This window comes from Pararhizobium sp. (assembly GCF_965279435.1).
GTDB lineage: Bacteria > Pseudomonadota > Alphaproteobacteria > Rhizobiales > Rhizobiaceae > Pararhizobium.
The window spans coordinates 736,792-850,889 of sequence record NZ_CBDIHY010000003.1 but is presented as its reverse complement, the minus strand read 5'-3'; the positions used below and the strand labels follow the sequence as shown (position 1 = coordinate 850,889).

General features: G+C 60.4%; 100 protein-coding genes (1 of these 100 running past the window's edge). 48 read left to right on the top strand and 52 right to left on the bottom strand.

What is annotated here, in order from left to right; all coding sequences use genetic code 11:
* The first annotated feature begins 435 nt into the window (after nt 1–435).
* The 5 genes from ACQY8Q_RS09735 (at nt 436) to ACQY8Q_RS09715 (ending at nt 7,410) form a co-directional block, all read left to right on the top strand.
* A complete protein-coding gene (locus ACQY8Q_RS09735) occupies nt 436–2,256 on the top strand; it encodes an ABC transporter ATP-binding protein (RefSeq protein WP_428429737.1) in 1,821 nt (606 codons plus the stop codon).
* Nucleotides 2,257–2,296: 40 nt separating this feature from the next.
* Complete coding sequence (locus tag ACQY8Q_RS09730; RefSeq protein ID WP_428426399.1) at nt 2,297–3,832, top strand: ABC transporter substrate-binding protein; 1,536 nt, start codon at nt 2,297–2,299, stop codon at nt 3,830–3,832.
* A gap of 67 nt (nt 3,833–3,899) precedes the next feature.
* The gene (locus tag ACQY8Q_RS09725) at nt 3,900–4,823 is read left to right on the top strand and encodes an ABC transporter permease (RefSeq protein WP_428426398.1); all 924 of its coding nucleotides are present in this window, start codon (nt 3,900–3,902) and stop codon (nt 4,821–4,823) included.
* A gap of 6 nt (nt 4,824–4,829) precedes the next feature.
* Complete coding sequence (locus ACQY8Q_RS09720) at nt 4,830–5,678, top strand: ABC transporter permease (protein ID WP_428426397.1); 849 nt, start codon at nt 4,830–4,832, stop codon at nt 5,676–5,678.
* Nucleotides 5,679–5,682: 4 nt separating this feature from the next.
* A complete protein-coding gene (locus tag ACQY8Q_RS09715) occupies nt 5,683–7,410 on the top strand; it encodes a M14 family metallopeptidase (protein ID WP_428426396.1) in 1,728 nt (575 codons plus the stop codon).
* 113 nt (nt 7,411–7,523) lie between these two features.
* Here the strand turns inward: ACQY8Q_RS09715 and ACQY8Q_RS09710 are convergent, their stop codons facing one another.
* The 8 genes from ACQY8Q_RS09710 to rsgA form a co-directional block, all read right to left on the bottom strand.
* On the bottom strand, nt 7,524–9,311 hold the full coding sequence (locus tag ACQY8Q_RS09710) for an adenine deaminase (protein WP_428426395.1): 1,788 nt from the start codon (nt 9,309–9,311) through the stop codon (nt 7,524–7,526).
* The gene (locus tag ACQY8Q_RS09705) at nt 9,308–10,231 is read right to left on the bottom strand and encodes a nucleoside hydrolase (RefSeq protein WP_428426394.1); all 924 of its coding nucleotides are present in this window, start codon (nt 10,229–10,231) and stop codon (nt 9,308–9,310) included. The genes ACQY8Q_RS09710 and ACQY8Q_RS09705 overlap by 4 nt, the downstream gene beginning before the upstream one ends.
* A gap of 6 nt (nt 10,232–10,237) precedes the next feature.
* Nucleotides 10,238–11,263: an ABC transporter ATP-binding protein gene (locus tag ACQY8Q_RS09700; protein ID WP_428426393.1), complete on the bottom strand. Its 1,026-nt coding sequence runs from the start codon at nt 11,261–11,263 to the stop codon at nt 10,238–10,240.
* Nucleotides 11,256–12,035, bottom strand: coding sequence for an ABC transporter permease (locus ACQY8Q_RS09695; RefSeq protein ID WP_428426392.1), 780 nt, complete (start codon nt 12,033–12,035; stop codon nt 11,256–11,258). Before ACQY8Q_RS09695 ends, ACQY8Q_RS09700 begins: the two co-directional genes overlap by 8 nt.
* On the bottom strand, nt 12,032–12,859 hold the full coding sequence (locus ACQY8Q_RS09690) for an ABC transporter permease (protein WP_428426391.1): 828 nt from the start codon (nt 12,857–12,859) through the stop codon (nt 12,032–12,034). Before ACQY8Q_RS09690 ends, ACQY8Q_RS09695 begins: the two co-directional genes overlap by 4 nt.
* Before the next feature lie 232 nt (nt 12,860–13,091).
* On the bottom strand, nt 13,092–14,114 hold the full coding sequence (locus ACQY8Q_RS09685; protein ID WP_428426390.1) for an ABC transporter substrate-binding protein: 1,023 nt from the start codon (nt 14,112–14,114) through the stop codon (nt 13,092–13,094).
* Between the two features lie 74 nt (nt 14,115–14,188).
* Complete coding sequence (locus ACQY8Q_RS09680) at nt 14,189–15,232, bottom strand: LacI family DNA-binding transcriptional regulator (RefSeq protein ID WP_428426389.1); 1,044 nt, start codon at nt 15,230–15,232, stop codon at nt 14,189–14,191.
* A gap of 157 nt (nt 15,233–15,389) precedes the next feature.
* Nucleotides 15,390–16,412 carry a ribosome small subunit-dependent GTPase A gene (gene rsgA / locus ACQY8Q_RS09675; RefSeq protein WP_428426388.1) on the bottom strand — a complete coding sequence of 341 codons (1,023 nt, stop codon included), beginning with the start codon at nt 16,410–16,412 and terminating at the stop codon, nt 15,390–15,392.
* A 275-nt stretch (nt 16,413–16,687) separates the two neighbouring features.
* On the opposite strand from rsgA, the gene ACQY8Q_RS09670 reads away from it, so the two are divergent.
* A complete protein-coding gene (locus ACQY8Q_RS09670; protein WP_428426387.1) occupies nt 16,688–16,981 on the top strand; it encodes a hypothetical protein in 294 nt (97 codons plus the stop codon).
* Nucleotides 16,982–17,422: 441 nt separating this feature from the next.
* Here the strand turns inward: ACQY8Q_RS09670 and pepT are convergent, their stop codons facing one another.
* Nucleotides 17,423–18,655 carry a peptidase T gene (gene pepT / locus ACQY8Q_RS09665; protein WP_428426386.1) on the bottom strand — a complete coding sequence of 411 codons (1,233 nt, stop codon included), beginning with the start codon at nt 18,653–18,655 and terminating at the stop codon, nt 17,423–17,425.
* A 177-nt stretch (nt 18,656–18,832) separates the two neighbouring features.
* On the opposite strand from pepT, the gene ACQY8Q_RS09660 reads away from it, so the two are divergent.
* A complete protein-coding gene (locus ACQY8Q_RS09660; RefSeq protein ID WP_428426385.1) occupies nt 18,833–20,455 on the top strand; it encodes an ABC-F family ATP-binding cassette domain-containing protein in 1,623 nt (540 codons plus the stop codon).
* A gap of 12 nt (nt 20,456–20,467) precedes the next feature.
* On the opposite strand, the gene ACQY8Q_RS09655 is transcribed toward ACQY8Q_RS09660, so the two are convergent.
* From ACQY8Q_RS09655 to ACQY8Q_RS09615, 9 genes are all read right to left on the bottom strand, one after another.
* Entirely contained in the window at nt 20,468–22,627 is a 2,160-nt protein-coding gene (locus tag ACQY8Q_RS09655; RefSeq protein ID WP_428429736.1) for a glycoside hydrolase, read from the bottom strand.
* On the bottom strand, nt 22,627–23,625 hold the full coding sequence (locus ACQY8Q_RS09650) for a glycosyltransferase (RefSeq protein ID WP_428429735.1): 999 nt from the start codon (nt 23,623–23,625) through the stop codon (nt 22,627–22,629). Before ACQY8Q_RS09650 ends, ACQY8Q_RS09655 begins: the two co-directional genes overlap by 1 nt.
* 117 nt (nt 23,626–23,742) lie before the next feature.
* On the bottom strand, nt 23,743–24,849 hold the full coding sequence (locus tag ACQY8Q_RS09645) for a glycosyltransferase family 4 protein (protein ID WP_428429733.1): 1,107 nt from the start codon (nt 24,847–24,849) through the stop codon (nt 23,743–23,745).
* 370 nt (nt 24,850–25,219) lie between these two features.
* Nucleotides 25,220–26,500 (bottom strand): glycosyltransferase family 4 protein, encoded by a 1,281-nt coding sequence (locus ACQY8Q_RS09640; protein WP_428429732.1) that lies wholly within the window; start codon nt 26,498–26,500, stop codon nt 25,220–25,222.
* A gap of 2 nt (nt 26,501–26,502) precedes the next feature.
* A complete protein-coding gene (locus tag ACQY8Q_RS09635) occupies nt 26,503–27,279 on the bottom strand; it encodes a polysaccharide deacetylase family protein (protein WP_428426384.1) in 777 nt (258 codons plus the stop codon).
* Nucleotides 27,272–28,531: an O-antigen ligase family protein gene (locus ACQY8Q_RS09630; RefSeq protein ID WP_428429730.1), complete on the bottom strand. Its 1,260-nt coding sequence runs from the start codon at nt 28,529–28,531 to the stop codon at nt 27,272–27,274. Before ACQY8Q_RS09630 ends, ACQY8Q_RS09635 begins: the two co-directional genes overlap by 8 nt.
* 82 nt (nt 28,532–28,613) lie before the next feature.
* Entirely contained in the window at nt 28,614–30,242 is a 1,629-nt protein-coding gene (locus tag ACQY8Q_RS09625; RefSeq protein ID WP_428426383.1) for a GumC family protein, read from the bottom strand.
* A 136-nt stretch (nt 30,243–30,378) separates the two neighbouring features.
* On the bottom strand, nt 30,379–31,527 hold the full coding sequence (locus ACQY8Q_RS09620) for a GNAT family N-acetyltransferase (protein WP_428426382.1): 1,149 nt from the start codon (nt 31,525–31,527) through the stop codon (nt 30,379–30,381).
* A gap of 107 nt (nt 31,528–31,634) precedes the next feature.
* Nucleotides 31,635–32,894 carry a lipopolysaccharide biosynthesis protein gene (locus ACQY8Q_RS09615; RefSeq protein ID WP_428429729.1) on the bottom strand — a complete coding sequence of 420 codons (1,260 nt, stop codon included), beginning with the start codon at nt 32,892–32,894 and terminating at the stop codon, nt 31,635–31,637.
* A 346-nt stretch (nt 32,895–33,240) separates the two neighbouring features.
* On the opposite strand from ACQY8Q_RS09615, the gene ACQY8Q_RS09610 reads away from it, so the two are divergent.
* Nucleotides 33,241–33,930: a N5-glutamine methyltransferase family protein gene (locus ACQY8Q_RS09610; protein WP_428429728.1), complete on the top strand. Its 690-nt coding sequence runs from the start codon at nt 33,241–33,243 to the stop codon at nt 33,928–33,930.
* A 53-nt stretch (nt 33,931–33,983) separates the two neighbouring features.
* Nucleotides 33,984–35,099 (top strand): hypothetical protein, encoded by a 1,116-nt coding sequence (locus ACQY8Q_RS09605; RefSeq protein WP_428426381.1) that lies wholly within the window; start codon nt 33,984–33,986, stop codon nt 35,097–35,099.
* A 33-nt stretch (nt 35,100–35,132) separates the two neighbouring features.
* On the opposite strand, the gene nadE is transcribed toward ACQY8Q_RS09605, so the two are convergent.
* The 5 genes from nadE to ACQY8Q_RS09580 form a co-directional block, all read right to left on the bottom strand.
* On the bottom strand, nt 35,133–36,146 hold the full coding sequence (gene nadE / locus ACQY8Q_RS09600) for an NAD(+) synthase (protein ID WP_428426380.1): 1,014 nt from the start codon (nt 36,144–36,146) through the stop codon (nt 35,133–35,135).
* Entirely contained in the window at nt 36,143–37,687 is a 1,545-nt protein-coding gene (locus tag ACQY8Q_RS09595; protein ID WP_428426379.1) for a class I adenylate-forming enzyme family protein, read from the bottom strand. Before ACQY8Q_RS09595 ends, nadE begins: the two co-directional genes overlap by 4 nt.
* A gap of 26 nt (nt 37,688–37,713) precedes the next feature.
* Nucleotides 37,714–37,992, bottom strand: a complete 279-nt coding sequence (locus ACQY8Q_RS09590) for an acyl carrier protein (protein WP_428426378.1) — start codon at nt 37,990–37,992, stop codon at nt 37,714–37,716.
* A gap of 21 nt (nt 37,993–38,013) precedes the next feature.
* The gene (gene asnB / locus ACQY8Q_RS09585; RefSeq protein ID WP_428426377.1) at nt 38,014–39,960 is read right to left on the bottom strand and encodes an asparagine synthase (glutamine-hydrolyzing); all 1,947 of its coding nucleotides are present in this window, start codon (nt 39,958–39,960) and stop codon (nt 38,014–38,016) included.
* Between the two features lie 376 nt (nt 39,961–40,336).
* Entirely contained in the window at nt 40,337–40,597 is a 261-nt protein-coding gene (locus ACQY8Q_RS09580) for a hypothetical protein (RefSeq protein WP_428426376.1), read from the bottom strand.
* A gap of 470 nt (nt 40,598–41,067) precedes the next feature.
* Here ACQY8Q_RS09580 and ACQY8Q_RS09575 point away from each other — a divergent pair, with 470 nt between their 5' ends.
* The 3 genes from ACQY8Q_RS09575 to ACQY8Q_RS09565 all read left to right on the top strand — a co-directional run bounded on the left by ACQY8Q_RS09575 (nt 41,068) and on the right by ACQY8Q_RS09565 (nt 45,977).
* Nucleotides 41,068–41,544, top strand: a complete 477-nt coding sequence (locus ACQY8Q_RS09575) for a GNAT family N-acetyltransferase (protein ID WP_428426375.1) — start codon at nt 41,068–41,070, stop codon at nt 41,542–41,544.
* 19 nt (nt 41,545–41,563) lie between these two features.
* Nucleotides 41,564–43,588, top strand: a complete 2,025-nt coding sequence (locus tag ACQY8Q_RS09570) for a beta-N-acetylhexosaminidase (RefSeq protein WP_428426374.1) — start codon at nt 41,564–41,566, stop codon at nt 43,586–43,588.
* Between the two features lie 601 nt (nt 43,589–44,189).
* Complete coding sequence (locus ACQY8Q_RS09565) at nt 44,190–45,977, top strand: methyl-accepting chemotaxis protein (RefSeq protein WP_428426373.1); 1,788 nt, start codon at nt 44,190–44,192, stop codon at nt 45,975–45,977.
* Between the two features lie 75 nt (nt 45,978–46,052).
* Here the strand turns inward: ACQY8Q_RS09565 and ACQY8Q_RS09560 are convergent, their stop codons facing one another.
* On the bottom strand, nt 46,053–49,283 hold the full coding sequence (locus tag ACQY8Q_RS09560; protein ID WP_428426372.1) for an efflux RND transporter permease subunit: 3,231 nt from the start codon (nt 49,281–49,283) through the stop codon (nt 46,053–46,055).
* A 39-nt stretch (nt 49,284–49,322) separates the two neighbouring features.
* Nucleotides 49,323–50,543 (bottom strand): efflux RND transporter periplasmic adaptor subunit, encoded by a 1,221-nt coding sequence (locus ACQY8Q_RS09555; protein WP_428426371.1) that lies wholly within the window; start codon nt 50,541–50,543, stop codon nt 49,323–49,325.
* 186 nt (nt 50,544–50,729) lie between these two features.
* Here ACQY8Q_RS09555 and ACQY8Q_RS09550 point away from each other — a divergent pair, with 186 nt between their 5' ends.
* Nucleotides 50,730–51,326 (top strand): TetR/AcrR family transcriptional regulator, encoded by a 597-nt coding sequence (locus tag ACQY8Q_RS09550; RefSeq protein WP_428426370.1) that lies wholly within the window; start codon nt 50,730–50,732, stop codon nt 51,324–51,326.
* A 55-nt stretch (nt 51,327–51,381) separates the two neighbouring features.
* Here ACQY8Q_RS09550 and hutC (ACQY8Q_RS09545) read toward each other — a convergent pair whose 3' ends face one another.
* Entirely contained in the window at nt 51,382–52,149 is a 768-nt protein-coding gene (hutC, locus tag ACQY8Q_RS09545) for a histidine utilization repressor (protein WP_428426369.1), read from the bottom strand.
* A gap of 196 nt (nt 52,150–52,345) precedes the next feature.
* Between hutC (ACQY8Q_RS09545) and ACQY8Q_RS09540 the strand changes: the two genes are divergently transcribed.
* The 7 genes from ACQY8Q_RS09540 (at nt 52,346) to ACQY8Q_RS09510 (ending at nt 59,189) form a co-directional block, all read left to right on the top strand.
* Entirely contained in the window at nt 52,346–53,185 is an 840-nt protein-coding gene (locus ACQY8Q_RS09540) for a transporter substrate-binding domain-containing protein (protein ID WP_428426368.1), read from the top strand.
* Between the two features lie 143 nt (nt 53,186–53,328).
* Nucleotides 53,329–54,051 carry an ABC transporter permease subunit gene (locus ACQY8Q_RS09535; RefSeq protein WP_113247241.1) on the top strand — a complete coding sequence of 241 codons (723 nt, stop codon included), beginning with the start codon at nt 53,329–53,331 and terminating at the stop codon, nt 54,049–54,051.
* A 15-nt stretch (nt 54,052–54,066) separates the two neighbouring features.
* On the top strand, nt 54,067–54,777 hold the full coding sequence (locus ACQY8Q_RS09530) for an ABC transporter permease (RefSeq protein WP_428426367.1): 711 nt from the start codon (nt 54,067–54,069) through the stop codon (nt 54,775–54,777).
* Nucleotides 54,778–54,809: 32 nt separating this feature from the next.
* The gene (locus tag ACQY8Q_RS09525) at nt 54,810–55,580 is read left to right on the top strand and encodes an ATP-binding cassette domain-containing protein (protein ID WP_113529112.1); all 771 of its coding nucleotides are present in this window, start codon (nt 54,810–54,812) and stop codon (nt 55,578–55,580) included.
* Between the two features lie 2 nt (nt 55,581–55,582).
* The gene (locus ACQY8Q_RS09520) at nt 55,583–57,070 is read left to right on the top strand and encodes an HAL/PAL/TAL family ammonia-lyase (protein WP_428426366.1); all 1,488 of its coding nucleotides are present in this window, start codon (nt 55,583–55,585) and stop codon (nt 57,068–57,070) included.
* Nucleotides 57,071–57,097: 27 nt separating this feature from the next.
* Nucleotides 57,098–58,255, top strand: a complete 1,158-nt coding sequence (solA, locus tag ACQY8Q_RS09515) for an N-methyl-L-tryptophan oxidase (RefSeq protein WP_428426365.1) — start codon at nt 57,098–57,100, stop codon at nt 58,253–58,255.
* A 1-nt stretch (nt 58,256) separates the two neighbouring features.
* Nucleotides 58,257–59,189: an arginase family protein gene (locus ACQY8Q_RS09510; RefSeq protein WP_428426364.1), complete on the top strand. Its 933-nt coding sequence runs from the start codon at nt 58,257–58,259 to the stop codon at nt 59,187–59,189.
* Here ACQY8Q_RS09510 and ACQY8Q_RS09505 read toward each other — a convergent pair.
* Complete coding sequence (locus ACQY8Q_RS09505) at nt 59,186–59,719, bottom strand: HutD/Ves family protein (protein WP_428426363.1); 534 nt, start codon at nt 59,717–59,719, stop codon at nt 59,186–59,188. The two genes, ACQY8Q_RS09510 and ACQY8Q_RS09505, sit on opposite strands and share 4 nt — an antisense overlap.
* A gap of 123 nt (nt 59,720–59,842) precedes the next feature.
* On the opposite strand from ACQY8Q_RS09505, the gene ACQY8Q_RS09500 reads away from it, so the two are divergent.
* Nucleotides 59,843–60,106, top strand: coding sequence for a type II toxin-antitoxin system Phd/YefM family antitoxin (locus ACQY8Q_RS09500; RefSeq protein WP_428426362.1), 264 nt, complete (start codon nt 59,843–59,845; stop codon nt 60,104–60,106).
* On the top strand, nt 60,103–60,495 hold the full coding sequence (locus tag ACQY8Q_RS09495) for a type II toxin-antitoxin system VapC family toxin (RefSeq protein ID WP_428426361.1): 393 nt from the start codon (nt 60,103–60,105) through the stop codon (nt 60,493–60,495). The genes ACQY8Q_RS09500 and ACQY8Q_RS09495 overlap by 4 nt, the downstream gene beginning before the upstream one ends.
* A 4-nt stretch (nt 60,496–60,499) precedes the next feature.
* On the opposite strand, the gene hutU is transcribed toward ACQY8Q_RS09495, so the two are convergent.
* Genes hutU through hutI form a run of 4 tightly spaced genes read right to left on the bottom strand, consistent with a single transcriptional unit; the run spans nt 60,500 to nt 65,824 of the window.
* Nucleotides 60,500–62,173: a urocanate hydratase gene (gene hutU, locus ACQY8Q_RS09490; RefSeq protein WP_428426360.1), complete on the bottom strand. Its 1,674-nt coding sequence runs from the start codon at nt 62,171–62,173 to the stop codon at nt 60,500–60,502.
* Nucleotides 62,170–62,988: an N-formylglutamate deformylase gene (gene hutG / locus ACQY8Q_RS09485; RefSeq protein ID WP_428426359.1), complete on the bottom strand. Its 819-nt coding sequence runs from the start codon at nt 62,986–62,988 to the stop codon at nt 62,170–62,172. The genes hutU and hutG overlap by 4 nt, the downstream gene beginning before the upstream one ends.
* Before the next feature lies 1 nt (nt 62,989).
* Nucleotides 62,990–64,525, bottom strand: coding sequence for a histidine ammonia-lyase (hutH, locus tag ACQY8Q_RS09480; RefSeq protein WP_428426358.1), 1,536 nt, complete (start codon nt 64,523–64,525; stop codon nt 62,990–62,992).
* Nucleotides 64,526–64,573: 48 nt separating this feature from the next.
* Nucleotides 64,574–65,824 carry an imidazolonepropionase gene (gene hutI / locus ACQY8Q_RS09475; RefSeq protein WP_428426357.1) on the bottom strand — a complete coding sequence of 417 codons (1,251 nt, stop codon included), beginning with the start codon at nt 65,822–65,824 and terminating at the stop codon, nt 64,574–64,576.
* Between the two features lie 99 nt (nt 65,825–65,923).
* Here hutI and ACQY8Q_RS09470 point away from each other — a divergent pair, with 99 nt between their 5' ends.
* Nucleotides 65,924–67,264: a formimidoylglutamate deiminase gene (locus ACQY8Q_RS09470; protein WP_428426356.1), complete on the top strand. Its 1,341-nt coding sequence runs from the start codon at nt 65,924–65,926 to the stop codon at nt 67,262–67,264.
* 91 nt (nt 67,265–67,355) lie between these two features.
* Nucleotides 67,356–68,123: a histidine utilization repressor gene (hutC, locus tag ACQY8Q_RS09465; protein ID WP_428429727.1), complete on the top strand. Its 768-nt coding sequence runs from the start codon at nt 67,356–67,358 to the stop codon at nt 68,121–68,123.
* Nucleotides 68,124–68,176: 53 nt separating this feature from the next.
* Here the strand turns inward: hutC (ACQY8Q_RS09465) and ACQY8Q_RS09460 are convergent, their stop codons facing one another.
* From ACQY8Q_RS09460 to ACQY8Q_RS09435, 6 genes are all read right to left on the bottom strand, one after another.
* Nucleotides 68,177–68,317 carry a hypothetical protein gene (locus ACQY8Q_RS09460; RefSeq protein ID WP_428426355.1) on the bottom strand — a complete coding sequence of 47 codons (141 nt, stop codon included), beginning with the start codon at nt 68,315–68,317 and terminating at the stop codon, nt 68,177–68,179.
* 46 nt (nt 68,318–68,363) lie between these two features.
* Complete coding sequence (locus ACQY8Q_RS09455) at nt 68,364–68,525, bottom strand: hypothetical protein (protein WP_428426354.1); 162 nt, start codon at nt 68,523–68,525, stop codon at nt 68,364–68,366.
* A gap of 411 nt (nt 68,526–68,936) precedes the next feature.
* Nucleotides 68,937–69,509, bottom strand: coding sequence for a sarcosine oxidase subunit gamma family protein (locus ACQY8Q_RS09450; RefSeq protein WP_428426353.1), 573 nt, complete (start codon nt 69,507–69,509; stop codon nt 68,937–68,939).
* Nucleotides 69,502–72,459: a sarcosine oxidase subunit alpha family protein gene (locus ACQY8Q_RS09445; protein ID WP_428426352.1), complete on the bottom strand. Its 2,958-nt coding sequence runs from the start codon at nt 72,457–72,459 to the stop codon at nt 69,502–69,504. Before ACQY8Q_RS09445 ends, ACQY8Q_RS09450 begins: the two co-directional genes overlap by 8 nt.
* Nucleotides 72,456–72,728 (bottom strand): sarcosine oxidase subunit delta family protein, encoded by a 273-nt coding sequence (locus ACQY8Q_RS09440; RefSeq protein ID WP_113247227.1) that lies wholly within the window; start codon nt 72,726–72,728, stop codon nt 72,456–72,458. Before ACQY8Q_RS09440 ends, ACQY8Q_RS09445 begins: the two co-directional genes overlap by 4 nt.
* Nucleotides 72,729–72,737: 9 nt before the next feature.
* On the bottom strand, nt 72,738–73,988 hold the full coding sequence (locus ACQY8Q_RS09435) for a sarcosine oxidase subunit beta family protein (protein ID WP_428426351.1): 1,251 nt from the start codon (nt 73,986–73,988) through the stop codon (nt 72,738–72,740).
* A 90-nt stretch (nt 73,989–74,078) separates the two neighbouring features.
* On the opposite strand from ACQY8Q_RS09435, the gene ACQY8Q_RS09430 reads away from it, so the two are divergent.
* From ACQY8Q_RS09430 to purU, 7 genes are all read left to right on the top strand, one after another.
* Nucleotides 74,079–75,056: a GlxA family transcriptional regulator gene (locus tag ACQY8Q_RS09430; protein WP_428426350.1), complete on the top strand. Its 978-nt coding sequence runs from the start codon at nt 74,079–74,081 to the stop codon at nt 75,054–75,056.
* Between the two features lie 74 nt (nt 75,057–75,130).
* A complete protein-coding gene (locus ACQY8Q_RS09425) occupies nt 75,131–75,826 on the top strand; it encodes a helix-turn-helix domain-containing protein (RefSeq protein WP_428426349.1) in 696 nt (231 codons plus the stop codon).
* Between the two features lie 113 nt (nt 75,827–75,939).
* Nucleotides 75,940–76,845, top strand: a complete 906-nt coding sequence (locus ACQY8Q_RS09420; protein ID WP_428426348.1) for a class II glutamine amidotransferase — start codon at nt 75,940–75,942, stop codon at nt 76,843–76,845.
* A 38-nt stretch (nt 76,846–76,883) separates the two neighbouring features.
* A complete protein-coding gene (locus tag ACQY8Q_RS09415; protein WP_428426347.1) occupies nt 76,884–77,570 on the top strand; it encodes a protein GlxC in 687 nt (228 codons plus the stop codon).
* A 15-nt stretch (nt 77,571–77,585) separates the two neighbouring features.
* The gene (locus ACQY8Q_RS09410; protein WP_426229860.1) at nt 77,586–78,914 is read left to right on the top strand and encodes an FMN-binding glutamate synthase family protein; all 1,329 of its coding nucleotides are present in this window, start codon (nt 77,586–77,588) and stop codon (nt 78,912–78,914) included.
* 92 nt (nt 78,915–79,006) lie between these two features.
* The gene (gene glnT / locus ACQY8Q_RS09405) at nt 79,007–80,314 is read left to right on the top strand and encodes a type III glutamate--ammonia ligase (protein ID WP_113313531.1); all 1,308 of its coding nucleotides are present in this window, start codon (nt 79,007–79,009) and stop codon (nt 80,312–80,314) included.
* 161 nt (nt 80,315–80,475) lie between these two features.
* Nucleotides 80,476–81,360, top strand: coding sequence for a formyltetrahydrofolate deformylase (purU, locus tag ACQY8Q_RS09400; protein WP_428423921.1), 885 nt, complete (start codon nt 80,476–80,478; stop codon nt 81,358–81,360).
* 87 nt (nt 81,361–81,447) lie between these two features.
* On the opposite strand, the gene ACQY8Q_RS09395 is transcribed toward purU, so the two are convergent.
* Nucleotides 81,448–82,779: an NAD(P)/FAD-dependent oxidoreductase gene (locus ACQY8Q_RS09395; RefSeq protein ID WP_428426346.1), complete on the bottom strand. Its 1,332-nt coding sequence runs from the start codon at nt 82,777–82,779 to the stop codon at nt 81,448–81,450.
* Nucleotides 82,780–82,884: 105 nt separating this feature from the next.
* Entirely contained in the window at nt 82,885–83,919 is a 1,035-nt protein-coding gene (locus ACQY8Q_RS09390) for a LacI family DNA-binding transcriptional regulator (RefSeq protein WP_428426345.1), read from the bottom strand.
* Nucleotides 83,920–84,056: 137 nt separating this feature from the next.
* On the opposite strand from ACQY8Q_RS09390, the gene ACQY8Q_RS09385 reads away from it, so the two are divergent.
* From ACQY8Q_RS09385 to ACQY8Q_RS09355, 7 genes are all read left to right on the top strand, one after another.
* Nucleotides 84,057–85,082 carry a Gfo/Idh/MocA family protein gene (locus ACQY8Q_RS09385; RefSeq protein WP_428429726.1) on the top strand — a complete coding sequence of 342 codons (1,026 nt, stop codon included), beginning with the start codon at nt 84,057–84,059 and terminating at the stop codon, nt 85,080–85,082.
* Between the two features lie 16 nt (nt 85,083–85,098).
* Nucleotides 85,099–86,001: a sugar phosphate isomerase/epimerase family protein gene (locus ACQY8Q_RS09380; protein ID WP_428426344.1), complete on the top strand. Its 903-nt coding sequence runs from the start codon at nt 85,099–85,101 to the stop codon at nt 85,999–86,001.
* 106 nt (nt 86,002–86,107) lie between these two features.
* Nucleotides 86,108–87,340, top strand: a complete 1,233-nt coding sequence (locus ACQY8Q_RS09375) for an ABC transporter substrate-binding protein (protein ID WP_428426343.1) — start codon at nt 86,108–86,110, stop codon at nt 87,338–87,340.
* Between the two features lie 268 nt (nt 87,341–87,608).
* Nucleotides 87,609–88,511, top strand: coding sequence for a carbohydrate ABC transporter permease (locus ACQY8Q_RS09370; RefSeq protein ID WP_428426342.1), 903 nt, complete (start codon nt 87,609–87,611; stop codon nt 88,509–88,511).
* Nucleotides 88,508–89,335 carry a carbohydrate ABC transporter permease gene (locus ACQY8Q_RS09365; RefSeq protein ID WP_428426341.1) on the top strand — a complete coding sequence of 276 codons (828 nt, stop codon included), beginning with the start codon at nt 88,508–88,510 and terminating at the stop codon, nt 89,333–89,335. The genes ACQY8Q_RS09370 and ACQY8Q_RS09365 overlap by 4 nt, the downstream gene beginning before the upstream one ends.
* Complete coding sequence (locus tag ACQY8Q_RS09360) at nt 89,332–90,399, top strand: ABC transporter ATP-binding protein (protein ID WP_428426340.1); 1,068 nt, start codon at nt 89,332–89,334, stop codon at nt 90,397–90,399. The genes ACQY8Q_RS09365 and ACQY8Q_RS09360 overlap by 4 nt, the downstream gene beginning before the upstream one ends.
* Before the next feature lie 93 nt (nt 90,400–90,492).
* Entirely contained in the window at nt 90,493–90,888 is a 396-nt protein-coding gene (locus tag ACQY8Q_RS09355) for a winged helix-turn-helix domain-containing protein (protein ID WP_428426339.1), read from the top strand.
* Here the strand turns inward: ACQY8Q_RS09355 and modC are convergent.
* Genes modC through modA form a run of 3 tightly spaced genes read right to left on the bottom strand, consistent with a single transcriptional unit; the run spans nt 90,863 to nt 93,525 of the window.
* On the bottom strand, nt 90,863–91,930 hold the full coding sequence (gene modC, locus ACQY8Q_RS09350) for a molybdenum ABC transporter ATP-binding protein (RefSeq protein ID WP_428426338.1): 1,068 nt from the start codon (nt 91,928–91,930) through the stop codon (nt 90,863–90,865). The genes ACQY8Q_RS09355 and modC overlap by 26 nt on opposite strands.
* On the bottom strand, nt 91,927–92,676 hold the full coding sequence (gene modB, locus ACQY8Q_RS09345) for a molybdate ABC transporter permease subunit (protein ID WP_428426337.1): 750 nt from the start codon (nt 92,674–92,676) through the stop codon (nt 91,927–91,929). The genes modC and modB overlap by 4 nt, the downstream gene beginning before the upstream one ends.
* Before the next feature lie 54 nt (nt 92,677–92,730).
* Nucleotides 92,731–93,525, bottom strand: coding sequence for a molybdate ABC transporter substrate-binding protein (modA, locus tag ACQY8Q_RS09340; RefSeq protein ID WP_428426336.1), 795 nt, complete (start codon nt 93,523–93,525; stop codon nt 92,731–92,733).
* Nucleotides 93,526–93,714: 189 nt separating this feature from the next.
* Here modA and ung point away from each other — a divergent pair, with 189 nt between their 5' ends.
* On the top strand, nt 93,715–94,416 hold the full coding sequence (gene ung / locus ACQY8Q_RS09335) for a uracil-DNA glycosylase (RefSeq protein ID WP_428429725.1): 702 nt from the start codon (nt 93,715–93,717) through the stop codon (nt 94,414–94,416).
* Here the strand turns inward: ung and ACQY8Q_RS09330 are convergent.
* The 3 genes from ACQY8Q_RS09330 to ACQY8Q_RS09320 all read right to left on the bottom strand — a co-directional run bounded on the left by ACQY8Q_RS09330 (nt 94,413) and on the right by ACQY8Q_RS09320 (nt 98,534).
* A complete protein-coding gene (locus ACQY8Q_RS09330) occupies nt 94,413–95,321 on the bottom strand; it encodes a DMT family transporter (RefSeq protein ID WP_428426335.1) in 909 nt (302 codons plus the stop codon). The two genes, ung and ACQY8Q_RS09330, sit on opposite strands and share 4 nt — an antisense overlap.
* 127 nt (nt 95,322–95,448) lie before the next feature.
* Nucleotides 95,449–96,768, bottom strand: coding sequence for an HlyD family type I secretion periplasmic adaptor subunit (locus tag ACQY8Q_RS09325; RefSeq protein ID WP_428426334.1), 1,320 nt, complete (start codon nt 96,766–96,768; stop codon nt 95,449–95,451).
* Nucleotides 96,765–98,534, bottom strand: a complete 1,770-nt coding sequence (locus tag ACQY8Q_RS09320; protein ID WP_428426333.1) for a type I secretion system permease/ATPase — start codon at nt 98,532–98,534, stop codon at nt 96,765–96,767. The genes ACQY8Q_RS09325 and ACQY8Q_RS09320 overlap by 4 nt, the downstream gene beginning before the upstream one ends.
* Nucleotides 98,535–98,887: 353 nt before the next feature.
* Here ACQY8Q_RS09320 and cobF point away from each other — a divergent pair, with 353 nt between their 5' ends.
* From cobF to ACQY8Q_RS09295, 5 genes are all read left to right on the top strand, one after another.
* Nucleotides 98,888–99,658, top strand: coding sequence for a precorrin-6A synthase (deacetylating) (cobF, locus tag ACQY8Q_RS09315; RefSeq protein ID WP_428426332.1), 771 nt, complete (start codon nt 98,888–98,890; stop codon nt 99,656–99,658).
* A 147-nt stretch (nt 99,659–99,805) separates the two neighbouring features.
* Nucleotides 99,806–101,179, top strand: coding sequence for a precorrin-3B synthase (gene cobG, locus ACQY8Q_RS09310; RefSeq protein ID WP_428426331.1), 1,374 nt, complete (start codon nt 99,806–99,808; stop codon nt 101,177–101,179).
* 2 nt (nt 101,180–101,181) lie between these two features.
* Nucleotides 101,182–101,814 (top strand): precorrin-8X methylmutase, encoded by a 633-nt coding sequence (locus ACQY8Q_RS09305; RefSeq protein WP_428426330.1) that lies wholly within the window; start codon nt 101,182–101,184, stop codon nt 101,812–101,814.
* Entirely contained in the window at nt 101,811–102,548 is a 738-nt protein-coding gene (locus ACQY8Q_RS09300) for a precorrin-2 C(20)-methyltransferase (protein ID WP_428426329.1), read from the top strand. Before ACQY8Q_RS09305 ends, ACQY8Q_RS09300 begins: the two co-directional genes overlap by 4 nt.
* Nucleotides 102,545–103,309 carry a precorrin-3B C(17)-methyltransferase gene (locus ACQY8Q_RS09295; RefSeq protein WP_428426328.1) on the top strand — a complete coding sequence of 255 codons (765 nt, stop codon included), beginning with the start codon at nt 102,545–102,547 and terminating at the stop codon, nt 103,307–103,309. Before ACQY8Q_RS09300 ends, ACQY8Q_RS09295 begins: the two co-directional genes overlap by 4 nt.
* Here ACQY8Q_RS09295 and ACQY8Q_RS09290 read toward each other — a convergent pair.
* Entirely contained in the window at nt 103,273–104,043 is a 771-nt protein-coding gene (locus ACQY8Q_RS09290; protein WP_428426327.1) for a cobalt-precorrin-6A reductase, read from the bottom strand. The genes ACQY8Q_RS09295 and ACQY8Q_RS09290 overlap by 37 nt on opposite strands.
* Here ACQY8Q_RS09290 and cbiE point away from each other — a divergent pair.
* Nucleotides 104,042–105,283, top strand: a complete 1,242-nt coding sequence (cbiE, locus tag ACQY8Q_RS09285; protein WP_428426326.1) for a precorrin-6y C5,15-methyltransferase (decarboxylating) subunit CbiE — start codon at nt 104,042–104,044, stop codon at nt 105,281–105,283. The two genes, ACQY8Q_RS09290 and cbiE, sit on opposite strands and share 2 nt — an antisense overlap.
* Nucleotides 105,284–105,308: 25 nt before the next feature.
* Nucleotides 105,309–106,073 carry a precorrin-4 C(11)-methyltransferase gene (cobM, locus tag ACQY8Q_RS09280; protein WP_428426325.1) on the top strand — a complete coding sequence of 255 codons (765 nt, stop codon included), beginning with the start codon at nt 105,309–105,311 and terminating at the stop codon, nt 106,071–106,073.
* 6 nt (nt 106,074–106,079) lie between these two features.
* On the opposite strand, the gene mnhG is transcribed toward cobM, so the two are convergent.
* Genes mnhG through ACQY8Q_RS09250 form a run of 6 tightly spaced genes read right to left on the bottom strand, consistent with a single transcriptional unit; the run spans nt 106,080 to nt 112,106 of the window.
* Nucleotides 106,080–106,460 carry a monovalent cation/H(+) antiporter subunit G gene (mnhG, locus tag ACQY8Q_RS09275; RefSeq protein WP_428426324.1) on the bottom strand — a complete coding sequence of 127 codons (381 nt, stop codon included), beginning with the start codon at nt 106,458–106,460 and terminating at the stop codon, nt 106,080–106,082.
* The gene (locus ACQY8Q_RS09270) at nt 106,457–106,738 is read right to left on the bottom strand and encodes a K+/H+ antiporter subunit F (RefSeq protein WP_428426323.1); all 282 of its coding nucleotides are present in this window, start codon (nt 106,736–106,738) and stop codon (nt 106,457–106,459) included. Before ACQY8Q_RS09270 ends, mnhG begins: the two co-directional genes overlap by 4 nt.
* Nucleotides 106,735–107,223: a Na+/H+ antiporter subunit E gene (locus ACQY8Q_RS09265; protein ID WP_428426322.1), complete on the bottom strand. Its 489-nt coding sequence runs from the start codon at nt 107,221–107,223 to the stop codon at nt 106,735–106,737. Before ACQY8Q_RS09265 ends, ACQY8Q_RS09270 begins: the two co-directional genes overlap by 4 nt.
* Nucleotides 107,224–107,226: 3 nt before the next feature.
* A complete protein-coding gene (locus ACQY8Q_RS09260) occupies nt 107,227–108,852 on the bottom strand; it encodes a monovalent cation/H+ antiporter subunit D (protein WP_428426321.1) in 1,626 nt (541 codons plus the stop codon).
* Nucleotides 108,853–108,858: 6 nt separating this feature from the next.
* The gene (locus ACQY8Q_RS09255; protein ID WP_113247198.1) at nt 108,859–109,194 is read right to left on the bottom strand and encodes a Na+/H+ antiporter subunit C; all 336 of its coding nucleotides are present in this window, start codon (nt 109,192–109,194) and stop codon (nt 108,859–108,861) included.
* Nucleotides 109,194–112,106 carry a monovalent cation/H+ antiporter subunit A gene (locus tag ACQY8Q_RS09250; RefSeq protein WP_428426320.1) on the bottom strand — a complete coding sequence of 971 codons (2,913 nt, stop codon included), beginning with the start codon at nt 112,104–112,106 and terminating at the stop codon, nt 109,194–109,196. Before ACQY8Q_RS09250 ends, ACQY8Q_RS09255 begins: the two co-directional genes overlap by 1 nt.
* 406 nt (nt 112,107–112,512) lie before the next feature.
* Between ACQY8Q_RS09250 and ACQY8Q_RS09245 the strand changes: the two genes are divergently transcribed.
* On the top strand, nt 112,513–113,226 hold the full coding sequence (locus ACQY8Q_RS09245; RefSeq protein WP_428426319.1) for a response regulator: 714 nt from the start codon (nt 112,513–112,515) through the stop codon (nt 113,224–113,226).
* Nucleotides 113,227–114,098: the 5' portion of an ATP-binding protein gene (locus tag ACQY8Q_RS09240; protein ID WP_428426318.1), read on the top strand. 388 nt of this gene lie beyond the right edge of the window; 872 of the gene's 1,260 nt are visible here — the first part of the coding sequence; its start codon is at nt 113,227–113,229; its stop codon lies off the right edge, out of view.

The following is a 114,098-nucleotide window of genomic DNA, read 5'->3' as shown; positions in this document are numbered from 1 at the left end:
TCTCCGACAGCGTCTTGCGCAAAAAAAGCAATTCCCGCTCAATTCAGATTTGCGGTTTAGCCGAGAGCCTCGACCCGACGGCGCCGCTGCTGCTTGCCAACGGCGCAATCCTTTGATCTTGCCCATTCTTTCCGATTGAACCGGCTCCGCTTGTTTATGCCGGGTCGGCGCGTGGGCTGCATGGAGCAATAAGATCAAGGAAAGCTTTGATCAATCAACATTATGTATCCAACTGTAGGGTGATATGTATTTATTGCTCAACACTATGGACATGATTGTTCACATTCATTAGCGTCCACCTCACGTCTTTCTGATGGCTTTTGTGGGCTGGTCTTTTCCAGTTGGCGGATGCCGTCATCATGCGCGTTTCACCACGGCAGTCTGCCGCTTCATTCACCCCATGGCGCAAGAGCAGCCGGAGGCCCTGACATGACGATGCCGATGACTGATCGCCAAATGCTGATTTCGGTCGAAGACCTGACGGTCAATTTTGGCGTGAACCGTGTGGTGGAAAACCTTTCTTTCTCTGTCGCGCCCGGCAAGACCGTGGCGGTCGTCGGTGAATCCGGTTCCGGTAAATCCGTCACGTCGCTGGCGGTCATGCGGCTTGCAGACATGATGGGGGCAACGTTCTCTTCGGGTCGCATCCTGTTTGGCGAAAAGGATCTGCTTCAAACCTCCCAGAAGGCAATGCGGCGCATTCGCGGCAAGGAGATCGCCATGATCTTCCAGGAGCCGATGACCTCGCTCAACCCGGTCTTCACGATCGGCGAACAGATCTGCGAAGTTTTGCTGCTGCACGAAGCCATGACCAAATCCGCTGCGATGGCAGAGGCGCGGCGCCTTCTGGATATGGTTCGCCTGCCCGATTCCGAACAGCTTCTGAAGCGTTACCCGCATCAGCTTTCCGGTGGCATGCGCCAGCGCGTGATGATCGCCATGGCGCTGGCCTGCCGGCCAAAACTGCTGATTGCCGACGAGCCGACAACAGCGCTCGACGTGACAATCCAGGCGCAGATCCTCCACATCATGCGGGACCTGCAGCAGGAACTCGGCATGGGCATGATCTTCATCACGCATGACATGGGCGTCGTGGCCGAGATGGCAGATGATGTCGTCGTCATGTGGAAGGGCAAGAAGGTCGAGGAAGGCCCCGTTCGCGAGATTTTCGCCAATCCGCAGCACCCCTATACCCGCACGCTTTTGGCGGCAGTACCTCGCTTGGGCAGCATGACCGGGGAAGTCTTTCCCAAGCGTATGCCCGTTACCGTGCTGCGCGATGGCGCGCCGGTAATTGTCGGCGAGGAGCGCGTGCAGGACACCGCCCGCTATGACGAAAAGCCACTGCTTTCTGTCAAGGACCTTTCCGTCAGCTTCGATATTCGCAAGTCCCTTTTCGGCAAGGTAACGCATCGCCTGAGTGCTGTATCGAAGGTTGCCTTCGACATCTATCCCGGCGAGACGCTCGCGCTTGTGGGCGAATCCGGTTCCGGCAAGTCGACCATCGGCCGGACGATCCAGCAGTTGCAGACTGCGATGACAGGCGACATAGCGTTCAACGGAAAACCGTTTTCATCGATGTCGAAGGCCGAACGTTTTCGCCTGCGCCAGAACGTCCAATATATCTTCCAGGATCCCTTCGCCTCGCTCGATCCACGCAAGACCGTCGGTTTCTCGATCGCCGAACCGATCAATACACATAGCTTGATTTTGGGCACCAAGGCCGTGCGCCGTCGTGTCGACGAACTGCTTGAGCGCGTCGGGCTGACATCGGCCCATGCGGATCGTTATCCTCATGAATTTTCCGGCGGGCAGCGCCAGCGCGTCTGCATCGCGCGCGCGCTCGCCTCCGAGCCGAAGCTGATCATTGCCGACGAAGCGCTATCGGCGCTCGACGTATCGATCCAGGCACAGATCATCAACCTGTTCATGGATCTGCAGGCAGAGCGCGGTCTGGCTTATCTCTTCATCAGTCATGACATGGCGGTGGTCGAGGAAATCAGCCATCGCGTTGCAGTGCTTTATCTGGGCCAGATTATGGAGATGGGCAGCCGTCAGCAGGTGTTCGAGACACCGCGGCACGATTACACCCGCCGCCTTCTCTCCGCCGTTCCCGTCGCCGATCCGAACAGGGAGCGCAAAAGCACCCTCATCACCGGCGACATACCCAATCCGGTTCACCGCGTTGGCGATGAACCAGCCATTCTCGGTCACGAGGAAATTGATCCGGGCCACTTTGTCGCAAAAGTCGCCTGATACCTGCGAAAAATTGCAAGCAACTGAGAGGAACAGCGACATGCAAACAATCAAACGGGGACTGACAGCAACCTTCATGGCACTGGCCTTGTCGGGTGCTGCTTTTTACGCCGGACCGGCCCTTGCCGCCGGCAAGATGACGATTTCCAGCCCGCAGGACCCGGGCAGCTGGGATCCGATCGACACCTTCCTGGTGCAGTGGGCAGCCGTCGCGACCAACATCTTCGACGGACTGACCTATCGTGGCCCCGATCTCAAGCTCGTGCCGGGCCTTGCTGAATCCTGGGAAGAGCTGGACGAGGGCAAGCGTATCCGCTTCAAACTGCGCCAGAACGTCAAGTTCCACGATGGCGAAGCCTTCAATGCCCAGGCGGTGAAGTTTACCTTCGAACGCCTGCTCGGCGAAGAAGGCGCTAAGGGGCCGCAGCGCTCCAATTACACCACCATCGAAAGTGTTGAAGTGATCGACGACTATACCGTCGATATGAAGCTGAAGACGCCCGATCCGGTGTTGCTGACCAAGCTTGCGGGTTATGGCGCGATGATCGTTCCGCCGAAGTACATCCAGGAAAAGGGTGAGGACAATTTCAACGTTAATCCTGTCGGCACAGGCGCGTTCAAGTTCGTGTCTTACACTCCCAAGGTCGATATCAAGCTTGCAGCCAACCCGGATTACTGGGGCGGCGCGCCAAAGCTCTCCGAAGTGGAATATCGTTTCATCACCGAGCCCGCGACGGCTGTTGCCGAGCTTCAGGCCGGCCGTGTCGATCTGGTCATCCCACCGACCATCCCGATCGGCATGATTCCAGTGATCGAAGGTGACGCAAACCTTGCTATCGTCAGCGTTCCGGGACCGACGGTTGATGCCCTGCGCTTCAACACGCGCGACGGTATCACTGCCGATCCCAAGGTGCGCAAGGCGATCATCATGGCCGTCGACCGCGCAACGATCGTCCAGTCGATCCTCGCCGGCCAGGCCTCCGAGATCGTCAGCTTCCAGAGCGCGCTGTCCTTCGGCTACGATGCGGACCTGAAGGCTGTGGCCTATGATCCGGAGGGCGCCAAGGCGCTTCTCGCTGAAGCCGGGATCAAGCCGGGCGCAACCCTGCAGATCGATATCCGTGGCAATGACTCGACGATGAACGAAGTTGCCCAGGTGGTTGCTAGCTACCTGCAGATGGTCGGCATTACCGCGACGATCAAGCCTTACGAGACCAATGTCCTGATCAACGACATCATCCCGCAGGGCAAGACCGGCGCGATGTTCCAGCAGAAGTGGGGTGGCTGGACGTTCGACTACGACAACACAGCCTATGCCATGTATCACTCCGGTGAAAAGTGGAACCCCTACGACAAGGACGAGACGCTGGACAAGCTGCTGGAATCGCAGCGTCCGCTGACGGACCGCGCTGAGCGGGACAAGATCCTCAAGGAAGTCGGCCGCTATGCTGCCGACCGCGCGCTGGAACTGCCGCTCTACAACAGCAACGCCATCTACGGCATCAGCAAGCGGGTGAAGGGCTTCGTTGCTCCTTCGGACAACCGCCTGAAGCTGACCGACGTCACCGTCGAGTAATCTGCAGACCTTTGTGCCGCCCGGCTAACGGGCGGCACGTTTTCCCTTACCTTCAAGGATAATGAACGTGGCCGGTTTCCTTATCAAACGATTGCTGCAGGCGATCTTCGTCGTCTTCACCATCACGCTGGTGGTCTCCTTTGCCATCCGCCTGACTGGCGATCCTGCTCTGATGATGTTTCAGGGCGGTGGCAGCATGACGGAAGAGGACCTGATGCGCATCCGTGCATCACTGGGCACCGACCAGCCGTTCATCATGCAATATCTGAACTTCCTCAAGGGAATGGTGACGCTTGATTTCGGGCGCAGCTTTACCGGGGGAACCTCTGTTTCAATGCTGATCGGAAATGCGCTGCCGGCCACACTGCTGCTCGCGTTCATCTCCATGTTCGTGTCGATCGCGCTGTCCATACCGCTCGGCATCAAGGCCGCGACGGCAAGAGGAAAGGGCGCTGACCAGGCGATCCGCATCCTCTCGCTGATCGGTCTTTCCTTCCCGAACTTCTGGCTCGCCACCATGCTGGTCCTTTTATTTGCAGTGACGCTTGGCTGGCTGCCGCCAAGCGGCATGTCGGGATGGACGAGTTATGTCATGCCCGCAGTGACAATGGGCATCATCCTGACGGCAACCAATGTCCGGCTGGTGCGCACGTCCATGCTGGAAACCCTGCAGTCGCAATATGTCATGGTGGCGCGCGCCAAGGGGCTCAGCGAAACGACGGTGCTCTACAAGCACGCGCTACGAAACTGCGCCATTCCGCTCATCACCTATTTCGGGCTGCAGTTCGGCGGACTTCTCGGCGGCATCGTTGTCGTGGAACGTGTCTTCAACTGGCCGGGCATGGGCACGCTTGCCTTCGATGCGGTGTCAGCCCGCGACTACCCCGTCCTGCAAGCCGTCATCACCGTCCTGTCGCTGATGATCGTCGGCGTCAATCTTTTGGTCGACATTGCCTATGGGCTCGTTGATCCGCGCATTCGTACGGAGTAACCGCCAATGGCCACCAAGACCTCCCGCCTGTCGCGGTTCTACAGCCTCGAGTTCATCCTCGGCGCCTCGTTGACGCTCATCATCTGCCTCGCAGTGCTGCTGTCCGACGTGCTGTTTCCCGGCGGCGCCGAAAAGATCAACCTGATCGCCCGTCTCACCAAGCCGTTTACCACCTTGGCCTACCCCTTGGGCACGGACCCGCTCGGCCGGGATGTGCTGGCGCGGGTGATTGCCGGCGGCAAGATTTCGCTGCTGGTCGGCTTTACGTCGGTGATCGGCGCGGTGATCTTCGGCGTGCTGATGGGCCTGATTGCCGGCTATTATCGCGGCTTCTGGGATATGCTGGTGATGCGCTTTGCCGACCTGCAGCTCGCCATGCCGTTCATCCTGCTCGCGATCACCTTCATCGCCATCGTTGGCGGCAGTCTGACCAATACCATCATCCTGCTGATCGTTTCGCAATGGGTGCAATATGCGCGGGTGGTGCGCGGCTCGGTGCTGACGCTGCGCGAGCGGGAATTCATTCTTTCTGCCCGCGCCATCGGCGTGAAGGACTGGCGTATCATCTTTCAGCATCTGCTGCCGAACCTGATCGGACCGGTCATCGTTCTCATGACCCTCAACGTTGCCAACAACATCCTTCTGGAAAGCAGCCTGACCTTCCTCGGTCTCGGCGTCGATCCGACCATTCCGAGCTGGGGCGGCATGCTGGCCGATGGCCGCACCTATCTCCAGACTGCCTGGTGGGTCAGCGTCTTTCCGGGCCTTGCGATCCTTCTGACCGTGCTTGGCCTCAACCTTCTCGGCGACTGGCTGCGCGACAGCCTTGATCCAACTGGTAGAACTTCGAGGTAATCCGATGAACGTGATTTTACAGAAATCCTTTGAACGTACACTCGATCAACTGTCGGCGCGCGCCGTTCCGGGCGACCGTTTCGAGGCGTGGACCTTCGACGACCGCGAAAGCCGCGCAGTGGTGGAGCGCAAGCTGGCCGAACAAGGCATCACGGCCCGCATCCGCAGCGCCTACAAGCCGTTGCTCGCATTTTTTCTCGAAGAGGTTGATCTTAACGGCATCGAAGCTATCGAAATCCGCTATCCGGTCCATGCCGCAGCATCCGAGAACCGCTTCAGGCTTGAGACCTATCCGCTGGCAGCGCTTGTCGGTGACGCAAAGACTACTTTTATCCCACGTGCCGACGATGGGTTCTTCTACGACGTGATGCTGACGGGTGCCGGCACCGCGCAATCCTTTACCGTGCTTGCGCCGAACAGGGTTCATCAGGACCGTGTCGGGCAGACCAATCTCTCACCGACCGGTTGGCTGCGTCGCGCAGGTGAAACGTCAGGCGAACGGCTGGAAACGGACTATGAGGCCGTGTTCGAGGCTGCCATCTCCGCGATCGCCGATTACGACTGGGGCCAGGTCGAGCCCTATTTCGAAGAGCTGAACATCCGCATCGGCCATCCGGCTAGCGACGAGCCGCTGGCGATTGGCGATGAGGTGGTCAGCCTGCGTGAAGCGCTTCATGAGGACCTGTATTTCTCGCTTCTCGAGTTTTTCCAGAAGAAGTCCGCCCGCCCGCTGGGGGATCGTGGTCTGAAGCCCGGAATGATCGTGCCGGAAGTCGTGAAGGCCGACGGCGCCATCACGCTCGATATAGCCACCCGCGTTTTGTCGACCGCTTTTCTGGACGGTGCCGAGCAGGCGATCGATGTGGCCCGCGAACCGCTGGCCGCAGCCCAGGTGACGGCACAGCTGGAAGCGATCGGCGGGGAAAGCTTTGCCGCTCGCACCCGATCCGGCCGCATAGTTTCAGCGCGCTATATCGCCGGCAGCGATGCTCCGGTGATGGTCAGCGGCGGGCAGCATCCAAACGAGACCACGGGCATCGTCGGTGCCCTGCGCGCTGCAGCCAAGCTTACAGGGCGCCAGGGCGCGCATTTCACCGTTTCGCCGCTTGAGAATCCGGATGGTTATGCTGTGCACCAGCGCTTGCGCCGTGACAACCCGCGTCACATGCATCACGCCGCCCGTTATACCGCGCTTGGCGACGATCTCGAATATCGTACACATGAAAACTCCGCCGGGCACGTCAACGAAAAGGAAATCCGCTTCAAGGCGCAGGAGTTGAGCAGTGCACAGCTGCATGTGAACCTGCATGGCTATCCCGCGCATGAGTGGGCCCGGCCGCTGTCGGGTTATGTGCCGCGTGGTTTTGCCGCCTGGACGCTGCCCAAAGGCTTTTTCCTCATCGTGCGCCATCATGCTGGTTGGGAAAGCCAGTCGGAAACGTTGCTCGACCGGGTGACGCGGCATCTCGGCGAGATACCCGGGCTTCTGGCGTATAATGACAGGCAGATCGCACTCTACGAGATCCATGCCGGTGAAACCGGTTTCCGCATCATCAACGGCTTCCCCTGCCTCATTTCGGTGGATGATCGCCATACCGTGCCGATGACCCTGATCACCGAATATCCGGACGAGACCATCTACGGCGAAGAGTTTGTCGCGGGTCACACGGCTCAGATGGAACTGGTTCTCTCCGCCTATGCGGCGTGGCAGGAAATCGTGCCGGTCAGCTGATTCCTTCCAACGGTTAAACATGGCAGGTCATCGGGGATGACCGGCCATGAACGTTCACACACCCGGCCCGAATTCGCCACCGAAGTGCTGGAGGATTGGACGGTGGCGGGCGATCATGCCGTGGGCAGGATCGGGCTCTCCATCAGCGTGCCGGTTTCGACATCGGCAATGCCCCGGTCCGTCTGGTGCGGTCCAGCATTGCAGGCAAGGGTTGCCCCGAAGCAGGCCTTGAAGACCAGATAAGGCGGTTGCCAGTCGACGATCTCGTCCATGGCGGCGCGAATGCCTGCGAAATCCCGGGCCACATCGTCCAGCGGCGCACCGGAGACCAGGCCTGAAAGCGGCAGTGGCAGAATTGCCTTGACCATTCCATTGGATGCTACCGCCATGCCGCCACCAGCAGCGATCACGGCATTGGCGGCAAGCGCCATGTCTTGCGGATCACTGCCGAACACCGTGAGGTTATGGCTATCATGGGAAACGGTATTGGCGAAGGCGCCGCGCCATTCGCCCCAGCCGCGTAGGAAACCGACACGCGAACGGCTGTCGCTGCGTCCATGGCGATGCGCCACCGCAATCAGTGTCGTGCCTTCCGGCGGCACGACAAAACCATCGCACACATCCGCCTGCGCTTCACCCCAGCGGGTAAAGCGCGGCTGGTCGATGGTGGCGATCCGGACGGTCATTTCGCTGGAGGCGACGCGGAATTCATCGGCCGTCAGCGGCGCGATTTTCATCGAGTGCGCAAGCACGGAAGTATCGGCAGATGTGATGTCCGCAAGCATGTGGCCGTCTTTGGCGACAACAACGCCGTTGGCGATGACGATGCTGGCTTTGAGATCAGTGAGGTTGTCGAACACGGCAATATCGGCGCGGCGGCCTGCAGCCACGAGGCCGAGATCGGAGCGGCCCAGCCGTTGCGCGGCATTGAGCGTTGCCGCCCGCAGCGCCCATTCCGGCTTCAGCCCGTAGCGCACCAGCCGCCTCACGACGTCGTCCAGACCGCCGCCTGCTACCAGATCGTCGGGAAAGACGTCGTCGGTGCAGAGGGTGAGGGTTTGCGGCAGATGGCCGAGCTGGTTCAAGGCCTCGACGAATTCCGGCAGCAGGTGATCGTGGGAGCCGCGCAGCTCGATGGCCATGCCGGCGCGCAGCTTTTCCATCAGGTCGGCGGCTGATGTCAACTCGTGGTCGGAGCTGATACCGGCAGCCATGAAGGCCGCGAGATCGCTACCCTTCAAGCCGCGCGCGTGGCCGCAGATCAGCTTTTCCGAGGCAAGACCCGCCTGAACGATGGCGCTCGTGCGCGGATCGCGGTCGATCACGCCGCGCATGTTCATGACCTCAGCGATCCCGCCGATTTCCGGCCAGGACAGGAGATCGGCGATTACATCGGCATCGAAATCTGCGCCGTTCAGTTCCAATCCGGGTGCTGACGGCACGCAGGAGGGAGCCAGCAGGATCATCCGCAGTGGCGACATCTTGGCGGCATCGGCGGCAAAGCGCACCCCGGCGACGCCATGGACATTGCCAAACTCGTGCGGATCCCAGACGATCGTCGTCACGCCGCGAGCCAGAACGGCGGACGCGTAGGTCGCGGGCGTCACCATCGAGCTTTCGATGTGCATATGCGTATCGATCAGGCCCGGTGAAACGAAACCACCGGAGATATTGATGATCTCTGCCGCATCCGCCCTTACCCCGGCCGGGTGCACGCTGGCGATCAGCGGTCCGACGAGGCCGATATCGGCCGCCCGCAGTTCGCCCGTCACCATGTCGACCAAAGTGCCGTTGACGATAAGGATGTCGAAGGGGGCATCGCCACGTGCTGCCGCAACCGCGCGGCTGCGCAGGCCGGCGTCATTGAGGTCGGCGGGTTCACCTGCTGCGGGATGTGTCATTTGCCGGCCTCCCAGCGCAGGGCATCCAGCACGATCGATTTGATCGCCGCTGCATCGCAATCGGCTGCGAATTCGGCATTGAAGGCGCCGTGGCTGGCGCGGATTTCCACCACGGTGCGGCCGCGTGTCAGCGAACCGGCAAGCTCCATACTGATCCGGGCCGGTTGGAAGGTGACAAGGTCGGGGCGGACGAAGGCTGCGGCGGCGGATGGATCATAGATTGCCATGGCCGGGCGGCCACGGCTGACGCCGATGTCGATGTAACCGGCGAGCATGTCAGCGAGCAGCGCGGCATTAGCCCCGCCTGCCTGCCGGACCGGCTCGATATCGCCGGGTGCGGCCAGAACCTTGCGGCAGAAGTCGAGATCGACCATGCGCAGCGGCAGGCCATGCGACAGCACGATGGCGACAGCTTCCGGGTCGGCAAGTGCGTTGAACTCGGCTGATGCCGTGTGGTTGCCGCGCGACAGCCCGCCACCCATCCAGGTGAGTTCGTCGATCCGGGCGGCCAGATCGGGCCGCGCCAGGGCCAGGGCTGCGATGTTGGTGAGCGGCCCGAGTGCCAGGATGCGGCGGGGGGAGGGCGTGTTTTCCAGCCAGCGGCAGAGCGCTTTGAAAGCATCGTCGCCTGCGACATCACCGGCATCCGGCAGTGTCAGTCCGGCGGTTGGAATGCCGGTCTCGCCGAGAATGTCCTGCGCGGTTTCGAGCGCACCCAAAACCGGCTGACTGCGTCCGGCATGAACGGGGATGGTCCAGCCGAAAGCCTTGGCCGCACCTGCGGTATTGCGACGAACCTGATCCATCGGCGTATTGCCGAACACCAGCGATACACCGTCGATTGCCATGCCCGCATGCATCACCACCAGAATGGCGGCGATGTCGTCAAAGCCCATATCCGTATCGATCCAGACACCCATGACGATTTAACCGAAGCGCTTGAGGAGAGCTGCACCCTCGACCGGCAGGTCGAAGGCAACGGTGGCGCCGAGTGCATGGGCGGGGAGGGTCGCGTCCACCTCCGTCTTGATGATGCCGAGCGGCGTTTCCAGCACATATTCGCGCGTGCCGCCGGCAAAGGAGACGCCGCGCACTGTGCCCGTCAGCGGGCCGGATCCGAAGGAAACCGCGCGGGGCCGCCAGGCAAGGCCTGCAACATCCGGGAGTGGCTTGGAGAGGGAGACTGCACCCTTGGCGGTGATCAGCTTGCCATCGCTGATAGCGAAGACGTTTTCGAAGCCGACGAAATCCGCAACGAAGCTGGAGACCGGGTGGTTGTAGATCTCTTCGGGCGTGCCGATCTGCTCGATGGCGCCGTTCTTCATCACGACGATCCGGTCGGCGAGCGCCAGCGCCTCGACCTGATCGTGAGTGACGAAGATCATCGTCACGCCGCTTTCCTTCTGCACGCGCTGCAGTTCGGTGCGCATTTCCAGCCGCAGGCGGGCATCGAGATTGGAGAGCGGTTCGTCAAGCAGAAGCACCTTCGGCTCCATCACCATGGATCGGGCAAGGGCCACGCGCTGCTGCTGGCCGCCGGAAAGCTCCGGGGTCTTGCGGTCTACGAAGGCCGCGAGGCCAACGGATTTGAGACCGGCTGTGACCTTTGTCTCCAGATCCGTGCCGCGCATGCCCTTCAGCTTGAGGCCGAAGGCAACGTTTTCGAACACCGTCAGATGCGGGAACAGAGCATAGGACTGGAACACCAGCCCGACCGCCCGCTTGTTGGCAGCAACCCGGGTGATATCAACGCCATCAAGGCTGATACGTCCGCCAACCGGCGTCATCAGGCCGGCAATCGACCGCATGGTCGTGGTCTTGCCACAGCCGGAAGGGCCAAGCAGCGCCAGCAATTCGCCTTTGCGGATCTCAAGATCGAGATCCTTGACGGCTATCGATTTGCCATAAGCGAGGGAGAGCTTGTCGAGGGTGAGGAAGGATGTGTCAGACATAGCGGGAGAACCCCAGAAAACGTTCGGCGGCAAAGACGATGCCGATGGACAGGAAAGCGAGCAGCGAAGACAGGGCGGCGATCGACGGGTCAAAGACGATCTCCATATAGCCGAGCATGTCGATCGGCAGGGTGCGCACACCCGGTCCGGACAAGAACAGCGAAACCGGAACCTGATTAAAGCTAGTGACGAAGCCGAGGATGAAGGCCGACAGGATGCCGCCGCGAATGTTCGGCAGCACCACCCGGAAGAAGGCGCCGAGCCGCGATGAGCCGAGCAGCACGGCAGCTTCTTCGATATCCGAGCGCAGGTTGTTGAGGCTGGCCGAAACCACCCGCACCGCATAGGGCAGGATCAGCGCCGTATGGGCCAGGAACAGCGCTAGCGTGATTGAAACACCGATAGGCACGACGAAGTAGCGCAGCAGCGCCAGGCCGACGATGATGCCCGGCACGATGATCGGTGCCGAGACGATGGTGCGTACGGTCTCGGACATCGGCAGCTTGTAGCGTGACATCGCGTAGGCGGCGGGTATGCCGAGCAGAAGGGCAGCAAACGTGCCGCCGATCGCCAGGAACATTGACATCACGAAGCTGTCGCGGAAACTCTCGATGGTGAAGACCTTGAGGATCCACTTGAACGAGAAGCCCTGCGGCGGAAAAGCCAGGGTATCGCCGGCCGAAAACGAGGCGGCGACGATGATCAGGAACGGGCCGATCAGGAAGATCAGCACCAGAAGCAGCGTGATCGGGGCGAACAGTCTCGGGGTCATCGCTTGTTCCTCGCCGTTGCGATCCGCTTCAGGAGAATATTGGCGGCAAAACTCATGACGATCAGGATGAAGGCGATGACGCTGGCCGAGACGAAATTGTTGGCGACGGTCACCTGCTGGTAGAGCAGCGTCTCCAACATCAGTACCTTCGATCCGCCGAGAATGGCGGGGGTGATATAGGCCGTCATCGAGCCGGTGAAGACCAGTGTGCCGCCGACCACAAGGCCTTCACGGGTCAGCGGTAGGACGACCTTCCAGAACACCTGAAACCAGTTGGCACCGAGCACCCGGGCGGCGGGTACGACATCCTTCGGCAGGTTTTCAAGCGCGCTGATCAGCGAGATCACCATCAAGGGTAGAAACAGCTGCAGCAGGCCAATGAAGACGGCGGTTTCGCTGAACAGGATGCGGATTGGTTCGTCGCTGAGGCCAACCGCCATCAGCGCCTGGTTGACGATGCCGGTGCGGCCGAGGATGACGATCCAGGCATAGGTGCGGGCGACGGGCGAAATCATCAGTGGCAGAACGACAAGCCCGATCATCCGGCCCTTGGCGCCCGGCGGCAGGCTGACGATGGCAAAGGCCGTAGCATAACCGATGACGGCTGCTGCCACGGTGACGAGCGCCCCGAGCTTCAGCGTCCGCAGAAAGACCGTCCGGTTCAGCGGTTGGGAAAAGAAATCCGCATAGGCCGACAGGCTCCAGCTATCTGCCGATCGAAAACCTTCCGACAACAGCAGGATAACCGGCACGAGAAAGACCAGCCCCGCGAAAATCGCGGCCGGCAGGGCGAGCGCCAATGCTTCTGCCCGGTTCTGGAACATGGTTCGTCGTCTCCAGCAGGTTCAAACGGGATCAACGCGATTGCCGGCGATCCCTGTAACTTTTGTTCGTGAGCCGGCCACGTCCCCCTCTTCCCATGAACGGGAAGAGGGGTGGGGTGAGGCGCTGTGGCAGCAGCATCTCACGTTGACGGCCGGTTCAGTCGGGGCGCAGTTTGCGAACCGGAGTTCGCTGGCTACGCCCCTTGCCTTGGGAGGCATTCGTGTTGGCCGGTTACTGGCCGACCTTGGCGTTCCACTCGGATAGCCACGCATCGCGGTTGTCGAGTGCTACGGCGGAGGGGATCAGCTTCAGGCTGTTGGCCGTTTCTTCGCCATAGGTCAGGTTACCGGCGATTTCGTCGGAAACCTTGGCTTCCTTGTTGGCCGGGCTATCGACCAGCTTTTCGGCCAGCTTTGTCTGGATTTCGGTCGAGAGCCAGAAATCCATGAATTCGAGTGCGAGATCCTGGTTCTTCGAGCCCTTGGTCAGAACCATGACGTTCATGCCGCCGGTCTGGCCTTCCTTCGGCGTCGCCCAGCCGAGCGGCAGGTCAAGCTTGGTGAACGGTGCCCAGGAGAAGCGGCCGATCGGTGCCGCCCAGATTTCTTCCTGCTGCATCAGCTGCACCAGCTGCGAGGATTTGACGTAGAAGGTAACGATATCGTCCTTCTTGGCGCCGAGCGCTTCAATCGCGCCCTTGAGGTCCGGCGTGTCGGTGCCAAGTGCCTTGCCGAGCATATACAGAGATGGCGGTCCCTGGTTGGTGGTGATGTTCGGGAAGGCGACGTGGCCGGCATATTCCGGCTTCAAAAGGTCGGCCCAGGACTCGATCTTCATCTTGTCGGTGCGATAGACGATAGAGGTTGCATAGAAAGTGTAGCCGATGCTCATGCCGTCGCCATTCGGGTCCTTGGCGATATCGTAGAGCTTGCCGAAGTTGCTGAGCTTGGCCGTGTCGATCTTCTCGATCAGGCCATTGCGGTCAGCCGATAGCGCGTCGGCCATGGAAACCGCGGCGATGTCGATGACAGGATTGGCCTTGTTGGCTTCGATCTTGGCAAGGCGCTCGACGCTGTTACCGGTTTCGACCACCAGCTTGCAGCCGCATTTGGCTTCGAAGGGATCGTAGACGATCTCCTTGAACTCGTCCTGCGCGAAGGCATAGACGGAAATTGTCAGGGTTTTTTCCTGCGCATGGGCGGCACCCATGGTGAGCATCAGCACGGCGGCTGACGAAAAGAGCATTTTGTTCATCTGTGTTCTCCTTCTGGTGTTTTCTTGGCTCATGTTTTCTGGCGTATGTTTTTTGGGACTTGTTATGGTCCCAGTCATGCAATGTGGGCATTCGCTGGTGGTGCCGACGTCTGCCGGACCACCAGTTTCATAGGCACGCTCGACCGCTCCGCCGCCACTGTTCCGGTCACGGTGCGCGCGACGTCCGAACCTGAGGTGTCGGCCTCGATGACGCGAACCAGCGCGGCGATGGCAATGTCGGCAATCTCCGCCATGTCCATCCGGACTGTTGTCAGGCCTGGGGTGACGACCGAAGACCAGACCAGATCATCGAAACCGGTGACGCTGACATGCTCGGGCACGCCGATACCGGCGCGCTGCAATTCCATCAGAGCCCTGAGCGCGGGCAGATCGGAAACGGCGGCAAAGGCGGTAAACCCATTCTCCACCTGTTCCTTCAGGCCAAGAAGACTTCCCTTGCCATGGATCTGTTCGTGTTTTTCGATCCAGAAAACGTCGGCAACACCGTCTGCGGGGATGCGGGATTTCATGCCGCCGATGCGGTCGTTCTGAACGTTCGAGGCTGGATTGTTGCCGATCAGCAAAAACTTGCGATGTCCCAGCGATATCAGATGCTCGATGACGGTCTGCCCGCCCTGCCAGTGATCCGCCGAAACCGTATTGCCGGGGGTGGAGGGGCTGTCGATGACGGCGACCGGACAGCCGATATCGGCAATGCGGGTGCCAAGCCGTGGAACGATGACGATGCCATCGACGTCGCGTTCGATCAGCCGGTTGATGGCGTCTGTCTGCAAGGCAACGTCGCCACGGGAGTCAGCGATCAGAACACCATAGCCAGCATGGCTTGCCGCATGTTCGATCGCCTGAGCAATCTGCGGAAACAGGGGATTGGCGATATTCGGGAGCACGAGGCCGAGAACGCCAGTGCGTCCGGTGCGCAGCGCCCGGCCGGTCAGGCTTGGCGTGTAGCCGAGTTCGGCTGCCGTAACTCGGATCTTTTCAGCCAGCTCGGTCGAGACACGTCCCTTGCCGGACAGCGCATTCGACACCGTTGCTGCAGACACGCCGAGTGTCGCGGCAATCTGGCTGAGGTTCGATCCTGTGCGCGGGTTGGCCATCTGATCCAACAGGGATGATTAATCGATTAATCAACTCTGTTACAGCAATGTTCCCGCGTTGTCGATACGGTTTTCAGGTTTGATACAGGCCGAAAATTTGCTCCGAAGGCGAAACGTCCGAAACGGGCGTCACCTGACAGACCGTTGCCGTCCGGCTTCAGTATTTCTTCTTCTGAACGACCTTGTTGCCGCGCGGTCCTGTCTGGACTGGCGTGTTGCTGACATTTTCCTCCAGCAGCTTGCGCCAACGGGCCAGCCGCTCCGCAGGCAAGGTGCCGGCCTTTATCGCGGCCTGAATGGCGCAGCCCGGTTCGTGATCGTGGGTACAGTCGCGAAACTTGCAGGAAGGCGCGAGATCGGTGATCTCGGAGAACAGCGTCTCAATGCCACCCAATACGTCGCTGACATGCAGGGTGCGCATTCCGGGTGTGTCGATCACCCAGCCACCACCGGCAATGGCGTGCAACGACCGCGCGGTCGTGGTGTGGCGCCCCTTGGCATCGCTTTCACGAATATCACCGGTCTCCTGCGCCGCCGCGTTGCTGAGGCCTGCAAGCGTATTGACCAGCGTCGATTTGCCGACCCCGGACGATCCGACCAGTGCGACAGTTTGTCCGGCGCCGCACCATGGGGCAAGTGCGGCTGCGGCATCTACGGAGCGGCCGTTCAATGCAACGACCTCCAGGTCGCGCTGCAGTGCCCTGGCCTCCCGCTCGAATGTGCTGGCGTCGTCGATCATGTCGGTCTTGGTCAGAACGATCACAGGGTTCGTTCCGGCCTGATTGGCCATCGCCAGGTAACGTTCCAGCCGCGCCGGGCTGAAATCTGCATTGCAGGAGGTGACGATGAACAGCGTATCGACATTGGCTGCAGCAAGCTGCTGGAGATGTCTGCCTTCCGTCCGGCGCTGCAGCAAGGTCCGGCGCTCAAGTCTGCGCATAAGCAGGTGGGTGCGGGGATCGGCCAGGATCCAGTCGCCAACGGCAAAATCGGCGGTATTGGTTTTATGGGCAAGAACAAGCTTGACCGGGCCTTCGGCGGACAGCGCGCTTAGCCGGGCGCGATGAACTTCGGCGATCCTCATAGGAAGGAGGTCCGCTTCGGATTGCTCGATCTGGGAGGCGAAAAAGTCGGACCAGCCATGCGACGCCAAGAAGGCCGCGTCTGCGCGCTCCGTCACGCTGCCGCTCCCCGGCACAGTGTCGCGTTCATGGATGACCTTTCTGAAAACAAGTTCAGACGCTGATAACAGAAGCGTCCTGATGGTGCCAATCGTTTCGCAAATGACAGTTTTGCAGTTTTGTCTGGGAAATGCCGCAAACTTCCGATAGGGAAGGGCATGCGGGCCATTTTGGCCCTTTTCATTTCGCATTGGCGACATTCGCAAACGGGCGTTCCCACTCAATCCGGGTTGCGTGTCGATGCCTTTTTCACCATTTCTACCAAGGACAGAACATGATTTCGCTTGAATTGACGCCGGTCCAGATCCGGGGACTGAAACTCGCCAAGGAAGGAAACCTCTTCCCGCAGCCGGCGAAAAAATGGACGCACGAAAATGCGACCGTCACCTATGCCAAGACCGACCGCTTCAAGGAGCGTCCGCAGAAGATTCGCTTCCTGACCACGACGACCCTGAACGAACTTGAAGGTCTCGGCTTTCTGGAACGCAGCCATCTCGACGACGACGCTGCTGTTGATCCGCGCGTGATCACGTTGGCCGGCAAGATGTGGCTGATGGCCAACAAGTAAGAACGTCCATCCAGGGGCGCCGGCGATACCTTCGAATGCATTCGCATTGAAGGGCCGGCCACCCGCCTGTTGTTGCCAGCGGCCCGGGCGAATGCCTTAAGCCCTTGGTTCTCCCCCCGGCGCATAGGCCGTGGTCTGCTCGAATTTGAATTTGTGTCCACAGCGGCAACGGATCACATGCCTGCGCGGATTGCTTGAGGCAAATTCCGTTTCGAAACCGCCCGGTAGGGCGTCGATTTCAAATCCCCGCGTCTTGCGGCTGGGCGTATCGTCCTCCGAAACCTCGGCAAAGCCCGTATTCCCGCAATGGGAACATTCCAATTTCCGTGAATAACGATCTCGCGCAGCCATCTTCGTTCCTTTGACAAGAGGCGGGTCATATCAAAACGGCCGCCGGATGGAAGGGCTGATTGTGCCCCTCCAAGGTTCGCTGCTTCAAACTTAGCTGCGCTCTTCCCAGACCTTTGCCAGTTCGACGATTGTCTTGACCGCCTTTTCCATGTCCTGCCGGCTCACCCATTCGAGCGGCGAATGAAACGCATGGCCGCCGGCGAAGATGTTGGGGCAGGGCAGGCCCATGAACGACAGGCGGGAACCATCGGTACCGCCGCGAATGCTGCCGCGCACTGGCTCCATGCCCGCCCGCCGGATCGCCTCGACGGCGTTATCGACGATTTCCGGATGGCGATCGAGAATCGCCTTCATGTTGCGATACTGCTGCTTGACCTCGAACGTGTAGGAGGAGCCGGGATAATCCGGCATGACATCCTTGATAATCGCCTCGATCATCGCTTCCTTGATGGCTAGGCCCTCGTCGTTGAAGTCGCGGACGATCAGGCTGATCGTCGCCTTGTCCATCGAGCTGGTAACGCCGGTTGGATGAACGAAGCCATCCCTGCCCTCAGTGGTCTCGGGCGCCACATGTTTCGGCAGCCTGTCGATGATGGCACCGGCGATCTTGATGGCGTTTTCCATCCTGCCCTTGGCAAAGCCCGGATGGATGGCAACGCCCTGAATGGTGATCTCGATGCCATCGGCGGAGAATGTCTCGTCTTCGATATGGCCAGCCGTTTCGCCATCCATCGTATAGGCGAATGCGGCACCCAGCTTCTTCAGATCGACCTTGTCGACACCACGGCCGATTTCCTCGTCCACCGTGAAGAGGATTTTGATGGTCCCGTGCTTGATGTCCGGATTGCCGATCAGGAATTGTGCCGCCGTCATGATTTCGGCAAGGCCGGCCTTGTCGTCGGCACCGAGCAGTGTCGTGCCGTCGGTGGTGATGATGTCGTTGCCGATCTGGTCGCGCAGGGCCGGATGGTCGGCAACGCGAATGATCTGTTGCGGATCGCCGGGAAGCTGGATGTCGCCACCGGCATAGTTGCGGATCAGCTGCGGCTTGACGTTGGTGCCGGTGAAATCGGGAGCCGTGTCCATGTGAGAGCAGAAGCAGATGACCGGCACCGGCTTGTCGACATTCGACGGAATGGTCGCGTAGATATAGCCGTGCTCGTCGAGATGTGCGTCCGAAAGCCCGATCGCCAGCAGCTCCTCGACCAGCAGACGGCCCAGGTTCTTCTGCTTTTCGGTGGAGGGCTGGGTTTCCGATTTGGCGTCCGACTGGGTGTCGATCACGACATAGCGCAGGAAACGGTCGGTAACGGTATCGGTCATGGCTCACTCCATTGCATCTGCGTCAGGTGCTCTTCTGTAGCCTTCGCCATCTGCGCCGTGAAGGCATTTCCGGGAAAAAGGCCCTTCAAAAAGCCGTGTCCCGTCCTGTCGAAAACCTGCGACATTCCCCGAAACACGTGGCATAAGGGCGCCGCAACATTCTTGGGCACCGCACACATGATCCGTATCGAAAATATCAGCAAGCAGCTGAGCCACCGCATTCTTTTCATCGAGGCTTCCGCCGCGCTCAACAAGGGCGAGAAGATCGGGCTTGTTGGTCCGAACGGTGCCGGCAAGACCACAGTTTTCCGGATGATCACCGGTGAGGAGCAGCCTGATGAGGGGCAGGTGGCCGTCGAGAGAGGCGTCACCATCGGTTACTTCAATCAGGATGTCGGCGAGATGGAAGGCCGCAGCGCGGTTGCGGAAGTGATGGACGGTGCCGGTCCGGTCAGTATCGTTGCCGCCGAATTGCACGAACTCGAAACCGCTATGGTCGATCCCGACCGGCTGGACGAGATGGACGCCATCATCGAGCGCTACGGTGAGGTGCAGGCGCGTTATGAGGAACTGGACGGCTATGCGCTTGATGGCCGCGCCCGCGAAGTTCTGTCAGGTCTGAGCTTCACCCAGGAAATGATGGACGGCGATGTCGGCAAACTGTCCGGCGGCTGGAAGATGCGCGTGGCGCTTGCCCGCATCCTCTTGATGCGTCCCGACGTCATGCTGCTCGACGAACCGAGCAACCATCTGGATCTGGAAAGCCTGATCTGGCTGGAGGAATTCCTCAAGAATTACGAGGGCGCCCTTCTGATGACCTCGCATGACCGCGAGTTCATGAACCGCATCGTTACCAAGTTGATCGAGATCGACGGCGGCGGGTTGACCACCTATTCCGGCGACTATGAATTTTATGAGCAGCAGCGCGCGCTGAACGAAAAGCACCAGCTCGCCCAGTTCGAGCGGCAGCAGGCGATGCTGGCCAAGGAAATCAAGTTCATCGAGCGCTTCAAGGCGCGTGCCTCGCATGCGGCCCAGGTCCAGAGCCGGGTGAAAAAACTCGACAAGATCGAGCGGGTGGAGCCACCCAAGCGTCGCCAGGTCGTAGCATTCGAATTCCTGCCGGCGCCGCGCTCAGGCGAAGATGTGATCAACCTGAAAAACGTGCACAAGAGCTATGGCAGCCGCAGCATCTATGAAGGGCTGGACTTCATGGTCCGTCGCAAGGAGCGCTGGTGCATCATGGGCATCAACGGTGCCGGAAAGTCGACGCTGCTGAAGCTGGTGACGGGATCGACGGACCCGGACCAGGGAACGGTCGCGCTGGGTGCCAGCGTCAAGATGGGTTATTTCGCCCAGCACGCCATGGATCTGCTCGACGGCGAGCGCACCGTGTTCGAAACGCTAGAGCACGAATTCCCCCGCGCCGGGCAAGGACCACTCCGGGCGCTGGCAGGCTGTTTCGGCTTTTCCGGCGACGACGTCGAAAAGCGCTGCCGCGTTTTGTCAGGCGGCGAAAAGGCGCGGCTGGTCATGGCGATCATGCTGTTCGACCCACCCAACCTGCTGGTGCTCGACGAGCCGACCAACCATCTGGACCTCGACACCAAGGAAATGCTCATCAAGGCGCTTTCCGAGTACGAAGGCACCATGCTGTTCGTGTCCCACGACCGGCATTTCCTCGGCGCATTGTCCAATCGGGTTCTGGAACTGACCCCGGATGGTATCCACGAATATGGCGGCGGCTATACGGAATATGTGGCGCGAACCGGCCATGAGGCGCCCGGCCTGCGGAGCTGATTGGCTTCCACGTCAGTCTCTTTCGAGAAGAAAGAACGTTGTCGGGCCTGATGCTGCGTCATTGGAAAGCCGGAAGCCGGTTGGGGATATAACCTGACCGGCGGCGGTTGAGGCGACGCCGTTCAGGGTGACCGGCGTCAGCCGCCATTCGCCCTTGGCAAGGTTGAGAGACAGGTCGACATAGCCTTTGCGGATCAAAACCGGCAGGCGGCCGAAATCGGCGATCACTTTTTCCTCGTCGTCGCTGAACTTCATGCCGGTATTGTGCGCATCGGTGGCGTAGATGACGAGAAGCCGGCGGCTTTGCGTAATGCTCTTAGCATCGTCCAGCACGGAAACAGCCAGCAGCCCATTGCCATCCGATGCCTCGACGCGGACGCTGCCCAGGTTGACGGGCTCCCGCAGCGTCGAAAAAGCCACCGCTTCGGTCTTTGGCGTGGAAACCCGCAGTTGGCCGCGCAAGCGGTCGAGTAGGAGTTCGCCGGTATCGCTTTCATAAAGCCCGGTCTTCAGGTCGGTCTGGTTGCCCTTCGTCAAAAGTCCGGCAGCCTTGGCTGCATCGAGGATGGCCTGGGGATCGACGGACGATCGCGGCTGGCCGACACTCAAGCTGCCCGTTGCCGCCTTCGTCATGCCGATTGCGCCGACAAGGCCAAGCTCGGTGAGCTGTTCGAGTTCGCGCGCCTGCATATCGTCAGTGAGATCCTCCGTGCTCCTTACAAGAAACGGGATCGTCAATTTCGAGGTGGCGACATCGCCACGCCGGAACAGAAGTGCTGCGAGCGTCTCGCCGGCGCGCGCCACCGGGTCAAGTGCGATGGCATAGGGAAGCATGCCCTTCTTGTGGGGATAGGGCTCGCCGTACTTCAGAATGATCGGACCGTGTGCGTGGCGGCAGAGTACGTCCCAGCCCTGTTGCGCCGCATAAGCCGGCATCACCAGCCCGGCCTCATAGCGATAGCGGTTCCAGAAGAGATGATCGTATTCGCTGACGACGAAAGGCTTGCCGAGCCAGCGGGCGGCGGCGATCAGGCGCACGTAGCCAGCGCCGTCATCGATCGAGCTTTTCTGCGTCATGGTCGCGCCGGGCGAATAGCTGCCGACCCAGTCCTGATAGGTATTCATCGTGATGACGGGCAGAGCCTCGCGGCTCAGTGTTGTCTGGAGTGTTGGCCAGTTGTTGAAATTGCTGATCTCGCCCTTGTAGCCAAGGCCGCGCAGGGCGTCCGTCATCCGGGCGGTGGTTCCGGTTTCAACGGATACGAAAAAGGCCTGCAGGTCCTTGAGACGGGGTGAATCCTCGTAACGGGATTTGGGTAACGCGATCGAGGCGTCTTCCAGCCGTTCGTCAGACTTCAGGTCCGGCCATGCTTTTGAAAGTGCTTCAGACGAGCCATAGCGCTGTTTCAGCCAGGCATTGAAGGGGAGTTTCAATCGGTCATCATAGTGCGGTTTGCCCTCGCGCTCCCGCACGATGCTGTCGAATTCGATATTGTTCTCGTTGACGAGTATGACCAATGCCAGCGCGCTGTCGTTGATCGGTGCGGTGCCGGTATAGGGATTGACCAGCGTCAGGAAACGGCGCTGGAATTCCAGCCAGTGGTCGAAGGCCTTGCCGTCGAAGTAAAGGGCAAGTTTCAGATCGCTTGAGGGCTCCCAGCGGTCGTCATAGCCGCCATAGGCGCCGCGCCAGGAGGACAGGCCGTCCATGATCCAGTAGATGCCGTTACGCTTCAGTGCGGCCAGCAGGTAGTGGACGCGGTCAAGAGTTTCGGGATCGAAATCGAAATCACGGTTGCGGCCGAACATCAGGCTGGCATCGACAAAATGCAGCCGGGCAATATTGTAGCCATGTTTGGCCAGCTGTGCCGCGTAGAGATCGGCATCGGCATGGTTGGGAAAACCGCCGGATGCCGGGCTCCAGGCCAGCGATGCGCAGAGCAGTTTTACGGGTTTGTCCGGCGCGCTGGCGCGGACAAAATTGCCCTGTTTTCCGGTCAGAAGCTGGCTGCCGTCGTCAATGGGTGGATTGGGCAGGATGGCTGAAAAATCGAGAGGGCTTTGGTTGCCGAGCACCATCGAGCTCTCGCGCACCGGCAGCCATTCGTCGGACGCGAAGACCGGCGATGGAATTGCCAGCAAGGCAGCGAGTGCCCAACGGCCCCAATGCATCATTGGGCTGCTCCGATCGTCCGGCTTTCGATCCAGGACTGCGGCGGCAGGCGGCGGCGAAAGAAACCGGCCGGCACAGCGGCGGCGTGAAAGCACCAGGCGACGACCGTGTAGAGGCCCATGGCAAAGCCGCCCTTCTTGATGCTGATCACGAGAACGATGGCGGCTGCCAGCGCGATCACCATTGCCAGACCTGACAGGAAACCCGGGGCCTTAAACAGGATGATGATCGACACAGCCCACCAGCAATAGACGGCTGCCCAGAGTTTTAGTTCCGGCAATTCAGCGATCAGCCGGCCGAAATAGGGCTTGCCGACCGATGCGCGCAACAGTTCGCCGGTGCCGTAGAGGTATTTGCTGTTCCAGCGCCGCATCAGCAGTCGGTACGAGTTCGACGTATGCCCGAAATGGCTGACGAAGCGCCGGTCGAGGCGATGAAGCCGCCAGCCCAAGCTGCGCAGCCGGACGCCGAGATCGAATTCCTCGTAACCATGCAGATTGCGGTCGGATATGTAACCGGCCTTCTCGATGGCGCTGCGTCTGTAAAGCCCGCCGCCATTCATCCGGTCGATGTCCCCGACACGGTTTTCCGGCGCGTTGCGCTGGACCCGGCGTGCATATTCGAGATTGGCTGTCTGCATTTCCTCGACATGGCCAGTGACACCGGCGACATCCGGATTGCCGGCAAGAAAGCGCAGCGCGTCGGGAAGGAATTCTGGATCGAGGATCATGTCGCCGTCGAGCAGGCAGACGTGATCGAAGGTGGAATACTGGAAGCCGAGCTGCGGACCTATGCCACAGCTGGCCTGCGCTGGCGGTGCGATCTGCACGACGGTGACCGGGTAGCCGGAGGCGATGTCAATGGTGCGGTCCCTGGAGCCGCTATCGGCGATAATGACTTCGCCGATGCCGCCGGGCAGCGCTGCAAGCGCGCTTTCGATGGTCGCGGCGATGCGCTTTTCTTCATTCAAGGTCTTGATGATGATGGATACGCCCAAAATGACATCCCCGTTTGCATGAAGCACCGCCGGCGCGTTGTTGGACAAGACTGTGACATCGCTCATGATTTCGCCGATGATTTGAAATTTGGTTGATGCCCGGATGGATCGCTGCCGTCAGCGGGGCCGCCTGCGAAGGACGGATCGATACACCTCCGCCGTTCGCTCGCTGATCTTCTTCCAGCTGTAGTCCGTCTGGATCTGGCTTGTCAGTAGGTCCGTGCCGTCCTCATCGAATGGGCTGGACAATTTGCGCCCGAGAGCCGCAGCCAGCGCATCGACATCGCCCATGCGAAAGTAATCGTTGGGGGCGAGCTTGAGTTCACGATTGGCAACGATATCGCTGGCAAGAACCGGCAAGCCGTAGCTCAGGGCTTCCAAAAGCGCGATCGGCATGCCTTCGTGGCTTGACGGAAGCACGAACAGGGCGGCGTTGCTGTACAGTTCCGCAAGTGCGCCACCGGTCTGGAAACCCGTCATAACCACCGAAGGCGTTTCGGCTGCCAGCGCCTTCACGTAAGCCGAATACTCGGTTTCATGATCTGCGCCACCAACGATGACCAGTTTTTCCGGCCGATTTGCCTTGGCAAAAGCAAGGATCAGGTCGTGCTGGCGCTTTTCGGGAACAAGGCGGGCCATCATGACGATGTATCGGCGCTGCGTCAGTCCGAAACTCTTGAGGGTTTCAGTGGAGGTGGTCTTGGGGTGCACCGAAACGCCGTTCGGCACGAAATCGACGGCGACGCCATAGGTTTCCCGCATGGCGCGAACGATTTCTTGCGAAATCGCGATACGACCATTGGAGGCGTACATCCCGAATGCCTCGCCCGTCTTGAGCATGCGCTTGGCAAACCGACCCCACTTCTGGCGATCGTAGTCGTAGCCATGGTGGGTGACGATGACCTTCAACCCGAAGAGGCGGGCGAGCGGCGCGACCAAAGCCGGGCCGACAGCATGGATATGCAGAACATCGGGGCGTTGACGCGCGGCATGGAAGACGCCGGCGATGCTATGCCCGATGGCCTCCAGGGCCATCCTCTTTGGCGCCCAGAGCGGAATGACCCGAATACCGTTCCAGACACTTTCCAATGCGCTCGGCAGATATTGACGACGGCCGATAACATCGACGTCCCAACCCATCTTGACGAGTTCGGTGCCGATCATCTCGATATGCTTTTCGACACCGCCCTGGACATTGGGGATGCCCCGGCTCCCGAGCATCATCACCCGGGGGCGAGCAGCGGGTTTCTTGAGTGTTTCAGCGGATGGAAAAAGAGACGTTTCGCTCAACCTTGGGGCAGGCACAATCGCTATGCGCTCCGCGAGCGGGACGCCTGCGATGGACGGCATTTCCGCAGGTTTGTCCTCAGCCACTTTTCGCAGGCCTTCACGGATATTGCGCAGGCTGCTGTCGATACCTGTTTGTTCAGGTTGAGATTCTGCCGTTCTGAAAGTGCGCGGCTCGTGGCCCATCGTTCCAAATCCCTGGTTCCTTGGGATATGGTTTAGTTGCGAAGGGCTGAAATGAGGGAAATATAACCGTTAAAATTGTACGGACCGGGTGAAATTATGAGTTGTTATCTCGAAAAGTGTATCAATTTGATTGTGCGATCGAGCGCGTGGCCATCGGCAAAGATGCGCCAAGGCTGGCATAGAGTTCTGTCGTCCGCCGCAGATAAGCGGACGAGGAGAATTCGACGGCGATCCATTGCCGTGCCTTCCGGCCCATCTCCCGCCGCTCTTGCGGCGTGCGTGAAGCCATCGCGGTGAGGGCGGTTGCCAGATCCTCCACATTCCCAGGCATGGCCAACAAGCCGGTTTCGCCGTCGAGGACCATCTCCGGAATGCCGCCAATGTTGGCGCCAATGACCGGAGTTTCCAGTGCATAGGCTTCGAGCACACTGATCGGCGCATTCTCGTACCACTCGGACGGCAGCACCAGTGCCTTGGCTTCACCGATCAGCCGATGCAGTGCTGTCCCGGACAGATAGCCGGCGAACACGACATCTGCTTCTAGCGTCTGCGCCAGCGCTTTCAGCGCGGCTTCCTCCGGTCCGGTTCCGGCAATCACCAGCTTCTGCTTCGACAGGGCGGCGGCGCGTATCAGTGTGTCGATCCCCTTTTCAGGCGCGAGGCGGCCGGCGAAAGCGAAATAGTCGCGCTCGGTCCAATCTGTATCGAAGGTGTCGATATCGACGAAATTCGGAATGTAGACCATTTTTTCGCGCGGCCAGCCCCACTCGACGAGCTTGTCGATGTAGAACCGGCTGGGGACGACGAGGCGGTCGAGATTGTTGCGATACAGGCCAAGGCTGCGATGCAGCGCGGTCTCGGCCAGAACGACGGTGCTGAGCACGGTCGATCCTTTGATGCAGCGGTGCACAAGGACATTGTGGATGCGGCCACCCTTGCAGTCCTCGCAGACCTTGGCATCGCGCAGCATCTTGTAGGAGGGACAGGCAAGCTTGAGGTCGTGAACGGTCATGACCGTTGGGATGCCAGCCGATTTCAACGTCGAGAAGATCGCCGGCGACAGGTGATGGTAGACGTTGTGCGCGTGGGCGATCGCCGGATTGACCCGCTCGATCAGCCGCTTGATATTGCGCTGCGCCTCGAAGGAGTAGATGATCTTCGCGACCTGCTTGATCTTGTTCAGCGTGCCGGTTTCATGGCCGTATTCGATCTCCGAAACGAAGTAGTCGGACCATGGGCTGGGCGGGTTCAACTCATGCTGCATGGCGAAGGGAACGACATCCCAGCCGGCCTGTTCGAACATGGCGATGTGATCGAGAAACACAGCCTCGGCACCACCCCTGCGGTAGAAGTAGTTGTTGATCTTCAGCAATGTCGGCTTGCAGTTTGCCTGGCTAACGATGGTCACGGGTGGGCCTCTTTCCAGCCGAAGCGATCCAGCGCCTCGCAAACGGGGAGAATATCGCATTGGCGTTCGCGGGCGTGCGAAACCAGCCGCTCCAGCGTTTCCGGCCGGCAGCCATAGTGTGTCGGCGTGGAGGCGATATCGTGGGTGAAGAAGATCAGCCAGCCCGGATCGGCTGCGACATCGTCTATCCACCGCGTCAGGCCAAGAGCATGGTCCTCCGGCTGGCGGATTTCGACGGCTTTCAGCATGAAGGGATCGACTGTTCCCCGGTTGATGGCTTCGCCCGCAGCCCGGCATGTCGTGTATCGCTGTTTCAGAACGTGCCTAAGCCGTGGGGTTGCGGCGTTGTAGGGGAAGGCGAAATTGGTCGGCCGGCGAGAAATCCCGGCACCGGTCAGGAAGGCGTCATTGCGATCGAGATCATCGGCAAATGACCCGCTGCTGAGAGTGCTGACCTTGTGGTGCGAAAACGTATGGCAACCGATTTCGTGTCCGCGTGCAAACAGTTCACGACAGCCATCAGCCGAAATCAGGCGCCGATCTGGCTCAACGCGCCCTTCCAGCCCGCCGGCGATGTAGAACGTCCCGCGCACGCCATATTTTTCCAGAATGGCCGCACCGTTGGTCAAAGCCGTATCTGGAACGTCGTCGAAGGTGAAGGAAATGATCGGCCGCTCTGCCGGGATAGGCCGCCGTGTTCTGGCGAATTGCCAGATCAGCCGGTTGTTCAGCCGGTCGGCGATATTGGTGAGCGTGTTGACAATGTCAGGCATGGGCCGCTGGCCTTTCTGCAGGAGCAAAACGTTTCCCGGACAGCGTCGCCGACGATTGAAACCGCAGGCCATACAGGCAATAGAGGAAGGTGAACCAGAGCAAATTGCCGCCCTCGAAAAACAGACTTTCCAGGCCGGCATTGAAAATCACATAGAGCCAGACCCGGATGAAAAGCCGCGTCAGATCCGAATGCTCGGCGGCTGGGGGCAGGCGTGAGATGTCGCGCAACGGCAGGAAGAGAACCCAGAGCAAGGTCATGAACAGACCGGGGATGCCGGTCATCAGCGCGATATCGAGGTAGGAATTATGCCCGTTGGCCGCAGCGACCGCCCAGGTTTCGACGGCACCGCCGCTATAAACCAGTTCCTGCGTCTGCCAGAATGCCTTGATGCCGTAGCCGGTGATCGGATTTTCGGCCAGCGCCGTGAAGGCAAATCGCCAGATGTCGGCCCGGTTGGTGAATGTCGCGTCGATCCCGAGCGATGTGATGAAGTCGCCAAGCGGCCGGAAGACCGCTGAGCCGACGGCAAACAGATTGAACAGCGCGACGCCGCCAACGGCGATGGGAATGCGCAAAAACCGCAGGCGCTCGAACACAAAGGCAAGGATCAGGATGCCGGGCAGCATGGCGCTCGAGGTTTTTCCGCCGGTGTGGACGAGGAAGACGACCGACAGAACGACGATGGTGATCCCGGCCAGCCGCGACCAGGCATTCATCACGAAAAGGCCGAAGAAGGCGGCGATCACCATGGCAGCGGCGGCGCTGTTCTTGTGCGGGAAATGACCGCGCCACATGCCGGCATTCATCGGCTCACGCAGTTCGGACAGCTGATGGATCGACACTTCGGGTTTGAAGATGACACCGTAATAGGCGGTTGCCAGCGTGATCAGCGTACCGATCGCCAGCATCTTGGCGAATTGCTTCTCCGATGATGGCATCAGCAGATAGATGCTGGCATTGATGGTCGCCATGACGGTCAGGATGACCGCTTTGATGCCGAGCATCGGATGGTTGGAAATCAGCGAAACGAACAGGAACCAGCCGAACATTGGCAGCAGCAGGGCGCGGGGCTGCAGGATTGTCGCGCGCAACGGGTGAAGCAGACCGTAGCAGAGCGTGCCCGCAAACAGGCTAAGCGACACGATCTGGTTCAGACGGTTCGAATTGCCGGCGGACGGGTCGAGAATGCCTTCGCCGGTCAGGTCGACGAATGGCGTCAGGGAAATCCAGAAGAACAGGAAGATCGCCATGAACAGGACTGGACCGGCGCTGATCCCGCCGACCCCAGTCGTATCCGGGATTGCATGATTGTCCGGCGACGCGGTCTTCATGTCAGCCCGTGCGCGGCTGGTGTTGACGCAGGGCCCGAAGAATGCCGAACAGCAGGGCAAGCCCGATGCCGATGGCGATACCGCCAAACGCGCCGAGTGCCAGGAGGATCAGAGTCCGCGGCGGCCAGCTGCGCGATTGCGGCGGCATTGCACGCGAAATCACCCGGATATTGGAGGTGTTGATCTGCTGCTGTTCGGTGATCTGCTGGGCACGGGTCAGATGCGTTTCGTAAAGGGCAGCCTTGGCACGGGCGTCGCGCTCCAGATCCCGCAGCTCGACTTGGGAATCGTTGTCCATGTAGACGGTCGTCTGCTGTTCGTTCGCCTTGCCTTGCAGGGCGGCGAGCGCCGACTTGGCCTGGTTCATGTCTCCCAACGCAGCATCGGCGATCCGCCGGGCTTCATTGTTGATCGATGCCTTCAAGGTGGTCAGGTCGGAATTGGCAGCGGTGATCCGTGGATGGCGGGTGCCATAGGTCAGTTTCAGGGAATTGAGCTGCAACAAGGCCTGATCGTAATCCTGCCGTAGCGCCGTCATCGTTGGGGAAACGAAAACCGATGCCGTGCCGGTCTGGCCGGTCGAGATTGCCTCCTGCATCTGCTTGTATCGCGTTTCCAGCTCAATATAGCGCTGCTGTGCCGTCAGGACCTGCGTGTTCAACTCGGCAACAAGCCGTGTGCTGACCAGTTCGCCATTGGAGGATTGCAGCCCCTTCTGGCGTTTGAATTCTTCGACCTTTGCTTCCGCGTTGGTGACGTTGCGCCGCAGCTCTTCCAGGCGATCGTTGAGCGTCGTTGCGACCCTACCGGCGCTTTGCGCGGCGGATTCGAAAATTTCCTTTTCGAACGCATCTACGATGGCGTCGGACAGCGTCACTGATTTCTCCGGGCTATCGGTATAGACACCAAGAGAAACGACGAATGAGCGCTCTTCGCGCCGTGCTTCGACGCGCTCGGCGAGGGCGCGGGTTGCGGCCAGCATCTTTGCATGCTGGGTCTCGTCCTTGGTGGCGCTCGAAAACAAGTCCTTGAGGCCGTCGAATATGCCCGGCTTCACGAATTCCTGGTCCTGCGTCAGGTTCATGCTGTCGATGACGCGGGTCAGGACATTGCGCGATGTGAGGATGCGCAGCTTGCTTTCAACCTCGAGCAATTGCGAGTCGCGCAACGGATTGGAGCCGAACACGTCGTCACTGACCACCTGAAGATTGGACGGATCAATGACGAGGTCGGTGTAGACGGTATAACGCGGCTGAGCGACCATCGCGTAGACCAAGGCGGCGGCCACGCACAGCACCGTCGTACCGATAATCCAGAGCAGGCCGCTCTTGAGCCACAGGAATACGTCATCGGGACCGATGGCGCGAAGGGCCGCGACATATCCCATGATCTGCCCTTTGACGGGCGTTGAAGGTGTGTTGATATGTTCGGCGATTGCCGCCTGTTGCCGGTTTGGCGAAAACGTTGCGCGTGCGGTCTCAGCAGTTGCGGATGCCTGATAAGCGGGGCGGAAATCCTCGTCTTCGTCGGAAACCAGATCGAGAAGGGAGCCGGGACGTGGGCGCGAGCGTGCAACCGTTTCCGGGCGCTTTATCGCTTGCCGCAGATCCGGCTCCTTCGGCGTGTACATCCGTTCTGTCTCCGCAGCGTGCTTCAAGCCCGTACAGCCTATCGCCGTGCTCTAGGTGAACATCATGAATAGTCGCTTATGGTAAACCGGACGTTAAAATGCCGGATGTCGGCACTCGCATACAGGGTATTCGGGATTAGAAATCGTGAAGCAACCGGCTCCAGCTTTCCGAGGCAAGGCCGCCGGCATAGAACCCGTCGCCGATGGCCGCTTCCTTCAGGTCGGCGTGGCGGGTGACCAGGCAAAAATAGCCGGTATGCTTGTGTACCAGATGGCGTTGACGCAGCACCGCCTGTGTCAGGAAAGGCTGCGCCATCCCCTGGGCGCTTGCATATCCAAGGTTGTCGAGATCGGCAAAAAGCTGGGCAACGACCAGCGCTTCCTGACGCTCGTGACAGAAGACGTTCATAACCACGGCGTTGCTGCCATCCGCACCAAAATACAGGTAACAGCCGATCGTCTTGCTCTGCGCGTCCGTGATGCTGCGGCACCGAAGCTCGCCAAGCGAGGTGTTCAGCTTCGCCGCAGCGATCAGCCAGTCGAATTCTGCCTGGGAAAAGACCGGATGGACGGAGAAGCGCTGCATCATCAGCTGCGCCTGTTCCATGAATTGCGGCAGTGAAATCGGTGCGCTCGCGATGCCGTCGTGCGGCGTGGCAGCAAACGAGGTTTTTGAGCGGCGCACGAAACGGTCAGCGGTTCGGGCAAGGCCCTGCAGCGGCAGCCTGGCAAGCAACTTCACCTTGCGGCGGGCCACGTCGAGCGCGGTTGCGGCCGGACGGAATGTGCGATGCCATTCAAGGCTTTGAACCGGCAAGACCAGCCCGCCACCGGCAACCCAGTGGTCGGCGCTGACCGGTGATGCGTTGTCGGTAAAGCAGAAATCCTGGCGTGCCGCGCGCAGCATGCGGGCCAGACGGGCAGCCCCGGCCGCGCCGGACTTTCCTTCGGCCATGAACGCGCACAGTATTCTGGCGGTTACCGGCCGGCCATGAACGATGAATTCCACCGGCATTGCCAGAATGGCGCTGTCGATCGTCGATGTCTCGTTGAGATGAACGAGGCTGCCGACATCCGGCGTGTAGAGCGGGCTGCTGAAGAAAACCGTTTCGAGATAACCGGCCAGCTGGCTGTCGGTCTTCAGATTGTTCTTGCGGAAGGTCCGGGTGAACAGATCCGCGATAGCCGGAAGGTCCGACCGCTCCATGGCGCGAACCGCGCCTGTATGCGGCCTCGGCCGGCCCTCCTCAGCAGGAGGGGCGGAGAGTTCGATGGGTTGTCTCAAAGCATTTTCCGCAGCGGGTGTCATATCACACTCTTCATATCCGGCTCTGTCTCGCCAGTTTATTTACGGGATATCGGTCAATATTTTCTAAGCAACTCAAAGCGTTTTTATGAAAATGCTGCTCCGGCAGCATCTTTTACTTCATCCTTCTTCGCGTACCGGAAGAAGACCGCCCAGGCGACGGCCACCATTGCAATCTCGATGACGTAGAAGGAAACGACTGTTCCCATCGGCGGGGCGTACCAGGTCGCCCAGGCCGCAAGGCCTGCGCCCAGAATGCTGCCGAGGCCCATGACGCTGGCGCGCGCCGCGTGATATCCGGCGGCCCCCAGTGCTTCGACGGCAATCGACCACATGCCGAGCGGTACGACGACCCAGCAGAGGCTGCGCACGAAGGACACCAGCGTCAAATATTCGTGGCCGAACAGGTAGGGGAGCAGCGGTGCCAGGAGAAATACGGTTGTGGCGGCTGCCAGGCTGATGCCGGTGGCGGCAAGGAGCACCTTGCGGATACGGTCCATCGCCTTGTGGAGACCGTTGGCCGCCGCGCGCGCCGAGCCCGGATACATCAGACGGTTCAAGGCTTCGACGGAAAGGTAGCTGCTTTCGAGAATCCGGCGCGCGACACTGTAGCTTGCGACGATTTCGGCTGTCGTGACGAGGCTGAGCGTTAGCAGGTCGGCGTTCTGGCGGATGGCGCGCAGAATGAAGGGTATGCTGAAGTACATGCCGAGCGGCAGCTCTTCCCTGACGATCTCGTATTTGGGCCGGCCCAGTTTTGCCAATGCCCGGATGCAGAAGGCCGCGACCAGGACATGGCAGGCAAACTGCCAGACCGCCCATTCGGCAACGGTCGAGACGCCAAATGCAAGGCATGCAAGTGCTGCGGCGATGGTGCGCGCAATCGCGAACCCGACCACGGTCATGTTGGCCGAGACGAAATTGGAGTGACCGATGAAGATCTGCTCGGTCAGGACAATAATGCGCACGAAAATGATGTTGGTGATCAGCATCAGCGTCATATCGAGGAGATTGAGCGATGGATCGGGCGACAACGCAAAGAAAAATGGCAATATAGCCACGCCGAGCAATACCAGTGCCACGCCGCTAATGGTCGTCAGGATGATATTGTGGCCGAGCATGACGGGATACATCGAGGGATCGCGCGCGACGCGCCGCACAAGGCACTCCATGCCGCCAAGTCCGCAGAGATGGACGGCAATATTGCAAACTGCGGTAACGGCGACGAAGACGCTGAACTCGTTGACGCCGAGCGACCGCGCCAGAATGGCGAAGGTGAGCAGTTGAGCAGCGGAACTCAAAATGAGGCTGCCGCCGGAAGCCATGTAGGACATGACTATCGACATCAGTGTTCGCTGCTTGGGCGCGTGAAAAGCGTCCGCTGTCACCGTTGGTTTCCTCCTCTTGCAGACAATGAGGTTCCGGTTGGGTGCAGTGGTAGCAACCACGGCAAAACTGGCGGAAACCTCAAAGTTGCAGTCGCGTCTGTTTCATTTAATTTCTGGTTGTCCCACAATACGTTCAATCGCTGCAAAGGTCGTTAATTTCACCGCGATTCGGTCTTTGCGGCATCAGAGAATTCATATTGAGGTTAACGCTTGCCATTGCTGAATTGATTTCAGTTTATGTTTACTTCGCTACGCTATTGATTGCAGTAGGTTTTGGCGGTTGCAGGTTGGAGTTGCGCTGGTGATGGATAAGGCACGTGTTGAGGACCGGATCGGAACGCCGCTGCACCGCTTCATGGGGGTCGATCTCGAACTGGCTCCCGGCGTGCTCATCCCAAGAGAAGAAACTGAACTTTTGGGCCGCACATCGCTCGGGTTGATCGAAGGACGCGTCGAAAATCCATTGGTCATCGACATGTGCTGCGGCTCCGGCAATCTGGCGCTGGCCATCGCCACGCACATCCCGGCAGCCCGGCTCTGGGCATGCGATCTGACAGACGAGACTGTGAGCCTTGCAACGCGAAACGCTGAGCGTTGCGGGTTTTCCGATCGCCTGAGCGTGATCCAGGGCGACCTGTTCGGCGGGCTTTCGGACAAGGATCTAGAGGGCAAGATCGATCTGATCGTCTGCAATCCTCCGTATATCTCCACCCAACGTCTGGAGGGCGACAGCGCCCATCTGCTTGACAACGAACCGCGCGAGGCCTTCGATGGTGGCCCCTATGGGATTTCAATCCATCAGCGTCTGGTCCGCGATGCACTTGCGTTTCTGAAGCCCGGTGGCTGGCTGGCTTTCGAATTCGGTGAAGGGCAGCACCGCCAGGCCGCCGCACTGCTTGCGCGGGCGCGGGGCTATGAGCCTGCAACTTTCGCCGAAGACGCGGCCGGTCTTCCCCGTGTCGCATTCGTCCAGAAGAAATGGTCCGATGCGTAACACGTCATTGCTGAGCCCGCCTGCAAAACCTTCTGCCGGAACCCGAAAAGCCGATGAGTGAAATCCGCGCGTTGCAAAGCTCCGACATCCCGGCCTTGGCGGGGATGTTTCAACGCGTCTTCCGCGACCCGAAGGCTCCGGCAGCTAAGGGGTTGGCGGACTATCTCCAGCATTTCTATCTCGATGCGCCAGGCCAGGACATCGGCATCGCGTCGCTCGTTCATTTGAATGACGGCGGCGAGATGACCGGTTTCGTTGGTGCAACGGGGTTGCCGATGACGTTTCAGGGCCGGCAATTGCGCGCAGCGATTTGCGGCTCGCTGATGGTCGAGGGGCGGGACGCCGATCCGCTCGCGGGCGCGCGCCTTCTCAAGGCGTTTCTCGCTGGCCCCCAGGACCTATCGTTCAGCGAGACGGCGAGCGAGGTATCCGCCGCGATGTGGATGAAGCTGCGCGGGCTGGCCTTGCCGCAATATAGTCTCGACTGGCTTCGCCTCATCCGGCCGGCCGGCTTTTTTACCGAGCTTGGCGCGAGCCGTATCGCCGCCGCCCGTTTTTTGCGGCCAGTGGCGCGCAGGACCGATGATATCCTGCTCCGGCGCATGCGCGCTGACGACCTGCGCTGGTCCGGCATTCCGGCGGCCTGGAATGGGCAGGGTAGCTTCAAGACGAGTGACGTGTCTGTCGAAGAGTTTGCCGCACTTTTTAGTCGGCTGACGGCGCGATACCGGCTCCGGCCTGATTTTCCAGGTGCTCAGTTGGCCTATATCCTGGGGGATGCAAAGTACGCGAGGTCGGAAGGCGAGGCCGTGTTCTGCAAGGTTGAGGCGCGGACCGGTGCCGTCGTCGGTGCCTTCGTCTATCATGGAAATGTGGGCCGCATCGGCCGGGTCCTTCAGATCCTGTCGATTCCCGGCCAGGAACGGCAGGTTATCGATTGCCTGATTGCGCATGCTGCAGCGCGGGATCTCGTTGCGTTGCGCGGCCGCACACAGCCGGCACTGCTCGAAGCCATGCTCGGCCGGCGCATCTCCTTCACCCACATCGCCTCAAGCGTCATTCACAGCAGAGATCCGGAGATCCTGCAGGCTTTTCAGAACGGCGAAGGGTTTTTCAATGGGCTGGCCGGTGAACACTGGAGCCGGCTTGCGGCTGATGATATCGACTGACACGCTCTCCGCCGCCTTCTAAGCCCGTATGTCTTACTTCGGTGCGATTTCGCTGACTGGTTCGACCAGTTGCGGCGCAAGGTGCAGATAACGTGTCGCCTTGCGCTTGGCAGCGATATCGGCCCAGACGCGTGTCATCTGGTCTGCGGTCAACCCGGCCGCGGCGGCAACGGTTTCTGCGGGCAGATTGTTGTTGAGGCCGTAGAGGCAGAGATCCATCCGGTCGTAGGGCAAGGAGAAGTAGAACTCTTCCTGCGTCTGCTGCAGCGAATAGGTATCGGTCGTCGGCGGGCGCTTGCAGATTTCCTCCGGCACGCCGAGGTAAGCGGCCAACTGATAGACCTGGGTCTTGTAGAGATGGGCGATCGGCTTGACGTCGGCAGCGCCATCACCGTTCTTGACGAAGAAGCCCTGATCGTATTCCAGCCGGTTCGGCGTGCCGATGACGGCAAAGTTCAGGCGGTCAGCGTGGAAATATTCGAGCTGCTTGCGCGTGCGCTGCTTCATGTTGGTGGCCGCGACGATGCCGAGATAAACCGATGGCGTCATGCGCAGCTTTGTCTGCTTGCCATCCGGGTCCTGCACGACGAGGTAGGAAATGTTGTAGCCATCGCCTTCCAGTGCGCTGGAAATGACGATCTTCGAGGCCCAGGCGCTGGTATAGTCTGGAACCAGTTCGCGGATGAAGGCGTCGCGGCGATCGTAGCAGCCCATGGCCTGCAGCGACGGGCCGATGTCCTCGACGACACTGCCGATGCCGAAGGTTTCGGCGATGGTGCGGCCAAGACGCAGGCTTTCCGGATCGGAATCGTTTTCCGGCATGAACAGAGCGTAGACGTTCTTTGCACCGACCGCGCGGGCGGCAAGAGCTGCACAGACGCTGCTGTCGATGCCACCGGAAAGTCCAAGAACGAGACCGCGCTTGCGCAACGGGCCGCGCAGCTGCTCACGCAGCGCTGCAACGATCTTGTCGGTTTCCTTGGCCGGGTCGAGTGCCAGCGTTGCTGCCGAGAATGCGGCGGTGGTTTCGGCTTTGTGCATATTCATTCGGCAGCCTCCAATGTTTCTGCGGCAAGCCTGCGGCTGACCTTGCCCGTATCTGTCTTCGGCAGCTCAGCGCGAAACTCGATGAGACGCGGAACCATGAAGTCTTCCAGATGGGCGGCGCAATGTTTGATGATCTCGCGTTCCGTCAGAGCCGGATCGGAGAGAACGACGATGGCGGCGATTGCCTGGCCAAGGACAGGGTCGGGCAGGCCGATGACGACGGCCTCGGCAATGCCGGGATGGGCATGCAGCACCGTCTCGACTTCCTTCGGCGCGACTTTCTCGCCACGGGTCTTGATGATGTCGTCCTTACGGCCGACGAAATAGAGGAACCCTTCCTCGTCCGTGCGGAAGAGGTCACCGGTGTAAAGTACCCTTTCCCAAGGGTTGGGGCCGGGGCGCAGCATCTTGTTGGTCGCCTCGTCGTTGCGCCAGTAACCCTGCATCACATGCGGGCCACGGATCACCAGTTCGCCAGGGACGCCGGGCGCCACGCGCTGGCCGTCGTCATCGACAACAAAGGCTTCGGTATTGGGAATGGCGATGCCCACGGAGCCGGGGCGGCGATCGAGTTCGGCGGGCGGCAGGTAGGTGCAGCGCTTGCATTCGGTCAGCCCGTACATCGAATAGATCGTCGCGCGTGGAAACAGTTCACGCAGGCGGGCGATATGGGTGGGGGGCAGGGCGGCTGCGGTATTGGTGATGTAGCGCAGGCTCGGCAGGAAATCCGGCTCGAGGTCACGCATCTGCAGGATCATTGCCGCCATGGTCGGCACCAGCGGGAAGCCGGTGACGTTTTCTTCGCGGATACGGTCGAAGATTGCCTGCGGGAAAGCGAAGGAGGCTTCCAGAACGATGGTCGCGCCGAGTTTGATCGACATCAGCAGCTGGTAGAGACCATAGTCGAAGGCCAGCGGCAGGACATTCAGGATGATGTCGTCGGCTGTGTTTTCCAGATAGGTGGTGATCGAGGTCGCGGCGGCTTCCACATTCCGGTGCGTCATCATCACACCCTTCGGGCGGCCGGTCGAGCCCGAGGTGTAGATCAAAAGCGCCAAGTCGACATCAATGCCGTGGTGACCGACGGCGGTTTCGGCCGCTGCAAGGCAGGTCTCGAAATCGGCGATGCCGTTACCGGGGCCAGCGCCTCGGAATTTTGTCGATGCGACGAACAATGGCCTTGGCTCGGTTGCCCTGGCCTCAGACACGACAGGCAGCAGTTTGCCCTGTGTTAAGATGCCGGCTGCCTCGCAATTGCTGATCATATAGGCGAGCTTGTCGGCTTTGGTCGATGGATTGACCGGTACGGCGGTGGCGCCGGCCTTCAGGATGGCAAACAGCGAAACCGCTGCTTCCCAGCAATTGTTCATGAAGACGAGGACGCGGTCGCCGCGCACGATACCGCCTGCGGCAAGCGACGAGGCCAGCCGTCCGGCAACCGCATCGAATTCCGCATAGGTGAAGCGCTTGTCGCCAGCCACCAGGGCGGTCTTCGCACCGTTTGTACGGGCGCTGTTCTGCAGAAACTCTTCGACGCGCATCGTCTGTCTCCCGTCGCCCGATCCTGTCAGGCTGACATCTTGTTGAGTGCGGGATCCTGCGCGTGTCTGGCCACGAAGGCCGTGATGCGCGCCACGGAATCGAGATTGGCCGGGACGATATCCGCGTCGGCCATGACGAAACCGAACTGGTCCTCGATGAAGGCAACCAGCTCGAGAACACCGGTGGAATCGATGACCTCGTTTTCGATCAGCGATGCCTCGTCCTGAAGATCGTAGGACGTGTCGCCAAACAGAAAGTTCTCGATGATGAAAGCCTTGATGCTGTCTTTGATGGGTTGGGTCATATGTTTTTCCTCAGATAAAGCTCAAGCCGCCTTGGTGCTCAGCGCCTTGGTGGCTGAAAATGTGTTCTGCCAGAGTTGGGTTGATAGGATGCCGACGAAGGCCACATTGTCGCGATAGCCGGATGCCGGCTTCTCGCTGCATTTCTCATAAAGTTTTGAGACGGCTTTCGGATTGAAAAGGCCGGTTTCGGCGATGCTGCGTTCGCTGAACGCGTCGCGGACGTAGTCCCGTTCGTTGTTGCCGACGAAGGATTGGCTATCCGGCGCCCGGTAAGGCTGCTTGGTCCGGCGCCCGATGGTGTCCGGAAGAAGACCTTTCGTGGCTTCCCGCAGGATATGCTTTTCGACAAGCCCCTTGAGCTTCATTTCGGGCGGCAGGCGTGTCGCGAATTCGACCAGGCGATGGTCGAGGAAAGGGAAACGGCCTTCGATGCCATGTGCCATGGCCATGCGATCGCCCTGGCTCGACAGGATGTAGCCGGGCAGAAGGAAACGGCTTTCAAGATACTGCGCCTGATGCAGCGGGTGCCAGCGGCCAAAGTCCTGCGGCAGAAGCGAAACCATTTCTGCGGTGGCATCGTAGCCTGCGAGCGTTTGGCGCAGATCGCCGGAGAAAAACAGCTTGGCAGCTGCCGTCCCGCGCAGGCGCGGTCGGTGCGAAAACAGCGGATCGTCCGGACTGTCGGCGCCAGCACCAAAGAAGGCAGCGAGATATTCGGCCGATTGCTGTTTCAACCCGGGCAGGTAGGCATAGAGCTTGCGAAACAGGTGCGGCCTGATCCTCGAACCTGGCTGGCGGGCACAGAAGCGGCGAACGCGGGCTTCCTTGAATATATCATAGCCGGCAAACACCTCGTCGGCACCTTCGCCGGTCAAAACCACCTTCAAGCCTTTTTCGCGAACAAGGCCGGACAGCTGATAGAGTGGCGCCGGTGCCGTGCGCAGGATCGGGCGCTCGGTGAAGCGGATCACATCGGGAAAGGCGCTGGCGATATCGCCTTCGCCGCAGGCAACCGCGTGATGATGCGTGCCGAGCGCCGTGGCCATTTGTTGCTGGAAAGCGCTTTCGTCATGTTCGGCGCTGCCAAAGGTGACCGAAAACGTCGAGAGGCCGCCAGCTGCCATCGGCGCAGCCAACGCCGAAACGATCGATGAATCGAGGCCGCCGGAAAGATAGGAGCCGACCGGGACATCGGCCCGCATGCGGATGCGCGTCGCATCGGTCAAGAGGGCACGCAGTTCCTCGGCAGCAGTGCGCTCGTCCGTGTAGACGGCGGGCTCGCCGATGTCGGGATATTGCAGCTGCCAGTACGGCTTGATTGAGACAGTATTTTTCTCGGCGATCAGCAGATGCGCTGGCTCAAGTTCAAATACGTCACGGAAGGCCGTGCGCGGTGCAATCGGCGCCCAGAGCGTAAAGATCTGATCTAGCGCCAGCGGGTCCATCTCCGCCCGGACGCCTGGCACCTGCAGCAGAGCCTTTACTTCCGAGGCAAAATAAAGGGTTTTGCCGACTGTTGTATAGAAGAGCGGACGAACGCCCATGCGGTCGCGGGCAATGACCATGCGCTGCCTGGGCGCATCCCAGATCGCAAAGGCAAAATCGCCGTTGAGCAAGGACACGCAATCTGGTCCCATGCGCTCGTAAAGATGCAGAATGACTTCGGTGTCGCTGCCGGTGCGGAACACATGGCCCTGCGCCCTCAGCGTCTCGCGCAGCTCGACATAGTTGAAAATTTCGCCGTTGAAGACGATGGTGAAATCGCCGCTGGAATGCGTCATCGGCTGCTGGCCATCGCCCAAACCGACGATCGACAGGCGTGCATGGCCGAGCCCGACGGCGGGAGCGGTGAAGATACCCTGCCCATCCGGCCCCCGGTGTGCAATCGCGGCAACCATGCGCTGCAGCAGCGGCTGCGCATCATGGGGCGCGACGCCATCTCCGAAGTATCCGCCAAATCCACACATGCAGCAAAATTCCCGAACTTGCCCCTGGAAGCCGCATAATGCCTGAAAAGCGTCCGTGATGTGTTAATCTGGACCAGATTTCAGAAGCGAATTCCGGTATTTGGTCTCACGGTAAAAATTGATTTAAGAATAATTTCGACTTTTTATTAAAGCGAAAAGTAATGGAAGAACGGTGCCTGTTCCCTTATGGAATGCAATTTCTTCCGTTTTGCCCGGCCGCTTCCGGGCAGTGCTGATCGCGGAACGGCCGCCGCTCTCTCTAAGTCCATGCAATCTTGGGTGGATTTCAGGGAGGCTTGGAAGAGGCTTTGCCGGCCGCCTCTGTGCCTTGTTATGGTTAATCGACCATGAATCGATGGCGGTTGGTGTACGCCGCTTAATCGCCACGCCGGTTTGGGGCATTGTGTCGTGGGGTCGCTGCGTGATCGACAAAGACGAGTTTGGGCTTCGAAGTGGCTGCTGCGGCTTTGTAGATGACAATGGCTGTCAGCACAGGCCAGAAAAGGCATAAAATCAAGCCCACTATGCGATGAGCCGACCACTGGCCGCCAACTCTTTCGCCTTCGATATAGGTTGGCGCGAGATAAGCCAGTGTGGCAAAGCCATAAGCCAGCGCCGCGATCTGCAGGTTCGACATGATGGCACGCTCCCCTTCGGTTCAAGTGCTTATGGTGCTCTGCAATCTGCGCGAAAGTCGAAGGTAAGTCACTCTCGCAATAAGAGAAATTAGCGATTTCTTAACTTTAAGGTAAATTTCGATCCCTTTTGAGGTGTCGTACAAATTGACGCGACGATCACTGTCCCACCTTTGGACTATCCATTTGACCTCGCTAAAACCCACCCGTTGACACGTCTTGAACTCTCAACTTAGGTTAAGTCAAAAATATTGACTTAATGGTTGGTTGGCGAAATCGGGAGAGTTCGTGGTGACTGGATTGACGAAGCTATTTGCTGAAGGATGGCTGTTTCTCGCGGCTCCAAAATCAAACGGGCGCGCAATCTTGTCTTGCTTCAAATCACGTATGATATTGTGATGCTCGTTGTCCCGAGCCTGCCAGGCAGGCCACTATCCCGGCCATAGCAACGTTCTCACACAGGGTTCATCACATGGATTATCTGGTCAATCTTTCCCTGGTTAAGCCGGTTCCGGAGCTCGACGCGCGCATGGAAAACGCCGGTGTCACCATCAGGCGGGCGCTTGCGCCGGAGTTCGAACTGGTCACCGGCTGGGTGCGGGAAAAATTCGGCTCCGGCTGGGCGAGCGAGACTGCGGTGGCTTTTGCCCGCCAGCCGCCGACCTGTTTTCTTGCGACGCGGGCGCAAACGCTTATCGGCTTTGCCTGCCATGAATCGGTCGCCCGCGGTTTTTTCGGACCAACGGGCGTGGATGAGGCAGCACGCGGCGAAGGCATCGGCCATGCCCTGCTTCTCGCCAGCCTGATGGATTTGAAAATGATGGGTTACGGCTACGCCATCATCGGCGATGTCGGCCCATCGGCCTTTTACGAGCGGACGGTGGGGGCTACGCCGATCCCGAATTCAGCGCCCGGCGTCTATGCCGGATTGCTCAACAGCGCCGAATGACAGTTTTCTGGAGGACATGATGACGATCGCGACCAAGATCAAATATCAGCTGGAAACATTCTGGGTGCCTGCGGGGCAGGATGAAAGTCCCGTCTATACACTGACCCTGACCAACAACACCGATCAGCCGCTGGCCGATTTCAAACTCTGCGTGTCCGGCCCGGCCCGCATCGACCCGGAAGCAACGGTCGAGGGCGGCAGGCTGTTGAAGCGGCTGTCGAACCACTCGGAATTTGCGCCGCTGGACGGCTTTGTGCTCAAACCCGGCGAGACCTGGACCATCAAGGCGCATGGCATGAGCTATCATCCCAAGCATTGGACCGATGGTGCCAATGCCGGTTATGTCGTGCTCGCCGATAACGATACGGTGCCGGTCAGCGTCGCTCCGACCCGGGCGAAGGGGGACAATGCGGCCCTGACGCGCGGTGCCGTGGTCTATCCGGTTCCAAAGGTCGCTCCGGTAACGGTTTCCGTTGTGCCGTGGCCAAGTGCAGTCTCGGTTTCCGGCCAGCTTGCGCCTCCCGCCGGGGTTGCTCTGCATGCCGAGGGTGGTGAGGCCGAAGCTGCAGCGCAGGCATTCAAGGCGCTTGCGGATGGCTTGTTTCCTGTCGAAGGTATTGTCCGTCCTGCAGCCGAAGGCGGGTTTCCCGTCTCGTTTGCCTTGGTCGCTGGGTTCCCGCCGGAGGCGTATGGCATCAAGTTCTCCACATCCGGGGTTACGGTATCGGCGAGCGCACGTGCAGGCTTCCTCTACGGATTGATCACACTGGGGCAGATACTGCGCGGTGCGCGGCTTCATCCGGAGACTTTCCTGTTTCCGGCATCCGGCGAGATCAATGATGCGCCGGCGCTCGGCTGGCGTGGCGTGCATCTCGATGTCGCCCGGCAGTTTTACGGCACGGCGGAGATCGAGCAGTTCCTGCGCATCATGGCCTGGAACAAGCTGAACCGCTTCCATTGGCACTTGTCCGATGATGAGGCCTGGCGCGTCGAGATCGATGCCTATCCGGCTTTGACGGAGATTGGCGCCTGGCGTGGTCACGGTCTGAAAATCCCACCGCTTCTGGGCTCCGGGCCGCAGGTCACCGGCGGTTATTATACCAAGGCCGCCATTCGCCAGATCGTGGCGCTGGCCGACGGGATCGGCATCGAGGTGGTGCCTGAAATCGACGTGCCCGGCCATTGCTATGCGATGCTACAGGCGATCCCCGAGCTGCGCGATCCGCAGGAAAAGGGCAGCTATTTCTCCGTCCAGGGTTTTCCGGACAATTGCATCAATCCGGCTCGGGAAGAGACCTACCGGGTTCTGGAAACGATCTTCGACGAGTTGATCGAGCTGTTTCCATCCAAGATCATTCATATCGGCGCCGACGAAGTGCCACTCGGGGCATGGTCGGGATCGCCGGAGGCGTTGGCGCGCTTGCGCGACGTCAGCGGGGAGGCGATGGCAAGCGCGCACGCTGCGCGGCTGAACGTTGTCACCAACACGCATGGCGCCGACGAAATCGACGGATCGGGTGCTGCGGTGCTGCAGGCGGAATTCCTGGCACGCATCCAGGCTTTTCTCGCCTCGCGCGGCTGCATCACCGGCGGCTGGCAGGAAGCAGCCCATGGCAACGTCATCGACAAGAGCAATTCGCTGCTGTTCGGTTGGCGGACGGTCGAGGCATCGGCGGCCTTGGCAGGCGAGGGCTACGACATGGTTGTTTGCCCCGGCCAGGTCTATTATCTCGACATGGCCAACAGTCAGGCGTGGTCGGAGCCAGGCGCCAGTTGGGCCGGCTGGTCTGATCCGGAAAAGCTCTACACATTCGATCCCATCGAAGGCTGGAATGACGAGCAGAAGAAGCGGTTGTCCGGCGTGCAATGCTGCATCTGGTCGGAACCGATGACCGATCGCGGTGTCTTCGACCGTTTGGTCTTTCCGCGTCTGTCGGCGCTTGCCGAAACCGGCTGGACGTTGCCGGAGCGAAAGTCCTTCGCCCGCTTTGAGGCGCTGGTCGGCCTGATGCCCATTCTCTACGGGATTTACGCGGAACGCTGATCTGGACAGGAGTGCGGGCAGGCCCTGCACGCACTCCTTTAGCTACGATTGCAAACTCGGCATCGTAGCGTGTGGTCAAATATGAAGAGTTTCGAAATCAATTAAAGATTGTGCTTTTGAGCGATGTTTTCACGCACAATTAATCCGACGAGACACAAGGCCGGGAGCTGCATGTAACGGCGAATATTTTGTTCCGAATTTTTAAAAAATATAATTAAAACAGGATATTAATTGAGGCTTTCGGCATTGAGAAATCTTCTCCCTGCGAGAGTGGCGATGGTTCTCTATGCTTAAAAATTGCTCGAATTATTAATTCTTATTTTAGCAATTATACTAATAGTTGCATTGTGCATTCGAATATTAGAATGTTCGAGCATGACGCTCATGCACAAGCCGGGAAGACCGGCATGACTTTTCCCAAAGAAACCTGACCGGCTCGCTGGTGTCCTTCGGATGTGTGGTGCTCGCCTGAGCCAGGATCCATGGCCACAAGAGATATGGAAGTTCAAGGACATTCGCGGCTCTAACCGGCCGATGTATGCGCCTATTGTTGCGCCCAAATGGCGCTTGAAAATTGAGCGGATGCCGAAGGAGGCGTTGTATGAGCAGGCTTTTCCCACGTTTTGGTGGCGATACCGCAGCTGTTCTGGCTGCGATGCATAAGTCACAGGCGATTATCGAATTCGATCTAAGCGGCAACATCCTTGCCGCCAACCCAAATTTCTGTGCGGCATTGGGCTACGAGCTTGCGGAGATCAAGGGCAAACATCATCGGATTTTCGTTGATCCAGCTGAAGCGAACAGTGTGGAATATCGCGAATTCTGGGGACGGCTCGGCCGTGGCGAATTCGACCGGCAGCAATATAAGCGCATCACCAAGAGCGGCCGCGAGATCTGGATCGAGGCCTCCTACAACCCGATTTTCCGTGGTAGCAAGCCCTATAAGGTGGTGAAGTTTGCAACCGACATCACGGCCGTCAGGCAGAAGGCCATGGAAGATGCCGGCAAGCTGAATGCCGTCTCCCGTTCACAGGCGGTGATCGAATTCACCCCGACCGGCGAAATCCTCACCGCCAACGAAAATTTCTGCGGTGCGCTGGGTTATCAACTGCAGGAAATTCAGGGCAGGCATCACCGGATGTTCTGCGACCCTGCTTATGTGCAGACCGAGGAATATCGGCAGTTCTGGGAGCGGCTCGGGCGTGGTGAATTCACCGCCAACGAGTTCCTTCGCTTTGGCAAGGGCGGCAAGGAGATCTGGATCCAGGCAGCCTACAACCCGATCGTCGACGAGAAGGGAAAGGTCTACAAGGTCGTCAAGTTTGCAACGGATGTGACAGAGCGCATGGGCGCGGTTGGCACGCTTGCAAAGGCCTTGAAGGGATTGTCTGATGGCGATCTGACCCAAAATCTCGATCGGCCGTTTGTGCCGACGATGGAAAAGGTCCGTCACGATTTCAATGATGCGGTGGAAAAGCTCCGGCTGGCGATGCACTCCGTTGGTACCAACGCCCAGGCAATTGCCGCCGGCTCGACGGAAATTCGGTCAGCTGCGGATGACCTGTCGAAACGCACCGAACAACAGGCGGCTTCCGTTGAGGAAACGGCGGCAGCGCTCGAGCAGATCACCACGACCGTTGCCGACTCCAGCCGCAGGGCGGAGGAAGCCGGCCATCTGGTCGCTGCGACGCGTGCAAATGCCGAACGGTCCGGAGCCGTGGTGCGCAATGCCATCACAGCCATGGGACAGATCGAAAACTCCTCCCGCGAAATTTCCAACATTATCGGCGTGATTGACGACATCGCCTTCCAGACCAATCTTCTGGCACTGAACGCCGGCGTGGAAGCGGCGCGGGCGGGAGATGCAGGCAAGGGCTTTGCGGTTGTGGCTCAGGAGGTGCGTGAACTAGCGCAGCGCTCGGCCAAGGCTGCAAAGGAAATCAAGGCGCTGATCAATACCTCAGGCGAACAGGTCAAAAGCGGCGTGTCGCTGGTCGGCGAAACAGGCAAGGCGCTGGAGGAAATCGTTAAGCAGGTCCAGGAGATCAACAGCAATGTCGTCGCCATCGTCGAAGGCGCGAGAGAACAGGCGACCGGTCTGAAAGAGATCAACCATGCGGTCAATGCTATGGATCAGGGCACCCAACAGAACGCAGCCATGGTGGAACAGTCGACCGCGGCCAGCCATGGACTGGCACGGGAGGCGGAAGCTCTGTTCTCGCTGCTTGGCCAGTTCCGGGTCGGGCAACAGGCGAGCGTACCTCGCGCGGTGGAGGCTGGACACCACTCCCGGCCGGTCGCATCGCCCGCCCGCAAGATGGCAGGCCAGGTGATCCGCGCCTTTTCCGGCAATGCTGCGGCCGCGCAGGAGAATTGGGAAGAATTTTAAACCCGATTATTCCGGCTGACATGAAAACGGCGCCGCTGGAATGCGGCGCCGTTTGTCGTTGCATCGGTCGGTCGTCTATTCGGCGGCTTCAAGCCCGGGCAGGAGCGGCTGGGCGTGCAGTTGCGTGACCGAGGCCGTTTCGTGCGGGGCGGCATGATGTCCGCTTTTCTTCAGCGGCTTGTTGCCGGTCATCGCCCGCACCAGCGTGTAGAAGACCGGGGTCAGGAACAGACCGAACAGCGTCACGCCGATCATGCCGGAGAACACCGCGACGCCCATGGCATGGCGCATTTCAGCGCCGGCGCCGGTCGAGATCACGAGTGGTACGACACCCATGATGAACGCCATCGAGGTCATCAGGATCGGGCGCAGCCGCAGACGGCTGGCCTTGATGACGGCTTCGAACGGCGTCGCTCCCTCGAACTCGAGCTCACGGGCAAACTCGACGATCAGGATAGCGTTCTTGGCTGACAACCCGACAAGCACGATCAGACCGATCTGCGTGAAGACGTTGTTGTCGCCTCCGGTCAGCCAGACCCCGCCAAGCGCTGCTAACAATGCCATCGGAATGATCATGATGATCGATAGTGGCAGTGTCAGGCTTTCGTACTGTGCTGCCAGCACCAAAAAGACCAGCAGGATCGACAGCGGGAAGATCAGCAGGCCTGTATTGCCGGCGATGATCTCCTGGTAAGTCAGCTCCGTCCATTCGAAGGTGACGCCTGCGGGCAGCGTTTCGGCGGCGATCCGTTCAACGGCAGCGCGGGCCTGGCCGGATGAAAAGCCGGGTGCCGTGTTGCCGTTGATATCGGCTGAGAGGAAGCCGTTGTAGCGCATGGCGCGTTCCGGACCGGCGCTCGAGGTGACATTGAGCACCGCCGACAGCGGGATCATTTCGCCTGAGCTGGAGCGGACTTCGAGCTTGCCGATATCTTCCGCCTGAGCGCGGTAGTTGGCATCGGCCTGCACACGCACGGAATAGGTTCGTCCGAACTTGTTGAAGTCGTTGACATAGACCGAGCCGAGATAGATCTGCAGCGTGTTGAAGATTTCCGTCAGCGGAACGTTCAGCTGACGGGCCTTTGCCCGGTCGACATCGGCATAGAGTTGCGGAACGTTGACCTGATAGCTGGAGAACATGCCGACCAGTTCAGGTGCCGTATAGGCCTTTGCCATGAAACCCTTCACGGCTGCATCGAGCGCTTCGTAACCAAGCCCGGCCTTGTCTTCCAGCTGCAACTTGAAGCCGCCGATGGCACCGAGACCCTGGACAGGCGGCGGCGGGAAGATGGCGCTGAAGGATTCCTTGATAACGCTGAGTTCCTGGTTCAACCGTCCGGCGATCGCACCGGCTGAAAGGTCCGGGGTGGTGCGTTCTTCGAAAGGCTTCAGCGACAGGAAGACGATGCCGGCATTGGAGGAGTTGGTAAAGCCGTTGATCGACAAGCCCGGGAAGGCGATGGCGCTTTCGACGCCGGGAACCTTCAAGGAGATGTCGCTGATGCGGCGGATGACTTCTTCCGTGCGGTCAAGCGAAGCACCGTCCGGCAATTGGGTAAAGCCGACCAGATATTGCTTGTCCTGCGGCGGTACGAAACCTGGCGGTACAGCCTTGAAGAAGAATACGGTGGCACCGACGAGCAGCAGATAGACGCCCATCATCAGGGTCTTGCGCGAGATCACGCCCTTGACGCCCGAGCTGTACGCCCGCGATCCGCGCGAGAAGACAGCGTTGAAGCCACGGAAGAACCAGCCAAACAGGAAGTCCATCACCCGGGTCAACCGGTCCTTCGGCGCATCGTGGCTGCGCAGAAGCAGGGCTGCAAGGGCCGGGGACAGGGTGAGCGAGTTGAAGGCCGAGATGACGGTCGAGATGGCAATCGTCAGGGCGAACTGCTTGTAGAACTGGCCGGTGAGGCCGGAGATGAAGGCAAGTGGCACGAAGACGGCGACCAGAACCAGCGCGATCGCGATGATCGGGCCGGAGACTTCGGTCATTGCCTTGTAGGTTGCTTCGCGCGGCGAAAGCCCATCCTCGATGTTACGCTCGACGTTTTCCACGACGACGATCGCGTCATCGACGACGATGCCGATGGCCAATACCAGGCCAAAGAGACTGAGCGCATTGATCGAGAAGCCGAGCATCTGCATGACGGCGAAGGTGCCGATGATGGAGACGGGTACGGCGATCAGCGGAATGATCGATGCGCGCCATGTCTGCAGGAAGATGATGACGACGATGACGACCAGCGCGATGGCTTCGAGCAGGGTGTCAACAACGGCCTCGATCGAGGCGCGGACGAACTGCGTCGTGTCATAGACGATCTCGTAGTTGACATCCTGCGGCATCGACGCCTTGATTTCTTCCATGGTGGCGCGGACCTGGTCGGCGATCTCGATGGCGTTCGAGCCGGGTGCCTGGAAGACGGGAATTGCAACAGCCTGCTTGTTGTTGAGCAACGACCGCAGCGAGTACTCGGCAGAACCGAGCTCGATGCGGGAGACGTCGCGCAGGCGGGTGATTGCGCCGGTCGGGCTCGTCTTGATGATAATCTCGCCGAACTCTTCCTCGCTCTGCAGGCGGCCCTGTGCATTCACGGAAAGCTGCAGATCGACCCCTTGCGCATTTGGTGATGAGCCGATGACACCCGCTGCGGCCTGGACGTTCTGGGCACGGATTTCATTGACGATATCGGAAGCGGAGAGGCCAAGCTGCGCCATCTTCTGCGGATCCAGCCAGATGCGCATCGAATAGTCGCCGGAACCGAACAGCTGAACCTGGCCGACGCCGTCGATGCGGGCAAGCCTGTCCTTGACGTTGATCAGCGCATAGTTGCGCAGATAGGTCATGTCGTATCGGCCCTCGGGTGAGGTCAGATGTACGACCATCATCAGGTCCGGGGAGCTTTTGATGGTGGTGATGCCGAGGCGGCGCACTTCTTCCGGCAGCCGTGGTTCGGCCTGGCCGACACGGTTTTGGACAAGCTGCTGGGCCTGATCGGGGTCGGTGCCGAGTTTGAAGGTGACGGTCAGGGTCATCAGGCCGTCAGTGGTTGCCTGACTGCTCATATAGAGCATGTCCTCGACGCCATTGATGGATTCCTCCAGCGGCGTCGCCACGGTTTCGGCAATGACTTTCGGGTTGGCGCCTGGGTAATTGGCGCGAACGACGATCTGTGGCGGCACGACATCAGGATATTCCGAGATCGGCAGGATCGTCATGGCGATCAGGCCGCCCAGAAAGATGATGAAGGACAGAACGCCCGCGAAAACCGGGCGATCGATAAAGAACCTGGAGATATTCATGGCGTGATCCGCCCTTGTGCTGAAGTGCCGGAGAAAGGCTTAGTTGGTTATCGAGGCTTGCTGCTCGGGATTTGCAGCTGGGTTCATCGGCACCATTTCTGGTGCCACGAGCGCGCCGGGGCGGATGCGTTGCAGGCCGTTAACGACGATGCGCTCCTCAGCTTTCAAACCGGCCGTGACCACCCGCAAACCATCGGACTTCATGCCGACGGCGATTTCGCGGTACTCGGTGGTGTTGTCCGGCTTGACGACCATGACGTATTTCTTGTTCTGGTCGGTGCCGATGGCGCGTTCATTGATCAGCACTGCGTCTTCGGACTTTGCCTGGCCCATGCTCAGACGGGCGAACTGACCCGGCATCAAGGCGCCATTGGCATTGTCGAAGACGGCGCGGACACGGATCGTGCCGCTCTGCGGATCAACGCTGTTGTCAACCAGCTGAAGCTTGCCGCTGACGTCGGACGATCCGGCAACGTCCATGCGGACCGGAACGCGGTCGATGAAGTTGCGGGCGTTGACCCCTTCGGGGAGCTCGGCGAGTATGCCGGAGACGATCCGCTCGTCGGCCTCGAAGCTCGCATAAATCGGGCTCAGGGATACCAGACGGGTGAGGATCGGCGACGAAGGGCCGGCAGCGATCAGGTTGCCTGCGGTGATCTCGATCTTGCCAACACGGCCGGTGATCGGGGCGCGGATTTCGGTGTAGCCTAGATTGAGGGCTGCCGACTGCAGCACGGCGCGGGCTGCACCAAGGTCTGCATCTGCACTTGCCAGGCCGTTGCTGCGCTGATCGACTTCGCTTTGCGATACGGCATTGGAGGCCAGCAATTGCGTGCCGCGCTTCAGCTCGACGCGGGCCAGTGAGGCTCGTGCTTCGGCTGCGGTAACACTGGCTTGCGCCCGGGCAACCTCGGCCTGATAGGGGGCGGGATCGATGGTGACCAGCAGGTCGCCCTTTTTAACGATCGCGCCTTCCTGGAAATGCACCGACTGGATGGCACCCTGAACGCGCGAGCGCAGCTCGACATGATCGACCGCTTCGAGGCGGCCGGAGAATTCGCTCCACTGGGTCACCGACTTGGCTTCAACCACGGAAACGGAAACGGGGATGGCAGCAGGTGCTGCGGTCGACGCGTCGGCTGCATTGCCGCTACCGGCCGGGCTGCCCAGCAGATCGAAATAGATCGTCGGCGAAATGGTCGCGACGGCAAGCACGAGGCCGGTGGTAAGAAGCTTGGTTCTGAAAGTTCCGAATGACATGGCGGCTATCCTGAATTTCTGCCCCGGGTGTGGGCTGCCTTGTGTCCGACGTGGGAGGCGAAGGATTTGGGCGAGGGTTGCATTGACGTTCAATACCGTTCGGTATAGAAATAAGTTCTGAAGCCGATCACTGTCAATCGAATTATATACCGATCGGTATAAAAAAATTCGGGAGGGCCCCACCCCATGGGACGGCCAAGAGAGTTTGATGTCGATGATGCCCTTGAAACGGCGATGGAGCTGTTCTGGCGAAAGGGCTACGAAGGCACGTCTCTGACTGACCTGACCGAAGGCATGGGCATTACCAAACCGAGCCTCTATGGCGTCTTCGGCAATAAGGAAGGCCTGTTCCTCAAGGCACTGGAGCGCTACGAGCGCACCAAGATGAACTTTTTTCATGAAGCTCTGAAGCAACCGAAGGCACGCGATGTTGCCGGGAAGATCCTGAGAGGCTTTGCTGATTCCCAGACTGCGGCAACCGGTCCGAGTGGTTGTCTGGGGATCAACGGTGCACTCGCCTGTAGCGAGGCTGCCGCTGAAATCCAGAAATGTCTGATTGAAAACCGCCAGCGCGGCGAACGTGATCTGGGCAGGCGGTTCGAGCGTGCGGCGAGCGAGGGCGACCTGCCGGCCGGGCACGAGCCTTACGATCTTGCCCGCTATATCATGACGATCTCGCAAGGGACCGCCATTCAGGCGGCGTCCGGTGCGGACCGGCCGGCGCTCTACCGCGTCATCGATATGGCGCTGCAGTTCTGGCCTGAAACCGTCGAGCAGAACTGAATCAGTCGGTTATCCAAGTTCCATATACAACATGGCTAGTGTTTTAGCGATCGCTTCACTCGTCCGTCATCTTCCCGCTGCGTGACTCCAGCCGATACCGGTTGCCGGGGTAGACCAACCGGGCAAAGGACACGGCGCGTTTCGACGACCATGTCCGGCGGCGAATGAGCAGGCACGGCTCAGTGCGAAGGATAACCAGCAGCTTACATTCCCATGGCTGCGGCATGGCGGCTTCGACAATATGCTCGGACCCGCTCAAAGGGGCTTCCGCTGTCAAGTAAGCATTCGGCGTCTGCACCGTGAAGTCCTGCTCCAGGTAACCTGGTGCTGCTTCCGGGTTGACGAAGCGGTCTTCAATCTGGACGGGAACACCGTTTTCACTATGGACGATCAGCGAATGAAACACCGGTGCGCCAATCGCTAATCCCAGCGCATCGGCAACGTCCGGTGCGGCGGTTTCCTGCGCCAGAACCACGACGGACGCCTGATGCGTATGGCCCCGCTCATCGATCTCATCGGCGATGTTGCGCACCTCGAACAGCTCGGAATAGCCTTTGCGCTCGGCAACGAAAGAGCCGACGCCCTGAATGCGGACGAGCTCGCCTTCGCTAGCCAGCTCCCTCAGGGCCCGGTTGGCCGTCATCTTGCTGACGCCCAGTTCCGCAACCAGTTCGTTCTCGGATGGAACCCTGTGCTTTGGCGGCCATTCGCCGCTCTGGATGCGGTCGAGGATCATCTGCTTGACGCCGGCATAAAGCGGCGAGCCGTCATTGTCGCTGGTATCCCATTTTAACGGAGCGTTCTGGTCGTTGCTTCGTTTCATCTGCTCATTCCTTGGGCGGAATTAATTTTGCATTCAAATGCGGCCGCCTACTTGCATACCATAAAAATTAGCATATGGTACCATATACAACATGGATGTTCAGAGGCATTTTCTGGGTCTCGTTCTCCATCGGTTATTGTAAAGCCGGCGCAGATCGGTGGACGTTGTTGAAGATAAACCTCAGAGGAACGTGAACATGAACCTGTCAAAATTTCTGATGGCTGGCGCCGTCGCATTTGCCACGCTTGCCGCTCCGATGGCTCAGGCCAAGGACTGGAAGACTGTTACCATTACGCTTGAAGGCGCCTATGCGCCGTGGAACCTGACCAATCCGGACGGCACGCTCGGCGGCTTCGAGCCGGAACTGGCCAAGTATCTCTGCGACCATATGAAGGTCGAGTGCACGCTGGTTGCCTCCGACTGGGACGGCATGATCCCGGCGCTCAACGCCGGTAAGTTCGATGTGATCATGGATGCCCTGTCGATCACCGAAGAGCGCAAGAAGATCATCGATTTCACTATCCCTTATGCCCACACGCACGCCGCTTTCGCGACGCTGAAGGATAGCCCGCTGGCAAATGCTGCCGGCACCGGCACGGTCGTCAAGCTCGATCCGGGCGCGACCGGCGTCAAGGAAGTCGAAGCGATGAAGGCTGCCTTTGCCGGCAAGACCATCGGCATCCAGGCAGCCACCGTCTATTCCAAGTTCGTCTATGACAATTTCGGCGATATCGCCACCGTTCGCGAATACAAGACCGGCGCCGAGCGCGACCTCGATCTTGAAAGCGGCCGTATCGATCTTGTTTTCGATGATGCCGTCTACCTGATCTCCGCCTTTGAAAAATCCAACGGCACGCTCGGCTTCACCGGTCCGGAAATCGGCGGCACGATCTTCGGCAGCGGCGAAGGCCTTGGCATCCGTCAGGCCGATACCGACCTGCGCGACATGTTCAACAAGGCGATCGAGGCAGCCCTTGCCGACGGCACGATCAAGACCCTGTCGATGAAGTGGTTCAAGACCGACGTTACCCCCTGATCCCAAGTTTGCCCGCCGCTTGCTGTTTTGCCTGTGGCGGGCACACTTGTTGCGGCAGGCCGCCCTCTGAAGAAGCGCGGCCTTCCATATCCACTTGACGATCGGGAATCCGGCCTTGCCGGGAACAACGGGACGCCTGCGGCATGGCTTTACTTCAAATGATCGGATTTGGCCCCACCGGCTGGGGCGGGCTGCTGCTTGTGGCAGCCCTGATGACGCTCTGCGTCACCGCCGTGGCCCTATTGATCGGCGCTATCCTGGGTACGCTCGTTGCCTGGGCGAAGCTCTCGGGCAGCCGGATCATGCGAACGATTGGCGGTATCTACACCACCGTGTTTCGTGGTGTTCCCGAGCTGTTGATCATCTATCTCGTCTATTTCGGCGGCTCGAGCGCCGTCACTGCCATCGGCACGGCGATGGGTTATGAGGGCTTTCTCGGCCTTCCATCCTTTGCAGCCGGCGCGCTTGCTGTCGGCATCATCTCCGGCGCCTATCAGGCCGAGGTGTTTCGCGGCGCTTACCTGGCCATTCCCAAGGGGGAACTGGAAGCAGCGCAGGCGATCGGCATGAACCGCGGCTTGCGTTTCCGCCGCATCATCGGGCCGCAGGTGTTTCGCTTTGCCATTCCGGGGATCGGCAATGTCTGGCAGCTCAGCCTCAAGGATTCGGCACTGGTTTCGGTGACGGGGCTTGCCGACCTGATGCGCACCAGCCAGGTCGCGGCCGGCTCCACCCGCCAGCACTTCCTGTTCTTTATTGTCGGCGGCTGCCTCTATCTGATCATGACCAGCTTCTCCGACCGAATTTTCAACAGTGCTGAAAAGCGCGCCAATCGCAGCATGCCGACCAGTCTCGGCCAGGCCTGATCAAGGAGACGCGCGATGGACATCGCCTTCATGTTCGAGACCATGAAAACGCTGCTGGCCGCTCTGCCGATGACGCTGGCGCTGTTTTCCCTTTCCGTCTTCTTCGGCGGCATACTGGCGCTTCTGATCGTCTGGATGCGCGTCAGCGGTAATGCCGCCGCCCGCAATTTTGCCAAGGGCTACATTTTCATCTTTCGCGGCTCGCCGCTGCTGATCCAAATGTTCCTGATCTTCTACGGTCTCGGCCAGTTCGGTTTTATTCGTTACAGTTTCCTTTGGCCGGCTTTGCGCGAGCCGTTCGTCTGTGCCGTTCTGTCGCTGGCGCTCTGCACGGCCGGTTATTCCGCTGAAATCTTCCGCTTTGGCCTTCGGGCCATTCCGGCCAAGGAGATCGAGGCGGCACGGTCCATCGGCATGTCCGGGTTTCTTCTGACGCGCCGCATCCTCGCACCGGTCGCCTTTCGTCACGCGCTTCCAGCCTATTCCACCGAGGTGGTGATGATGGTGAAATCGACGGCGCTCGCCAGCCTTGTGACCGTCTGGGAAGTGACCGGCGTCGCACAACGGCTGATCGCCCAGACCTATCGTACGATGGAAGTCTTTCTGTGTGCTGCTATCATCTACCTGCTTCTGAATTTTATCATTCTACAGGCGATGGCACTGCTTGAATACAAGCTGACCCCCCATCGCCGCGCAGCACCGCTTTTCCCGGTTCCGCAACGATGAACGCCGCGACCCTCAACCAGACTGGAACGACCATGGCAGGTACAACCCGGCTTTCCGTCCGCAACATCCGCAAGAGTTTTGGCACACATGAAGTGCTGCGCGGCATCTCACTCGAGGCCCGCGACGGTGACGTCATCTCGCTTCTCGGCGCCAGCGGCTCCGGCAAGTCGACCTTCCTGCGCTGTATCAACCTTCTCGAAATTGCCGATCACGGCGAGATTTCCGTCGATGGCGAGCTGATCCAGATGCAGCAGCGCGGCGGCAAGAACGTACCGGCCAACCGCAAGCAGGTGGACCGGATCCGCTCCGAACTCGGAATGGTGTTCCAGTCGTTCAATCTCTGGTCCCATATGACGATCCTCGAAAACGTCATCGAGGGGCCGGTGCATGTGCTGAAGCGCCCGCGCGCCGAATGTATCGCCGAAGCTGAGGCACTGCTGGAAAAGGTCGGGATCGCCGAAAAGCGTCATGCCTATCCGGCGCATCTCTCCGGCGGCCAGCAGCAGCGTGCGGCGATCGCCCGCTCGCTGGCGATGCGGCCAAAGGTGATGTTGTTCGATGAGCCGACCTCGGCGCTCGATCCCGAACTTGTCGGCGAAGTGCTGCGTGTCATGCGTTCGCTGGCCGAAGAGGGCATGACCATGCTGGTCGTCACCCACGAAATGAGCTTTGCCCGTAACGTCTCCAACCGGGTGATCTTCATGAAATCAGGCGAGATCGACAGCGACGGCGCGCCGGAAGAACTGTTCGGTTCGGGCGGCTCTCCAAGTTTCCGCCAGTTCATCGGTAATTTCGGAGGCTGATCGTGCAGGACATCGTGCTTGAGACGGCGCTCGACTGGCGCGCCGTGGCGGCGGTTGCCGATGGGGCAACGCTTTCTCTCTCTGACGCTGCCAGGCAGCGGGTGGAGACGGCGAGCCGGATCGTATCGGCGATCGTCGAAAGCGGCGTGCGGGCCTATGGGGTCAACACGGGCGTCGGCGCGCTGGCCGATACGGTCGTCGATCGCCCCTCGCAGAGCCGTTTGTCGCGCAATATCATTTTGAGCCATGCCTGCGGTGTTGGTCCGTTGCTGGAGGCGCGCGAGGTTCGCGCCATCATTGCCGCCCAGATCGCCAATTTTTCCCACGGCCATTCCGGCGTGCGCCCGGCAATCGTGGACCTGTTGCAGACCTTTCTACGCGAAGATTGCATTCCCGAGGTGCCATTCAAGGGCTCGGCCGGCTATCTCAGCCACAATGCCCATATCGCGCTGGTGCTGATCGGCGAGGGCAAGGCTCGGCTGAAGGGCAAGCCCGTGACCGGCGCGGAGGCTCTGAAGACGCTTGGCGTCGCGCCGCTGGTTCTGCAGGCGAAGGAAGGCTTGAGCCTCGTCAACGGGACGGCCTGCTCGACGGGGATCGGGGCCGTGGCTTTGGCACGGGCCGAACGGCTGCTGGATTGGGCCGATGCCATCGCGTCGCTGACGATCGAGGCACTCGGCTGCCAGATGACTGCCTTCGATGCTGATGTGCTCGCCCTTCGCAAATCGAAGGGGATCGAGAAGGTCGGCAAGACCCTGCGCGCGCGTCTCGCTGGCAGCGGTCTGATCGAAGCGGCGAAGGGGGCGCGGACGCAGGATGCATTAAGTCTGCGTTCGGTCCCGCATGCGCATGGGGCTGGATGGGATGTGTTCGATTTTGCAAGCACGGTCGTCAATCAGGAATTGGCTTCGGTGACCGACAATCCGGCCGTCTCCGGTACGCCGGAAGCGCCGGTAGTCTCCTCCGAAGCCCATGCCGTGGCGCCGGCGCTTGGACAGGCGCTGGATAGTCTCGCCATCGCGATTGCCCAGATATCGATGATGAGCGAGCGCCGCATCGATCGCCTCGTCAATCCGCTGGTCAGCGGCCTTCCGGCCTTTCTGGCCGTCAACCCCGGTGCCGGGTCAGGCTTCATGATCGCCCAATATACGGCGGCGGCCCTTGCTGCGGAAAACCGCCGTCTCGGCGCTCCGGCAAGCCTTGATGGCGGTATTACGTCGGCCCTGCAGGAGGATTTCCTCGGGCATCCGACGGCAGCGGCCAACAAGCTGCTGGCGGTGATCGACAATGCTGAGCAGATCTTCGGTATCGAATTTGCCGCAGCTGCACAGGCGCAGGATTTCAAGGCCAGTGTCGCGCCTCGGGCCAAGGGGACTGATCTGCTCTATCGTCATATCCGTGCCGATGTGCCAACCTATGCCGACGACCGGCCGCTCGGCTGGGATCTGGAGAAGGCCCGCGACCTCCTGCGTGCATCGCCGCCTCCATAAATCTAAATTTCCTGAAAGGATATTGCCATGACCGCCCATTTCGACGTTGCCGTTGTCGGCCTTGGCGCCATGGGCAGTGCTGCCATCGCGCATCTGGCCGCTCGTGGCGTAAAAGTGATCGGCATCGACGCCTGGTATCCGGCGCATGCGCTCAGTTCGTCGCATGGCGACAGCCGCCTGATCCGGCTCGGTTATTTCGAAGACCCGTCCTACGTGCCGCTGCTGCAGCGCGCCTATGCCAACTGGCGGGCGCTGGAAGCGCGGCTGCGCGAAGATATCCTGACGATCACCGGTGTGCTGCAGATCGGCAAACCCGATAGCAAGATCGTCAGTGGCACGAAGAAGAGCTGCGCCCTGCACAATCTGCCGCTGGACACGCTTGATCCCGAAGAGATGCGCCGTCGCTTCCCGGTGTTTTCGCTGGAGAGCGACGAGATCGCATTGCTCGATCCGCAGGGCGGTTACCTCCGGCCGGAAGCGGCCGTCATGGGGCATCTGAAACTTGCCGCCGCCGATGGTGCCGCCTTGCATTTCGGTGAGAAGGTGACGGCGATAGAGCCGGGTGACCACGGCGTCACGATCGTTTCCGATACCGGACGTTACACGGCCAGCAAGGTCATCGTTTCGACCGGCTCGTGGATCGGCGAGCTGGTGCCGGCTTTGCGCGATCATGCGGTGCCGATCAAGCAGGTTGTCTCCTGGTATCAGCCGACGGATGGTTTTGTGACCATGCCGCAACGCATGCCGGTGTTCATCCGCGACGAGGGTGAAAACGGTTCGTTCTTCGGTTTCCCGGCGATCGGTGTCGATGGCGTCAAGGTCGGCCGTCATGCGCATTTCCGCGAGGCGATCGATCCGAACCAGCCCAATCCGGCGGTGAATGACAAGGATACCGACCTGCTCGATAGCTTCATCCGCCGCCGTCTACCGGCCGCCGCCGGGCTTCGCGTCCGCTCCACCACCTGCCGCTATACGATGCTGCCAAGCGAGGATTTCCTGATCGACCTGTTGCCCGGCGACAAGCGCATCGTTGTGGCATCGCCGTGCTCTGGCCACGGATTCAAGTTCACCAGCGTCGTCGGCGAAATTTTGGCCGATCTGGCACTCGATGGCGGTACGGAGCTGCCGATTGGCGCCTTTTCGTTTGCGGTAATGGACCGGTTTCTGGCGGCGTGGGCGGCATGATATGACGTACAGACTTCAGCCGGTGCCAGAAACGTTCTTTGACCTGCCAGCCGCGAGTGAAGCCCGTGCGGGATCGGTCGCGATTTTCGGCGCGGTGTATGGAACGGCCTATCCCGGCAGCATTCCCGATATGTCCGGCATATCCGGACCGGATGCCGTCCGCCGGGCAATCACCGAGGCTTCCGTACATGTCGATCATTGGGATTTCGATTTCGACGGACCTCTGTTGAACGATGGCGCACTGGACGTGGTGGACCTGGGTGATGTCGTTACGCGCCACAATGATAATGCAGGTAATCGCGCGGCGATCGAGGCGGTAACCCGGTACATCCGGGCAGCCGGTGCCATTCCGGTTCTGATCGGTGGCGATGATTCCGCCGCCATTCCCTTCATGCGCGGTCTCTCGGATGTCGATACCCTGCATATCCTGCAGATCGACGCCCATATCGACTGGCGCGACTGGATCGGCGACGAGACGCTTGGTTATTCCAGCACGATGCGGCGCGCGTCCGAACTGCCGTTTGTACGCTCCATGACGCAAGTCGGTATCCGCGCCGTGGGCAGTGCGCGCCGCGAAGAGGTTGAGACGGCAAAGGCTTGGGGCTCGCGGCTGGTGACGGTACGCCAGGTACGGGCAAGCGGTGCTGCCGAGATCGCTGATGCGATTCCGCGTGATGGTGCACTGTTGATCCATATCGATGTCGACGCGCTCGATCCGTCGATCTGTCCGGGCGTCAATGCAATGTCACCCGGAGGTCTGTGGCTCGAGGAGGTGACAGATCTGATCGCCGCGGCAATGACCGGGCGTAAGCTTGCCGGCTTCTCGATTGTCGAGTTTCAGCCGCAGGCCGATGTTAACGGCATGACCGCGACGGTCGTTGGCCGGTTGATCTGCCACGTGCTGGGCAATCTGGCTCGAAAGAATGGCCGTTAAACGGGGCTGATGCGGATCAGGTAGGCCTCCACCGGCATATCGGAACTGATGCGGCAAGGTCCTTCGATGATGGCGCAGTCAAGCCTGGCCAGCTCCTCGGCGTGCTCACCTCTATCGATACGCAGATTGCCAAGCGACAGAAGCATCGTCACGCCACCTTCGGCATCGAGAGGATGATCGCCTTCAAACACGCGCCGTTCGACCTGGTGCGCCCATTGGCCCCGCCGGGTCATCACGTTGAGATCGACGATCGTGCCAAATACCAGCCGTGCCGAGGTCGCTACATCGGCCGGAAACGCTAGTGGTTCGGACGTCTTGGTCAGCACGACAGGCTCCCGTCCGGCGATATCCAGCTGCATGCCTTGGCCTTCAAGGATCGATAAGGTCCGGTCGATGCCAGCGAACACCGAAAACGGCCCGTCGCTTGCCACTGTTGCCATGCTGACGCGCCAGCCGAACGCTGAGAGATCGGCCTCCGGCGGAAAGACTGCGATCTCGACCGTCTCACCGCCGCCGTTTTTCCACGGCATGCGGCGGTACTCTCTGGCTCTCAGTACATTCACCTGACTGTGAGGCGACGCTTGTGGGTCTTGCATTGTAAACCTCAGTAAAGTGGACTAAGTTTAGTGGACTAAGTCCGAAGGAGGACGTTGATGGAAACGGTCAATATTCACGAAGCCAAGACGCATCTGTCGCGCCTGATGGAGAAAGTGTCGAAGGGCGAATCCTTCATCATTGCCAAAGCCGGAAAGCCGATCGGGAAGCTTGTGCCCCTCGATGATACTGACGTACCAAAGAAGCGCCGGATTGGCTTCATGAAAGGCGAAATCGTCGTGCCGGATGACTTCGCTACGATGATGGCCGATGAGATCGAAGAGATGTTTTACGGCAATCCCGACAAATTCAAAAATCGATGAGATTTCTGCTCGATACACATATCCTGATCTGGGCGGCGGGCGATATCGATCTGCTGCCAGCTGACGTCAGGCTCATCATCGAAGATACGAGCAATGAGCTTCTGTTCAGCCCTGCCAGCATCTGGGAAACGGCGATCAAGCACGGCCTGGGCCGTGACGACTTTCGCACCGATCCTTTCATCCTGCGTTATCGCCTTCTCGAAAACGGATATATCGAACTGCCGATCAACAGCGAACATGCAATTGCGATTGCCGGGTTGCCGCTGCTTCACAAGGACCCCTTCGATCGCATCCTGATTGCTCAGGCAATCATCGAAGGGGTTCCTCTCATAACGGTTGACGATATGGTCCTGCGCTATCCCGGACTTCCGAAATATCCGCTGACCTAAAGCCTCAATTCCCGAGAATACCCGGCAGCCGCAGGCCCTTTTCCTTGGCACAGTCGATGGCGATGTCATAGCCCGCGTCGGCATGGCGCATGACGCCGGTGGCGGGGTCGTTCCAGAGCACGCGCTCCAGGCGGCGGGCCGCATCGTCGGTGCCATCGGCGCAAATGACCACGCCCGAATGCTGCGAGAAGCCCATGCCGACGCCGCCGCCGTGATGGAGCGACACCCAGGTGGCACCCGATGCGGTGTTGAGCAGCGCGTTCAAGAGCGGCCAGTCGGAAACGGCGTCGGAGCCGTCCTTCATCGCTTCAGTCTCGCGGTTTGGCGAGGCGACGGAGCCTGAGTCAAGGTGATCGCGACCGATGACGACCGGGGCGGAGAGTTCGCCGGTTCTGACCATCTCGTTGAAGGCGAGGCCGAGGCGGTGGCGATCGCCAAGGCCGACCCAGCAAATGCGCGCTGGTAGACCCTGGAAGGCGATGCGCTCGGCAGCCATGTCGAGCCAGTTGTGCAGGTGCTTGTTGCCGGGCGTCAGTTCCTTCACCTTGGCGTCGGTCTTGCGGATATCTTCAGGATCGCCGGACAGGGCTGCCCAGCGGAACGGACCGATGCCGCGGCAAAACAGCGGGCGGATATAGGCCGGAACGAAGCCCGGGAAGGCGAAGGCGTTTTCGAGGCCCTCATCCTTGGCGACCTGGCGGATGTTGTTGCCATAGTCGAAGGTCGGGACGCCCATGTCCTGGAAGGCGATCATCGCCTCGACATGTTTGCGCATCGAGGCGCGGGCGGCCTTTTCGACGGCCTTCGGATCGCTCTCGCGCTTTTCCTTCCATTCTCCCATCGTCCAGCCCTTCGGCAGATAGCCGTTGATCGGGTCGTGGGCCGAGGTCTGGTCGGTGACCATGTCTGGGCGGATGCCGCGGCGGACCATTTCCGGCAGGATTTCCGCGCAGTTGCCGAGCAGGCCGACTGACTTGGCTTCGCCGGCAGCGGTCCAGCGCGCGATCATCTCCATCGCCTCGTCCAGCGTTTCGGCCTTTTCGTCGACATAGCGGGTGCGCAGGCGGAAATCGATCGAATCCGGGTTGCATTCGATCGCAAGGCAGCAGGCGCCGGCCATGACGGCGGCCAGCGGCTGGGCACCGCCCATGCCGCCGAGACCGCCGGTCAATACCCATTTTCCCTTGAGATTGTCGTCATAATGCTGGCGTCCAGCCTCGACAAAGGTCTCGTAGGTGCCCTGGACGATGCCCTGCGTGCCAATATAGATCCACGAGCCGGCCGTCATCTGGCCATACATGGCTAAACCCTTCTTATCCAGCTCGTTAAAATGATCCCAGGTCGCCCAATGCGGCACGAGGTTGGAGTTGGCGATCAGCACGCGCGGCGCATCCTTGTGGGTACGAAACACGCCGACCGGCTTGCCCGACTGCACCATCAAGGTTTCGTCTTCGTTGAGGTCGCGCAGTGTTTCGACGATCTTGTCGAAATCGGCCCAGGTGCGGGCGGCGCGGCCGATGCCGCCATAGACCACCAGTTCATGCGGGTTCTCGGCCACTTCCGGGTCGAGATTGTTCATCAGCATGCGAAGCGGTGCTTCGGTCATCCAGGACTTTGCCGTCAGCTCGGTACCACGGGCGGCGCGGACGTCGCGGATATTGTGACGAGGATTGGTCATTTGGTTCCCCTTTTGGTGTGTGCCAGTGTCAGCGCCGTTGTTTCGATGCGCGTGAGAATCTCTTTGAGGTGAATGCGAAGTTTGGCCGCCTTGGCCTCGTCATAGGCGAAGGGTGGGGTTTCGGTGCTCAGATGCGTGGACTGTGCCAGCTCCATCTGAATCGTTTGAACGCCGTTTTCCTGATCGCTGTAATGGCGTGTCGTCCATCCGCCCTTGAAGCGGCCGTTGAGGATGCTGGTATAGCCCTCTGCGTTCAAAACGACATCGACCGTTGCGTCCTGAATGGCCGGATCGCAGGTCTTGCCCATATCGGTGCCGATGTTGAAGTCGGGCAATGTGCCTTCGAACAGGAAGGGAATGTCCGATCGGATCGAATGGCAATCATAGAGCACTGCGATGCCGTGGATGGCCTTCACCCGCTCGATTTCGGCCGATAGTGCTGCGTGATAGGGCGCATGGAAATCGGCAAGCCGGGCGGCGATGTCGGCTTCGGTCGGCTCCTCGCCATCCTTCCAGATTGGGACGCCGTCGAAATCCGTTTCCGGAATGAGCCCAGTGGTGTTCTGGCCGGGATAAAGGCTGACGCCTTCCGGATCGCGATTGGCATCCAGGACATAGCGATGGAAAGTGGCGCGCACGGTCGTCACCTCCGGCAGCAGGCCATCGTAGAGGTGATGGATGTGCCAGTCGGTATCGGTTAGCAGCCGGCCGGTGTCGTTCAGCCGCTCCCAGATGGCTGGCGGCACATCGGTGCCGGTGTGCGGGAAACCGAGGATGATCGGTGATGTGCCCTGTTTGACTTCGAAGACGCTCATATCAAGCCTCCAGAACCGGCAGAATGCCGCTTGAAACCGCGGCGTTCAGCGCACCGGTGGCAACAAGGTCGCTGGCTGCCTTGAGGTCGGTTGCCATGTAGCGGTCGACTTCCAGCGTCGCGACGACGGAGCGGATCGCGCCGATGGCGTTTGTCAGCTCCGGGCTGGTGACGAGCGGTGCGCGGAAGTCGATGCCCTGGGCGGCGGTCAGTGCCTCGATGCCGATGATGGCGAAGAGATTGTCGGTCATCTGCAACAGGCGGCGGGCGCCGTGGCAGGCCATCGAGACATGGTCTTCCTGGTTGGCCGAGGTTGGCGTCGAATCGACCGAGGCCGGATGCGACATCTGCTTGTTTTCCGACATCAGCGCTGCCGAGGTGACTTCGGCGATCATCAGGCCGGAGTTGAGGCCCGGCTTCTTGGCGAGAAACGCCGGCAGGCCGTAGGAGAGGGCCGGATCGACCAGCAGCGCGATGCGGCGCTGCGAGATCGCGCCGATTTCGCAGACAGCCAGCGCGATCTGGTCGGCGGCGAAGGCGACCGGTTCAGCGTGGAAATTCCCGCCGGAGACGACGGAATTGTCCGAGAGAACCAGCGGATTGTCGGTGACGGCATTGGCTTCGATTTCCAGGGTGCGGGCAACCGAGCGCAAGAGATCGAGGCAGGCGCCATCGACCTGCGGCTGGCAGCGGATGCAATAGGGGTCCTGAACCCGCTCGTCGCCTTCGATATGGCTTTCGCGGATCACCGAGCCCTTCAGCAGGCCGCGCAGGGCGGCGGCGGCGTCGATCTGGCCCTTGTGGCCGCGCAGTGTATGGATATCCGGATGGAACGGTGCCGAGGAACCCATGGCGGCGTCGGTCGAGAGCGCACCGGTGATGAGGGCAGACTGCGCGGCGCGGTGGGCGCGGAAGAGGCCGGCAAGCGCCAATGCGGTCGAAACCTGCGTGCCGTTGATCAGCGCCAGGCCTTCCTTGGCGGCCAGCACGACCGGCGTCAGGCCGGCGCGCTCCAGAGCCGTGCGGCCGTCAAGCTGCTCGCCGTTGAAGAAGGCTTCACCTTCGCCCATCATCACCGCTGCCATATGGGCAAGCGGGGCCAGATCGCCGGAAGCGCCGACGGAACCTTTTTCCGGAATGACCGGGATGACGCCCTTGTCGAGCATGCCCTCGATCAGGCGAACGAGTTCGAGCCGCGTGCCGGAGGCGCCACGGCCGAGCGAGACGAGTTTCAGCGCCATGATCAGGCGGACGATGTTTTCAGCCAGTGGCTGGCCGACGCCGCAGCAATGCGACAGGATCAGGTTGCGCTGCAGGGTGGCGACATCGGCGGCATCGATCTTGATGCTGGCCAGTTTGCCGAAACCGGTGTTGATGCCGTAAACCGGCGCGTTGCCGGCGGCGATCTCGGCGATGCGGGCGGCGGCCTTCTCGATCCCCTTGTCAAACGAGGGATCAAGACGGGCAGGTTCGCCGGTCCAATAGATGGTTTCGAGCGTCGAAAGCGGGACGGAGCCCGGTTGAAGAATAAGAGTCATCAAGAAGTCCTCACCAATGCGCGGAGCCAGGCTCACGCGTCTCCAAATTCAATGTCCGTTGCGGACGCGGGCATGCAGCGGGTTGAAGCCCATGCGGTAGACGAGTTCGGCCGGCCTCTCGACGTTCCAGATGGCGAAATCGGCCCATTTCCCAGGCTCCAGCGTCCCCACCTCATCGACGAGACCCAATGCGCGTGCCGCCTCCCGCGTCACGCCGGCAATACATTCGGTCACCGTCATGCCGAACAGGGTGGCTGCCATGTTCATGGTCAACAGCAGCGAGGTCAGTGGCGAAGTGCCCGGATTGTTGTCGGTGGCAATCGCCATCGCAACGCCTGCCTTGCGGAACAGCTCGACCGGCGGCTTCCTGGTTTCACGGATGAAATAGAAGGCACCGGGCAGGATGACGGCAACGGTGCCGCTTTTTGCCATCGCCTCTGCGCCGGCTTCGTCGGTATATTCCAGATGATCGGCCGAGAGCGCGCCATATTCGGCGGCAAGTGCTGCGCCATGCAGGTTGGAAAGTTGGTCGGCATGTAGCTTGACCGGTAGGCCGTGGGCTTTCGCCGCATCGAACACCAGCCGCATTTCGTCGGTCGAAAAGGCGATGCCTTCGCAGAAACCGTCGACCCCATCGGCCAGGCCTTCGGCAGTGATGGCGGGCAACATCTCATTGACGACCTTGGCGATATAGCCGGCTTTGTCACCCTTGAATTCCGGTGGCAGTGCATGGGCGCCGAGGAAGGTGGTGCGGATGGCGACGTCACGTTCGTCGCCCAGACGGCGGGCGGCGCGCAGCGCCTTGGCTTCGTTTTCGAGGTCGAGGCCATAGCCGGACTTGATTTCGACGGTGGTGACGCCTTCGGCCATCAGCGCGTCCAGACGGGGGAGGGACTGGGCGACAAGCTCGTCTTCGCTGGCTTCGCGTAGCGAGCGGACAGACGAAACGATACCGCCGCCGGCGCGGGCGACCTCTTCATAGGTGGCACCGGCAAGCCGCATTTCGAATTCGTTGGCTCGGTCGCCAGCATGGACGAGATGCGTGTGGCAGTCGATCAGGCCGGGGGTAATCCAGCGGCCGCCGCAATCGATGATCTCGGTGGCATTCTCGATGGGGAAGGGCAGGCTGGCTTCGTCGCCGGCGTAAAGGATGCGGCCGTCCTGAACGGCAATGACGCCGTTTTCAACGAGGCCGAGACCCGGCAAGGCGGGGTTCAGGGTCGCCAGCCGGGCGTTGCACCAGAGGCGGTCGCAAGCGGTTGGCCGGGAGCTGTCTGGTGCCGATTTTATGGAAGACATCGTTTTCTAGCCTTTCCTTTTCGTGCTATTATGTATAGACATAAAGAAAATGAGCGCAAGTGGTTTTTTTGACCGAAGCAGTCAGGAAGGGATGAGGCCTTGACCAGCATTCATGTGAAATCGGCTCTGACGCCGGCGGGATGGCAGAAGGATGTGCGGCTGACGATCAAGAGCGGCCGGCTCGCCATCGTCGAGGCGGGAGCGGAGGCGCAGGCAGGCGACGAGCGCCACGATATCCTGGTCCCCGGCATGCCGAACCTGCACAGCCATGCGTTCCAGCGCGGCATGGCGGGCCTTGCCGAAGTGCGCGGTCCCGGCGCCGACAGCTTCTGGAGCTGGCGCAACGTGATGTATCGTTTTGCCCTGACGATGACCCCGGATCATGCCGAAGCCGTTGCCAGCCAGCTCTATATGGAAATGCTGGAGGCAGGCTTTTCGCGCGTCGGGGAGTTCCACTATTTGCACCATGATATCGATGGCCGCGCTTACGCCGATATTTCCGAAATGGCACAGCGGATCGCCTCAGCCGCTTTACAGACGGGGATCGGCCTGACGCTGCTTCCAGTCTTTTATGCGCATTCGACCTTTGGTGGGGCGGCACCCAATGAAGGGCAGCGCCGGTTCATCAACACGATCGAGAGCTTTGAGCGGTTGCTCGATGGCTGCCGTTCGGCAGTGAAGGATTTACCGGAAGGCCGCGTTGGCGTTGCGCCACACAGCCTGCGGGCGGTGACGCCGGACGAGTTGGCTGCCGTCGTTGCGATGGCGAAGGACGGGCCGATCCATATTCATGTGGCAGAACAGGTCAAGGAAGTGGAGGACAGTATCGCCTGGTCCGGTGCGCGGCCGGTCGAATGGCTGCTCGATAATGCCGGGCTCGATGGCCGCTGGTGCCTTATCCATGCAACCCACATGACTGACGACGAGACCCGTCGGATGGCCAAGAGCAAGACGGTTGCCGGCCTTTGCCCGATCACCGAAGCCAATCTTGGAGATGGTACGTTCAATGCGGTCGTCTTCGGCGAAGCGGGCGGCAAGTTCGGCATCGGATCGGACTCCAACGTCCTGATCGGTCTGGCGGACGAATTGCGCCAGCTGGAATATTCGCAGCGCCTCGCCCATCGCTCCCGCAATGTTCTGGCAGCCCCCGGCCAGTCAACCGGCCGTGCACTGTTTGATGGTGCTATCGACGGTGGCGGAATTGCGCTGGCCTCGCAGACTGGAATCGCCGCCGGCAATTCGGCCGATTTCGTTAGCCTGAAGGTGCCTGATGGCGATCTCATCGATGACGCAGTTCTGGATTCCTGGCTGTTTGCCAACGGCACGAAGCCGGACAATGTCTGGGTGGCGGGCCGCAAGCAGGTCGAAGGCGGTCGCCATCACAAGCGGGACGAGATATCGGCCAAATTCCGCAGCGTGATGCGTGAGCTGTTGGCCTAAAGGTTCCGGTTCGTTACCACGTCTTTCCAGACAAGCGGCGCCGGGCAGTTTCTGCTAGGACCGAACAGGATGTGTTGAAGGTGAGAGCGTGGTGAAATCGCAGGATATCGATCTGGCCGTTGATGGGCCGCTTGCCGAAAGTGCAGGCGACCTGTCGCTGCATCAGCGTATCCTCGGCGATATCGAGGACCGCATTCTGTCTGGCGAATGGCAGCCTGGTTTTCGCATTCCGTTCGAAGTCGATCTGGCAGAGCAATACAAATGTTCGCGGATGACCGTGAACAAGGCGCTGACACAGCTGGCAAAGACCGGGTTGATCGAACGGCGGCGCAAGTCCGGCAGCTATGTCACGCAGCCACGGGCGCAATCGGCCGTGCTGGAAATTCGCGACATCAAGCTGGAGGTCCAGTCGCTCGGTCTTGCCTATGACTACCGGCTACTCAGCAAAACCCGCCGCCGCAGCACGGCAGATGACAAACACAGGCTCGGTCTCAACGTGGCTGCCTCCATTCTGGAGGTGAACTGCACGCATTTCGGGGGCGCGAGGCCGTTTTGCTTCGAGCAGCGCCTGATCAATCTGACGGCCGTGCCGGATGCGGTAGCGGAAGCCTTTGATCTCGAAGCGCCGGGTCCATGGCTTCTGAACCGGGTGCCCTGGAGTGCTGCCGAACACACGATCAGGGCCATCGCTGCCGATGAGACGATTGCGGCGGCTCTAGCAATTCCGAGCGGGACGCCATGTCTGACGGTCGAGCGGCGGACATGGAGCAACGGTTCCTATGTTACCCATGTCCGCCTTATCTATCCGGGCGAACGGCATGCTTTGATCGCCAACTTCACGCCGTCGCAGCCGAAATAGATGAAATGGAAGGGGCGGTGCTGGTTATCCGGCGCCGCCCCTTCCATTCGTCCTTACTTCTTCGGCTTTGCGCCGGAGAGTTTTGGAACTTCCTTCTGGGTCGTCGCGGCGAAAGGGGCCGCTGTCTTGACAGCTTCCTTGTCCTTCTTCGGCTTCCTGACTTCCTTGTTGCTCTTTGCCTGTCCCTTGGCCATGTGCTGTCCTTCCTCGTTCGATCTATGGAGGGTGAGCACGGGGGCTCTACCCTTTGGCGTCTTCCAGATTGTCTTCCGTCGTTACCCGTTCGTAGGTCTCGCCTTCGGTGCGAATCCGATATTGCGGCGAACCATCCCGGATGGGCAATGTTGCGAGAATGCGAAAAATCGTTTCGTCGCGCAATGACAAACCGACGGTACTTTTCATCCGGACCTTTTGTCCGATGGAAAAGCGGTGAAGCCGGGACTTGGGCTGTCCTCTGGGCGGGGCGGAGTTGGTAGGCATGGCCGTTCTCCTTGACGTCAAAAAAGGAAATGAAAAAAGCGGAGCCTGGCCCCGTTTTGGTCATATCCGCTTTTTTCAAGGAGCGTCTGCCGGGTCGGGAGCTGCCAGTCCATCCGTGGTCAATTCCTGCCGAGTGCCGGCCGGAAACGTTCATATCGCGTATAATAGACGTCCCTGATCCCCGTGGCGATACCAGGGGCGAGACAATCGAAAATTTGGATTGAGATTGGCGGGGCCGGGACAATCCAGCACCGCGAGTAGCCAAGCTTTGGCCAAAGAACGATTATGAACGAGGTTAGCGTCAATTGAGACTCGGCGCTACCCTTATATGGTTCATTTCCCGGTGCGGGCATCAACGCCGAATTCGAGGCTCATCTGGATCAGTTCATCCCAGAGGCTTTCGGCAAAACCGCGCAGCACAAGAAGCTCAAAGCTTTCCGGTCCCGTGCGGGAAATCAGCGCCGAGATATGGCCGATCAAGGTCATTGCGGAATGGCCAACCGGGAAATTCGAAAGCGCGAGATCAACCGCCGTGCCCTTGGCGAGGACCGCTTCGACGGATGCGCCGCTAATACCGATCCGGACGCGGCCGTGGCCTTGATCGGAAATGGACGCCTTACCATCCAGAAGCGGTGTCTTGGCGAAAATCTCTGCTGCGGAAAGCGGCGCATCGCCGATGACGAACCATTGTCCGGGGCCATAGGGCCGCACGGCATGCGAAGCGCCATCGCCAATTCGCGGGATCAGGTCTGTCAGGTCTCCGCTGCCGCGGGAGCTGAGAACGTGCAGCACGTGACCCTCCGGCAGAGCTGCAAGCCTGATCCGCTGAACCGTTGAAGGCGCGCCGAATGAACCGGACTTGGCATCGGCAAGGGCAGGGCGGTGGAGGAGCGCAAAATCAGCCATGGAGCTTTCCGTTTTCCGGATCAAAGAACACCGGGCTGCACAGCACGGCTTTGGTATATTCGCTTTTCAGGTCATTCCACACAGTCACATGCTCGCCGTGGCGCGTCGGGCCGTGCTTGACCAAGGCCAGACCGATGGTCGAGCCAAGGTTCGGCGAGTAGCAACTGGAGGAGACATAGCCCTGGTCGTTTTCGAGCGAGGGAACAGCGCCGTCGGAGAGGATATGCGAGCCCGTTTTGAAGGTCGTCGCGGGATCGAGCGGCTTGACGCCGACGAGCGAGAGCCGGTCATCGGCTATCAAGCCTTCCCGTGACAACATCGCCTTGCCGATGAAGTCCGGCTTGACCGTGGACACCATCTTGGCGAAGCCGAGATCGGAGGGGATGACGGTGCCGTTGATTTCGGAATGGGTGACATGGCCCTTCTCGATGCGCATGACGCCGAGCGCCTCGACGCCATAGGGGCAGATGCCATGCGGCTTTCCTGCTTCCATAATGGCATCGGCGATGGCTTCGCCATACCCTGCAGGAACCGCCAGTTCGTAGGCCAGTTCGCCGGAAAACGAGATGCGGAACAGCCGGCCCGTCAGCGTGCCGCCGCAGAGCGACACTTCCTTGGCGCCGAGGAACGGGAAGGCCGCGTCGGAAATGTCCTCGTCCACCAGCGTCTGTAGGATCATCCGCGATTTCGGCCCGGCAACGGCAATCTGCGCCCACTGGTCGGTAGAAGATGAGAACTGCACGTCGAGATCGGGCCAGAGCGCCTGGGCGCAGAACTCCAGATGGTTCATCACGCCGGCCGCATAAGCCGTGGTCGTCGTCATGAAGAAATGGGTTTCGCCAAGGCGACTGGTCGTGCCGTCGTCGTAGATCATCCCGTCTTCGCGCAGCATCAGGCCATAACGCGCCTTGCCGATCGGCAACTTCAGGAAGGCGTTGCAATAGATCCGGTTGAGGAATTCGGCGGCGTCCTTGCCGAAAATCTCGATCTTGCCGAGAGTGGAGACGTCGCAGATGCCGGCGTTCTTGCGGACATTCAGCACTTCGCGGTCAACGCTTTCGCGCCACGTCGTTTCACCCGTTTTCGGGAACCAGGAGGAGCGATACCACAGGCCGGTTTCGACGAAGACTGCGCCGTTCTTCCGGGCCCAGTCGTGCAGCGGCGACTTGCGCACCGGCTGGAAGTGTTTGCCCTTGGAGGCGCCCGTCAGCGCCCCGAAGGAGAGCGGTGTGTAGAACGGTCGGAACGTCGTGGTGCCGACATCGGCCGGCGAGACTTTTCGCGCTTCGGCGAGAATGCCGATGGCGTTGATGTTCGACAGCTTGCCCTGATCAGTCGCCATGCCGTTGGTGGTGTAGCGCTTGGCAAGCTCGACGTGGCCGTAGCCTTCGCTGACCGCGAGGCCGAGATCCTTTAGGTGCACGTCGTTCTGGTAATCGACAAAGGCCTTGCCTTTCGATCCATGGATGCGCCAGAGCGGCTTGGACACGGTTGCCGTATCGGATGCGGGGGCAAAAGCAGCGGTGGCCTTCGAGTAGCCGAGTGCCTGCAGGACTGAGGCGGCTTTTCCCGCGCCGTCTGCAAGGCAGGCTTCGACGCTGCCAATGCCCGAGGCAGCCCCGGCGATGGTTAGCCCATCCTGAATTTCCGGCGCAAGGAAAGCCGCTTTGGCATCGGACCAGACCGGTTTTGCGCCGCGATGGCAGGCGAGATGAATGATCGGGCTCCAGCCGCCGGACATGCCGAGTGCGTCCGCCGAAATGGTTTCGGTTCGGCCGTTGTTGAGGATCGTCACGCCCTTGACGTGTCTGCCACCATTGGCATCGACAACCACCGCGCCTGCGAGGATACGCGCCTTGCCGGACCAGGTGCGGGTCGCATCCGGGCGGCTGTCAACGATGGCTGCGACGTCAAGACCGGCCGCTTCTAGATGGGCAGCTGTCGCATAACCAGAGGCATCGTTGGTGAAGATGACTGTGCTCTTTCCGGGCGCGATGGCCTGCCGGTTGAGATAGGAGCGCATGGCGCCTGCCATCATCACGCCGGGAATATCGTTGCCGCCGAAAACCAGCGGCCGCTCTTCGGCGCCAGAGGCGAGGATCGCCTGTTTGGCGGCTATGCGCCAGATGCGCTCGACCGGACGGTTCGGGTTCACCGTGGCGGTGTTTTTCTGCACGCTTTCGACAGCGCCGAAGACATTGCCGTCGTACCAACCAAAGACGGTGGTGCGGGAGAAAATACGAACGTTCGGCAAATCTGCCAGCTCAGCCAAAGTCTGTGCCAGCAGATCGCTTGCGGATTTGCCGCCGATGGGCGCCGTTTCGGACAGCAGAGAGCCGCCGGGTTCAAAACCCTCATCGGCGAGGATGACGCGGGCACCGGCGCGGCCTGCGGTCAGAGCGGCGGCGAGGCCGGCGGGGCCGGCGCCAATCACCAACAGGTCGCAATGCGCCCAGCATTTTTCGTAACTATCCGGGTCTGGCTGGTAGGTGGCGCGGCCAAGGCCTGCCGCCTTGCGGATGATCGGCTCATAGACCTTTTCCCAGAAGGCCGCCGGCCACATGAAGGTCTTGTAGTAGAAGCCCGCGCTCAGGAAGGGCGACAGCAGGCTGTTGACGGCGCCGAGGTCGAAATCGACCGAGGGCCAGCGGTTCTGGCTCTTGGCGGTCAGGCCGCTATAGAGTTCGACCAGCGTGGCGCGGGTATTGGCTTCCGTGCGTCCGCCTTCGCCGATCGTCACCAGTGCATTCGGTTCGGCGGCGCCTGCTGTCAGGATACCGCGCGGGCGATGATATTTGAAGCTGCGGCCGACCAGCTGGCGGCCGTTGGCGAGAAGTGCCGAGGCCAGCGTGTCGCCGGTAAAGCCCTGCATCGGCTTGCCGTCGAAGCTGAAATCGAGTGGCTTGGCGCGGTCGATGCGGCCGCCCTTGGAAAGACGGTAGGAACTCATGCGGTCTCTCCTTCAGCGCTGGCATCCGTGACCGTGTAAATCGCGTGGGTCATCGTATCGCGCTCGACCACCAGCCAGCGGCGGCAGCCGGATGTGTGGTGCCAATGTTCCTTGTGGCGTCCGCGCGGATTGTCGCGCAGGTAGACGTAAGCGTACCAGGCATCCTCACCGGCATCCGGTGCCGGGCGGGTTATGCCGGCGTCACCGCGAACGGTGAATTCTTCCTTGGGGCGCGGCCCGCAATGGGGGCAGGCGATCAGGCTGGCCATATGAAGTCCTCAATGCAGATTGGGTTGCGAGCCGACGCCCTTTTCATCGATCATCCGGCCGCGTGCGAACCGGTCGAGCCGGAAGGCACGGCCGGTTTCATGCGGCTCGTTCCTGGCGATCAGATGGGCGTAGCAGAAGCCGGAGGCGGGCGTGGCCTTGAAGCCGCCGTAACACCAGCCGGCGTTCAGGTAGAGATTGTCGATATGGGTGCGGTCGATGATCGGCGAGCCATCCATGCTCATGTCCATGACGCCACCCCAGGAACGCAGCACCCGGACGCGCGACAAAGCCGGGATCATCGCGACGCCGGCTTCGGCGACATGCTCGACCGTCGCCAGATTGCCGCGCTGGGCATAGGAATTGTAACCATCGATATCTCCACCAAAGACGAGGCCGCCCTTATCAGACTGCGAGACATAGAAGTGCCCGGCGCCGAAGGTGACGACATTGTCGATGAAGGGTTTCAGCCCTTCCGAGACGAAGGCCTGCAGCACATGGCTTTCGATCGGCAGTTTCATGTCGACCATGTCGGCAACGGTGGTGGAATTGCCTGCCGCTGCCAGCGCCAGCTTGCCGCAGCCGATAAAGCCTTGGCTGGTCTCGACACCCACGACGCGGCCGTTTTCGCGGCGGATTCCAGTGACTTCGCAATTCTGGATGATATCAACGCCGCGACTGTCGGCGCCACGGGCATAACCCCAGGCCACGGCGTCATGGCGCACCGTACCGCCACGTTTCTGCATCAGTGCGCCATGGATCGGGAAGCGGGCATTGTCGAAATCGAGGAAGGGCAGCATCTGGCGCACCGCGTTGCGGTCGAGCAGATCGGCATCGACGCCGTGCAGCCGCATGGCATTGCCGCGCCGCGTATAGGCGTCGCGCTGGGCGTCTGAGTGAAAGAGGTTGAGCACGCCGCGCTGCGAGACCATGGCGTTGAAGTTGAAATCCTGTTCCAGGCCTTCCCAGAGCTTCATCGACAGTTCGTAGAACGGGTTGTTGCCCTGCAGCAGATAGTTGGAGCGGATGATCGTCGTGTTGCGGCCGACATTGCCGGAGCCGATATAGTTCTTTTCCAGCACCGCCACATTGGTGACGCCAAATTCCTTGGCGAGATAATAGGCTGTGGCCAGACCATGCCCGCCCCCGCCGATGATGATGACGTCATAATGGTTCTTCGGAACCGGGCTGCGCCATGCAGGCTTCCAGTCCGTGTTGCCGCGCAGGGCATTCAGAAAAACGGAAAAGGCAGAATAGCGCATGGCAATGGGATCCCGGTGAACCGTGCCGATCATGACAGGATTGCATTTCTGCACTTGCAGGAAAGAGACGTTTTAAGTCATAATTGGGACATGGTGTCAGATGATCTGAAAAACGTCCAGAAGATCGGCTTTATCCTCATTCCTGGATTTGCACTGATGTCCTATGCATCGGCGGTGGAGCCGTTGCGCGCCGCCAATCTTCTCGCGGGCCGGGATATCTATGCCCTGTCGGCGCATGTTACCGAAGGGAGTGCCGGGATGACCTCTTCGGGCATTCCCGTGCCCGCCACGCTGTTGCCGGGCCGAGGCTCAGGGTTCCATACGGTCTTCGTTTGCGCCGGCGGCACGCCGGTCGACTGGAATCTTCCAGCTGTTTTGACCTGCCTGCGTCAGCTTGCCCGCGACGGCGTGCGCATCGGCGGTATTTCCGGTGGTCCTTATCTGATGGCAGCGGCGGGATTGCTGGAGGATCGCGATTTCACTATTCACTGGGAACACGCGCCAGCGCTGATGGAGGCGTTTCCGGGCCTTGCTCCACGGCAGGCGCGCTATGTCCTCGACGGCAACCGCATCACCTGCGGCGGCGGCGTGGCGCCGCTCGACATGATGCACGCACTGATTTCCGAACGCATGGGATCGGATTTCGCCCGCCGGGTCAGTGACTGGTATCTGCACACCCATGTGGAAAGTTCTGGCGCACCGCAGCGGGGCTCGCTGGCCGAGCGTTACGGCGTCAATCATCCGGGTCTTCTCACCGTGCTGGAGAAGATGGAGGCGACGATCGAAGCGCCGCTCGATCGCCAGACCATGGCGGCTTTGGCGGGTCTTTCGCCGCGTCATCTCGACCGATTGTTTTCAAGCCAGATGGGGTCGTCCTTTCTTCTGGAATACCGCAAACTGCGGCTCGATCATGCCCGGCGGTTGCTGCAACAAAGCCCGCTCTCGATCTCGGAAATCGCTTTTGCTGCCGGCTTTTCCAGCGCCGGTCATTTCTCCCGCAGCTATCGTGCCGCATTCGGAGAGCCGCCGCGTTCGCAGCGACAAAATGGCAGTGCAGGACCGCGCTGACCGATATTCTTCCCGGTTGAGAAAATTTCACTCTCAGGATAGATTGATCGTCTTGCAATCGGGGGTAGCGCCACATGGCGAAGAAGCAGCCAGTCATCGATATCGGCCGTGTGACGGATGACGAGAAGCCGGCGTTGAAGGCTGCCTTCCTGCAGGATCCGCACGCGCTGCGCGAACCGAAGGAAAACAATCTCGAAATCGCTATCGGTCACGAGGTTCGGGCCTTCCGCAAGAAGCTCGGCATCACCGTCACCGACCTCGCCACCGCCACCGGCATTTCGCTCGGCATGCTATCGAAAATCGAGAACGGCAATATCTCGCCGTCGTTGACGACGCTGCAGTCTTTGTCGCGGGCACTGGGCGTCCCGGTCACGGCGTTCTTCCGCCGCTATGAGGAGCCGCGCAATGCGGTGTTCGTCAAGGCCGGCGAAGGCGTCGAGCTGGAACGGCGCGGCACCCGCGCCGGCCATCAGTACAACCTGCTGGGTCATATCGACAACAACACGGCCGGTGTGGTCGTCGAGCCGTATCTGATCACATTAACGGCGGATTCCGATACCTTTCCGGCGTTCCAGCACGAAGGCATGGAGTTTCTCTACATGCTGGAAGGCGAAGTGGTCTACCGCCACAGCGACCGGCTCTTCACCATGCAGCCGGGCGACAGCCTGTTCTTCGACGCCGATGCGCGCCACGGTCCGGAAGAGCTGGTCAAGCTGCCCATCCGCTACCTGTCGATTATCTCGTATCCGCAGACGCGAAGCAATATTTGAGGATCTTACGGTTCAAAAATATTGCCTGATAAGAAAATAACTTTCTTCACAGTTGAAATCCAAAACGGCAACTGATATCCATCTTTTCATCAACGAAACGAAGGATTGTCCCCATGTGCGGAATTGTCGGATTGTTTTTGAAGGACAAGAGCCTGGAACCGCAATTGGGTGCCATGCTGTCCGATATGCTTGTTATCATGACCGACCGCGGGCCTGATAGCGCAGGCATCGCCATCTACGGCGCGCCCTCGGAAGGCCGCGCGAAGCTCACCGTTCAATCGGCTGACCCGAAGCACGATTTTGCCGGCCTTGAAGCGCTGCTGAAGCCCGTCGACTCAAGCGTTACCGTAGAGTTGAAAAGCACGCATGCGGTCATCGAGACCAATGCTGACAAAGCTACCGCTGTACGCGAGTTGCTCGCCCAGGAGCGGAGCGGTATCCGGGTCATGGGCTCGGGCGATAGTGTCGAGATCTACAAGGAAGTCGGGTTGCCGAAGGACGTAGTTTCCCGCTTCGGTATTCGTGCCATGGGCGGCACGCACGGTATCGGTCATACCCGCATGGCAACGGAATCGGCGGTCACCACGCTTGGCGCCCATCCGTTCTCCACAGGTGCCGACCAGTGCCTGGTGCACAACGGTTCGCTCTCCAACCACAATAACTTGCGCCGAGAACTGGTGCGCGAAGGCATGACCTTCGAGACGCAGAACGATAGCGAAGTCGCAGCCGCGTACCTCACGGCCGAAATGGCCAAGGGCAAGGATCTCGGGCAGGCATTGACCAGCGCGCTCGACGATCTCGACGGTTTCTTCACCTTCGTGGTCGGCACCAAGTCCGGCTTCGGTGTCGTGCGCGATCCGATCGCCTGCAAGCCGGCCGTCATGGCCGAAACCGATCAGTATATCGCCTTCGGTTCCGAATACCGTGCGCTCGTCAACCTGCCGGGCATCGAGAATGCCCGCGTCTGGGAGCCGGAGCCAGCCACAGTCTATTTCTGGGATCATGAGAAGGCGGCCTAACCGTGGATGTCAGCGTAAAACGAGAAAGTCTGGAAGCGATGCGCGTATTCGATCTAGCCACAACGCCGCTGCGCGAACTGAACAGCGCGCTTCACACCATTGCCCCCGGTGCCAATGACACCAATTTCGAGGTCGTCAATCCACGCGGAAGCCATGCTGTTGCCGTCGGCATTGATCAGCCAGTCACCGTCGAAGTGCGTGGTAGCGTCGGTTATTATTGTGCCGGGATGAACGACGGCGGTGCCGTTACCGTCCATGGCTCAGCCGGTCCGGGCGTTGCAGAAAACATGATGTCGGGAACCGTTGTCATCGAGGGCGATGCCAGCCAGTATGCCGGGGCGACGGGCCGCGGCGGTCTGCTGGTCATCAAAGGCAACGCCGCCTCACGCTGCGGCATTTCGATGAAGGGTATCGATATCGTCGTTCAGGGCAATATCGGCCATATGTCGGCCTTCATGGGCCAGTCCGGTCATCTGGTGGTGCTTGGCAATGCGGGCGATGCGCTTGGGGATTCGCTCTATGAAGCCAAGCTGTTTGTGCGCGGCGAGGTGAAAAGCCTCGGTGCCGATTGCATCCAGAAAGAGTTGCGCCCCGAGCATATCGAGAAGCTCGCCGAGTTGCTGGAGAAGGCAGGCATTACCGACGTCAAGCCGCAGGAATTCAAGCGCTACGGCTCGGCCCGCACGCTCTACAATTTCAACATCGATAACGCTGATGCGTACTAAGGCAGGGAACCGTTCATGAGCTATCACAACCCCTATACCCCGCCGCGCAAGTCAGCGACCTTCGACGATTATACGCTGGCAGAAATCCGCCGTGCGGCTGCCACCGGCATCTACGATATTCGCGGTGCCGGCACCAAGCGCAAGGTGCCGCATTTCGACGATCTGCTATTCCTCGGTGCCTCGATTTCACGTTATCCGCTCGAAGGCTACCGCGAGAAATGCGACACCTCCGTGGTGCTCGGTGCGCGCTACGCCAAGAAGCCGATCGTGCTGAAGACGCCGATCACCATTGCCGGCATGAGCTTCGGTGCGCTGTCGGGCAATGCCAAGGAGGCGCTGGGCCGCGGTGCGACCATCGCCGGCACCTCGACCACCACCGGTGACGGCGGCATGACCGACGAGGAGCGTGGCCACTCGCAGACGCTGGTCTACCAGTATCTGCCGTCGCGCTATGGCATGAACCCGAAGGACCTGCGCCGCGCCGATGCGATCGAGATCGTCGTCGGCCAGGGTGCCAAGCCCGGCGGCGGTGGCATGTTGCTCGGCCAGAAGATTTCCGATCGCGTCGCCAACATGCGCAACCTGCCCAAGGGCATCGACCAGCGCTCGGCCTGCCGTCATCCAGACTGGACCGGCCCGGATGATCTGGAAATCAAGATCATGGAACTGCGCGAAATCACCGATTGGGAAAAGCCGATCTATGTGAAGGTTGGTGGCGCGCGTCCCTATTACGATACTGCACTTGCGGTGAAGGCCGGTGCCGACGTGGTCGTGCTTGATGGCATGCAGGGCGGTACGGCAGCAACGCAGGACGTCTTCATCGAGAATGTCGGCATGCCGACACTCGCCTGTATCCGCCCCGCCGTCCAGGCGCTGCAGGATCTCGGCATGCACCGCAAGGTTCAGCTGATCATCTCCGGCGGCATCCGCTCGGGCGCTGACGTTGCCAAGGCCCTGGCGCTTGGCGCTGATGCTGTTGCCATCGGTACGGCCGCGCTGGTTGCCATCGGCGATAACGATCCGCACTGGGAAGAGGAATACCAGAAGCTCGGAACGACGGCCGGTGCCTATGACGACTGGCACGAGGGCCGGGATCCAGCCGGCATTACCACGCAGGACCCGGAGCTTTCCAAGCGCCTCGATCCTGTCGCTGCCGGGCGCCGTCTTGCCAACTATCTCAAGGTGATGACGCTGGAAGCCCAGACCATCGCCAGGGCCTGCGGCAAGAACCATCTGCACAATCTGGAGCCGGAAGACCTCGTCGCACTGACACTTGAGGCTTCCGCCATGGCGCAGGTGCCGCTCGCCGGCACCAGCTGGATCCCAGGCAAGGGAGGCTTCTGACCCAAACATACCTTAGGCCGTTGCACGATCTCCAAAAGATAGGCAGCGGCCTTTTTACGAAAAAGTGTCTGAATAATCCAAAGGGGAACACAGTGACACTCGATCTTGCTAGCTTTGCCAAAGACCGTGGCATCAAATATTTCATGATCAGCTATACCGACCTGTTCGGCGGCCAGCGGGCGAAGCTCGTTCCGACGGAGGCGATTGCCGACATGCAGAAGAACGGCGCGGGCTTTGCCGGTTTTGCCACCTGGCTCGACCTTACACCCGCCCATCCGGATCTGTTCGCGCTTCCGGACGCCTCGTCCGTCATCCAGCTTCCCTGGAAAAAGGACGTTGCCTGGGTTGCTGCCGATTGCGTCATGGAAGACCAGCCGGTGGACCAGGCGCCGCGCGTCATGCTGAAACGGCTGATCGCCGAAGCTGCCAAGGAGGGCCTTCGCGTCAAGACCGGCGTCGAGCCGGAATTCTTCTTGATTTCGCCGGATGGTGGCAAGATTTCCGACGAGTTCGATACGGCCGAAAAGCCCTGCTACGACCAGCAGGCCGTCATGCGCCGCTATGACGTGATCGCCGAGATCTGCGACTACATGCTCGAACTCGGCTGGAAGCCCTATCAGAACGACCATGAGGATGCGAACGGCCAGTTCGAGATGAACTGGGAATATGACGACGCGCTGCAGACGGCCGATAAACACTCGTTCTTCAAGTTCATGGTGAAGACGGTTGCCGAAAAGCACGGCCTTCGCGCCACCTTCATGCCAAAACCCTTCAAGGGGCTGACCGGTAACGGCTGCCACGCCCATATCTCCGTCTGGGATCTGGAAGGCAAGACGAATGCCTTTGCCGACAAGGAAATGCCGTTCGGTCTTTCGGCGCAGGGCAGGACCTTCCTCGGCGGTATCATGAAGCACGCGTCGGCACTCGCTGCGGTTACCAATCCGACGGTCAATTCCTACAAGCGCATCAACGCGCCGCGCACAATTTCCGGTGCGACCTGGGCGCCGAATACGGTGACATGGACGGGCAACAACCGCACGCACATGGTCCGCGTTCCGGGCCCTGGCCGGTTCGAATTGCGATTGCCGGATGGTGCGGTCAATCCGTACCTTTTGCAGGCGATCATCATCGCGGCCGGCCTCAACGGTATCCGGAAAAATGCCGATCCGGGCCGCCACTGGGACATCGACATGTATAAGGAAGGCCACACCGTTACCGGTGCACCGCTGCTGCCCTTGAACCTGCTCGATGCACTCAGGGAATACGACAAGGATGAGGAACTGAAGGCGACACTCGGTAAGAGTTTCTCCAGCGCCTACCTGAAGCTCAAGCATCAGGAGTGGAATGCCTACGCGTCGCATTTTACCGACTGGGAGCGGCAGACGACTCTCGATATCTGAGCGTTAAGCCACGTTCCAAGATCAGAAGAGACGGCATGGCCTGTTCCTGCTATCCGATGTCGCGAAACGGATGGACGGGCAGGCCAGCGCCGCGCTAGCTTCCGTTCCACGATGCTGGGCCGGGAGGGCCAGCCAAGACCCAAAGCGAGAGACTGAAACCGATGAAGAGCTACGTTCTGACCGTATCGTGCAAATCCACCCGTGGCATCGTCGCGGCGATCACCGGCTATCTGGCCGACGAGGGTTGTTACATCACCGACAGCTCGCAGTTTGACGACATGGAAACCGGCCTGTTCTTCATGCGCCTGACCTTCATCAGCCAGGAGGGCGCGACGCTCGACAAACTGACGACCGGTTTCGAACCGGTGAAGAACCGGTTCGGCATGGTCGCCGATATCCTTGATTCAGAGCACCGGATGAAGGTGCTGCTGATGGTGTCGCGCTTCGGTCATTGCTTGAACGACCTGCTCTACCGCTGGAAGATCGGTGCCTTGCCGATCGAGATCGTCGGTGTGGTCTCCAACCATTTCGAATACCAGAAGGTCGTGGTCAATCACGACATTCCGTTCCATCATATTCCGGTGACCAAGGCCAACAAGCCGCAGGCGGAAGCCCGGATCATGGACGTGGTCGAGCAGACCGGCACCGAGCTGATCGTACTCGCCCGCTACATGCAGATCCTGTCAGACCAGATGTGCAGCAAGATGTCTGGCAAGATCATCAACATCCACCATTCGTTCCTGCCGTCGTTCAAGGGTGCGAACCCCTACAAGCAAGCCTATGAGCGCGGCGTCAAGCTGATCGGCGCGACGGCGCATTATGTGACCGCAGATCTCGACGAAGGTCCGATCATCGAGCAGGACATCGCCCGCATCACCCATGCGCAGTCGGCGGAGGATTATGTCTCGATCGGCCGTGATGTCGAAAGCCAGGTTCTGGCGCGCGCCGTGCACGCCCATATCCACCACCGTACCTTCATCAACGGCAACCGCACCGTGGTCTTCCCGGCAAGCCCGGGAAGCTATGCGTCGGAACGGATGGGCTAAGCCTCAGCCTTTTCATCGCATGTCTTCACATCCCCGACAGCCTGGTGCGTTCGGGGATGTTTCATGTCTGGAGGTGTGTCGTGCGGTTCAAACCGGCGGTGCAATCTCGATCGGCGTGCCGTCCGAAAAACGGCTGAAGCGGAACGGTGCGGGATCGACCATGGGTGTGCTCCCCATGACCAGATCGGCGGCAAGATGCCCGGCGCCCGGACCGATACCGAAGCCGTGGCCGGAAAATCCTGTCGCGATAACCAGGCCGGGAAGGCTGTCGAGAGTGGAAATGACCGGGACCGCGTCCGGTGTCACATCGATCAGGCCGGCCCAGATCTGCTCCACCTTCGCGTCACGCAGCACCGGTAGGGCTTCGGTGGCCGCCCGCAACGCGTTCAAGGCGGATCTGCCGTCTGGATTGGGGTCTAGAATACGATGCTGTTCGAATGCGCCGGGCCGGTCGAGGGGAACCGCGGAAATTTCGAACAGTTCCTGAAAACTCCGGGCGCTGAGGCCGAGTTGCACCGCGTCGCCCTCGGCTTTTCTGGCGGGTTGGAAATCGCGGAAGAAGGTAAAACTGTCCGGCACCAGCGCATGCATATTGATGCCACCATTGGCGATGGTGTAGCCGCCGTCCAGCCGTTTCCGATAGGCAAAAGTGGCGGTGGCGCCGGCGCCATCCGGCCCCCGGTTTACCGCGCTGGTGCGCAGTACCGAGTTGCGCACTTTCAGTTGCGGCAGCCGGATGCCAAGTCCCTTGCAGAACAGGCGCGACCAGGCGCCGCCGGCAAGCACAACGGCAGAGGTCTCGATCCGGCCCTTCTCGGTGATCACAGCACTGATGCGGCCAGCACTTTTTTCGATGCCGCGCACGGCGCAGCCGGTCAGGATGCGGGCACCTGCCCGGCGCGCGCCCATCGCAATCGCCGGCACTGCCTTTTGCGGTTCGGCGCGGCCGTCACTTGGCGTGTAGAGCGCGCCTTTGTACCATTGCCCGGCGCCCAGCATCACGACAGCAGTCTCGTCGGGGCCGATCTGGCGCGTGTCGAGGCCATGGGCCTGCGCCAGCTTCAACCAGGCATCTCGATTGGCGATATCCGTCTCGGTCTCGGAGATATAGACAATCCCCGAGCGGTGAAACCCTGTCTGTCCGCCGACGCGTGCGTCCAGCCCGTCCCAGATTTTCATCGCTTCGATCGCCAGCGGAATTTCGCGCCGGTCGCGGCCCATGACCCGGACCCAGCCCCAGTTGCGGCTGGACTGTTCACCGCCGAGAACGCCTTTTTCGCAGAGCACGACATCGACCCCGCGTTCGGCAAGAAACAGCGCCGTACTGACCCCAATAATGCCGCCGCCGATAATGACGACGCCGGCTTTTTTCGGCAGAGCGTGGTCGGTTTCACTGCGATCGAGAATGGGGCCGGGCATGGGCGAAGGTTCCGTGCGTCGAAGGAGGATATCTCCGATGTGCACGGTATCTTGCCGTTGTTCAAGTCGCAAAGATTGGCCGGTTACCGGCCTTACGTCCTGCCGTCAGGCGGGCAGTGAAAAAGCGTCGCTCTCGCCCTCGACCAGGTCTTCCGGCCAGACTTTCCTGAGTTCCGCATCCGGATAAAAATGGCTAAAGGCCGGCATGGTAGCAAGCAATGCTTCAGCCAGTGCGATGCCGAGATCGCGGCGCGATAGCGTAAAACCGGTCAGGCTTGGCGACAGGAAATGCGATTGCGGGCTCTGGCGCCCAATGATGGCGATGTCGCGTCCGGGTTTGAGGCCGCCTTCGCTCATGCCGCGATAAAAGCCGATGGCGATGGTTTCGTTAACCAAAAGGATTGCGGTTGGCCGGTCCTTCATGGCCAGCAGCTGCTGGGCGACATGATAACCGCCCGCCTCGTTCGGCTTCGAATTGAAGATGAGATCGGGACCGAGCGTCAAACCGTGTGCGGCAAGTGCCCTGGCACTTTGGTCGACGAAGAGATGGCCAAGGTTGATGTCATCATGTGGTCTTGTGACGGCGATCCGGCGATGACCCTTCGCCACCAACCGGTCGATCGAAGTCTGCGCCATGCCTTCGAAATCGAGATCGAGCCAGGGCTGGCCGACATCCGTCAGGCTACGGCCGAGCGTGACGAAGGGAATCTTGCGCTTGGCGAGAAATTCGAAGCGCGGATCGTTTCGCTGCGTGGCCGATAGAATGAGACCATCGGCAAAACCGCGGGCGACGACGCGGCGGAGATAGTCGTCGGGGTCTTCTTCTGACGAGCAGAGCAGGGCGACCAGATCGAGACGGTGGCGGGCAAACACCGTCTGGATGCCGTCAAACACGCTCATGAAGAACGTATCGCCCTGGCCGGTGATCTCGGTGCCGGTCTGCATCATGAAGCCGATGATATTGGTGGTGCCCTGGCGCAGACTGCGGCCGGATTGATTGGGCACATAACCGAGTTCGGCAGCCGCTTCGAGAACCTTGCGGCGCGTTTCCTCATTGACATCAGGGCGCCCGTTCAGAGCCCGTGAGACGGTGCCGATGGAAATATCCAGATGTTGTGCAAGCCTGCGTATGCCGGTCATTTCAGCTGCTTTCAACGCGCGATCTCGGTGATCCGATGTCCATCTATTGACACGTTTCAAAAATCGTTCATAGTTCCGTAAACGTTTACGGTTGCCGAAAAGGAGCGAAAACCGTAGACTTTGAGGAGGAGAATCCCATTTTGCGTGCAGTTCTGTGCGGGTGCGGAGCCATGGCCAAAGGCTGGCTCAAGGCGATCGCTGAAAACCCTGAAATTCGCTCGGCGGTTGACGTCGTGGGCTTGGTCGATGTCAATCCAGCGGCGGCAAAAGCGCTGGCCGCTGAATTCGGCCTGACGGATGCCGTCATCGGTTCCGACCTTGCCGATGTGCTGGCAAAGACCTCTGCCGATATCGTCTTCGACATCGTCATCCCGTCCGCCCGCGGCGATGTGGTGGAAACGGCGCTTGCCCATGGTTGCCACGTCCTCAGCGAAAAACCGATGGCAGCGTCGATCGAGGAAGGGCGTTCGCTGATCGCTCGGGCCGAGGCCGCCGGGAAAGTTCATGCCATCGTCCAGAACCGCCGGTTCATTTCCGGCATTCGCCGCATCCGCCGGCTGGTGGAAAGCGGTGCGCTGGGCGAACTGACGGCCATTCACTGCGATTTCTTCATCGGCGCGCATTTTGGCGGGTTCCGGGACGAGATGGACAATGTGCTCCTGCTCGATATGGCGATCCACACATTCGACGCCGCACGCTTCGTCGCCGACAAGGTGCCGATGGCGGTCTATTGCCACGAAAGCAATCCGCGCGGCTCCTGGTATGCGCATGGCGCTGCCGCCAATGCGATCTTTGAGTTTTCCGATGACGTGACCTTCACGTATCGCGGTTCCTGGTGCGCCGAGGGGGCCAATACCAGCTGGGAAAGCCAGTGGCGGATCATCGGCACCAAGGGCATCTTGCTCTGGGATGGTACGGACGATTTCAAGACCGGCGTGGTTGCGGGCTCCGAGGGCTTCTTCCGTCCGATCGAAGCCATCGACGTACCGCAACCGGCTAACGAGGCGCAGACCCATGGTCATGCCAGCGTGATCGCCGATTTTCTCAACGCCATCCAGACCGGCGCCAAGCCGGAGACCGTCAGCAGCGACAATATCAACAGCCTTGCCATGGTGTTTGCGGCGATCGAGAGCGCCCGCACCCGGCAGCGCGTGACCCTATGAAGAACAGGACAGTTTGATGAGCAATCCGGCAAAAGCCATCCGCATCGGTACCATGATCAGCGCATCCGCAGGCAAGGCGGCGGACCGCATCGGCAAGGTGGCAGACATGGGCTTCGAAAGCTTCGAACCCTTCTTCTGGCAGACGACCAATGGCCAGAACCTCGCCGAACTCGGCAAACGCTGTGTCGAGGCGATCGGCGACCGCGACATCACCATTTCGACGCTCGGCATGTTCGGCAATCCGCTGGAAACAACCGATATCGACCGCGATACGCTGCAGGGCTGGAAGGACTGCATCGACAACGCTCACCATTTCGGAGCCAGCTGCGTGGCAGGTTTCACCGGCCGCATCCGCAACAAGCCGCTGACCGACAGCCTGCCGCGCTACAAGGAAGTCTGGAGCGAGCTTGCCAAGCGCGCCGCCGACAAGGGCGTGAAGATCGCGTTTGAGAATTGCGCGATGGATGGCAACTGGGCAACCGGCGACTGGAACATCGCCCATAATCCGGATGCCTGGGAACTGATTTTCAACGAAACGCCGGACGACAATATCGGGCTCGAATGGGAGCCCTGCCACCAGATGGTCTATCTGATCGACCCGCTGCCGCAGATCCGCAAATGGGCGAAAAAGATTTTTCACGTGCACGGCAAGGACGCGACGATCCGCTGGGATGTCATCCGCGAGCACGGTATTTTCGGCAAGGAAAAGTTCGTCTTCATGCGCACACCGGGCTTTGGCGACACCAACTGGACGGACGTGATTTCCGAGCTGCGTCTTGCCGGCTGGTCCGGCTCGATCGATATCGAGGGCTGGCACGATCCGGTCTATCGCGATGTGCTGGAGATGACCGGCCAGGTTCATGGTCTGAACTATCTGAAGGCTTGCCGGGGCGGCGATTTCGTCGTTGATCCCGCCTGATTGGCCAGGCTTGCCGGGTCAATCAGGTGGCCTGACAGACTGAAATGGACTGAAGAAGGCCGACATGGAGGATGACGGCCGACAGGATAACCACAAGGAGGAAATCATGGGTATCCGCAAATATGCAGTCATGGGTGCGCTGGCGCTGGTGGGCGTCTCTATGTTGGGTCTTTCCGCCAAGGCGGAAGATGTGAAGCTCACCGTCTGGTCGCTTGACCGCGACATTCAGCCTGCACCGCATCTGGTGGCCGATTTCAACAAGCTCAACAACGGCATCCAGATCGAGTATCGCCAGATCCAGTTCGACGACGTGGTCAGCGAGGCAATGCGCGCCTATTCCACCGGTCAGGCACCGGATATCATCGCCATCGACAATCCTGAGCACGCGCTATTTTCATCCCGCGGCGCCTTCCTCGATCTCACCGACATGATCGCGAAATCGACGGTAATCAAGCCGGAAAACTATTTCCCCGGTCCGCTGAAATCGGTCGAGTGGGATGGCAAATATTACGGCGTGCCGAAGGCGACCAACACGATCGCGCTCTACTACAACAAGGACATGTTCAAGGCGAAGGGGCTTGACCCGAAAAAGCCGCCACAGACCTGGGACGAGCTTGTCGAAGATGCCCGCAAGCTGACCGACCCGGCCGCCAACGTCTATGGTCTGGCTTTCTCGGCAAAGGCCAGCGAGGAAGGCACGTTCCAGTTCCTGCCCTGGGCGCAGATGGGTGGTGGCAGCTATCAGGACATCAATTCCGAAGGTGCCGTGAAGGCGCTGACCGTCTGGAAGACGATCATGGACGAGAAGCTTGCCTCGCCGGATACGCTGACCCGCGGTCAGTGGGATTCGACCGGCACGTTCAATTCCGGCAATGCAGCCATGGCGATCTCCGGTCCGTGGGAACTCGACCGCATGTCGCAGGAGGCGAAATTCGACTGGGGCGTGACGCTGCTGCCGGTACCGCAAGAAGGTGCGGAGCGCTCGTCGGCCATGGGCGATTTCAACTGGGCGATCTTCGCCTCGACCAAACATCCGGAAGAAGCCTTCAAGGCGCTCGAATATTTCGCCTCGCAGGATGACAAGATGTTCAAGAACTACGGCCAGCTTCCGGCCCGTTCCGACATCGCGATCCCAGCAACCGGGCAGGCGCTCAAGGATGCCGGACTTCAGGTGTTCCTCGAACAGCTGAAATACGCCAAGCCACGTGGTCCGCATCCGGAATGGCCGAAGATCTCCAAGGCGATTCAGGATGCCATCCAGGCAGCGCTCACCGGTCAGTCGAGCCCGAAAGACGCGCTTGATCAGGCGGCCGAGAAGATCAAGGCTGTGCTCGGTTAAACTGGCTTTCTCTCTTCTCCCCAGCGGGGAGAAGATGCCCAACGGGCAGATGAGGGGGGATGAGGAGCGGCAGCGACGAATGCTCTTCAAGAAAAGTCAAAGACGGCTGCGCGCGCCGCCCCCCTCATCCGGCCCTTCGGGCCACCTTCTCCCCGCAGGGGAGAAGACAAACTTGCCGATGGCCTTGGCCATCCATCATTTCCTCCCGGAAGGGGTTGTCTCTCGCGCCAATGCGCCGGGCAGCCCCGTTCGGAGCATCGGAGGCCCCATGAAGAGGCTGCTTTCCAGCATCCGGGATGGCAACGGTTTCGATATCGTGCTCGTCGCCTTTCCGCTCGGTTTTCTGTTCCTGATGGCGGGTCTGCCGCTGCTCTACAATATCCTGATGAGCTTTCAGGAAGTCGACATGTTCAGCCTCGGCACGTTCCTGCGGCCGTTCGTCGGTTTCAAGAACTATCAGGACCTGTTTGCCCAGCCGGAGACATGGCCGATCCTCGGCAATACGGCGATCTTCGTCATCGGCTCGATTGCCGGACAATTTCTGATCGGTTTCGGGCTGGCGCTGTTCTTCTGGGTCAATTTTCCGGGTGCTTCGTGGCTGCGCGGCCTGTTCCTGGTCTCCTGGGTCATGCCCGGCCTCGTCGTCGGCGCCATCTGGAACTGGATTCTGTCGGGAGATTTCGGCGTCTTGAATTTCATGCTTCGGGAAACCGGCATCATCAGCGGCAACATTTTCTGGCGCTCCGATCCGAACTATTCGCTCTATGCTGTCATCATGGCCAATATCTGGCTGGGCACGGCCTTCAACATGATCCTGCTTTCGGTTGGATTGGCGAGCATTCCCGGCGATCTCTATGAGGCTGCCGAACTCGACGGGGCCAATGCCTGGCAGCGGTTCTGGACGATCACCCTGCCGATGATGCGCTCGACCATCGGCGCCATCGTTTCGCTCGGCCTGATCTTCACGCTTCAGCAGTTCGACCTCTTTGCCGCGATCACCTCGGGCGGGCCAAACAATTCGTCCAACGTCACCCAATACTGGGCCTGGGACTTGTCGTTCCGGCAGTATGACTTTGCCAAGGGGGCGACGATTTCCGTCATCATGATCGTCTTCGTGATGTTCGCCTCGGTCGTCTATGTCCGTTCTACACGTCATGAGGTGCGCGGATGAGCGATACCAACCGCAATCGCCTGATGCTGGTCATCGCCCTCGTCATGGCGGCGATCTATCTGTTTCCGGTTTACTGGATGTTCATCACCGCGCTGAAAAGCGGTTCGGAGATGTTTGCGACGCCGCCGAGCTTCTGGCCGTCGGAGCCGCAATGGGGCACCTACACCTTTGTCTGGGAAAGCCGGGGCATGGGCCGCTATCTGTGGAACTCGTTGATCATCGCCTTCGGCTCGGTCACCCTGATCACCGTGCTCGGCGTCGGCTGCGCCTATGTGCTGGCGCGTTACCGGAACGTCTGGGTGGATATCGGGCTGTTCCTGATCCTGATGCTGCAGGTCCTGCCGGCATCGCTGATGATCACGCCGATCTTTGTCGGCTTCTCGCAGCTTGGCATGCTCAATTATCCGCGTCTGGCGGTAATCATTGCCATTGCTGCCAAAAGCATGCCGTTCTTCGTCGTTCTTGTCCGCGCCACCTTCATGGCGGTGCCGCAGGAGCTGGAAGAGGCGGCTTTGGTGGATGGCAATTCACGTGTCGGCGCGTTTTTCAACATCGTGCTGCCGCTTGCCCGCAACGGCATCCTGGTCAGCGCCATCCTCATCTTCATGCAGGCCTTCGGCGAGTTCGTCTATTCGAAGTCGATCATCCAGGCGGTGGAACTGCAGCCCGCCAGTGTCGGTCTCAACTCGTTCATGGGGCCGAACACCAATGAATGGAACAACATCATGGCCTATGCCACGATCTACGTGACCCCCATTCTCGCCATTTTCGTGCTGTTGCAGCGGCGCATCGTCTCCGGCCTTACTTCGGGAGCCATCAAATGACCAAGCAGATCGAGCTCTCGGGCGTCAACAAATATTACGGCGCCTTCCATGCCCTGAAAAACATCGAACTCAGCATTGAGAAGGGCAGTTTCGTTGCACTCGTCGGCCCGTCCGGCTGCGGCAAGTCCACACTGCTGCGCTCGCTCGCCGGGCTGGAAAGCATCTCGACGGGTGACTTGAAGATCGCCGGCGAGTTGATGAACAACGTGCCGCCACGCAAGCGCGACATCGCCATGGTGTTCCAGTCCTACGCGCTTTATCCGCACATGACGGTCGAGCAGAACCTCACATACAGCCTGCGCATTCGCGGTGTGCCGAAGGCGCAAGCCAAGAAGGCGGCGGCCGAAGTGGCGGCGACGACCGGGCTTTCGCAGCTTCTCGGCCGCTATCCGCGCGAACTGTCCGGCGGCCAGCGCCAACGTGTGGCCATGAGCCGGGCAATCATCCGCAATCCCAAGGCGTTCCTGTTCGACGAACCTTTGTCCAATCTCGATGCGGCGCTGCGTGTCCATATGCGCAAGGAAATCCGCTCGCTGCATGACCGCTTGGGCGCGACGTCGGTCTATGTAACGCATGACCAGATCGAAGCGATGACCATGGCCGATCATGTCGTGGTCATGAAGGATGGCGTTATCGAGCAGCAGGGTGCGCCGCTGGAGCTTTACGACCGGCCTGCCAACAGGTTCGTCGCCGGCTTCATCGGTTCGCCTGCGATGAATTTCGTGCCCGCAGTCGTTGGCGAGGACGGCCGTTCGCTGGCGGTCGATGTCGGCGAAAAGCAGACCATCGTTCTCGACCGGCAACTCCAGCCCGGGCGCAAGGTGACGGCGGGGCTGAGGCCCGAACATCTGCATTTCGTCGAGCCGGGGCAGGGCGTCTTCCGCCTGCCGGTCGGCATCGTCGAAAGCACTGGCTCGGCGACGTACATCACCACGTCCACAGCTGCGGAGGTGACGATTGTCGAAACCTCGCGCAGGACGGTGAGGACGGGAGATGTCATCGATGTATCGATCCGTCCGGCCGACGTGCATGTGTTCGATGTCGAGACCGGATTGCGGGTTTGAGGGCGACGGTCACTCTGGAGTGAAGGCGGCGCTATACATCGGCAGGCGGGCGCGATAATCTTTTATCGATCCAGCCAGGGCACGTAGAACCGCATGACACAGACAGAATCCAGCAGTCTCCACCCCGTTTTGCGGGTCGATTTCCCGCATGCCGAACGGCTGGGCCGGGGCAAGATCGAGCTGCTCGAGCATATCCGCGAGACCGGATCGATCTCGGCTGCAGGCCGGGCCATGGATATGTCCTATCGGCGGGCCTGGCTTTTGGTCAGTGCGCTCAACAGCATGTTCAGGCAGGAGGCGGTGGAATCGCAGCGCGGCGGAAAGCAGGGGGGCGGAGCGGTTTTGACGCCCTTCGGCGAGGCGTTGATCCGTCAGTTCCGCGCGATGGAGGAGAAGGCACAGGTCGCGCTGGCATCTGAACTCGCCTGGCTGCAGGATAATCTCAGTGCAGGTGCACCGGCAATCAGAGATCCAGAGCCACGCTCTTAATGATGGCATGAACCGGTTTACCGGCATGTAGTTCGAGCACGTCGCGCGACAGGACCGTTATGCGTGAAACGATCGTCACATCACCGCAATCCAGCCGAACATCGACCATGCCCTGCGCCGGTTCGCCGATCTCGATGATCGTTGCGGGCAGAATGTTGAGGGCGCTCAGCCCTTCCGGCCGGCTGGTCGCCAGCATGACGTCGCGGGCTGCGATCTGCAGCCGAACGCGCTTGCCGATGGTGGCGCTCAGGTGCGGCACACGGATTTCGGCCTTTCCTGCATGGATGACGGTGATCTGATGGTCTGCGTCCGTCGCCTCGACAATGCCGTCGATCACCACGCCGGCCTCGCGGCGGCTGATGGTCGAAGAGGGCTGGCTGAGGATGGTTGCCGCGTCACCCGACGCGCTGACGCGGCCGTTTTCCAGAATGATGACCTTTGTCGCCAACCGGGCGACTTCCGCGACCGAGTGGCTGACATAGATGATCGGAATATCCGCCTCGTCGCGCAGCCGCTCCAGGTAAGGCAGGATTTCCGCCTTGCGCTCCTCGTCGAGAGCAGCCATCGGCTCGTCCATCAGCAAAAGGCGCGGGTTTGACAACAGCGCCCGGCCAATGGCGATGCGCTGCTTTTCGCCGCCGGAGAGATTGGCCGGTGCGCGGTCCAGCAGTGCGCCGACGCCGAGCAGATCGACAATCCGGTTGAAGTCCGTCCCGGCATGGCTGCGGCCGGAAAACCATCGGCCGTAACCGAGATTGCTCCGCACGCTCAGGTGCGGAAAGAGGCGTGCTTCCTGAAAGACATAGCCGAAACGGCGCTTGTGCGCGGGTACGAAAACCCGGTTGTCACTGTCGAAAAGCACATCGCCATTATAGGCGAGCCGTCCGCTTCCGGGCCGCATCAGCCCGGCGATGATATTGATCAGCGATGTTTTTCCGGATCCCGAGCGGCCGAAGAGGGCCGTCACGCCCTTGCTCGCAGAGAATGCCGCTTCGACGGAAAAAGCGCCAAGCCGATGGCGGATATCGACCTCAAGGCTCATGCCGTGTCAACCTTCTTCGCTGCGAGATTTGCGAGAATTTCCGAAACCATCAGCGCTGCCATAGATATGACGATGGAAATCAGGGTCAGGCGAAACGCGCCGGCATCGCCGCCGGGAACCTGGGTAAAGGTATAGATCGCCGAAGATAGTGTCTGGGTTTCGCCGGGAATGTTGGAGACGAAGGTAATCGTCGCGCCGAATTCGCCCATCGCCTTGGCGAAAGCGAGCACCATGCCGGCAATGACGCCCGGCAATACCAGTGGCAGCGTGACGGTGAGGAAGACCCAGAACGGTCCGGCCCCGAGTGTCGATGCCGCCTGTTCCAGCCGCCGGTCCACGGCTTCGATTGACAGACGGATGCTGCGTACCATCAATGGAAAAGCCATGACTGCGCAGGCAAGGGCTGCACCCGTCCAGCGGAAAGAAAAGACGATGCCGGTATACTCGGCGAGAAACGCGCCGATCGGGCCACGTTTGCCGAACAGGATCAGAAGGAGAAAGCCGGTCACGACTGGTGGCAGGATCAGGGGCAGGTGGACCAGGCCATTGAGGATGGATTTGCCCCAGAAACGCCCGCGCGCCAGAAGCATGGCGATGGCGATGGCGAAGGGCAGGCTGACGATCATGGCCACAAAAGATACGCGCAGGCTAAGGCGGATCGCCGTCCATTCCGCGTCGCTTAAAGTCAACCAGTCCAAATGCCTATGCTCCGTCCCCGACGGCCAAACGATATGCGCTCCATCCATTTGCGGATAGAGCGCATCGTTGTCTTATTTCGGGTAGTCTTATTTCAGGTTAGCTTACTTCAGAACCGTAAAGCCCTGGGCTTCGAACAGGGCAGCAGCCTTGGCAGACTTGACGAAGTCGACATAGGCGGCGGCGTCCGGGTTCTTGCTGTCGGCGGTGATCGCGATCGGGTAGACGATCGGCGGATGGCTGTCTTCCGGGAAGGTGCCGGCAATCGTCACGCCTTTATCGGCGGCCGCATCGGTCTGGTAGACGATGCCGTAGGGCGCTTCGCCTTTGGAGACGAGCAGAAGTGCTGCGCGGACGTTTTCGGCACCGGCGACATTCTTTTCGACCGACGGCCAGATGCCGAGCTTTTCAAGGGCTGCCTTGCCATACTTGCCGGCAGGTACGGAATCGACGGCGCCCATGGCGAGCTTTTCGTCGCCGAGCAGTGCCTTCAGATCAAGCCCCTGCTTGATATCGATGGGGGCTGCATCCTTTTTGCCGGTGACCAGCACGATGCGGTTGCCCAAGAGGTTGGCGCGGGTATCGTCCTTGATCAGCTTCTTTTCAGCGACGTAGTCCATCCAGGCAAGGTCGGCGGAGATGAAGACGTCGGCCGGTGCGCCGGATTCGATCTGCTTGGCGAGGGCCGAGCTTGCCGCGTAGGAAACGGTGATTTCCTTGCCACTTTCCTTCTGCCACTCGGCATCAACAGCATCGAGTGCATTCTTCAGACTTGCTGCAGCAAAGACAGTGACCTTTTCGGCTGCAAACGCCGGCTGGGCGAGCGAGGCGCCACCGATCCAGAGTGCGACGGCGGCAGTTCCGAGAAATTTCAGCAAGGTTCGACGTTCAGTGCGCATGCGGTCCCCCATTCGGTTTCGAGATATCTCTTTAGATATAACGGTGTAATCCGATTGACCAGCGTTATGTTTGTCAAAATATATTGAAACTCATTCGCCTCAACCGGAGATCTGCGGCTTGCCATCGCCGCGGCTGAAGTTAAATTCTGCGACGCAGGATTGACCGGAATGAACAGGGTAGGGGCCGCCATGGAATCGAGTGTGAAGATCGAGGAGAGCTGGAAAGCCGCTCTCGCCACGGAATTCTCCAGCCCCTATATGGCCGCGCTGAAAAAATTCCTGGTAGAGGAAAGAAGCGAGGGAAAGCAGATTTTTCCGAAGGGGCCGGAGTATTTTCGCGCTTTGGATCTGACACCGCTCGACAAGGTGCGGGTCGTCATACTCGGGCAGGACCCTTATCATGGCGAGGGGCAGGCGCATGGGCTGTCGTTCAGCGTCAAACCGGGTGTGCGCTCGCCACCGTCGCTGGTGAACATCTACAAGGAACTGCTTGGCGACCTCGGCATCCCGCCCGCCCGCCACGGTTTCCTTGAAAGTTGGGCGCAGCAGGGTGTCCTGTTGCTCAACAGCGTACTGACGGTCGAGCGGTCGATGGCTGCCTCCCATCAGGGCAAGGGCTGGGAGAAGTTCACCGATGCGATCATCCGCGCGGTCAACGATCAGGAGCATCCGGTGGTTTTCATTCTGTGGGGAGCTTACGCGCAGAAGAAGGCGGCCTTCGTCGATCAGTCGCGCCATCTGGTGCTGCGCTCGCCGCATCCGTCGCCGCTTTCGGCCCATAACGGCTTTTTCGGCACCAAACCTTTTTCCAAGGCCAATGACTTTCTGGTCTCGAAAGGCCGCGAGCCGATCGAATGGGCGTTGCCGGCAAATCCGGAAATTCCCGCTTAGGTCAGCGTCTGGGAGGATGGCGGTTCGGGCTGCCGGGCATTGCGCCTGGCAACGATGCTTTCGCGCCAGACGGTGAAAATGCCGGCGCAGACGACGATCACCGAGCCGAGGATCATGTTGAGGTTCAGCGTCTCGCCGAAGATGGAGACGCCGATGATCGAGGCAAAGACCAGCTGGAGATAGGTCAGAGGTTGGACCTCGGCAGCGTCCAACAGCTCATAGGCCTTGATCAGGAAGAAATGGCTGGTCGTTCCGGTGATGCAGAGCATCAGCATCCAGACCCAGTCCTGTGGAGCGAGCGTCGTCCAGTAGAATGGCCCGACAAGAGTGATCGCAACCGCACCGGCAACGCCGGTATAAAAGAAGCTCGTCACGGCGCTATCGTCGCGGCTCACCAGCCGGGTCGAGATGACGTAGACGGCAAAGATCATGGCCGATGAGATCGGAATGAGAAAATTGATGTCGAAGCTGCTGTCGTCCGGTTTCAGGATCAGCAGAACGCCCAGCAATCCGACGCTGATCGCCGTCCAGCGCCGCCAGCCGACGCGCTCGCCGAGCAGCGGCATGGACAGTAGTGCTACGAAAAGCGGGCCGGAGGAAAAGATCGCCTGCGAATGGGCAAGCCCGACCCTTGAGAAAGAAATGATGACGATGACGATCTGTGCGACCAGCAGGATGCCGCGCAGGATTTGCAGTACCGGACGTTTTGTCCTTGCGGTGACGGATAAGCCGCCGCGCGAACGGGCCGCCAGCGCGATGGCGAACGCGGCAAAGGCCCAATAGCGGATCATGGTGATGAAGACCGGAGGGTAGAGACTGCCGAGATGCTTGGAAATCGCATCCTGTATCGAGAAGATGACAAGGGCAAGCAGGACGAAGATATAGCCGGTACGCTTCGAGGTCATGACATTGGTCATACACCGGCGGTGCCGGAGGCGGCCACGCGATTTTCGCGACGCAGCACTGTTTGTTTCAAACCGGCGCTTTCCGGCAACACGGCGGTGGTCGGCACCGCCGTGTTGCTTGTCTGGATCAATCCTCGCGGAACGTATGCTGTATCTGTTCGGTCAGCGGTTTCGCGAGATAGGAGATGACCGTGCGATCGGCGATCTTGATGAACACCTCGGCCGGCATGCCGGGATAAAGGGTCAGACCCTTCAGACCTTTCAGGCTCTCGGACGTCGGTTTGATGCGCAGCGGATAGTAGGTCATGCCGGTGCGCTGATCGGTCACGAGGTCAGGAGCGATGGTGACCACTTCCGCTTCGACGATCGGCGTGGTGCGCTGGTTGAAGGCGCTGAAGCGGACCTCTACCGGCTGGCCGAGGCGAATCTGGTCGATATCATGCGTGGCGATCTTGGCTTCGACCGTCAGGCCATCAGCGCCGGGGACGACAAGCATCAAGACTTCGCCGGGGTTGATGACCCCGTTCACGCTGTGCACGGCCAGCTGATAGATCCGGCCGTCGAGCGGCGCGCGAATGTCGATGCGCTTCAACTGGTCCATGGCGGCGACGCGGCGATCTTCGTATTCGGCGATCTTGCCTTCGACATCCGTCAGTTCCTTGGCATTCTCGGTGCGGCGGTCTTCGTCGAGCTGCAGGATCTGAAGGTCGATCTCGCTCGACTTGCCGGCAGCCTGCGCCCGGGCCGCGATGCGGGCACCGCGGTCGCCTTCAAGCTGGGCGCGGTCACGCTTCAGTTCGGTCAGCCGCTGCATCGAGACGAGGCCCTTGCCGTAGAGCTTGTCGAGGCCCGTCAGTTCTTCGCCGATCAGCTTCAGTGCATCTTCGATTGCAGTCAGCTGAACCGTCAGGCCCTTGGTTTCATCGACGAGCTGGCTCTTGCGCGATGCGAGCTGACTTTTCATGCCGACGAGTGCATTCTTGCGGCTGATGAACAGCTTGCGTTCGCTCTGTTCCAGCACTTCACCGGGCGTACTGGTGCCGGATATCAGCTGGCTGAGGTCTTCCGGAATGGTGAAATCGTCAGATCCCAGTTGTTCTGCCAGCAGGCGGGCCCTGCGTGCATAAAGCTGCGCCAAGGTATTCTGCACGATAGACAGGTTGGCGCGTACCGTCGTGCCGTCGAGCTTGATCAGAATCTGGCCAGCCTTGACGGTATCGCCTTCCTTGACCAGCACTTCTTCGACGATGCCGCCGGTCAGGTGCTGGATCTTCTTGACGTTGTTCTCGACCACAACGGTGCCGCTTGCAACGATCGCGCTCGAGAGTTCGGTGGTCATCGCCCAGCCGCCGACGCCGACAACGAGGGCAATGCCGAGGATCGTTACGGCGGTGATATGACGGCCCAGTGAACGGTGGGAGCTGATTGGTTTTGCTGTCTCGGTCACGATGCGGACTCCTGTCCTTCACCCACGACTTTCAGCGATGCGTGGCTTGGAATTTGCGGCTGGCGGTTATCCTTGCGCAGGATCTGCGCAAGCACTTCGTCCTTCGGCCCAAAGGCCTGCATCCGTCCTTCGTTCATCATCAGCACCATGTCGGCTGCGGCAAGCGCACTTGGCCTGTGGGCAATGACCACGACGATGCCGCCGCGCGCCCTGACGCTCATGATTGCTTCGCTCAGCGCCTGCTCTCCCTCGGCATCCAGGTTGGAATTGGGCTCATCGAGGACAACAAGGAAGGGCTCTCCATACAGAGCACGGGCAAGGGCCACGCGCTGGCGCTGGCCAGCCGACAGTGCTGCACCGCCGTCGCCAATTTCTGTCTCGTAGCCATTCGGCAGCTTGAGAATGAGGTCGTGTACGCGGGCGGCACGAGCGGCTGAAACGATGGCGTCCGAGGACGGATTTTCGGCCAGACGGGCAATGTTCTGCGCCACGGTGCCGGAGAAAAGTTCCACGTCCTGCGGCAGGTAACCGATGGACCGTCCGAGCCTGTCGGTGTCCCACTGATCGAGTGCTGCACCATCGAGGCGCACGGAGCCGCGAAAGGCGGGCCAGATACCGATGAGGGCACGCGCAAGCGAGGACTTGCCGGAGGCGCTGGGGCCGATGACGCCAAGCGCGCTGCCGGCCTTCACGGTGAAATTCACTTCCGCAAAGGTCAGGCGCTGCGCGCCGGGAGGGCCGCCTGCGAGGCCTTCTGCGCTCAGTTTTTCCTTCGGCACCGGCAGTTCGAGCGGCGAATCGCGCTCTGGCAGTGCCTTGAGCAGTTCCTGCAGGCGAGCCCAGCTCTGGCGGCAGGAAACGTAGCCACGCCAGTTGCCGATCGCCAGTTCCACAGGTGCCAGTGCGCGCGCGGTCAGGATCGAACCGGCGATGATGATGCCCGGCGAAGCCATTCCTTCAATGACGAGAACAGCACCTGTTGCGAGAACGGCGGATTGCAGCGCCATGCGGAACACCTTGGACAGGGCACCATAACCGTTGCCGACGTCGGACGTTTCGCGGTTCTGCTCCCGGTAGGTATTGTTGCGTTGCTCCCAGAGCTGCGACATCCGTCCCATCATGCCCATGGCCTGCATGACTTCGGCATTGCGCTGGGAAGCCTGGGCGAAGGCATTGCGATGGTTGCCCGCTTCCGACGCCTTTTTCGACGGCCCTTGCGTGCCGCGATTGGTCAGGAACGTCAGGGCGATGAGGATTATCGAACCGATGATCGCGACGATGCCGATCATCGGATGGAAGAGGAAGCAGATGCCGATATAGAATGGCAGCCAAGGAAGATCGAAGAAGGCTGCTGGGCCCGTTCCTGACAGGAAGGAACGAACCTGATCGAAATCACGCAGAGCCTGCAGGCCGTCACCCTGGGTGCGCAGTTTCAAAGGGGCCTGAACCACGGCACGGTAGATCCGCGCACTCATGGCTTCATCCAGAGCGCCGGCAACACGGACGAGCATGCGGCCACGCACCATTTCGAAGGCGCCCTGAAACGCATAGAGCAGCAGCGCCAGCAGACAAAGCGCGATCAGCGTCGGGATGCTTCGGCTGGGCAGGACCCGGTCATAGACTTCCAGCATGAAGAAGGAGCCGGTCAGATAGAGGATATTGACAAGCGCACTGGCGATGAAGATGCCGATGAAGCCTGCCTTGCAGTTCCACAAAGCCTCGGCCGGATCGGACGCGCTGACTTTACTCTTCGATGGATTCGTCACTGTTGGTGTCCTTGCGAGACGTTCGCCGTCTCAAATGGTGTGCACAATGTGCCACAATTTCTCTAAAGCCGCATTACCTGGGATTCTGTCTCCTGGGGAACATGCGAACTGCAACGGCGTATCGCATCGCCGGTTGCCGGATTTGCGCGTCTATGTAAATGATTTATCGCTAATGTAAACGGATTTATGATCTTTATAGTCGAACAAATGGAATATTACCATGGCGGTTGTAGTGTTTTGGTAAAGTATTTGTCGTTTTTTACCAGATGCTTAGACTTGATGCTCCGTCCCTCTGCCTTGCGCTCCTTTCATCAATCCGCCAAATACCCCGATATGTTGAAAAAGGTTGTGACATGAGAAATGTTCTGGTCGTGGGGATCGGCGCGGGAAACCCTGAACACATGACGGTGCAGGCGATCAATGCACTGAATAAAGCCAGCGTTTTGTTCATCCCCACCAAGGGCGATGCGAAGGCACAGCTCGCCGATATCCGCCGTGATATCGTCTCGCGCTATGTCACCCATCCGCACAGCCGGGTGGTGGAATTCGAGGTCCCAGTGCGCCAGGTGGCGGATCGGTCCTATCATCGCAGCGTCGATGACTGGCATGCCGCGATCGCTGGCGCTTACGAGCGTCTGCTGATCGACGAGCTCGATGAAAGTCAGACCGGTGCCTTTCTCGTCTGGGGCGATCCGATGCTTTACGACAGCACGATCCGGATCATCGAGCGGGTTCGCGCTTTGGCGACGGTTGCGTTCGATTATTCGGTCATTCCCGGCATTACCAGCATTCAGGCATTGGCCGCCAGCCACAGGATACCGCTCAATCTCGTCGGAAAGCCCGTGGAGATCACCACCGGGCGGCGTCTTGCCGAGAGCTTTCCGCAGAAAAGCGAGACGGCCGTCGTCATGCTCGACGGCGAACAAGCCTTCATGAAGATCGACGATCCCGAGGCGCAGATCTATTGGGGCGCCTATCTCGGCACCGAGCAGGAGATTATCATTTCCGGCCGGCTTGCCGATGTGAAGGACGATATCCTCAAAACCAGAGCAGCGGCGCGGGCGCAGCATGGCTGGATCATGGATATCTACCTTCTGCAAAAGGGTGCGGATTTCGAAGAGTAGCCGGGCAAAATGGTGCTTCGTTTTGACATGCGCCATGGCATGGCGGCGGGGTTTCCTGTGTTGTAGAGTGGTGCAGTGACGGGCGAGTGATCGCCCGGGGCTTTGGATTGTATTTTTTTGGAAGACTGGAGATGCTCGCTGCCTGTCATGACGTTTTGTGCCGCACCATCCGATAGATCAATGGAAGCCATGCCGCTCGCACCGATGCGCCGGGGCGCGTGCCCATCCTTGTCAACGCCGATGATGACGGGCGATGGTCTTTTGGCGCGCTTGCGGCCGGGGAAGTCCGGGTTTGCGCTCGCAGAACTGGCGGCAATAGCGGATGCTGCCGCGTTGTGCGGCAACGGCATTCTGGAAATCACGGCGCGCGGCAACCTGCAAATCCGTGGATTGACGATGCAGACCGTCCCGCTTTTGTCCCAGAAAATCGCTGATGCCGGTATAGCGATCGCAGAGGGTCTGGCAATTGAAACGCCGCCTCTGGCCAGACTGGATCCGACCGAAATTGCCGACGCCGTTTGCGTTGCCGAACGTTTGCGCGTGGCCGTGGCTGCGCATCAGCCACCTTTGATCCTCGCGCCGAAGCTGTCGGTGGTCGTGGACGGTGGCGGACAGCTGAATCTGGGCGCGGTTACCGCCGATATCCGGTTGCGGGCCGTGCGGATCAACGGCGAGGTGCTCTGGCTGCTGGCGCTTGCCGGTACGGAGGCGACGGCAAGGCGGATTGCGGTGCTGGAGGATGCGGCTGTCGTCCCGGCAGTGATGGACATCCTCAAAAATCTTGCTGCGATCGGCAGGGAGGCCCGCGCCCGGGATATTGTCGGTGCTGTTTCAGCCCGCTGGGCTGTCGCAACTGATCTTGATCCGATTGCGCCAATCGTGCTGGCGCCGAACGCCGCTGGCATTCACGATCTTGGCGAAGGCTGCTCTGTTCTCGGCATCGGCCTGCCATTCGGACAAATCCAAGCGCAGGGGCTTGGCGCGTTGCTTGAGGCGCTGGAAATTCTGGGGGCTAAGGAAATCCGTCTGGCGCCTGGTCATGCGCTGATGGTGCTTGGTATTACAGTTGACCGGATCGGTGCGGCGCAGGCGCTGGCGCTCGGCCATGGTTTGCGGGCCTTTCCGCGCGACCCACACAATCACATTGCCGCCTGTGCTGGTGTCGGGGCTTGCCGCTCGGCGCGGATCGATACGCGAGCCGTGGCGCAAATGGTGATGGACGCCGCGCCCACGCTGCTCGACGGATCACTGACGGTGCATGTGTCCGGCTGCGCCAAGGGCTGTGCCAAGCCATCCGCCTCGGCACTGACAATTACGGCTGCGCCAACAGGCTACGGCCTTGTCGTAAATGGCCCAGCATCGGCGGCGCCAACCGCTTATATCGAAGAAAACAACATAAGAACCGCGCTTGAACACCTCGACAAGCTGGTGTCTGAGCGGAAACAGGGTGGCGAATCGGCCCGGTCCTGCCTTACACGGCTCGGAGCGGACGGGATAACGGCCGCGGTTCAACAGGGATAGAGATGCCTGATTACGATTATATCCGGGATGGCGATGCCATCTACGAGCGCTCGTTTGCCATCATTCGCAGCGAAACCGATCTGTCCCGCTTTTCCGAGGAAGAGGCTGATCTGGCCGTTCGCATGGTGCACGCCTGCGGGCTGGTCGATGCCGCGCAATATTTCGAGTTTTCTCCCGGCTTCGTTCCGGCTGCCCGCCAGGCCCTGAAGAATGGCGCGCCGATCTTCTGCGATGCCTTCATGGTTTCTCACGGTATCACCCGTGCCCGCCTGCCGGCCGATAATGACGTGATCTGCACGTTGCGCGAACCACAGACTGCCGATCTCGCCCGCGAGATCGGCAATACCCGCTCTGCCGCGGCTTTGAAGCTGTGGGTTGAGCGTCTGGCCGGATCCGTGGTTGCCATCGGCAATGCGCCGACAGCACTTTTCTTCCTGCTGGAACTGCTGCGCGACGGCGCGCCAAAACCGGCGGCGATCATCGGCATGCCGGTCGGGTTCGTTGGTGCCGCAGAATCAAAGGACGCGCTGGCAGAAAATTCCTATGGCGTGCCCTATGCCATCGTGCGCGGCCGTCTCGGCGGCAGCGCGATGACTGCGGCGGCGGTCAATTCTCTGGCGAGGCCGGGTCTTTGAGCGGCGCTTCGATTGGCAGGTTGATTGGGGTCGGAACAGGCCCGGGCGATCCCGACCTTTTGACCCTCAAGGCCATCAAGGCGCTGGCGGCGGCCGACGTGCTCGCCTATTTCGCCAAGGAAGGGCGGCGCGGCAACGGGCGTGCGGTCGTCGATGGGTTGCTGAAGCCCGGTCTGCTGGAATTGCCGCTTTATTATCCGGTGACCGTCGAGATCGACAAGGACCACGACGACTACAAAAGTCAGATCACAGGTTTCTACGATGCGTCGGCAGCGGCTGTTGCCGAACATCTGAACGCAGGCAAGACCGTCGCGATCCTAAGCGAAGGCGACCCGATGTTCTACGGCTCCTACATGCATCTGCATGTGCGGCTGGCGGGGCGTTTCCCGGTCGAGGTCATTCCGGGGATCACGGCCATGTCCGGCTGCTGGTCGCTGGCAGGGCTGCCGATCGTCCAGGGTGACGATGTGCTTTCTGTGCTTCCGGGCACCATGGCAGAGGATCAGCTGACCCGGCGCCTCGGCGATACCGAAGCAGCCGTGATCATGAAAGTCGGCCGCAATCTGCCGAAGATCCGCCGGGCGTTGACGGCCGCTGGCAAGCTTGGCCAGGCCGTTTACGTCGAGCGCGGCACGATGGCGAATTCCGCGATGATCCCGTTGGCTGAAAAGGCCGATGACATCGCGCCGTATTTCTCGCTGGTGCTGGTTCCCGGTTGGAGCGGTCGGCCATGAGCGGCGCACTCTATGTGATCGGCACAGGCCCGGGCGGTCCACAGCAGATGACGCCCGAGGCTCTTGATGCGGTCTCGAACTCCACCGATTTCCTTGGCTATGGCCCGTATCTCGACCGGCTGTCGTTGCGTTCCGACCAGAACCGCATTGCTTCCGACAATCGCGAGGAACTCGACCGGGCGCAGGCCGCAATCCTCCGCGCTATCTCCGGCGTTAATGTCTGCGTTGTCTCTGGTGGCGATCCCGGCGTCTTCGCCATGGCCGCCGCCGTCTGCGAAGCGATCGATAACGGGCCGGACGAATGGCGCACGATCGATCTCGTCATCGTGCCCGGTGTTACTGCCATGCTTGCGGTTGCCGCCCGCATCGGCGCTCCGCTCGGCCATGATTTCTGTGCCATCTCGCTGTCGGACAATCTGAAGCCTTGGGATGTGATTACCCGCCGTTTGAAGCTGGTGGCGGAGGCCGGCCTGGTAATCGCGCTCTATAATCCGATCAGCAAGGCACGGCCGTGGCAACTCGGCGAAGCCTTCGACATCCTGCGCACCGTTCTGCCTGCCGAAACGCCGGTGATCTTTGGCCGTGCGGCCGGCCGTCCCGACGAACGCATGCTGGTCATGCCGCTCGCAGACGCGGACGCACAAAAGGCGGATATGGCGACCTGCGTGATCATCGGATCGCCCGAGACACGGATTATCCCGCGTCCGGGCAAATCCGATCTCGTTTACACGCCGCGCTTCATCTCAGGGGAGAAAAGGTGATCGACAAGGCCGAGTGCGTCTTTGACAGTCTCAACCGTGCGGACATCGTCCGGTTGCTGGCGCTCGACCATGATCACCGCGATACCGAGCGCACGGCCCGCAGCGATCTTGCCATAGGTGGCAGTGCCGCCGCTGTTCTTGGCGACGATGACCTCGATCTGGTTGTCGATCAGAAGTTCCCGTTCGGCAGCCTCCTCGAAGGGGCCGGTCGCAAGGATATAGCGCGCATCGGGTACGCCGAGCTGCGGGGTAACGGGATCCACGCTGCGGATCAGATAGCCGTGCTGCGGAGCGCTTTCGAAGTGAAAAGCCTCCTGTCTGCCGATGGCGAGGAAGACGCGTTTCCGCACGGTGCCGAGAGCGTTGGCAGCCTCCGGGACGGAGCGAACACTCGTCCAGCGATCGCCGGGTTCCTGTTTCCACGTCGCGCGGCGCAAGGCAAAAAATGGAATTCCGGTGATGCTCGCCGCGATGGCCGCATTGTGCGAGATGCGTGCCGCAAAGGGATGGGTGGCATCGATCAAAAGATCGAAATTTTCAGCCTTCAGAAACTCGGCAAGTCCGTCGCTGCCACCGAAGCCGCCGCTGCGCGTCGGAACCGGTTGTGCCATCGGCTCGGCCGTGCGTCCGGCCAGCGAAAGCAGGCTGTCGCAATCGGCGCGCTCAGCCAGCGCGGTTGCCAGTTGCCGTGCTTCGGTCGTGCCGCCAAGGATCAGGATGCGGTGTTTGCCCATGGGTGACAATCAGGTCTTTTCTGGTGGTGATACAACGCCGTGGCTGACGATTGTCGGCCTTGGTGAAGACGGTTTAACCGGTCTCGGTGATGAGGCCAAGCGCTGCATCGCCAGCGCCTCAATGGTTTTTGGCGGTGCCCGCCATCTCGAGCTTGCCGCGCCGCTGGTTGCCGGCGTGCGCCATCAATGGCTGAGCCCGTTCGAGCGCTCCGTCGAGGCTGTGGTTGCGCTGCGCGGAACACCCGTCGTGGTGCTTGCTTCCGGCGACCCATTCTTCTTCGGCGTCGGCGTGACGCTTGCGCGGCAGATCGCTCGTTCGGAAATGCGCGTTCTTCCCGCTCCGTCCTCGTTCAGCCTAGCGGCATCCCGCCTCGGTTGGGCGCTGCAGGATATTGCGATCGTTTCCCTGCATGGGCGTCCGCTCGATCTGATCCGGCCGCATCTACAGCCGGGGGCGCGCGTTCTGGCGCTGACATCCGATGAACGAGGCCCGATGGAGCTTGCCCGGTTGCTTGCTTCAAGTGGATTCGGGCAGTCCCTATTGACGGTGCTTGAGGCGCTGGGTGGCGGTCAGGAGCGTGTGACGTCGCAACTCGCGGCGGAATTTTCGCTGACGGATATCAACGCGCTCAATATCTGCGCCATCGAGGTCATGGCTGAAACGGGCGCGCGTATCCTGCCGCTGGCACCCGGCCTTGACGACGGGCTATTTGAGCATGATGGCCAGATCACCAAGCGCGAGGTTCGCGCGCTGACGCTGTCTGCGCTGGCCCCTCGACGGGGCGAACTGCTGTGGGATATCGGTGCAGGCTCCGGATCGATCGGTATCGAGTGGATGCTCTCCGATCCGGCCATGCGCGCAATTGCAATCGAAGGTTCGGTGGAGCGGGCAGAGCGCATCACGCGAAACGCGGCGACTTTCGGCGTACCGGGTTTGATCATCGTGCATGGTACGGCACCGGACGCCCTTGCCGGTTTGCCGTCTCCGGACGCGATCTTTGTCGGTGGCGGTGGCAGCGAAGACGGTGTGATGGCAGCGGCCATCGCTGCCCTTAAGGCTGGTGGCCGGTTGGTTGCCAATGCCGTCACGACGGAGATGGAGGCGGTGCTTCTGGAGCATCAATCACGGCTTGGTGGTTCGCTGATCCGCATTGATATCGCCCGCGCGTCTCCCGTTGGCGCCATGACCGGCTGGCGTCCGGCGATGCCGGTGACGCAATGGTCATGGGTCAAGCCATGATGCAGGTAATTCAAAAGGACAAAGCATGACCGTTCATTTCATCGGAGCAGGCCCAGGTGCCGCAGACCTGATCACCGTGCGCGGCCGCGATCTCATCGCCCGCTGCCCGGTGTGCCTCTATGCCGGTTCGATCGTCTCACCCGAGCTCTTACAATATTGCCCGGAGGGTGCGCGCATCGTCGATACGGCGCCGATGTCGCTTGACGAGATCGAGGCTGAGTATGTGAAGGCTGCCGCTGCTGGTCATGATGTGGCACGGCTGCATTCCGGTGATTTGTCGGTGTGGAGTGCCGTTGCCGAGCAGATCCGACGGCTGGAGAAGCATGGGCTCGATTATACGATGACGCCGGGCGTGCCGGCGTTTGCCGCCGCAGCTGCGACACTCGGCCGGGAACTCACCATTCCTGCCGTTGCACAGAGCCTTGTTCTGACGCGCGTGTCCGGCCGTGCATCGCCGATGCCGAATGCGGAGACTTTGGCCGGATTCGGGGCCACCGGTGCGACGCTCGCCATCCATCTGGCGATCCATGCTCTGGCACAGGTGGTTGGGGAACTGACACCGCTCTACGGTGCGGATTGCCCGGTCGCGATCGTCGTCAAGGCATCCTGGCCAGATGAGCGGGTGATCCGGGGCACGCTCGCCGATATCGAGGCAAAGGTGGCGGCCGATCCGATCGAGCGAACGGCACTGATCTTCGTCGGGCGCACGCTGGGTGCCACCGATTTCCGGGAGAGTTCGCTTTATGACGCGGCCTATCAGCGGCGTTTTCGCGGTCGCGACGGCTTGTAGAAAGTCTCAGATATCCATGCCTGACGTGTCCGGCTGCTCGCCTGTCGTCTTGCCCGGCACGTCGTTCTTGCCTTCGATCCGGTCGCGGTAGAGCGCCGATTGGCCGAGCAGCATCAAGGTCACTGGTGTTGTCAGTATGATGAAAACGATGATCAGGATCTCATGGAGGATCCAGCGGTTCTGCAGCACGGCGAAGGTAATCATCGAGGCGACGCAGATCAGGATAGTGCCGGCACTGGCGCCGAGCGTCGGTGCATGCAGACGGCCATAGAACGTCTTCAGCCGGATCAGCCCCATCGAGCCGATAAGGGTGACGGCCGAACCGGTGAGAAGAAGAATGCAGACCGGGATTGCTGCCCAGGTTGGAAGGTCGGTCAGATGGTTCATTCGATCACCTCGCCGCGCATCAGGAATTTGGCAAAGGCGATCGACGAGACGAAGCCGAGCAGGGCGATGATCAACGCCGTTTCGAAATAGATCGAATTGGCCGTGCGGATTCCGAATGTCAAAAGCAGCAGCATGGCAGCCATGTAAAGCGCATCAAGCCCGAGGATGCGATCCTGCGCCCGGGGTCCGCGAACCATACGGAACAGCGCGCATCCCATCGCCAGTCCGAGCAGGATCTGCGACGCCAGGATTGACCAGATGATGAAGAGCTCGTTCATTCGAATATCTCCTTCAGCGGGGCTTCGTAGCGGGTTTTGATCAGGTTGGACCAGGCAGTTCCGTTTTCCAGGTCGAGCACGTGGATCAACAGAACGCCGGTCTGACGGTCGAATTCGAGCCAGGCGGTACCCGGCGTCGCCGTCAGGATGCAGGCAAGCAGTGCCAGCGCGTTCTCGTCGCGCAGACTGATGTCGATTGCCACGAAGCCGGAGTTCACCGGCCGTTTTCCGGCGCGCAGGATCACGCCCATCACGGCGATGTTGGAGCGGACGACATCCATGGCGACATGTCCGGCGAGAACAGCGAGAACGCCAAAATTCTTCAGCCGCGTCTTGTCAGGCTGAAGGTTGACCATGGCCCAGGCAAACGCGATGCCGAGCACTGAGCCGAGCACGATTTGTCCGGGCGAAAACGACTGGTTGATCAACAGCCACAACATCAAAAGGGCCAGGGACAGCAGCGGATAGGGGAACCAGTAGCGCATGGCCTATTCCCCCGCCGCCGGGCCGGCACGCGGAGCCGACATCACCTGTCCAATATAGCTCTGCGGTTGCCCCAGCGATTTTGCCGTCGCGTCCATGTAGCGCATGACGGGGCCAGCCTGGAAGCTAAGGAAAACACAGGCCGCCAGAAGCAGCAGAACGGGCGTGATCTCGATCAGGAAGACGCGCGGGATGGTGCCTTCGATCGATGTCCAGAAGGTTCGGATACCGACACGGTTCATGGCGATCATGGCCGCGAGGCCAGACAGGATCAAAAGGGCGGTATAGGCCCATTCTGCGCCGGAGACCGGAGCATCGCCGCCAAAACTGCCGGGATTGAACAGCCCGTGCAGCATGGCGAATTTGGCGAGAAAGCCGGAGAGAGGCGGTAGGCCGGACAAAAGGATGGCGCAGGCGCAGAAGCACAGACCAAGCACGGCCATGGTGCCGGGCACGGCGACGCCGCCCTCTTTTTCGGCCTCGTTCTCGTCGACATCGCCGTAGGCTTCCATCGTAACGGCCAGAACGTCGGCGCCGGCGTCACGGGCGCGTTCCACCAGTTCGATCAGGAGGAAAAAGGCGCAGATCGTCAGTGTCGAGCTGACGAGATAAAACAGTGCGCCGCCGATGACGGCACCATTGCTAAGCCCGATCGCCGCCATCAGTGTTCCGGAGGAGACCAGCACGCAATAGCCGGCAAGCCGACCCATCGCCTGCGAGGCAAGCACGCCGATCGCGCCAAAACCGATGGTCAGCAGGCCGCCATAGAGCAACACGGATTGCCCGAAGCCGAAAGAGGCACCGGCATCGCTGCCGAACAGCAGCATGGAGAGTCGCAGAAGAATATAGACGCCGACCTTGGTGAGGATAGCAAAGATCGCGGCGACCGGCGGGGTTGCGGCCGAATAGGTGGCGGGCAGCCAGAAGCCGAGCGGCCAGATGCCGGCCTTGACAAGGAAAGCAATACCGAGAAGGGCTGCACCCGCTTCCATCAGCATCCGGCTTTCCGGGCCGATCGTGGTGATGCGCATGGCAAGATCGGCCATGTTCAGCGTGCCGGTCGCGCCATAGATCAGGCTGACGCCGATCAGGAAGAGCGAGGAGGCTGCAAGGTTGACGGCAATGTAGTGCAGGCCCGCCTTGACGCGCAGCGGGCCGGAGCCGTGCAGCAGCAATCCATAGGACGCAGCCAGCATCATTTCGAAGAAGACGAACAGGTTGAACAGGTCACCGGTCAGGAAGGCGCCGTTGAGGCCCGCCAGCATCAGTTGGAACAGCGAATGGAAATGATAACCGGCACGATGCCATTTCGCCATCGAGAACACCTGCGTCGCCATCGCCAGCAGCCCCGTCAGCACCAGCATCAGGGCGGACAGGCGGTCAAGCACCAGAACGATGCCGAAGGGTGCCGGCCAGTTTCCAAGCAGATAGACGCTGGCACCCGTCTCGCCTTCTCCCGATGAGGCCGCCATCCGCATCAACAGAATGCTGATGATGAAAACTACCACGGTGGATGCAAAGGCGATCACGCCCTTCAGCGTCCGGTTTCGTTCATCGACGGGAATGAGGGCGGCTGCCGTGATGATCGGCAGCAGGATCGGCAGGATGATCAGGTGGTGAAGCCAATTCATGCCGCGCTACTCCCTGCCGTCGACATGGTCGGTGCCGGTAAAGCCGCGAGAGGCGAGAAGAACGACGAGAAACAGCGCCGTCATAGCAAAGCCGATGACGATGGCTGTCAGCACCAATGCCTGGGGAATGGGGTCCGTATGGGTCAAAAGTCCGCCGGCGCCGCCGGGTTCAAGCACCGGTGGTGCGTTGACCCTCAAGCGGCCCATGCCGAAGATGAAGAGATTGACGGCATAGGACAGAAGCGACAGGCCGATGATGACCTGATAGGTGCGCGGCCGGAACAGAAGCCAGACGCCGGAAGCGGTCAGGACGCCAATGCCTGCGGAGAGAACCAGTTCCATTATGTGTTCTCCTTCGCAGCCAGCTTCGCGGCAGCCCTGATCTGGGCGCGGGGCGCACGCACCGACTGGTGGGCGAGTGCGATCAGGATCAGCACGGTAGCGCCGAGAACCAGCGAGAACACGCCAAGGTCAAACAGGATCGCGCTTGCCAGCGGAATCTTGCCGAGTATCGGCAGGCTTGCGTATTGCGCATGCGAGGTCAGGAACGGATAGCCGAACACCCAGGACCCAAGACCGGTTGCGGTGGCGACCAGCAGGCCGATCGCCATCCAGCGCAGCGGATGGATACGCAGCCGCTCCTCGACCCAGCGCGTGCCGCCGGCCATATACTGCAAGATAAACGCGATCGACATGGCGATACCGGCCGCAAAGCCACCGCCCGGCAAATCATGGCCACGGAAGAACAGGAAGGCTGCCAGCATGCCGATGACTGGGAACATCCAGCGCATGATCACCGAGGGAACCAGCAGGTACTCGGCGATGCTGTCGCCCTTCTTGCGATCCGGATGATCGTCGTCGAATGCGTTCTGGACGCGCTGCTGCTCCGGTGCTTCAAGGCTTTCGGTGGCAGGACGGAAACGCAAGAGCAGGGCGAAGACCGTCAGGGCGACAATGCAGAGTACTGCGATTTCGCCCAGCGTATCGAAGCCGCGGAAATCGACCAGAATGACGTTGACGACATTGGTGCCGCCGCCTTCGGTATAGGCTCGCTCGAGGAAATAGCTCGAAATCGTTTCCGGCATTTCCCGGCTCATCACCGTGTAGGAGATGAGCATCATGCCAAGGCCGGCGAAGACGGCGGTCGCGAGATCGCGCAGGCGGCGCAGGCGCGTCGAGATGGTCATCATTTCCGGATCGTCCGGGTCCTCGATCCGCTTCGGTAGCCAGCGCAGGCCAAGCAGGATCAGAACCGTCGTGACAATTTCGACAAGCAACTGTGTCGCGGCAAGATCAGGGGCCGAGAGCCAGACAAAGGTGACACAGGTGACAAGGCCGGCGCCGCCAAGCAAAACGAGCGCTGCGAGTCTGTGGAATTTCGCCTGATAGGCGGCGCCGATGGCACAGACCATGCCTACCAGCCAGAGCAGCGCGAAGGCTGGATCGATATTGCGCAGGACGATATTTGCCGGTTTGAAACCCTGCGAAAGTAGTGTGACGGCACCTGCAATAATCGCGACCGCAACGAGGACCCGCATCTGCGGCTGCAGGCGCCGGGTGCCGGCGCGCATCTCGATCGATCGTGCCCATTTCCACGACAGGGTCACCAGCACGCGCTCGAAGATGCGTTGGCCCTCCAGGCGGCGGAAGAACGGTGGTCCCTCGATGCTGGCGGCAAGATAGGGGCGCATGATGAAAAACAGCCCGACGCCACCGACCAGCGCGATCAGGCTCATGAACAGCGGCAGGTTCCAGCCGTGCCAGACGGCAAGGCTATAGACCGGCGTCGCGTCACCGAGCACCGATTTGACGGCGGTGTGGAGGAAAGGGCCGATGGTCAGGGTCGGGATGACACCGACGACGAGGCAGGAGAAGACCAGGAAATAGATCGGCACCAGCATCCAGTGCGGCGGCTCATGGGGTGTCTTGGGTAGGTCTTGCGGCGGCGGGCCGAAGAAGACGCTGTAGATGAAACGCAGCGAATAGGTGACGGCGAACATGCCGGCGAGCGTCGCGACATAGGGTGTGATTGTGTCGAGCAGATTGTATTTGTGGGTTTCGATCGCCTCGGCAAAGAACATTTCCTTTGACAGGAAGCCGTTCAGCAGCGGCACGCCGGCCATCGAGGCGCTGGCGACCATCGCCAGCGTCGCGGTGATCGGCATGTATTTGAACAGCCCGCTCAGCTTGCGCATATCGCGCGTGCCGGTCTCGTGATCGATGATCCCCGCCGCCATGAACAGCGAAGCCTTGAAGGTGGCGTGATTCATGGTGTGGAAGATCGCAGCGACCGCAGCCAGCGGGCTTCCGAGGCTCAAGAGAACGGTGATGAGGCCGAGATGGCTGATTGTCGAATAGGCCAGCAGCCCCTTCAGGTCCTGCTGGAAGATGGCGAAATAGGCGCCGAGCAAAAGCGTACTCAGGCCGGCAAGTCCGACGATCCAGAACCACTGGTCCGTGCCCGCCATGACGGGCCAGAGCCGGATCAGCAGAAACACACCGGCTTTGACGAGAGTGGCGGAGTGCAGGTAGGCCGAAACGGGTGTTGGCGCTGCCATGGCGTGCGGCAGCCAGAAATGGAACGGGAACTGCGCGCTCTTGGTAAGGGCTCCAAGCAAGATGAGGATGAGCACTGTGGTATAGAGCGGATCGTTGCGGATCATGTCACCGGAGGACAGCACGACATCGAGGTCGTAACTGCCGACGATATGGCCGATCAGCATCAGTCCGACGAACATGCACAAGCCGCCGGTGCCGGTGACTGTCAGGGCCATGCGGGCGCCGTCGCGGGCATTGGCATTGTGATGCCAGTAGCCGATCAAAAGGAAGGAAATGATGCTGGTGAGTTCCCAGAAGATCGCCAGCAGAATCAGATTGCCGGAAAGCACCACGCCGAGCATGGCGCCCATGAAGGCGAGGAACAGCGCGAAGAAGCGCGGCACGGGATCGTTGGTCGACATGTAGTAACGCGCGTAGATGACGACGAGCAGGCCGATCGCGGTGACGAGGCTTGCAAACATCCAGGCAAAGCCATCCATGCGCAGCGAGAAGTTCAAGCCCAGTTCGGGAAGCCAGTTGATATCGTAGCGAACGACTTTTTCAGCGGCGACGATCGGGTAGAGGCCGGCCGATGTGGCGAGGCAAAACAGCGCGATGCAACCTGAAAGCCAGGCGCTGGCCGTTCCCTTGTGCGCCGGAATGCAGATTGCAACAAGGCTCCCCGCGAAAGGCGCAAGAACCAGAATCAGAAGCAATGTCGCTGCGATCTCTATGTGCCCGTTTCCCTAAATCTTTCCGAAATGACAGGACCGCGAGGGGTCCGTGAATGCTGCAGCATTTGCGCGCCACGGCGGTGCCCGAAGCGCACCGCGAAACGGTGCAAGAGCACATTGTTTTTATGGCTGCTTTCGGCTGTCATGCCAACCCGCAACGGCGATTAAATTGACCGCCTGCGGCAATTCGTTGCCGGGCGTGTCGCGAAACCACAGTGCGATGGCCGATCGTCGCGCGCACCGGTTCATTTGTGCCTGGAAACATCAAGCGGTGATTTTTGTAACGAAATGTAGGATCGATGTGACGGGAAATATTTCGACACTGAAAACGGCTGATGGCAGCAGCCGTGGCGCGTGCGTTTTGCCCTGCTGCTGATATAAACACCGCATGGATACAATACCGCACATTCTTGTCGTCGATGATGATCCCGAGATTCGCCGGCTGCTTGGAAAATATCTCGACGGCCAGGGCTTCCGCATCAGCCTGGCCGGCAGCAAGGGCGAGTGCGAGGCCAAACTGGCCGAGCTGAAGATCGATCTTCTCGTTCTCGACGTCATGCTGCCGGATGGCTCCGGGCTCGATCTCTGCCGTTCGCTGCGGGGCAGGATGCCGCAGCTGTCGATCATCCTTCTGACTGCACTCAAGGAAGATGTCGACCGGATCATCGGGCTTGAGTTCGGTGCCGACGATTATCTCGGAAAGCCGTTCAACCCGCGCGAACTGTCAGCCCGTATCCGCGCCGTGTTGCGGCGTGGCCGCACTGAGCCGCCACCGGCCGGCAGCCGGCAATATGTGTTTGCCAACTATATCGCCGATATCGAAAGCCGCACGCTGCTGGCGCCGGACGGCAGCGCCGTTGATCTGACGGGCGGCGAGTTCGAGTTGCTGGTGGTGTTTCTCCAGCGTCCGGGCCGTGTTCTGTCGCGTGATTCACTGCTTGACCTGACACAGGGGCGGACGGCCGATCCCTTCGACCGGTCGATCGATATCCTGGTCAGCCGCCTGCGCCGCAAACTCGGCGATGCCAGCGTATTTGCGATGTTGAAGACCGTACGCAACAAGGGTTATCAACTCGCGGTTCCCGTCGAGCGGAGCAACTAGATGCTGTCGCTTCGTACGCGGTTTACGGCGCTGCTGATCATCTCGGTCGTTCTGGTGCTGGTGATCGCTGCCGTTATCACGGCTTGGCTTCTACGAAAGCCTCCGGAGGTCATGTACGACCGTGTTCTGGCTGAAAAAGCCGAATTCGCGCTGCTTCTGCTTCGCGCCGATCCCCTGGCGGCGCAGACACTGCATATTACGATTCAAGAAAAGCCGGCGAAGGATCGTATCGATCAGGATCGGACGGACAATATCCTCGCGGAGGGCCGCCGCCAGGGTTACACGGCCGATGTCGTCGTCTTGAAGAGCTTCAATCCGCATCGCTGGGATATCGCCATTCGGCTGGATGATGGCCGCTGGGCGTATCTGGATTTTCCGGATCCCGCGCCTTTTCCGTATCTGCCGCTGGCGGCCTATCTGGCATTGGTGGCGATCGGCATGACCGGTATTGCGACGTATGTCAGCAACGTGATGATGCGGCCGTTGCGGATCCTGGATGAAACGATCGCCAAGATCCGTCCTGATGGCATTATTCCCGAACTGCCGGAGACCGGACCGATGGAGGTCCGTACCACCGCCAAGACCATCAACCGGCTGGCGACACGCCTCAATGCAGCAGTTTCCAGCCGCATGCGGATGATTGCGGCGGCAGGTCACGATATGCGCACGCCGATGACCCGCATGCGCCTCCGCGCCGAATTTGTCACCGATGGCGATGACCGGGGGGCGTGGTTGAAAGATCTCGACGAACTCGACCATATTGCCGATAGCGCGATCCGGCTGGTGCGTGAGGAAATCAGTCCGGCTGCGCGGGAACGCGTATCGCTGGATGTCATTCTGCGGTCCGTTGCCGAAGAAATTCGCGAAACGGA

What these genes read in the sequence shown, in the direction of transcription:
- ACQY8Q_RS09735 (WP_428429737.1), top strand. Translation starts at nt 436, where the DNA reads ATGCCGATGACTGATCGCCAAATGCTGATTTCGGTCGAAGACCTGACG.
- ACQY8Q_RS09730 (WP_428426399.1), top strand. Translation starts at nt 2,297, where the DNA reads ATGCAAACAATCAAACGGGGACTGACAGCAACCTTCATGGCACTGGCC.
- ACQY8Q_RS09720 (WP_428426397.1), top strand. Translation starts at nt 4,830, where the DNA reads ATGGCCACCAAGACCTCCCGCCTGTCGCGGTTCTACAGCCTCGAGTTC.
- ACQY8Q_RS09715 (WP_428426396.1), top strand. Translation starts at nt 5,683, where the DNA reads ATGAACGTGATTTTACAGAAATCCTTTGAACGTACACTCGATCAACTG.
- ACQY8Q_RS09710 (WP_428426395.1), bottom strand. Translation starts at nt 9,311, where the DNA reads ATGACACATCCCGCAGCAGGTGAACCCGCCGACCTCAATGACGCCGGC.
- ACQY8Q_RS09705 (WP_428426394.1), bottom strand. Translation starts at nt 10,231, where the DNA reads ATGGGTGTCTGGATCGATACGGATATGGGCTTTGACGACATCGCCGCC.
- ACQY8Q_RS09700 (WP_428426393.1), bottom strand. Translation starts at nt 11,263, where the DNA reads ATGTCTGACACATCCTTCCTCACCCTCGACAAGCTCTCCCTCGCTTAT.
- ACQY8Q_RS09695 (WP_428426392.1), bottom strand. Translation starts at nt 12,035, where the DNA reads ATGACCCCGAGACTGTTCGCCCCGATCACGCTGCTTCTGGTGCTGATC.
- ACQY8Q_RS09690 (WP_428426391.1), bottom strand. Translation starts at nt 12,859, where the DNA reads ATGTTCCAGAACCGGGCAGAAGCATTGGCGCTCGCCCTGCCGGCCGCG.
- ACQY8Q_RS09685 (WP_428426390.1), bottom strand. Translation starts at nt 14,114, where the DNA reads ATGAACAAAATGCTCTTTTCGTCAGCCGCCGTGCTGATGCTCACCATG.
- ACQY8Q_RS09680 (WP_428426389.1), bottom strand. Translation starts at nt 15,232, where the DNA reads ATGGCCAACCCGCGCACAGGATCGAACCTCAGCCAGATTGCCGCGACA.
- ACQY8Q_RS09670 (WP_428426387.1), top strand. Translation starts at nt 16,688, where the DNA reads ATGATTTCGCTTGAATTGACGCCGGTCCAGATCCGGGGACTGAAACTC.
- pepT (WP_428426386.1), bottom strand. Translation starts at nt 18,655, where the DNA reads ATGACCGATACCGTTACCGACCGTTTCCTGCGCTATGTCGTGATCGAC.
- ACQY8Q_RS09660 (WP_428426385.1), top strand. Translation starts at nt 18,833, where the DNA reads ATGATCCGTATCGAAAATATCAGCAAGCAGCTGAGCCACCGCATTCTT.
- ACQY8Q_RS09655 (WP_428429736.1), bottom strand. Translation starts at nt 22,627, where the DNA reads ATGCATTGGGGCCGTTGGGCACTCGCTGCCTTGCTGGCAATTCCATCG.
- ACQY8Q_RS09645 (WP_428429733.1), bottom strand. Translation starts at nt 24,849, where the DNA reads ATGATGCTCGGGAGCCGGGGCATCCCCAATGTCCAGGGCGGTGTCGAA.
- ACQY8Q_RS09635 (WP_428426384.1), bottom strand. Translation starts at nt 27,279, where the DNA reads ATGCCTGACATTGTCAACACGCTCACCAATATCGCCGACCGGCTGAAC.
- ACQY8Q_RS09630 (WP_428429730.1), bottom strand. Translation starts at nt 28,531, where the DNA reads ATGGCGATCTTCCTGTTCTTCTGGATTTCCCTGACGCCATTCGTCGAC.
- ACQY8Q_RS09625 (WP_428426383.1), bottom strand. Translation starts at nt 30,242, where the DNA reads ATGTACACGCCGAAGGAGCCGGATCTGCGGCAAGCGATAAAGCGCCCG.
- ACQY8Q_RS09615 (WP_428429729.1), bottom strand. Translation starts at nt 32,894, where the DNA reads ATGTCGATAGTCATGTCCTACATGGCTTCCGGCGGCAGCCTCATTTTG.
- ACQY8Q_RS09610 (WP_428429728.1), top strand. Translation starts at nt 33,241, where the DNA reads ATGGATAAGGCACGTGTTGAGGACCGGATCGGAACGCCGCTGCACCGC.
- ACQY8Q_RS09605 (WP_428426381.1), top strand. Translation starts at nt 33,984, where the DNA reads ATGAGTGAAATCCGCGCGTTGCAAAGCTCCGACATCCCGGCCTTGGCG.
- nadE (WP_428426380.1), bottom strand. Translation starts at nt 36,146, where the DNA reads ATGAATATGCACAAAGCCGAAACCACCGCCGCATTCTCGGCAGCAACG.
- ACQY8Q_RS09595 (WP_428426379.1), bottom strand. Translation starts at nt 37,687, where the DNA reads ATGCGCGTCGAAGAGTTTCTGCAGAACAGCGCCCGTACAAACGGTGCG.
- ACQY8Q_RS09590 (WP_428426378.1), bottom strand. Translation starts at nt 37,992, where the DNA reads ATGACCCAACCCATCAAAGACAGCATCAAGGCTTTCATCATCGAGAAC.
- asnB (WP_428426377.1), bottom strand. Translation starts at nt 39,960, where the DNA reads ATGTGTGGATTTGGCGGATACTTCGGAGATGGCGTCGCGCCCCATGAT.
- ACQY8Q_RS09580 (WP_428426376.1), bottom strand. Translation starts at nt 40,597, where the DNA reads ATGTCGAACCTGCAGATCGCGGCGCTGGCTTATGGCTTTGCCACACTG.
- ACQY8Q_RS09575 (WP_428426375.1), top strand. Translation starts at nt 41,068, where the DNA reads ATGGATTATCTGGTCAATCTTTCCCTGGTTAAGCCGGTTCCGGAGCTC.
- ACQY8Q_RS09570 (WP_428426374.1), top strand. Translation starts at nt 41,564, where the DNA reads ATGACGATCGCGACCAAGATCAAATATCAGCTGGAAACATTCTGGGTG.
- ACQY8Q_RS09565 (WP_428426373.1), top strand. Translation starts at nt 44,190, where the DNA reads ATGAGCAGGCTTTTCCCACGTTTTGGTGGCGATACCGCAGCTGTTCTG.
- ACQY8Q_RS09560 (WP_428426372.1), bottom strand. Translation starts at nt 49,283, where the DNA reads ATGAATATCTCCAGGTTCTTTATCGATCGCCCGGTTTTCGCGGGCGTT.
- ACQY8Q_RS09555 (WP_428426371.1), bottom strand. Translation starts at nt 50,543, where the DNA reads ATGTCATTCGGAACTTTCAGAACCAAGCTTCTTACCACCGGCCTCGTG.
- ACQY8Q_RS09550 (WP_428426370.1), top strand. Translation starts at nt 50,730, where the DNA reads ATGGGACGGCCAAGAGAGTTTGATGTCGATGATGCCCTTGAAACGGCG.
- hutC (WP_428426369.1), bottom strand. Translation starts at nt 52,149, where the DNA reads ATGAAACGAAGCAACGACCAGAACGCTCCGTTAAAATGGGATACCAGC.
- ACQY8Q_RS09540 (WP_428426368.1), top strand. Translation starts at nt 52,346, where the DNA reads ATGAACCTGTCAAAATTTCTGATGGCTGGCGCCGTCGCATTTGCCACG.
- ACQY8Q_RS09535 (WP_113247241.1), top strand. Translation starts at nt 53,329, where the DNA reads ATGGCTTTACTTCAAATGATCGGATTTGGCCCCACCGGCTGGGGCGGG.
- ACQY8Q_RS09530 (WP_428426367.1), top strand. Translation starts at nt 54,067, where the DNA reads ATGGACATCGCCTTCATGTTCGAGACCATGAAAACGCTGCTGGCCGCT.
- ACQY8Q_RS09525 (WP_113529112.1), top strand. Translation starts at nt 54,810, where the DNA reads ATGGCAGGTACAACCCGGCTTTCCGTCCGCAACATCCGCAAGAGTTTT.
- solA (WP_428426365.1), top strand. Translation starts at nt 57,098, where the DNA reads ATGACCGCCCATTTCGACGTTGCCGTTGTCGGCCTTGGCGCCATGGGC.
- ACQY8Q_RS09510 (WP_428426364.1), top strand. Translation starts at nt 58,257, where the DNA reads ATGACGTACAGACTTCAGCCGGTGCCAGAAACGTTCTTTGACCTGCCA.
- ACQY8Q_RS09505 (WP_428426363.1), bottom strand. Translation starts at nt 59,719, where the DNA reads ATGCCGTGGAAAAACGGCGGCGGTGAGACGGTCGAGATCGCAGTCTTT.
- ACQY8Q_RS09500 (WP_428426362.1), top strand. Translation starts at nt 59,843, where the DNA reads ATGGAAACGGTCAATATTCACGAAGCCAAGACGCATCTGTCGCGCCTG.
- ACQY8Q_RS09495 (WP_428426361.1), top strand. Translation starts at nt 60,103, where the DNA reads ATGAGATTTCTGCTCGATACACATATCCTGATCTGGGCGGCGGGCGAT.
- hutU (WP_428426360.1), bottom strand. Translation starts at nt 62,173, where the DNA reads ATGACCAATCCTCGTCACAATATCCGCGACGTCCGCGCCGCCCGTGGT.
- hutG (WP_428426359.1), bottom strand. Translation starts at nt 62,988, where the DNA reads ATGAGCGTCTTCGAAGTCAAACAGGGCACATCACCGATCATCCTCGGT.
- hutH (WP_428426358.1), bottom strand. Translation starts at nt 64,525, where the DNA reads ATGACTCTTATTCTTCAACCGGGCTCCGTCCCGCTTTCGACGCTCGAA.
- hutI (WP_428426357.1), bottom strand. Translation starts at nt 65,824, where the DNA reads ATGTCTTCCATAAAATCGGCACCAGACAGCTCCCGGCCAACCGCTTGC.
- ACQY8Q_RS09460 (WP_428426355.1), bottom strand. Translation starts at nt 68,317, where the DNA reads ATGGCCAAGGGACAGGCAAAGAGCAACAAGGAAGTCAGGAAGCCGAAG.
- ACQY8Q_RS09455 (WP_428426354.1), bottom strand. Translation starts at nt 68,525, where the DNA reads ATGAAAAGTACCGTCGGTTTGTCATTGCGCGACGAAACGATTTTTCGC.
- ACQY8Q_RS09450 (WP_428426353.1), bottom strand. Translation starts at nt 69,509, where the DNA reads ATGGCTGATTTTGCGCTCCTCCACCGCCCTGCCCTTGCCGATGCCAAG.
- ACQY8Q_RS09445 (WP_428426352.1), bottom strand. Translation starts at nt 72,459, where the DNA reads ATGAGTTCCTACCGTCTTTCCAAGGGCGGCCGCATCGACCGCGCCAAG.
- ACQY8Q_RS09440 (WP_113247227.1), bottom strand. Translation starts at nt 72,728, where the DNA reads ATGGCCAGCCTGATCGCCTGCCCCCATTGCGGGCCGCGCCCCAAGGAA.
- ACQY8Q_RS09435 (WP_428426351.1), bottom strand. Translation starts at nt 73,988, where the DNA reads ATGCGCTATTCTGCCTTTTCCGTTTTTCTGAATGCCCTGCGCGGCAAC.
- ACQY8Q_RS09430 (WP_428426350.1), top strand. Translation starts at nt 74,079, where the DNA reads ATGGTGTCAGATGATCTGAAAAACGTCCAGAAGATCGGCTTTATCCTC.
- ACQY8Q_RS09425 (WP_428426349.1), top strand. Translation starts at nt 75,131, where the DNA reads ATGGCGAAGAAGCAGCCAGTCATCGATATCGGCCGTGTGACGGATGAC.
- ACQY8Q_RS09420 (WP_428426348.1), top strand. Translation starts at nt 75,940, where the DNA reads ATGTGCGGAATTGTCGGATTGTTTTTGAAGGACAAGAGCCTGGAACCG.
- ACQY8Q_RS09415 (WP_428426347.1), top strand. Translation starts at nt 76,884, where the DNA reads ATGCGCGTATTCGATCTAGCCACAACGCCGCTGCGCGAACTGAACAGC.
- ACQY8Q_RS09410 (WP_426229860.1), top strand. Translation starts at nt 77,586, where the DNA reads ATGAGCTATCACAACCCCTATACCCCGCCGCGCAAGTCAGCGACCTTC.
- purU (WP_428423921.1), top strand. Translation starts at nt 80,476, where the DNA reads ATGAAGAGCTACGTTCTGACCGTATCGTGCAAATCCACCCGTGGCATC.
- ACQY8Q_RS09395 (WP_428426346.1), bottom strand. Translation starts at nt 82,779, where the DNA reads ATGCCCGGCCCCATTCTCGATCGCAGTGAAACCGACCACGCTCTGCCG.
- ACQY8Q_RS09390 (WP_428426345.1), bottom strand. Translation starts at nt 83,919, where the DNA reads ATGACCGGCATACGCAGGCTTGCACAACATCTGGATATTTCCATCGGC.
- ACQY8Q_RS09380 (WP_428426344.1), top strand. Translation starts at nt 85,099, where the DNA reads ATGAGCAATCCGGCAAAAGCCATCCGCATCGGTACCATGATCAGCGCA.
- ACQY8Q_RS09375 (WP_428426343.1), top strand. Translation starts at nt 86,108, where the DNA reads ATGGGTATCCGCAAATATGCAGTCATGGGTGCGCTGGCGCTGGTGGGC.
- ACQY8Q_RS09370 (WP_428426342.1), top strand. Translation starts at nt 87,609, where the DNA reads ATGAAGAGGCTGCTTTCCAGCATCCGGGATGGCAACGGTTTCGATATC.
- ACQY8Q_RS09365 (WP_428426341.1), top strand. Translation starts at nt 88,508, where the DNA reads ATGAGCGATACCAACCGCAATCGCCTGATGCTGGTCATCGCCCTCGTC.
- ACQY8Q_RS09360 (WP_428426340.1), top strand. Translation starts at nt 89,332, where the DNA reads ATGACCAAGCAGATCGAGCTCTCGGGCGTCAACAAATATTACGGCGCC.
- ACQY8Q_RS09355 (WP_428426339.1), top strand. Translation starts at nt 90,493, where the DNA reads ATGACACAGACAGAATCCAGCAGTCTCCACCCCGTTTTGCGGGTCGAT.
- modC (WP_428426338.1), bottom strand. Translation starts at nt 91,930, where the DNA reads ATGAGCCTTGAGGTCGATATCCGCCATCGGCTTGGCGCTTTTTCCGTC.
- modB (WP_428426337.1), bottom strand. Translation starts at nt 92,676, where the DNA reads ATGGATGGAGCGCATATCGTTTGGCCGTCGGGGACGGAGCATAGGCAT.
- modA (WP_428426336.1), bottom strand. Translation starts at nt 93,525, where the DNA reads ATGCGCACTGAACGTCGAACCTTGCTGAAATTTCTCGGAACTGCCGCC.
- ung (WP_428429725.1), top strand. Translation starts at nt 93,715, where the DNA reads ATGGAATCGAGTGTGAAGATCGAGGAGAGCTGGAAAGCCGCTCTCGCC.
- ACQY8Q_RS09330 (WP_428426335.1), bottom strand. Translation starts at nt 95,321, where the DNA reads ATGACCTCGAAGCGTACCGGCTATATCTTCGTCCTGCTTGCCCTTGTC.
- cobF (WP_428426332.1), top strand. Translation starts at nt 98,888, where the DNA reads ATGAGAAATGTTCTGGTCGTGGGGATCGGCGCGGGAAACCCTGAACAC.
- cobG (WP_428426331.1), top strand. Translation starts at nt 99,806, where the DNA reads ATGACGTTTTGTGCCGCACCATCCGATAGATCAATGGAAGCCATGCCG.
- ACQY8Q_RS09305 (WP_428426330.1), top strand. Translation starts at nt 101,182, where the DNA reads ATGCCTGATTACGATTATATCCGGGATGGCGATGCCATCTACGAGCGC.
- ACQY8Q_RS09295 (WP_428426328.1), top strand. Translation starts at nt 102,545, where the DNA reads ATGAGCGGCGCACTCTATGTGATCGGCACAGGCCCGGGCGGTCCACAG.
- cbiE (WP_428426326.1), top strand. Translation starts at nt 104,042, where the DNA reads ATGGGTGACAATCAGGTCTTTTCTGGTGGTGATACAACGCCGTGGCTG.
- ACQY8Q_RS09290 (WP_428426327.1), bottom strand. Translation starts at nt 104,043, where the DNA reads ATGGGCAAACACCGCATCCTGATCCTTGGCGGCACGACCGAAGCACGG.
- cobM (WP_428426325.1), top strand. Translation starts at nt 105,309, where the DNA reads ATGACCGTTCATTTCATCGGAGCAGGCCCAGGTGCCGCAGACCTGATC.
- mnhG (WP_428426324.1), bottom strand. Translation starts at nt 106,460, where the DNA reads ATGAACCATCTGACCGACCTTCCAACCTGGGCAGCAATCCCGGTCTGC.
- ACQY8Q_RS09270 (WP_428426323.1), bottom strand. Translation starts at nt 106,738, where the DNA reads ATGAACGAGCTCTTCATCATCTGGTCAATCCTGGCGTCGCAGATCCTG.
- ACQY8Q_RS09265 (WP_428426322.1), bottom strand. Translation starts at nt 107,223, where the DNA reads ATGCGCTACTGGTTCCCCTATCCGCTGCTGTCCCTGGCCCTTTTGATG.
- ACQY8Q_RS09260 (WP_428426321.1), bottom strand. Translation starts at nt 108,852, where the DNA reads ATGAATTGGCTTCACCACCTGATCATCCTGCCGATCCTGCTGCCGATC.
- ACQY8Q_RS09255 (WP_113247198.1), bottom strand. Translation starts at nt 109,194, where the DNA reads ATGGAACTGGTTCTCTCCGCAGGCATTGGCGTCCTGACCGCTTCCGGC.
- ACQY8Q_RS09245 (WP_428426319.1), top strand. Translation starts at nt 112,513, where the DNA reads ATGGATACAATACCGCACATTCTTGTCGTCGATGATGATCCCGAGATT.